95 protein-coding genes, 2 tRNA genes, 1 pseudogene and 1 riboswitch (2 of these 99 cut by a window edge) are annotated in these 115,343 nt (G+C 62.9%); of the genes and pseudogenes, 54 read left to right on the top strand and 44 right to left on the bottom strand.

The window, feature by feature from the left end; all coding sequences use genetic code 11:
- The 12 genes from waaC to INS93_RS02820 form a co-directional block, all read left to right on the top strand.
- Window positions 1-658, top strand: the 3' portion of a protein-coding gene (waaC, locus tag INS93_RS02875) for a lipopolysaccharide heptosyltransferase I (RefSeq protein WP_192980227.1). It extends 347 nt beyond the left edge of the window; only the last 658 of its 1,005 coding nucleotides appear in the window; the start codon falls outside the window, past its left edge; the stop codon is at window positions 656-658.
- A 9-nt stretch (window positions 659-667) separates the two neighbouring features.
- Window positions 668-1,792, top strand: a complete 1,125-nt coding sequence (locus tag INS93_RS02870; RefSeq protein ID WP_192980226.1) for a glycosyltransferase family 4 protein — start codon at window positions 668-670, stop codon at window positions 1,790-1,792.
- A gap of 88 nt (window positions 1,793-1,880) precedes the next feature.
- Window positions 1,881-2,714 carry a lipopolysaccharide core heptose(I) kinase RfaP gene (gene rfaP, locus INS93_RS02865; protein WP_192980225.1) on the top strand — a complete coding sequence of 278 codons (834 nt, stop codon included), beginning with the start codon at window positions 1,881-1,883 and terminating at the stop codon, window positions 2,712-2,714.
- The gene (locus INS93_RS02860; protein ID WP_084340777.1) at window positions 2,707-3,444 is read left to right on the top strand and encodes a lipopolysaccharide kinase InaA family protein; all 738 of its coding nucleotides are present in this window, start codon (window positions 2,707-2,709) and stop codon (window positions 3,442-3,444) included. Before rfaP ends, INS93_RS02860 begins: the two co-directional genes overlap by 8 nt.
- Complete coding sequence (locus INS93_RS02855; RefSeq protein ID WP_104730094.1) at window positions 3,441-4,190, top strand: lipopolysaccharide kinase InaA family protein; 750 nt, start codon at window positions 3,441-3,443, stop codon at window positions 4,188-4,190. Before INS93_RS02860 ends, INS93_RS02855 begins: the two co-directional genes overlap by 4 nt.
- Window positions 4,187-5,632 (top strand): lipopolysaccharide kinase InaA family protein, encoded by a 1,446-nt coding sequence (locus tag INS93_RS02850; protein WP_192980224.1) that lies wholly within the window; start codon window positions 4,187-4,189, stop codon window positions 5,630-5,632. The genes INS93_RS02855 and INS93_RS02850 overlap by 4 nt, the downstream gene beginning before the upstream one ends.
- A gap of 99 nt (window positions 5,633-5,731) precedes the next feature.
- The gene (locus tag INS93_RS02845) at window positions 5,732-7,462 is read left to right on the top strand and encodes a carbamoyltransferase (RefSeq protein ID WP_192980223.1); all 1,731 of its coding nucleotides are present in this window, start codon (window positions 5,732-5,734) and stop codon (window positions 7,460-7,462) included.
- Window positions 7,463-7,468: 6 nt separating this feature from the next.
- Complete coding sequence (locus tag INS93_RS02840) at window positions 7,469-7,660, top strand: hypothetical protein (RefSeq protein WP_192980222.1); 192 nt, start codon at window positions 7,469-7,471, stop codon at window positions 7,658-7,660.
- A gap of 190 nt (window positions 7,661-7,850) precedes the next feature.
- Window positions 7,851-8,072 carry a glycosyltransferase family 9 protein gene (locus INS93_RS24985; protein ID WP_192980422.1) on the top strand — a complete coding sequence of 74 codons (222 nt, stop codon included), beginning with the start codon at window positions 7,851-7,853 and terminating at the stop codon, window positions 8,070-8,072.
- A 177-nt stretch (window positions 8,073-8,249) separates the two neighbouring features.
- Window positions 8,250-9,182 carry a glycosyltransferase family 2 protein gene (locus INS93_RS02830; protein ID WP_143508960.1) on the top strand — a complete coding sequence of 311 codons (933 nt, stop codon included), beginning with the start codon at window positions 8,250-8,252 and terminating at the stop codon, window positions 9,180-9,182.
- Window positions 9,179-10,324, top strand: coding sequence for a glycosyltransferase (locus INS93_RS02825; protein WP_160019174.1), 1,146 nt, complete (start codon window positions 9,179-9,181; stop codon window positions 10,322-10,324). Before INS93_RS02830 ends, INS93_RS02825 begins: the two co-directional genes overlap by 4 nt.
- Complete coding sequence (locus tag INS93_RS02820) at window positions 10,317-11,186, top strand: glycosyltransferase family 2 protein (RefSeq protein ID WP_160020171.1); 870 nt, start codon at window positions 10,317-10,319, stop codon at window positions 11,184-11,186. The genes INS93_RS02825 and INS93_RS02820 overlap by 8 nt, the downstream gene beginning before the upstream one ends.
- Before the next feature lie 11 nt (window positions 11,187-11,197).
- Here INS93_RS02820 and INS93_RS02815 read toward each other — a convergent pair whose 3' ends face one another.
- Entirely contained in the window at window positions 11,198-11,863 is a 666-nt protein-coding gene (locus INS93_RS02815) for a polymerase (RefSeq protein WP_192980221.1), read from the bottom strand.
- Window positions 11,860-12,975, bottom strand: coding sequence for an O-antigen ligase family protein (locus INS93_RS02810; protein ID WP_319017532.1), 1,116 nt, complete (start codon window positions 12,973-12,975; stop codon window positions 11,860-11,862). Before INS93_RS02810 ends, INS93_RS02815 begins: the two co-directional genes overlap by 4 nt.
- Window positions 12,976-13,161: 186 nt before the next feature.
- On the opposite strand from INS93_RS02810, the gene msbA reads away from it, so the two are divergent.
- The 4 genes from msbA (at window position 13,162) to INS93_RS02790 (ending at window position 19,074) form a co-directional block, all read left to right on the top strand.
- Window positions 13,162-14,970, top strand: a complete 1,809-nt coding sequence (gene msbA, locus INS93_RS02805) for a lipid A export permease/ATP-binding protein MsbA (protein ID WP_192980220.1) — start codon at window positions 13,162-13,164, stop codon at window positions 14,968-14,970.
- 41 nt (window positions 14,971-15,011) lie between these two features.
- Window positions 15,012-16,433, top strand: coding sequence for a bifunctional D-glycero-beta-D-manno-heptose-7-phosphate kinase/D-glycero-beta-D-manno-heptose 1-phosphate adenylyltransferase HldE (gene hldE, locus INS93_RS02800; RefSeq protein ID WP_160019177.1), 1,422 nt, complete (start codon window positions 15,012-15,014; stop codon window positions 16,431-16,433).
- A gap of 142 nt (window positions 16,434-16,575) precedes the next feature.
- Entirely contained in the window at window positions 16,576-17,847 is a 1,272-nt protein-coding gene (locus tag INS93_RS02795) for an acyl-CoA dehydrogenase family protein (protein ID WP_192980219.1), read from the top strand.
- Between the two features lie 15 nt (window positions 17,848-17,862).
- A complete protein-coding gene (locus INS93_RS02790; RefSeq protein WP_192980218.1) occupies window positions 17,863-19,074 on the top strand; it encodes an acyl-CoA dehydrogenase family protein in 1,212 nt (403 codons plus the stop codon).
- 79 nt (window positions 19,075-19,153) lie between these two features.
- Here INS93_RS02790 and INS93_RS02785 read toward each other — a convergent pair whose 3' ends face one another.
- The 10 genes from INS93_RS02785 to thiC all read right to left on the bottom strand — a co-directional run bounded on the left by INS93_RS02785 (window position 19,154) and on the right by thiC (window position 30,594).
- On the bottom strand, window positions 19,154-19,876 hold the full coding sequence (locus INS93_RS02785) for a PqiC family protein (RefSeq protein ID WP_192980217.1): 723 nt from the start codon (window positions 19,874-19,876) through the stop codon (window positions 19,154-19,156).
- Window positions 19,877-20,048: 172 nt separating this feature from the next.
- Window positions 20,049-22,298, bottom strand: coding sequence for a DNA topoisomerase IV subunit A (parC, locus tag INS93_RS02780; protein ID WP_160019181.1), 2,250 nt, complete (start codon window positions 22,296-22,298; stop codon window positions 20,049-20,051).
- A gap of 7 nt (window positions 22,299-22,305) precedes the next feature.
- Window positions 22,306-22,791, bottom strand: coding sequence for a TIGR02281 family clan AA aspartic protease (locus INS93_RS02775; RefSeq protein WP_226945318.1), 486 nt, complete (start codon window positions 22,789-22,791; stop codon window positions 22,306-22,308).
- A gap of 35 nt (window positions 22,792-22,826) precedes the next feature.
- Window positions 22,827-23,810: an esterase-like activity of phytase family protein gene (locus tag INS93_RS02770; protein WP_192980215.1), complete on the bottom strand. Its 984-nt coding sequence runs from the start codon at window positions 23,808-23,810 to the stop codon at window positions 22,827-22,829.
- Window positions 23,810-25,708, bottom strand: coding sequence for a DNA topoisomerase IV subunit B (gene parE / locus INS93_RS02765; RefSeq protein WP_192980214.1), 1,899 nt, complete (start codon window positions 25,706-25,708; stop codon window positions 23,810-23,812). Before parE ends, INS93_RS02770 begins: the two co-directional genes overlap by 1 nt.
- Before the next feature lie 15 nt (window positions 25,709-25,723).
- On the bottom strand, window positions 25,724-26,335 hold the full coding sequence (locus INS93_RS02760; protein WP_192980213.1) for a YqiA/YcfP family alpha/beta fold hydrolase: 612 nt from the start codon (window positions 26,333-26,335) through the stop codon (window positions 25,724-25,726).
- 61 nt (window positions 26,336-26,396) lie between these two features.
- The gene (gene cpdA, locus INS93_RS02755; RefSeq protein ID WP_192980212.1) at window positions 26,397-27,212 is read right to left on the bottom strand and encodes a 3',5'-cyclic-AMP phosphodiesterase; all 816 of its coding nucleotides are present in this window, start codon (window positions 27,210-27,212) and stop codon (window positions 26,397-26,399) included.
- A gap of 199 nt (window positions 27,213-27,411) precedes the next feature.
- Entirely contained in the window at window positions 27,412-27,864 is a 453-nt protein-coding gene (locus tag INS93_RS02750; RefSeq protein WP_192980211.1) for a DUF1249 domain-containing protein, read from the bottom strand.
- Window positions 27,855-28,454: an NUDIX domain-containing protein gene (locus tag INS93_RS02745; protein WP_192980210.1), complete on the bottom strand. Its 600-nt coding sequence runs from the start codon at window positions 28,452-28,454 to the stop codon at window positions 27,855-27,857. Before INS93_RS02745 ends, INS93_RS02750 begins: the two co-directional genes overlap by 10 nt.
- A gap of 256 nt (window positions 28,455-28,710) precedes the next feature.
- On the bottom strand, window positions 28,711-30,594 hold the full coding sequence (gene thiC, locus INS93_RS02740; RefSeq protein WP_192980209.1) for a phosphomethylpyrimidine synthase ThiC: 1,884 nt from the start codon (window positions 30,592-30,594) through the stop codon (window positions 28,711-28,713).
- Window positions 30,595-30,693: 99 nt separating this feature from the next.
- Window positions 30,694-30,800, bottom strand: a riboswitch (TPP riboswitch).
- Between the two features lie 223 nt (window positions 30,801-31,023).
- Here thiC and INS93_RS02735 point away from each other — a divergent pair.
- Window positions 31,024-32,460, top strand: a complete 1,437-nt coding sequence (locus INS93_RS02735; protein WP_192980208.1) for a TolC family outer membrane protein — start codon at window positions 31,024-31,026, stop codon at window positions 32,458-32,460.
- A 190-nt stretch (window positions 32,461-32,650) separates the two neighbouring features.
- Here INS93_RS02735 and waaA read toward each other — a convergent pair whose 3' ends face one another.
- Window positions 32,651-33,916, bottom strand: a complete 1,266-nt coding sequence (gene waaA / locus INS93_RS02730; RefSeq protein WP_192980207.1) for a lipid IV(A) 3-deoxy-D-manno-octulosonic acid transferase — start codon at window positions 33,914-33,916, stop codon at window positions 32,651-32,653.
- Window positions 33,917-33,959: 43 nt separating this feature from the next.
- A complete protein-coding gene (locus INS93_RS02725; RefSeq protein WP_192980206.1) occupies window positions 33,960-34,847 on the bottom strand; it encodes a LysR family transcriptional regulator in 888 nt (295 codons plus the stop codon).
- A gap of 89 nt (window positions 34,848-34,936) precedes the next feature.
- On the opposite strand from INS93_RS02725, the gene INS93_RS02720 reads away from it, so the two are divergent.
- The 4 genes from INS93_RS02720 (at window position 34,937) to INS93_RS02705 (ending at window position 38,403) form a co-directional block, all read left to right on the top strand.
- Window positions 34,937-35,269, top strand: coding sequence for a DMT family transporter (locus INS93_RS02720; RefSeq protein ID WP_192980205.1), 333 nt, complete (start codon window positions 34,937-34,939; stop codon window positions 35,267-35,269).
- 98 nt (window positions 35,270-35,367) lie between these two features.
- Complete coding sequence (locus INS93_RS02715; protein WP_192980204.1) at window positions 35,368-36,543, top strand: NAD(P)/FAD-dependent oxidoreductase; 1,176 nt, start codon at window positions 35,368-35,370, stop codon at window positions 36,541-36,543.
- On the top strand, window positions 36,540-37,349 hold the full coding sequence (locus INS93_RS02710) for an aldo/keto reductase (protein WP_192980203.1): 810 nt from the start codon (window positions 36,540-36,542) through the stop codon (window positions 37,347-37,349). Before INS93_RS02715 ends, INS93_RS02710 begins: the two co-directional genes overlap by 4 nt.
- A 145-nt stretch (window positions 37,350-37,494) precedes the next feature.
- The gene (locus INS93_RS02705) at window positions 37,495-38,403 is read left to right on the top strand and encodes a metal ABC transporter ATPase (protein ID WP_160019195.1); all 909 of its coding nucleotides are present in this window, start codon (window positions 37,495-37,497) and stop codon (window positions 38,401-38,403) included.
- A 65-nt stretch (window positions 38,404-38,468) separates the two neighbouring features.
- On the opposite strand, the gene INS93_RS02700 is transcribed toward INS93_RS02705, so the two are convergent.
- Window positions 38,469-40,001, bottom strand: a complete 1,533-nt coding sequence (locus INS93_RS02700) for an AhpA/YtjB family protein (protein ID WP_192980202.1) — start codon at window positions 39,999-40,001, stop codon at window positions 38,469-38,471.
- Window positions 40,002-40,175: 174 nt separating this feature from the next.
- On the opposite strand from INS93_RS02700, the gene serB reads away from it, so the two are divergent.
- Entirely contained in the window at window positions 40,176-41,390 is a 1,215-nt protein-coding gene (serB, locus tag INS93_RS02695) for a phosphoserine phosphatase SerB (RefSeq protein WP_192980201.1), read from the top strand.
- Window positions 41,391-41,453: 63 nt separating this feature from the next.
- Here the strand turns inward: serB and INS93_RS02690 are convergent, their stop codons facing one another.
- From INS93_RS02690 to INS93_RS02670, 5 genes are all read right to left on the bottom strand, one after another.
- Entirely contained in the window at window positions 41,454-43,523 is a 2,070-nt protein-coding gene (locus INS93_RS02690; RefSeq protein ID WP_160019198.1) for an EAL domain-containing protein, read from the bottom strand.
- Between the two features lie 62 nt (window positions 43,524-43,585).
- On the bottom strand, window positions 43,586-45,388 hold the full coding sequence (locus INS93_RS02685; protein WP_192980200.1) for a molecular chaperone: 1,803 nt from the start codon (window positions 45,386-45,388) through the stop codon (window positions 43,586-43,588).
- A 167-nt stretch (window positions 45,389-45,555) separates the two neighbouring features.
- Window positions 45,556-46,416: an archaetidylserine decarboxylase gene (asd, locus tag INS93_RS02680; protein ID WP_192980199.1), complete on the bottom strand. Its 861-nt coding sequence runs from the start codon at window positions 46,414-46,416 to the stop codon at window positions 45,556-45,558.
- Between the two features lie 70 nt (window positions 46,417-46,486).
- A complete protein-coding gene (locus tag INS93_RS02675; RefSeq protein ID WP_192980198.1) occupies window positions 46,487-47,302 on the bottom strand; it encodes a rhodanese-like domain-containing protein in 816 nt (271 codons plus the stop codon).
- 50 nt (window positions 47,303-47,352) lie between these two features.
- On the bottom strand, window positions 47,353-48,876 hold the full coding sequence (locus tag INS93_RS02670; protein WP_160019202.1) for an HDOD domain-containing protein: 1,524 nt from the start codon (window positions 48,874-48,876) through the stop codon (window positions 47,353-47,355).
- Window positions 48,877-48,995: 119 nt separating this feature from the next.
- On the opposite strand from INS93_RS02670, the gene motA reads away from it, so the two are divergent.
- Window positions 48,996-49,847: a flagellar motor stator protein MotA gene (motA, locus tag INS93_RS02665; RefSeq protein ID WP_160019203.1), complete on the top strand. Its 852-nt coding sequence runs from the start codon at window positions 48,996-48,998 to the stop codon at window positions 49,845-49,847.
- A 3-nt stretch (window positions 49,848-49,850) separates the two neighbouring features.
- Window positions 49,851-50,846, top strand: a complete 996-nt coding sequence (motB, locus tag INS93_RS02660) for a flagellar motor protein MotB (RefSeq protein ID WP_192980197.1) — start codon at window positions 49,851-49,853, stop codon at window positions 50,844-50,846.
- On the opposite strand, the gene rsgA is transcribed toward motB, so the two are convergent.
- Window positions 50,840-51,871 carry a small ribosomal subunit biogenesis GTPase RsgA gene (gene rsgA, locus INS93_RS02655; RefSeq protein ID WP_192980196.1) on the bottom strand — a complete coding sequence of 344 codons (1,032 nt, stop codon included), beginning with the start codon at window positions 51,869-51,871 and terminating at the stop codon, window positions 50,840-50,842. The two genes, motB and rsgA, sit on opposite strands and share 7 nt — an antisense overlap.
- A gap of 87 nt (window positions 51,872-51,958) precedes the next feature.
- On the opposite strand from rsgA, the gene INS93_RS02650 reads away from it, so the two are divergent.
- Entirely contained in the window at window positions 51,959-52,753 is a 795-nt protein-coding gene (locus tag INS93_RS02650) for a class I SAM-dependent methyltransferase (protein ID WP_192980195.1), read from the top strand.
- A gap of 29 nt (window positions 52,754-52,782) precedes the next feature.
- Window positions 52,783-53,325 carry an oligoribonuclease gene (gene orn, locus INS93_RS02645; protein ID WP_160019207.1) on the top strand — a complete coding sequence of 181 codons (543 nt, stop codon included), beginning with the start codon at window positions 52,783-52,785 and terminating at the stop codon, window positions 53,323-53,325.
- Window positions 53,326-53,419: 94 nt separating this feature from the next.
- Here the strand turns inward: orn and queG are convergent, their stop codons facing one another.
- Window positions 53,420-54,484: a tRNA epoxyqueuosine(34) reductase QueG gene (gene queG, locus INS93_RS02640; protein WP_192980194.1), complete on the bottom strand. Its 1,065-nt coding sequence runs from the start codon at window positions 54,482-54,484 to the stop codon at window positions 53,420-53,422.
- A 60-nt stretch (window positions 54,485-54,544) separates the two neighbouring features.
- On the opposite strand from queG, the gene INS93_RS02635 reads away from it, so the two are divergent.
- The 14 genes and pseudogenes from INS93_RS02635 to INS93_RS24975 all read left to right on the top strand — a co-directional run bounded on the left by INS93_RS02635 (window position 54,545) and on the right by INS93_RS24975 (window position 69,615).
- Window positions 54,545-56,044: an NAD(P)H-hydrate dehydratase gene (locus INS93_RS02635; RefSeq protein ID WP_192980193.1), complete on the top strand. Its 1,500-nt coding sequence runs from the start codon at window positions 54,545-54,547 to the stop codon at window positions 56,042-56,044.
- Window positions 56,032-56,499, top strand: a complete 468-nt coding sequence (gene tsaE, locus INS93_RS02630) for a tRNA (adenosine(37)-N6)-threonylcarbamoyltransferase complex ATPase subunit type 1 TsaE (protein ID WP_192980192.1) — start codon at window positions 56,032-56,034, stop codon at window positions 56,497-56,499. The genes INS93_RS02635 and tsaE overlap by 13 nt, the downstream gene beginning before the upstream one ends.
- A 10-nt stretch (window positions 56,500-56,509) precedes the next feature.
- A complete protein-coding gene (locus INS93_RS02625) occupies window positions 56,510-57,937 on the top strand; it encodes an N-acetylmuramoyl-L-alanine amidase (RefSeq protein ID WP_226945276.1) in 1,428 nt (475 codons plus the stop codon).
- Window positions 57,937-59,817 (top strand): DNA mismatch repair endonuclease MutL, encoded by a 1,881-nt coding sequence (gene mutL / locus INS93_RS02620; RefSeq protein ID WP_192980190.1) that lies wholly within the window; start codon window positions 57,937-57,939, stop codon window positions 59,815-59,817. The genes INS93_RS02625 and mutL overlap by 1 nt, the downstream gene beginning before the upstream one ends.
- Window positions 59,818-59,870: 53 nt before the next feature.
- Window positions 59,871-60,842, top strand: a complete 972-nt coding sequence (miaA, locus tag INS93_RS02615; protein ID WP_192980189.1) for a tRNA (adenosine(37)-N6)-dimethylallyltransferase MiaA — start codon at window positions 59,871-59,873, stop codon at window positions 60,840-60,842.
- A 101-nt stretch (window positions 60,843-60,943) separates the two neighbouring features.
- Window positions 60,944-61,204 (top strand): RNA chaperone Hfq, encoded by a 261-nt coding sequence (gene hfq, locus INS93_RS02610; RefSeq protein WP_003459200.1) that lies wholly within the window; start codon window positions 60,944-60,946, stop codon window positions 61,202-61,204.
- 12 nt (window positions 61,205-61,216) lie between these two features.
- Window positions 61,217-62,518, top strand: coding sequence for a ribosome rescue GTPase HflX (hflX, locus tag INS93_RS02605; RefSeq protein ID WP_160019213.1), 1,302 nt, complete (start codon window positions 61,217-61,219; stop codon window positions 62,516-62,518).
- A gap of 97 nt (window positions 62,519-62,615) precedes the next feature.
- The gene (hflK, locus tag INS93_RS02600; RefSeq protein ID WP_160019214.1) at window positions 62,616-63,782 is read left to right on the top strand and encodes an FtsH protease activity modulator HflK; all 1,167 of its coding nucleotides are present in this window, start codon (window positions 62,616-62,618) and stop codon (window positions 63,780-63,782) included.
- On the top strand, window positions 63,782-64,651 hold the full coding sequence (gene hflC, locus INS93_RS02595) for a protease modulator HflC (protein ID WP_192980188.1): 870 nt from the start codon (window positions 63,782-63,784) through the stop codon (window positions 64,649-64,651). The genes hflK and hflC overlap by 1 nt, the downstream gene beginning before the upstream one ends.
- A 105-nt stretch (window positions 64,652-64,756) precedes the next feature.
- Entirely contained in the window at window positions 64,757-64,942 is a 186-nt protein-coding gene (locus tag INS93_RS02590) for a DUF2065 domain-containing protein (protein WP_003459207.1), read from the top strand.
- Between the two features lie 37 nt (window positions 64,943-64,979).
- Window positions 64,980-66,167, top strand: coding sequence for an ATP phosphoribosyltransferase regulatory subunit (locus INS93_RS02585; protein WP_192980187.1), 1,188 nt, complete (start codon window positions 64,980-64,982; stop codon window positions 66,165-66,167).
- A gap of 56 nt (window positions 66,168-66,223) precedes the next feature.
- Complete coding sequence (locus INS93_RS02580) at window positions 66,224-67,519, top strand: adenylosuccinate synthase (protein WP_192980186.1); 1,296 nt, start codon at window positions 66,224-66,226, stop codon at window positions 67,517-67,519.
- A gap of 179 nt (window positions 67,520-67,698) precedes the next feature.
- Window positions 67,699-68,757: pseudogene (locus tag INS93_RS24980) on the top strand (HAMP domain-containing protein); the annotation flags it as partial.
- Window positions 68,731-69,615: a methyl-accepting chemotaxis protein gene (locus tag INS93_RS24975; protein WP_420707271.1), complete on the top strand. Its 885-nt coding sequence runs from the start codon at window positions 68,731-68,733 to the stop codon at window positions 69,613-69,615. The pseudogene INS93_RS24980 and the gene INS93_RS24975, both read left to right, overlap by 27 nt.
- A gap of 125 nt (window positions 69,616-69,740) precedes the next feature.
- Here the strand turns inward: INS93_RS24975 and INS93_RS02570 are convergent.
- Window positions 69,741-69,827 (bottom strand) — tRNA-Leu (locus tag INS93_RS02570).
- Between the two features lie 84 nt (window positions 69,828-69,911).
- Window positions 69,912-69,998, bottom strand: a tRNA-Leu gene (locus INS93_RS02565).
- 207 nt (window positions 69,999-70,205) lie between these two features.
- Here INS93_RS02565 and rnr point away from each other — a divergent pair.
- The 8 genes from rnr (at window position 70,206) to alr (ending at window position 78,481) form a co-directional block, all read left to right on the top strand.
- Window positions 70,206-72,713: a ribonuclease R gene (rnr, locus tag INS93_RS02560; RefSeq protein ID WP_192980184.1), complete on the top strand. Its 2,508-nt coding sequence runs from the start codon at window positions 70,206-70,208 to the stop codon at window positions 72,711-72,713.
- Window positions 72,710-73,462 carry a 23S rRNA (guanosine(2251)-2'-O)-methyltransferase RlmB gene (rlmB, locus tag INS93_RS02555; protein ID WP_160019219.1) on the top strand — a complete coding sequence of 251 codons (753 nt, stop codon included), beginning with the start codon at window positions 72,710-72,712 and terminating at the stop codon, window positions 73,460-73,462. The genes rnr and rlmB overlap by 4 nt, the downstream gene beginning before the upstream one ends.
- A 175-nt stretch (window positions 73,463-73,637) precedes the next feature.
- On the top strand, window positions 73,638-74,060 hold the full coding sequence (gene rpsF / locus INS93_RS02550; protein ID WP_003246846.1) for a 30S ribosomal protein S6: 423 nt from the start codon (window positions 73,638-73,640) through the stop codon (window positions 74,058-74,060).
- A 28-nt stretch (window positions 74,061-74,088) separates the two neighbouring features.
- On the top strand, window positions 74,089-74,319 hold the full coding sequence (rpsR, locus tag INS93_RS02545) for a 30S ribosomal protein S18 (RefSeq protein ID WP_003246847.1): 231 nt from the start codon (window positions 74,089-74,091) through the stop codon (window positions 74,317-74,319).
- 36 nt (window positions 74,320-74,355) lie between these two features.
- Window positions 74,356-75,243, top strand: coding sequence for a hypothetical protein (locus INS93_RS02540; protein ID WP_192980183.1), 888 nt, complete (start codon window positions 74,356-74,358; stop codon window positions 75,241-75,243).
- A gap of 21 nt (window positions 75,244-75,264) precedes the next feature.
- On the top strand, window positions 75,265-75,711 hold the full coding sequence (gene rplI / locus INS93_RS02535) for a 50S ribosomal protein L9 (RefSeq protein ID WP_017678673.1): 447 nt from the start codon (window positions 75,265-75,267) through the stop codon (window positions 75,709-75,711).
- 117 nt (window positions 75,712-75,828) lie between these two features.
- Complete coding sequence (gene dnaB / locus INS93_RS02530; protein ID WP_160019221.1) at window positions 75,829-77,223, top strand: replicative DNA helicase; 1,395 nt, start codon at window positions 75,829-75,831, stop codon at window positions 77,221-77,223.
- 181 nt (window positions 77,224-77,404) lie between these two features.
- On the top strand, window positions 77,405-78,481 hold the full coding sequence (gene alr / locus INS93_RS02525; protein WP_192980182.1) for an alanine racemase: 1,077 nt from the start codon (window positions 77,405-77,407) through the stop codon (window positions 78,479-78,481).
- 68 nt (window positions 78,482-78,549) lie between these two features.
- Here alr and INS93_RS02520 read toward each other — a convergent pair whose 3' ends face one another.
- The gene (locus INS93_RS02520; protein ID WP_192980181.1) at window positions 78,550-80,457 is read right to left on the bottom strand and encodes a diguanylate cyclase; all 1,908 of its coding nucleotides are present in this window, start codon (window positions 80,455-80,457) and stop codon (window positions 78,550-78,552) included.
- Between the two features lie 288 nt (window positions 80,458-80,745).
- On the opposite strand from INS93_RS02520, the gene INS93_RS02515 reads away from it, so the two are divergent.
- Window positions 80,746-83,046 (top strand): YgiQ family radical SAM protein, encoded by a 2,301-nt coding sequence (locus INS93_RS02515; RefSeq protein ID WP_192980180.1) that lies wholly within the window; start codon window positions 80,746-80,748, stop codon window positions 83,044-83,046.
- 120 nt (window positions 83,047-83,166) lie between these two features.
- Here INS93_RS02515 and INS93_RS02510 read toward each other — a convergent pair whose 3' ends face one another.
- Complete coding sequence (locus INS93_RS02510; RefSeq protein WP_192980179.1) at window positions 83,167-83,895, bottom strand: class I SAM-dependent methyltransferase; 729 nt, start codon at window positions 83,893-83,895, stop codon at window positions 83,167-83,169.
- Window positions 83,896-84,055: 160 nt separating this feature from the next.
- Here INS93_RS02510 and INS93_RS02505 point away from each other — a divergent pair, with 160 nt between their 5' ends.
- Window positions 84,056-85,297 (top strand): parallel beta-helix domain-containing protein, encoded by a 1,242-nt coding sequence (locus tag INS93_RS02505; protein WP_192980178.1) that lies wholly within the window; start codon window positions 84,056-84,058, stop codon window positions 85,295-85,297.
- A 2-nt stretch (window positions 85,298-85,299) separates the two neighbouring features.
- Complete coding sequence (locus tag INS93_RS02500) at window positions 85,300-86,406, top strand: SO2930 family diheme c-type cytochrome (protein WP_192980177.1); 1,107 nt, start codon at window positions 85,300-85,302, stop codon at window positions 86,404-86,406.
- Between the two features lie 4 nt (window positions 86,407-86,410).
- Here the strand turns inward: INS93_RS02500 and INS93_RS02495 are convergent, their stop codons facing one another.
- The 10 genes from INS93_RS02495 to INS93_RS02450 form a co-directional block, all read right to left on the bottom strand.
- Window positions 86,411-87,895 carry a TolC family protein gene (locus INS93_RS02495; protein WP_160019228.1) on the bottom strand — a complete coding sequence of 495 codons (1,485 nt, stop codon included), beginning with the start codon at window positions 87,893-87,895 and terminating at the stop codon, window positions 86,411-86,413.
- A 53-nt stretch (window positions 87,896-87,948) separates the two neighbouring features.
- Complete coding sequence (locus tag INS93_RS02490) at window positions 87,949-93,615, bottom strand: Ig-like domain-containing protein (protein WP_192980420.1); 5,667 nt, start codon at window positions 93,613-93,615, stop codon at window positions 87,949-87,951.
- A gap of 176 nt (window positions 93,616-93,791) precedes the next feature.
- Complete coding sequence (locus tag INS93_RS02485; RefSeq protein ID WP_160019229.1) at window positions 93,792-94,442, bottom strand: phage tail protein; 651 nt, start codon at window positions 94,440-94,442, stop codon at window positions 93,792-93,794.
- Between the two features lie 51 nt (window positions 94,443-94,493).
- On the bottom strand, window positions 94,494-94,823 hold the full coding sequence (locus INS93_RS02480; protein WP_192980176.1) for a DUF6916 family protein: 330 nt from the start codon (window positions 94,821-94,823) through the stop codon (window positions 94,494-94,496).
- The gene (locus INS93_RS02475) at window positions 94,820-95,317 is read right to left on the bottom strand and encodes a GNAT family N-acetyltransferase (RefSeq protein ID WP_075745251.1); all 498 of its coding nucleotides are present in this window, start codon (window positions 95,315-95,317) and stop codon (window positions 94,820-94,822) included. The genes INS93_RS02480 and INS93_RS02475 overlap by 4 nt, the downstream gene beginning before the upstream one ends.
- A gap of 146 nt (window positions 95,318-95,463) precedes the next feature.
- Complete coding sequence (locus INS93_RS02470; RefSeq protein ID WP_192980175.1) at window positions 95,464-96,471, bottom strand: sulfotransferase family protein; 1,008 nt, start codon at window positions 96,469-96,471, stop codon at window positions 95,464-95,466.
- Window positions 96,459-97,259 carry an aspartyl/asparaginyl beta-hydroxylase domain-containing protein gene (locus INS93_RS02465; protein WP_192980174.1) on the bottom strand — a complete coding sequence of 267 codons (801 nt, stop codon included), beginning with the start codon at window positions 97,257-97,259 and terminating at the stop codon, window positions 96,459-96,461. Before INS93_RS02465 ends, INS93_RS02470 begins: the two co-directional genes overlap by 13 nt.
- Before the next feature lie 157 nt (window positions 97,260-97,416).
- Entirely contained in the window at window positions 97,417-99,513 is a 2,097-nt protein-coding gene (locus INS93_RS02460) for an efflux RND transporter periplasmic adaptor subunit (protein WP_192980419.1), read from the bottom strand.
- Window positions 99,510-100,829, bottom strand: a complete 1,320-nt coding sequence (locus tag INS93_RS02455; protein ID WP_192980173.1) for an efflux RND transporter periplasmic adaptor subunit — start codon at window positions 100,827-100,829, stop codon at window positions 99,510-99,512. The genes INS93_RS02460 and INS93_RS02455 overlap by 4 nt, the downstream gene beginning before the upstream one ends.
- On the bottom strand, window positions 100,826-101,608 hold the full coding sequence (locus INS93_RS02450) for an efflux RND transporter periplasmic adaptor subunit (RefSeq protein ID WP_192980172.1): 783 nt from the start codon (window positions 101,606-101,608) through the stop codon (window positions 100,826-100,828). The genes INS93_RS02455 and INS93_RS02450 overlap by 4 nt, the downstream gene beginning before the upstream one ends.
- Window positions 101,609-101,830: 222 nt before the next feature.
- Between INS93_RS02450 and INS93_RS02445 the strand changes: the two genes are divergently transcribed.
- The 3 genes from INS93_RS02445 to INS93_RS02435 all read left to right on the top strand — a co-directional run bounded on the left by INS93_RS02445 (window position 101,831) and on the right by INS93_RS02435 (window position 108,684).
- Entirely contained in the window at window positions 101,831-105,124 is a 3,294-nt protein-coding gene (locus INS93_RS02445; RefSeq protein WP_192980171.1) for a DUF2126 domain-containing protein, read from the top strand.
- A 183-nt stretch (window positions 105,125-105,307) separates the two neighbouring features.
- A complete protein-coding gene (locus INS93_RS02440; RefSeq protein ID WP_192980170.1) occupies window positions 105,308-107,794 on the top strand; it encodes a circularly permuted type 2 ATP-grasp protein in 2,487 nt (828 codons plus the stop codon).
- A complete protein-coding gene (locus INS93_RS02435; RefSeq protein ID WP_192980169.1) occupies window positions 107,791-108,684 on the top strand; it encodes a transglutaminase-like domain-containing protein in 894 nt (297 codons plus the stop codon). Before INS93_RS02440 ends, INS93_RS02435 begins: the two co-directional genes overlap by 4 nt.
- Before the next feature lie 49 nt (window positions 108,685-108,733).
- Here the strand turns inward: INS93_RS02435 and azu are convergent, their stop codons facing one another.
- From azu to INS93_RS02395, 8 genes are all read right to left on the bottom strand, one after another.
- Window positions 108,734-109,183 (bottom strand): azurin, encoded by a 450-nt coding sequence (azu, locus tag INS93_RS02430; RefSeq protein ID WP_160019240.1) that lies wholly within the window; start codon window positions 109,181-109,183, stop codon window positions 108,734-108,736.
- Window positions 109,184-109,573: 390 nt separating this feature from the next.
- Window positions 109,574-110,509: a DUF808 domain-containing protein gene (locus INS93_RS02425; RefSeq protein WP_192980168.1), complete on the bottom strand. Its 936-nt coding sequence runs from the start codon at window positions 110,507-110,509 to the stop codon at window positions 109,574-109,576.
- 66 nt (window positions 110,510-110,575) lie between these two features.
- Complete coding sequence (locus INS93_RS02420) at window positions 110,576-111,163, bottom strand: TIGR00730 family Rossman fold protein (RefSeq protein WP_192980167.1); 588 nt, start codon at window positions 111,161-111,163, stop codon at window positions 110,576-110,578.
- A gap of 236 nt (window positions 111,164-111,399) precedes the next feature.
- Window positions 111,400-112,014 carry a LysE family transporter gene (locus tag INS93_RS02415; RefSeq protein ID WP_192980166.1) on the bottom strand — a complete coding sequence of 205 codons (615 nt, stop codon included), beginning with the start codon at window positions 112,012-112,014 and terminating at the stop codon, window positions 111,400-111,402.
- A gap of 522 nt (window positions 112,015-112,536) precedes the next feature.
- Window positions 112,537-113,451, bottom strand: a complete 915-nt coding sequence (locus tag INS93_RS02410; RefSeq protein WP_192980165.1) for a glycerophosphodiester phosphodiesterase — start codon at window positions 113,449-113,451, stop codon at window positions 112,537-112,539.
- 213 nt (window positions 113,452-113,664) lie between these two features.
- The gene (locus INS93_RS02405; protein WP_179623775.1) at window positions 113,665-114,237 is read right to left on the bottom strand and encodes a HupE/UreJ family protein; all 573 of its coding nucleotides are present in this window, start codon (window positions 114,235-114,237) and stop codon (window positions 113,665-113,667) included.
- Between the two features lie 22 nt (window positions 114,238-114,259).
- Window positions 114,260-114,874: an urease accessory protein UreG gene (gene ureG, locus INS93_RS02400; protein ID WP_003246865.1), complete on the bottom strand. Its 615-nt coding sequence runs from the start codon at window positions 114,872-114,874 to the stop codon at window positions 114,260-114,262.
- 16 nt (window positions 114,875-114,890) lie between these two features.
- Window positions 114,891-115,343: the 3' portion of an urease accessory protein UreF gene (locus INS93_RS02395; protein WP_192980164.1), read on the bottom strand. It continues 222 nt past the right edge of the window; the window shows 453 of its 675 coding nt (coding positions 223-675); its start codon lies beyond the right edge, outside the window; its stop codon occupies window positions 114,891-114,893.

The following is a 115,343-nucleotide window of genomic DNA, read 5'->3' as shown; positions in this document are numbered from 1 at the left end:
TTCGGCGCGTGAGCCGCTGGCCAGTCGTTTCTACGACCGTCGCTACGCGGTGGCCAAGGATCTGCATGCCCTGGAGCGCGTACGCCAACTCTTCGCCAAGGCGCTGGGTTATGCGCTGCCGTCCGGTACTGGGGACTATGGCCTCAGCCGCGCAGCGATGATGGATTCCGCTGCGCAGCCGTATCTGGTGTTCCTGCATGGCACCACCTGGGCCAGTAAGCACTGGCCGGAAGCCGACTGGCGTGCGCTGGCAGAGCGCATGGACGAGCTGGGCTGGGCCGTGCGCCTACCTTGGGGCAACGAGACGGAAAAGGCGCGTGCCGAACGCATTGCCGCCGGACTCAGTCATGCCGCTGTGCTGCCGAAGCTGAACCTGGCCGGCGTGGCCAAGGTGATCGCCGGTGCCAGCGCCTGCGTCTCCGTCGACACCGGGCTCGGTCATCTTGCCGCTGCGCTGGACGTACCCAATATTTCTCTTTATGGCCCGACGCTGCCCGGCAAGGTGGGCGCTTACGGTCATAGTCAGGTTCACCTGTGCGCCAATGGGCCAGGCGCCGGCAGCGGTGATCGTGACAAGCCCTGTTTCGACGGCCTCGGTGCCGAGCGCGTCGGCCTGGAACTGGAAGCGCTGCTGCTCGCGCCTCCCGGCACTCTTTAAGGAGCGGCTATGCAACTGGCCTTCGTTCTCTATAAATACTTCCCCTTCGGCGGGCTGCAGCGCGACTTCATGCGCATCGCCCTCGAATGCCAGGCGCGTGGCCATGCCATTCGCGTCTACACGCCGATCTGGGAAGGCGACAACCCCAGTGGCTTCGATGTGCGCGTGGCGCCGGTGCGTGCGCTGTTCAATCATCGCCGCAACGAGAAATTCAGCGCCTGGCTGCAGGCTGATTTGAAACGCGACCCGGTCGACCGGGTGATCGGTTTCAACAAGATGCCGGGCCTGGATGTTTATTACGCTGCCGACGGCTGTTTCGAGGACAAGGCGCAGACCCTGCGCAACCCGATCTACCGTCGCTGGGGCCGCTACAAGCACTTCGCCGATTACGAACGCGCGGTATTCGCGCCGGAGTCGAAGACCGAGATTCTGATGATCTCCGAGGTGCAGCAGCCGCTATTCATCAAACACTACAAGACCCCGCTGCAGCGCTTCCACCTGCTGCCGCCAGGCATCGCCTTTGACCGTCGGGCACCCGCCAATGCTGCCGACATTCGCGCCGAATTCCGCCGCGAGTTCAAACTGAGTGACGATGATCTGCTGCTGGTCCAGATCGGCTCCGGCTTCAAGACCAAGGGCCTGGATCGCAGCCTCAAGGCGCTGGCCGCGTTGCCGCGCGAGCTGCGCAAGCGCACCCGTCTGATCGCCATCGGCCAGGACGATCCCAAGCCCTTCCTGCTGCAGATCAAGGCGCTGGGGCTTTCCGATCAGGTGCAGATCCTCAAGGGCCGTAGCGACATTCCGCGCTTCCTGCTGGGTGCCGATCTGCTGATCCATCCGGCCTATAACGAGAACACCGGCACCGTGTTGCTGGAGGCGCTGGTATCCGGCCTGCCGGTGCTGGTCACCGATGTCTGCGGCTATGCCCATTACATCGCCGACGCCGACTGCGGTCGCGTCCTGCCCGGGCCGTTCGAGCAGGACGCGCTCAACCGCATGCTGGCCGATATGCTGGCCGACCCTGAGCGCCGCGCTTTCTGGCGCCGCAACGGCCTGGCCTATGCCGACAGTGCGGACCTGTATTCCATGCCGAAGAAGGCCGCCGACGTGATCCTCGCGGAGAAGCACGCATGAGTCGCTTGGGTAGGGGGCGCCGTGCGCACCACAAGGTCGACAGCACGGTGTCATCGGTGCGCACGGATACCCGGCTGGGGAGGCTTGCATGCGCCTGATCCTCGCCGAACCCTTCAAGCGCCTGTGGGCGGGCCGCGATGCCTTCGAGGCCGTCGAGGCGCTCGAGGGCCAGGTCTACCGCGAGCTGGAAGGGCGCCGCACCCTGCGTACCGAGGTCGACGGGCGCGGTTACTTCGTCAAGATCCACCGTGGCATCGGCTGGGGTGAGATCGCCAAGAACCTGCTCACGGCCAAGGCGCCTGTGTTGGGAGCCGCGCAAGAGTGGCAGGCCATTCAGCGTCTGACCGAGGTTGGTGTGCCGACCATGACCGCCGTGGCCTACGGCGAGCGTGGCAGCAATCCGGCGCGCCAGCACTCGTTCATCGTCACCGAAGAGCTGGCGCCGACCGTCGACCTGGAGCAGCTCAGCCTCAACTGGGCGCAGCAACCGCCGAAGCCGGCGCTCAAGTGGGCGCTGATCCGCGAAGTGGCGCAGATGACCGGCGCCATGCACCGTGCCGGGGTCAACCACCGCGACTGTTATATCTGCCACTTCCTGCTGCACACCGACCGGCCGATCCAGGCCAGTGACCTGCGCCTGTCAGTGATCGACCTGCACCGCGCCCAGGTGCGCAGTGCCACGCCACGGCGCTGGCGCGACAAGGATCTGGCCGCCCTGTATTTTTCGGCGCTGCATATCGGCCTGACCCGGCGTGACAAGCTGCGCTTTCTCAAACGCTATTTCGCTGCGGCAGGCAATGAGCGGCCGTTGCGGCAGATTCTGCATGAGGAGGCGGCGCTGCTGCTCTGGCTGCAACGCAAGGCCGATCGCCTGCTGGTTCGCTATGCACGCAAGTACGCGCCGGGAGCGAAGCATGAGTGAATGGCGCGTCACCGCCCTGGCCACGCCGCAGGCGGCAAAAGCCTTCGCCAGCCTGGATGCGGTGTTTTCCCTGCAGGGCGAGGCGATCACCCGTGATCCGCTGTCGGACGTGATCCGCGTCGAATTCGATGGGCTGCGCTATTACGTCAAGCGCTATCACGGCGCTGGCAAGGGCGTTCGGCGTTTCATCGGCCGGCCGCGGGTCAAGGCCGAGTGGCAGAATCTCAAACACTTCGCCGCCTGGGGTATTCCCACTGCGCCCATCGCCGCCTACGGCCTGGAGCGCAAGGTCGGCGCCTTCGCCCGAGGCGCGCTGATCACTCAGGAGATCGTCGATACGTTGGACATGTCACGCCTGGCGGCCACGGACGATGCACGTCTGCATGACCGGGCCTGGGTCGACGATGTCAGCCGCCAGTTGGCCAAGGCCACGCGCACGCTGCATGACCATCATTTCGTCCACAACGACCTCAAGTGGCGCAACCTTCTGGTGGACGAGCAGCGCCGGTTGTTTCTCATCGACTGCCCTGCGGGGACCTTCTGGTGGGGGCCGTTCCTGCGCTACCGGATCGTCAAGGATCTCGCTTGCCTGGACAAGGTCGCCAAGTACCACCTGTCGCGCACCCAGCGCCTGCGTTTCTATCTGCAGTATCGGGATCGCGATCGTCTCAACGACAGTGACAAACGACGGATCGTGCAGATCGTGCGCTACTTCGAGGGAAGAGAATGAAGGACTTCATCGAGGGCGAGGATAAAACGCTGCTCGAGCGTCACGGCCTGGACAGCTTCGAGGCCTTATGGGCACTGCAGCTGTTTGCCGTGGACGAGCCCAACACCGCTTCTCGCGGTGGTTGGAGCACGGTGTACCGGCTCGACCTCGATGGCACCGGCTACTACCTCAAGCGCCAGAGCAATTACCTGACCCGTAGCTTGCATCGTCCGTTGGGTGAGCCGACCCTGGCGCGGGAGTTTCGCAATACCTGCCGCTATCAGCGCCTGGGTATTCCGGCGATGCGTTCGGCGTTCTATGCCGAACGACGCATTGGCGGCGAGCGCCGCGCCGTCCTGCTGACCCGAGCCCTGGACGGTTGGCGGGATCTGGACAGCTACCTGCCGAACTGGTCGCAACTGGCCGCCGTGCAACGCCATGCCATCGCCAGTGCCTGCGGGGTGCTGGCCCGGTGCGTACATGGCCAGGGCCAGGTCCATGGTTGCTTCTATCCCAAACATATTTTCCTCCAACCCAGCGGCGATGGTTTCGTCGCGCAGTTGATCGACCTGGAAAAGACCCGGCCCCTGTTGTTTGGCGAGCGTGATCGGGTCAAGGATCTGGAACCCCTGCTGCGCCGCGCAAGTGCCTGGGGCGATGACGATGTAGCCTGTTTCCTGACCGCCTATCTCGGTGACGCTCGTCAGTTGGGGTACTGGTTGCAACGTCTCACGGCACGATTCAAGGACAAGGCGAGGCGCTCATGAGGCTTGCTTCCCTGGTCGATGCCGGACGTACCCCCGCGCTACCGCTGCTGATCGAGCTGGAGGGTGCGGGATCTATCCAGTTGCTCAGCCTTTTGCGGGTGCTGCCAGGTCAACGCTATGTCGGTCGGGCGCAGTGGCAGGGGCGTGAGGTGCTGGCCAAGCTGCTGGTCGGCGATAAGGCCGAACGGCATTTCGTCCGCGAGCTGCGCGGCGTTCAGCTATTGGCTGAGCAGGGGCTGAAGACGCCCGAGTTGCTTGTCCACGGTTCGACGCCAGGAGGGGGCGGTTGGCTGCTGTTCGAGTTCCTCGACGATGCCGAAAGCCTCGGAGATGCCTGGCAGGCGGTGGCCCATCTGGCGTGGCTGGACGACGCTCGGCAGCAGGTGTTGGGTGAGGCGCTGGCAGCCATTGCAGGGCTACACCGGCAAGGTCTGTGGCAAGAGGATCTGCACCTGGACAACCTGCTGCGTCAAAACGGCAGCCTGTATCTGATCGACGGTGGCGGCGTGCGTGCCGAGACTCCGGGCCAACCTCTGTCGCGAGACAGGGTGCTGGTCAATCTGGGTGTGTTCTTCGCTCAATTCCCGAGTGCTCTCGATCCATTCATCGAGGAGCTGCTGGTGCATTACCTGCTGGTCAATGGCGAGCACGCGCTGCCGCTCGAGGCTCTGCTCAAGGCGGTAGCCAAGGCCCGTGGTTCGCGGTTGCACCAGTTCATGGGCAAGCTAGGTCGCGATTGTTCGGCGTTTTGCGCATGGCGCGGTGCCTCGCGCTTGCAGGTGGTCCGGCGCGAGGAAGATGCCTTGCTGGCGCGATTACTGGCTGACCCTGACGCCGCTATCGCGGCTGGGCAGTCCCTCAAACGGGGTGGTTCGTCTACCGTCGCGCGAGTCGATCAGGGTGCCAGGCAATTGGTCATCAAACGCTACAACATCAAGGGCATGCTGCATTGGCTCAAACGCTGCTGGCGTCCGAGCCGCGCCTGGCACAGCTGGTGCGAGGGCAATCGCCTGGTTTTTCTCGGCATCGCAACGCCCAAACCGCTTGCCGTGCTCGAGTGCCGTACCCTGTGGCTCAGGCGCCGGTCCTATCTTGTTACCGAACACGCATCGGGTGTGGATATAATTACTCGTTTCGCGTCCTGCGCGCCTGGCGAGTTACCAGCCGAAGCGGAACTGCGGGCACTGGATGACCTGTTTGCGGCGCTGCTGCGCGAGCGCATCAGTCATGGGGATCTCAAAGGCAGCAATATCCTGTGGCAGGATGGGCGCTGGATGTTGATCGACCTGGACGCCATGCAGCAGCATCGTCGAGCCGGTAGCTTCGCACCCGCCTATGCGAAGGATCGGGCGCGTTTCCTGCGTAACTGGCCGCAGGACAGTACGCTATACCAGGTTCTGGACGAGCGCCTTCCATCGGTGGTGGCAAAACCGAACAGTTAAGGCAGTAAATGTGCCCGACCGGGGCGACTGAATAACGAACGCTGTTGCTTGAAGCTTGCCGCTTGAAGCCTGCAGCCGCTTTTTTAAGAGGCTTTATCCTTGGCATTGACGATCCTCGGCCTTTCCGGCGCCCTGAGCCATGATCCATCCGCCGCGCTATACATCGACGGCAAGCTTGTTGCTGCCGCCGAAGAAGAGCGCTTCGTGCGTGACAAGCATGCGAAGAACCGCATGCCCTACGAGTCCGCCAAGTTCTGCCTGGAGCAGGCCGGTATCAAACCGTCCGACGTCGATGTGGTCGCTATTCCCTTTGCGCCCATCAGTCTGTTCGGCAAGGCGCGTTGGCATTACGCCAAGCGTTACTGGTATGCGCCGGATCGTGCGCTAGACGCGCTGCTCATGGGTAACCGCCGTTACAAGCGTTACCGCAAGAAGATCGTCTGGTGCCTGGAGCAGCTGGGTTTCGATGCCAAGAAGATCAAGATCGAACCGGTCGAGCACCACCTGGCCCACGCCGCCAGCGCTTACCATTGCTCGGGCTTCAAGGAGAAGACCGCGATCCTCGGCATCGACGGCAAAGGTGAGTACGCCACTACCTTCTTCGGCTACGGCGAGAACGGCAAGATCCACAAGATCAAGGAGTTCTTCGACCCGGACTCGCTCGGCGGTCTGTACGGTGCCATCACCGAATTCCTCGGTTTCGAGATGCTCGACGGCGAGTTCAAGGTCATGGGCATGGCGCCCTACGGCGACGCCAGCAAGTACGACTTCTCGCGCCTGGCCAAGTTCGAGAACGGCGAGCTGATCATCAACACCGACTACGCCAACGTCATCGGCCTGCGTCGCTACAAGGAAAAGGGCAAGGGGTTCTACTTCTCGCCCAAGCTGATCGAGTGGCTGGGTCCGAAGCGCGAAGGCGATATCGCCGACGACCCCTACATCCACTACGCCGCCAGCATGCAGGCGCTGTTCGAGAAGCTGGCGCTGGAGATGATGGACTACTACCTGGGCGACATCATCCGCGAGACCGGCAAGATCGCCTTCGCTGGTGGCTGTGCGCTGAACGTCAAGCTCAACCAGAAGATCATCGCCCGTCCCGAGGTGAAGGAACTGTTCGTGCAACCGGCTTCTGGCGACGCTGGTACTTCGGTTGGCGCTGCTGCCTATGTCTCGCACCAGCGTGGCGTGCCGGTGGAGAAGATGGAGCACGTCTATCTCGGTCCTGCCTACAGCAACGAAGACATCATTGCCGCCTGCGCTCGCCACCCGAACGCACCGAAGTGGCAGAAGATCGACGACATGCCGCAGCGCATCGCCAAGATCATGGTCGATGGCAACCCGGTGGCCTGGTTTCAGGGCCGTATGGAGTTCGGCCCGCGCGCACTCGGTGGTCGTTCCATCATTGGCTGCCCGAGCATCCCTGGCGTCGCTGATCGCATCAACGAGCAGATCAAGTTCCGTGAGCGCTGGAGACCTTTCTGCCCGTCCATGCTCGATACCGTTGCTGCGCAGATGCTCAAGGTCGATCACCCGAGCCCGTTCATGACCTTTACCTTCGAGGTCAACGAGGAGTGGAAGGAGCGCGTCAGCGAAGTCGTCCACGAAGACGGTACCTCCCGTGCCCAGGTGCTCGAGCGTGAATACAACCCGCGCTGGTACGACCTGATGCTCGAGTTGGAGAAGCTCACCGGCAACGGCGTGTCGCTGAATACCTCGCTCAACCGTCGCGGTGAACCGATGATCTGCTCGCCGACCGACGCGCTGAACATGTTCTACGGCTCCGACCTGCAGTACCTGATCATGGAAGATATTCTTGTCGTGAAAGAGTAGTAGTCGATGACTGTCGAGACGCATAAAGGGATTTTGCAGGAACGCGAAGGAACGCGGATCAGTCGCTCCGACTGTCATATCGCATTAGTGCCTTCTCTGGGGTTGGGCGATAGCCTGATTTACCTGGTCGTGGCCAATAACCTGGCGCGGGCCGGCTACCGCGGCCGCTCTCTGGCTGCGCTGGCCCGCTGCGGGTGATCGATGACCCTTGCGTGACCATGGTCGATCAGGCCGTGGCGTTCTGCCGGACCACGCTGGACCTCGAGCAGGCGTCATGCGATCCGGGGTTCGTGATTCCCGAGGACCCGTCGCGCGCCGTCGTCCTCAGCGTGTCATGCTGTATCCGACCTCCTACAACGGGAAGAAAAACTGGCCGGCCCGCTAGTACCTGCGTCTTGCCCATCGCCTCAAGGGGCAGGGCTATGACCCGCAGTTCGTCCTTTCTCCGAAGGAGCGGGCCGAATGGAGCGAACACCAGGGGGATGCGTTTCTGATTCCTAACTTTTCCAACGTCCGTGAACTGGCGGCTTATCTTTATGAGTCCGGCTATATAATCGGCAGCGATTCGGGTGTCGGGCACTTGGCGGCCGCCTTGGTGTGCCGGTGTTGACGGTGTACCGCAAGCGTCTGACGGTTTCTGCTGGCGGCCGGGCTGGGGACACAATGCAGTGGTACGCCCTTCTGTTTCTATCGGGGCGATGAGAGATGCCTGGATATATTCCCTCAGCGTAGGGCGGGTAGAGCGGGCGTTCGAAAGATTGGTTGCCAAGAATGAGGTAAGCGTTTGATGGGCATTGCCGGTGACAGCCTAGGCATCAAAGTTTCGGTGGTAATACCTGCCTACAACTATGCGGCGACATTGCCGCGTGCAGTAGAGTCAGTGCTTGTTCAGCTCAACGATGCCGCAGCTGAGTTGATTGTCATCGATGATGGCTCGACGGACGAAACACCTCAGGTCGTCAGTGGATTGCTGGAAACCCATTCGAATGGTTTTCGGGCGATACGCAAGGAAAACGGTGGGCTTTCCTCCGTGCGTAATCGCGGTATTCGCGAAGCACAGGGGCAGTACCTGATTTTCCTGGATGCTGATGACGAACTGGCCGCCGGTGCGATAGAAACGGTCCTGCAGCATTTGCAAACGCATCCCCAGACGCGGATGGCTATCGGTGGGCACATCGGGGTTTGGCCTGACGGCAAGCGCCGTGAGCACCTTCCCGAGCAGCTTCCCGACGACCCGGTGCAGCGGCTGCGCGCCTACCTGCTGGACAAGCGCCTGGCGCTGTCTAACGGCGCCTGCGTCATGCATCGCGAGGTGTTCGAGCGAGGCGACTATCCCGAGCAGTTTCGCAGCGCTGAAGATATCCCGGTGTTTGCCCAGGCGTTGGCCAACTACCCCTGCTCGTTGATCGCTCGCCCCTTGGCGCTGGTTCACAAGCACGATGACAGCCTGCGGCACCAGTTCAGCCACGCCAAGGCCGGTGGATTGGCGCTGGTCGATGAGGTGTTTTCTCCCCGTCGCCTGGATCAGCGTTTTCAGGGATTGAAGCCCGAGTTTTACGTGCAGCGCAGCTTGTCGCTGTTTCGCAGTGCCTACCTGGCGGGTGATGCAGACGCCGCCAAACAGTATTTCAGTGCCGCCTTCCGTTGTGACTGGCGTGTGCTATTCAAAGGGTCGTATATGCGCAAGGCTGTTCGCCTGTGGCTTGGGAAGGGCGTATGAGCCGGAAGATCAAGGTTCTGCAAATGCAGAATCGCTACAACGTCAACGCGTCCGATTTGGCTGAGCAGGTTATTCAGGGGCTTCCCGCGGATCGTTTCGAGGTCACCACCCTGTTCTTGCGTGGTCGTCCGGGGCCGGGCGAGCCCGAAAGTCGAGCAGCCCATTCCCTGTACCTGGACTTCAGTCAGTCAGACCTGAAAGGTTTGCGGCTGCGAGCGCTCTGGCAACTTTATCGGCTGATTCGGGCGGAGCGCTTCGATGTAGTGATCGCCCATCGTTTCAAACCGATGAACATGCTGATGCTGCTTAATTGGATCCTGCCCATTTCCCTGTGTATTGGTGTGCAGCACGGTATCGGTGACTTTGACCGTGCCTACCGGCGCTGGGAGGCACGCCGTTTGCTCAAAAAAAATTGGCGTATCGTCGGTGTGTCGCGGGCGGTGCGTGATTATTTGGTTGGATGCGGTGCCGGTTTTAATGCCTCCAACACGGTGCAGATCAACAATGCAATTGATATTGATCGGGCCGAAGCGTTGCAGCACCCCAAGGCTCAAGCCCGTGAGTTGCTGGGGCTTGCCCAGGAGCCGTTCGTTTTCGGGGCTATTGGTCGGTTGGTGCCGGTCAAGGGGCACGTACATCTGATCGAGGCCTTTGTCGAGGTGCATGCCCGCCATCCACAGGCTCGACTGGCGATCATCGGTGAGGGCCGTTCCCGCGACGAACTCGAACAGATGATCGCGCAGCGGGGATTGGGGCAGGTGGTGCATCTGCTGGGCGAACGTGAGGATGCGCTGCAGTACGTACAGGCCTTCGATGCCTTTGTCATGCCGTCCTTGAGCGAAGGGCTACCGTTGGCACTGCTGGAGGGCATGAGTGGGCGGCTTCCGGTCATCGGCTCTGATATCCCCAGCCTGAAATCGATTCTCGAGGACTGCGGTGGACGCCTGTTCCCCTCCGGGCAGGGCACGGTACTGGCCGAGCGTCTATTGGAAGTGCTCGACATGACACAGCAGGCACGCGTTGCAGAGGGTGAACGTGCCTATGACTATCTGCGTCGTGCCCATGACATTGAAGATTTTCGCCGGCACTATCGTGGGCTGTTGACGGCGGCGTTGGCCATGGACGGTATTCGTGATGATTGAGGTAGACCAGCAGCCGCTGGTGAGTGTTGTAATTTCTTCGTACAACCATGCGCCCTACATCGAGGCCAGTATCGAGAGTGTGCTGGCGCAAAGCTATGCGAATCTGGAGCTGTTGGTTGTCGACGATGGGTCCAGCGATGATAGCGTCGAGCGGATTCGCACTTTGCAAGCGAAGCATGGCTTCGACTTCGTCGTTCAGGAGAACAAAGGGCTGGCCGCGACGCTGAACGATTGCATTGCCCGTTCCCATGGCAGTCTGATCGCTCCCTTTGGCTCCGATGACATCATGTGCCCAGAGCGCATCGCGATTCAGGTGGCCTACCTGCAAGGCAAGCCTGAGGTGGGTATCTGTGCGGGCAATATCCAGCCCATCGATGCTAAAGGTGCTGCACTGCCCCAGCGTGAGCGCGGACGAGGGTTGCGCCGCCTGGATTTCGAAGATCTGTTCTGCGCCAAAAAAGTGGGGGCTCCGGCCCCAACCCTGCTGTTTCGGCGCGAGGCGTTGGAGGCTGTCGGGGGCTTCGATCCGAGTATCCGCCTGGAGGACTTGTTGATCGAGTTGAAGATTGCCCGTGCCGGGTACTTCATCGACGTGCTCCCCGATGTGCTTGCGCAGTATCGGGTGCATGAAACCAATACCTACAAGAACCGGCGCATGATGGTGGACGCGGTGCTGAGCACCTATGGGCATTTTGCCGATCACCCGGACTATCCGAAGGTGTGCGCGGCCTTCATCAATTCGATGCTGCTCAAGTGTGCGCGCGATGACAAGCCGTTGGCTCGTGAGCTGTTGGCGCAACTGCCGATGAAGTACCGCAATCTGAAGACGGCTCGCGCGATTTTTCGCCTGATGATGCCCTGAGGTCGGGCGAATCAGGGAGGAGGTGGGTAGGCCTTGTTCAGCGCACGTTCGAAGCTCATCGCGTGCCTGCTGCTGCAATTCTGGGCATAACCCGCTACCCAATCCTGCCGATGCTGCTGTGTGAGCCACGCGGTGTCTTCCGGGTAGCGCAGAATGTGCTGAATATTGCGCTTGCGCTTGCCGGCATTGAGCGGGTGGCTTCCAACTTTCATGTCCGACAGGTCGATCAGCCCTAGTGTGCCGTCTGGCAGGCGTAGGACATTGCCCAGGTGCAGGGAGCGGAAGTAGACACCTGACTGGTGCAAATGGGCGAGAAACGCTCCGAATTGACGAACTTCGATTGAGCGCTGTTCAGCATCGATTCGTCGCCAGTGATTGCGCAGCGTGTCCCCTGGCAGCGGCCGGTACAGCACGGCATTCAATTGCCTGTCAGGAATGAGCAGCAGCTCCACGACATCCGGGCAGGCGACGCCCAGCTCTTTCAGGCGCTGCACGTTGCTGGCGAAGCGCTCGCTCGGCAGGCTCCAGAGCGCCGACGACAGCAGGCGCTTGCGCCGGTAGAACTTCAGGAAATTGCCGTCCGACAAGCGTGCGACCTTCAGCCCGAATCCATCGCTTTCTATCGGGGTGGAGTTCTGCAGGAGCGCATCGAGCTGCAAGGTGCTGATTGTTCTCATCGGTTGTCCAGTTGGCGCTGCTGGATGGAAAGTGCTGCTACCAGTGACAGTGGAATCCAGATCAGGAACCAGCTTTCGTTGGGCCTGGAGAGGTAGGAGCTGCCCTCGGTAAGGCCGGCAGCGATACCGTAAACGAGCAGTGCCGATGCGATCTGAAAACCGGCATGTCTTCTCTGTTGCAGGCAACGGAACAAGGCGGCGCCGTACATCACCAGCCACAGGATGAGTCCGATGGCGCCGAGTTCCAGTAACACGGCCAGCTCTACATTATGCGGGTCGCTCAGAAGGCGACCGATTTCCGGGATATCGAAGATGAACTTACTGTCGTAGCCATATCCGAACCACGGCTTCGCGGCCGCCTGGGAAACGGCGTCGGCCCAGAGTTGAGGCCGGAAGGAAAGCCCGCGCTCCAGGAATATCTCCGGCATCGCTACAAAGGTCGCGATGGCCAGGGCGATCAGTGCACCTATCAGGTAGGCCCCTCGGCGAGGTGTCATTGCCAGCATCCACAGGCTGGTCAAGGTCAGCGCCAGGAGCGGGGTGCGGGAGCCGGTGGCAAGAAGTGCAACCAGCAATGGAGTGGTACAGAGAATCGGCAGCCAGTCACGGCGCTCGCTCTGCGCGAGCCAGGCAGCCAGCCAGTAGGTGCAGAAGAAGCCCAGCACATGGGACGTCAGCAGCGGGTTGCTGAGTGCTCCGGTTCCAATCAGCCGTTGTTCGGATGGATAGGCGTTGGCATAGATGCACAGGTTGATGACGGCCGCGCCTACGGCCAATAGCGCCCCGACTCTCAGTACGGAGAGCAGCAGACGCTGATCCTTGCAGGCGATCAGGGTGCAGGCCGCAAAGATCATGAATACGTACAGTGGCCGCTTGGCCAGGCCGCTCAGGCTGGTGTCTGCTTGGGTCCACGAAAGGCTCAGCAGCAACCAGGTCGCGAATGCCAAATAGGCCAGCGTGATGGGTTCCTTGAGCAACTGCATGAAGACTTTTGGTGAGAGCAGCAGTGCGATCAGGGCGGGGGCGGCGAGCAGTGCGTAGAACAACTTCGTGTACTGGCTACCGTTCGCGGACCAGAATAGGCCGCTCAACAACACCAGGTAGCCCGCCACCAGCCAGTAGCTGGAAATGAAGTTGCTGATACGCAAGGGCATGGGGCGTGTGGGAGGGAGTGATGTCTGCACGTTTGAAACCGGTGGCTGATTTTCGAATGGGCGGCATCTTAATGCATCCTCGGGGGGGTAGGCTGCATCTGTGCTAGAATTCGCGCTTTTTCGGCCAAGTCGAAGTGTGAGCGCATGACCGACAAGCACACCACTGCAAGCCCATCTAGCAGCCTGAAAATCTACCTTCGGCTACTCGGATATGTCAGGCCCTATATAGGCATGTTCCTGATCAGCATCCTGGGTTACGTCATTTTTGCTTCCACCCAACCAATGCTGGCGGGCATCCTCAAGTACTTCGTGGATGGCCTGTCCAACCCTGATGTCGTGCTGTTTCCCACGGTGCCCTACCTGCGCGATCTGCAACTACTGCAGACGGTGCCCCTGCTAATCGTCCTGATCGCCGCCTGGCAGGGGGTTGGTTCCTTCCTGGGTAACTATTTCCTGGCCAGGGTCTCGCTGGGCCTGGTTCACGACTTGCGTATCGCGCTGTTCAACAGCCTCATGGTGTTGCCAAACCGCTATTTCGATAGCCACAACTCCGGTCACCTGATCTCGCGCATCACCTTCAACGTGACGATGGTCACAGGCGCTGCGACGGATGCAATCAAGGTGGTTATCCGTGAAGGGCTGACGGTCATCTTCCTGTTCGCCTACCTGCTGTGGATGAACTGGCAACTGACTTTGGTGATGTTGGCAATCCTGCCGCTGATCGCATTGATGGTGAACAGTGCCAGCAAGAAATTTCGCAAGCAGAGCAAGAAGATTCAGGTGGCGATGGGCGATGTTACCCACGTTGCGTCGGAAACGATCCAGGGTTACCGAGTGGTGCGCAGTTTTGGCGGGGAGACCTACGAATCCCGGCGTTTTACCGCTGCCAGCCAGGACAATACCGAGAAACAGCTGCGTATGACCAAGACCGGAGCGGTGTACACGCCGATGCTGCAACTGGTGATCTACAGCGCGATGGCCGTGTTGATGTTCCTCGTTTTGCTGCTGCGTGGCGATGCTACGGCCGGTGACTTGGTGGCCTATATCACCGCTGCGGGGCTCCTGCCCAAACCCATTCGCCAGCTGTCCGAGGTCAGCTCGACGATTCAAAAGGGTATTGCCGGTGCCGAGAGCATCTTCGAGCAGCTGGATGAGGTGCCCGAAGTCGATCAGGGAACGGTAGAGCGCGAGCGCGTCAGCGGTCGTTTGGAAGTACGCAACCTGAGCTTCCAGTATCCGGACACGGAAAAGCCTGTGCTCAGTGATATCAATTTCACGGCTGAGCCTGGCCAGATGGTGGCATTGGTCGGGCGTTCCGGTAGCGGAAAATCGACCCTGGCCAACCTGATTCCTCGTTTCTACCATCACGAAACGGGTCAGATCCTGTTGGATGGGGTAGACGTCGAGCAATACAAATTGCGTAATCTGCGGCGTCACATTGCCCTGGTTACGCAGCAGGTCACCCTGTTCAACGACAGTGTGGCCAGCAATATTGCTTATGGCGACCTGGCCGATGCTCCGCGTGAAGCGATTGAGCAGGCGGTCGAAGCGGCCTACGCCAAGGAGTTCATCGACAAGCTGCCGCAGGGGCTGGATACCGAGGTTGGCGAAAACGGCGTGCTGCTGTCTGGTGGCCAGCGCCAGCGTTTGGCAATTGCGCGGGCGTTGCTCAAGGACGCACCGATCCTGGTGCTGGACGAAGCGACCTCGGCCCTTGACACGGAGTCCGAGCGGCATATCCAGGCCGCTCTGGATCGGGTCATGGAGGGCCGAACCACGTTGGTGATTGCACATCGTCTGTCGACCATCGAGAAGGCCGATTTGATTCTGGTGATGGATCAGGGGCGCATCGTCGAGCGCGGTACTCACGACCAGTTGCTGGCCCAAAACGGTTTCTATGCACGTTTGCATTCCATGGGGCTCGATGAAGGCGCGCCCTTGGATATCGCCTGATAAACTACGAGCCCGCCAAGACTAAGGCCCCCGGAGTTCACATGAAGTTGACCATGCCCCGTTACGATCAAGCCGCCGTCCTGGTGGTGGGCGACGTGATGCTCGATCGCTATTGGCATGGCGGTACCTCGCGGATTTCTCCGGAAGCGCCGGTGCCGGTGGTACGTGTCGACCAGATCGAGGATCGTCCCGGTGGTGCTGCCAACGTGGCTCTGAATATCGCCGCGCTCGGCGCGCGAGCCTTGCTGGTTGGCGTGACCGGTAATGATGAAGCCGCTGAAAGCCTGAGCGACAGCCTGCGTGGTGCAGGTGTGGATGCACATTTTCAGCGTCATGACAGCCAGCCGACCATCGTCAAGTTGCGGGTGATGAGCCGTCACCAGCAACTGCTGCGCATGGATTTCGAAGAGCCTTTCAATACCGATACCGCAGCCCTGGCGCGCGAGGTCGATACGTTACTCGATGGGATCAAGGTGTTGGTGCTGTCGGACTATGGCAAGGGTGCGTTGCAGAATCATCAGGTGCTGATCCAGTCGGCGCGAAAGAAGGGCATTGCGGTACTGGCCGATCCCAAGGGCAAGGACTTCTCCATCTACCGTGGAGCCAGCCTGATCACTCCCAATCTGCACGAGTTCGAACTGATCGTGGGTGGTTGCGCCGATGAGGCCGAGCTGGTCAGCAAGGGGGCCACGCTGATGCGCGAATTGGAGCTGGGCGCGCTGCTGGTGACCCGCGGCGAGCACGGCATGACCCTGCTGCGTCCAGAGCATGCACCGTTGCATCTGCCGGCTCGTGCCCGCGAAGTATTCGACGTTACCGGTGCAGGCGATACGGTCATTTCCACCCTTGCAGCATCCATCGCTGCTGGTGAGGAGTTGCCGCTGGCGGTGGCTCTGGCCAACCTGGCTGCCGGCATCGTCGTCGGCAAGTTGGGCACTGCAGCGATCAGCGCACCCGAACTGCGCCGCGCTGTGCAGCGCGAAGAAGGCTCCGAGCGTGGCGTACTGAGCCTGGATCAGTTGCTGATCGCCATCGAGGACGCTCGCGCCCATGGCGAGAAGATCGTTTTCACCAATGGCTGCTTCGACATTCTTCACGCTGGCCACGTGACCTATCTGGAGCAAGCTCGTGCGCAGGGTGACCGCCTGATCGTGGCGATCAACGACGATGCCTCTGTCAGCCGTCTGAAAGGTCCTGGGCGTCCGATCAATGCCGTCGACCGACGCATGGCTGTGCTCGCCGGTCTCGGTGCGGTGGATTGGGTGGTGAGCTTCGGTGAAGACACGCCCGAGCGCCTGCTCGCACAGGTACTGCCGGATGTGCTGGTCAAGGGCGGCGACTACGGCATCGATCAGGTGGTAGGTGCCGATATCGTCCAGGCCCATGGCGGCGAAGTACGTGTGCTGGGGCTGGTGGAAAACAGCTCCACCACCGCTATCGTCGAGAAGATTCGCAGCAAGTGACACTGGGCTGAGCAAGACGCAGACCTTGCTCAGCTTGTCCGTGGCTTGACCCGATTGCCGCCGCGCCGCGTCTTGAGGGTCATAGGCGTGCGCCAGTCGGCAGCGCATCATCGATGGCATCCCTCACGTGGAGCGAGATGCCATGATCGTCGATACGCAGGGCCAGGCCCTGAGCGTACTGAGCAAACTGGCCCAGGCTGACTGGCCAGACCGCCTCAAGGTGCGCAAATCTTTCGAGAAACTCGTCTACAGCGGTAGCCGTGTCAGCTTTCGCCTGGCCGCCGGCGGCAGCAGAAACACGCCGCGCGCGGCAACCGATGACCTGTTTGACCTGTCACTGACCGAAGAGCAGCAGATGCTGGTGGATATGCTCCAGGGCTTCGCGCTGGAGGTTCTGCGTCCGGCCGCGCACGAGGCCGACGCACGGGCTCACGTGCCTGCAGCACTGCTCAATCAGGCACATCAACTGGGCCTGGCGCACTATGGTGTTGCCGAGGCGCAAGGTGGTCTTGCCGGGGAGCGCACCGTGCTGAGCAACGCGCTGATCGCCGAGAGCCTGGCGCAGGGCGACTTTTCTCTGGCCGCAGCCTTGCTAGTGCCGCTGTCTGCAGCCAATTGCATTCGTCGCTGGGGAAACTCGGCGCAGCAGGCTGCCTGGTTGCCGGCATTCATCAGTGAGCAAGGCGCGCCAGCCTTCGCCTTGGCGGTAACTGAGCCTGGCGTATTGACCGATGCTGGTCAGCCTGCGACGCGGGCGCGCAAGCGTGGCAAACACTATCTGCTCGATGGAGAGAAGGCGTTGGTCATCGCTGGTCTGGCTGCCAGTCGATTGATCGTAAGCGCCCAGGCAACTGATGGCCCGGCGCTATTTATCGTCGATGCGGCGAGCAAAGGCGTCAGTCGCCGTACCGAACCGGGAATGGGGCTCAAGGCTTGTGGGTTGACGCGTATTCAACTGAAAGGCGTCAAGGTGTCGAGCGAGTGCCGCCTGGCAGGCGATGGCTTCGATTTTCTGGCCTTCCTCGATTACTCGGCCTTGGCATTCTGCGCCCTTGCAGTCGGTACGGCGCAGGCGGCACTGGACTACGTGACGAGGTACTGCAACGAGCGCCAAGCGTTCGGCGAGCCGATCAGTCATCGCCAGGGCGTGGCCTTCATGGTGGCCGACATCGCCATCGAACTGGACGCCATGCGCCTGCTGCTCTGGCGTGCCTGCGCCCGTGCCGAGGCCGGTTTGCCGCTGCGCCGTGAGGCCTATCTGGCACGTCTGCTCTGTGTGGATAAGGCGATGAAGATCGGTTCCGATGCGGTGCAACTGCTCGGTGGTCATGGTTTTACTCAGGAGCACCCGGTCGAGCGCTGGTATCGCGACCTGCGCAGCTTGGCGGTGCTCGCTGGCGGCCTTCATCTCTGAACAGGCAGAACAACCATGAACCTGGAAACCCCACGTAAATTCCGCGGCTTGCAACAGCAGGCGCAGCAGGTGGCCAAGCACTACTTTCGGCCGATCTCGCGCAAGTATGACAAGGTCGAGCACGCCTATCCCAAGGAGCTGGATCTGCTCGCTGCGTTGCTCGATGGCATGAACGAAGGCTCACCCGACGCAGTCGGCGCCGGCTCGGCCAGCAAGCGCGGGGCTGCACGCGAGCAGCAGGCAGGCAACAAGAATGCTGGCAACATGGCAGCGCTGCTTGGTGTGATGGAGCTGTGCTGGGGTGATGTCGGCCTGCTTCTGGCCATGCCACGGCAGGGGTTAGGCAATGCAGCCATCGCGGCGGTGGCCAATGACGAGCAACTGGCGCGTTTCGCTGGTGCCTGGGCGGCCATGGCCATTACCGAGCCCGGTTGCGGCTCTGATTCAGCGGCGATCCGCACCACGGCGGTGCGCGATGGTGATCACTACATCCTCAACGGCGAGAAGATCTTCGTCACCTCCGGTGAGCGTGCCGATGCCGTGGTGATCTGGGCCACGCTGGATAAAAGCCTGGGGCGTGCGGCGATCAAGTCCTTCGTGGTGGAGAAGGGCACAGCGGGAATGACGGTTACGCGCCTGGAGAAGAAGCTGGGGATCAAGGCATCCGATACGGCTTCGATCAGCCTGAGCGATTGCCGGGTACCAGCGGCCAACCTGCTGGGAAACGCCGAGATCGACGTGCAGAAGGGCTTTGCCGGGGTCATGGAGACCTTCGACAACACCCGGCCGCTGGTTGCAGGCATGGCGGTCGGTGTCGCTCGTGCTGCGCTGGAGCGCACGCGTGAGTTGCTGCTCTGTGCGGGCTGCCGCTTTGATTACGCCAGGCCGCTGCTGAGCGTCACTCATGCCGAGGCCACACTGTATCGTCTGGAAGCGGAATGGGAGGCGGCGCGGCTGTTGACGCTCAAGGCCGCGTGGATGGCTGACAACAAGTTGCCCAACTCGAAAGAGGCCTCGATCGCCAAGGCCAAGGCCGGGCGTGTGGCTAGCGAGGTGACGCTCAAGTGCGTGGAGCTGGCCGGTGCGCTGGGCTACGGTGAGGATGAGTTGCTGGAGAAGTGGGCGCGCGATTCGAAGATTCTCGATATCTTCGAAGGCACCCAGCAGATTCAGTTGCTGATCGTCGCCCGGCGCCTGCTGGGCAAGAGTTCCAGCGAGCTCAAGTAATCAAGGTAACCCAATCCGCCGCGAGCTTGCTGCACGTGGCGCCCCCTGCAAGAAAAAGCCCGCATCTGCGGGCTTTTTCTTAGAAACGGAAGACTTCCGTATCGATCTTGATCGGTTCTGCCACCGGAATCTTCGGCCCGGCAGCGGCTGGGTCCTGCGGTTTGGCTTTGGCCACTGGAGGCTTCTTGCGCGGCGGCTCGGGGGTAGGCTCGGCTGCAGCGATGGGTTGAATGGCCACAGCCAGTTCAGCAGCCAGGCGTTGCAGCAAGATACTCTGCGCCTTGACCTGTTCGGCCATGGGCCCACCGTGCGCTTCTTCCAAACGAATCAGCCGGCTGTCGCGCAGTTGTCCGCGGCGGTCGAGCAAGCGCCACTGAGCTTCCAGCACGGCAGGTTGAATCGGGCCGGAATCCAGGCGGGTAATGGTCAGCATGACCTGAGCATCGGCACTGAAGCCTGGGGCCGCCGGGGCTAGAACCAGACGCTGACTATCCAGGCGCCAGGCCAACTGGCGAAGCATCTGCTGGTCGATATCGTTGGCCAGCCCGCTGGCCCAGCGAGCGTCATGCGCGGCCACCAGGCTGCCATCGGCCTGGCGTTGCAGCAGATTTTGCTGGCGCAGGTAATCGGCCACGCTGATCGGACCGACCAGTACAGTCACACCGTTGTCCTGGGTCGGTGTTACGGCGCTGCCGCTATCGAGTTGGTAAAGAGGCACCGGCTTCTGCTGCAGCAGACTGCAACCACTCAATACGAGCAGCGTGGTCAGAAGCAGAGCCACAGGGCGTACTACAGTCATCATTAATTCCAGACAGCCGCTTCTGGGGCAGCTGCACATCGATCCCATATCATGCAGAGGGGTCATTTGCGCATGACCCGGGGCGCGTATCATCCGTCAAACCGCGCTACGACTCCAGCCTTGCCTGCTGGCTGGTAGCGCGGATATCCCGGACGAACGGGGCGTGTTGCCGACGCTATTCGACCAGAAGCTGGTCGACACGCTGGAAGCCTCGCGGCAGCTTGTTGCCGCGGCGGCCGCGCTCGCCCTTGTAGTGCTCGAGGTCGTCGGCTTTGAGTGTCAGGGTACGCTTCCCAGCCTGCAAAACCAAACTGGCGCCGCTGGGCAGTACGGCCAGATCGGTCAGATATTCCTCACGTGAGGCTACGCGTTCGCCGGGAATGCCGATGATCTTGTTGCCCTTGCCTTTGCCCAGTTGCGGCAGATCCGTGACCTTGAACAGCAGCAGACGACCTTCTGTCGTCACCGCGGCCAACCAGCTGTCTTCCAGATTGCTGACTGGCTTCGGGGTGACCACCTTGGCGCCGTTGGGCAGGGTCAGCAGTGCCTTGCCCGCCTTGTTCTTGGCCTGCAGATCCTCGCCCTTGACCACGAAACCGTAACCGGCATCGGAGGCGATCACGTACAGCGCACTGTCCTCCGGCAGCATCACGCATTCGAAGGTCGCACCCGGAGGCGGTGTCAGGCGACCGGTCAGTGGTTCACCCTGGCCACGCGCCGACGGCAGGCTGTGGGCCGCGAGCGAATAACTCCTGCCTGTCGAGTCGATAAAGACCGCGTATTGGTTCGAGCGGCCCGGCGCTGCTGCCTTGAAGCCGTCGCCGGCCTTGTAGGAGAGACCGGTGGCGTCGATGTCGTGCCCCTTGGCGCAGCGCACCCAGCCTTTTTCCGAGAGCACCACGGTGACCGGCTCGGTCGGCATCAGCTCGGTTTCCGACAGGGCCTTGGCTTCGGCGCGGGCGACGATAGGCGAGCGGCGATCATCGCCGTACTTCTCGGCGTCCTCGATGATTTCCTTGCGTACCAGCTTCTTCAGCTTGGCTTCGCTGCCCAGCAGGGCCAGCAGTTTTTCGCGCTCCTTGGCCAGCTCGTCCTGCTCGCCGCGAATCTTCATCTCTTCCAGGCGCGCCAGTTGACGCAGACGGGTGTCGAGGATGTAGTCGGCCTGCACATCGGTGAGACCAAAGCGCTCCATCAGCACCGGCTTGGGCTGATCCTCGGTGCGGATGATGCGAATGACTTCGTCGAGGTTGAGGAAGGCGATCAGCAAGCCTTCCAACAGGTGCAGACGACGCTCCACCTTGTCCAGGCGGAACTGCAGGCGACGGCGTACGGTGCCGACGCGGTACACCAGCCACTCGCTGAGCAGGGTGCGCAGGTCCTTGACCTGTGGCTTGCCGTCGAGGCCGATGACGTTGGTGTTGACCCGGTAGCTGGACTCCAGATCGGTGGTGGCGAACAGGTGGGTCATCAGTTCGTCGGCATCGACGCGGTTGGAGCGCGGGATGATGACGATGCGGGTCGGGTTCTCATGATCCGACTCGTCACGCAGGTCGGCGACCATTGGCAGCTTCTTGGCCTGCATCTGCGCGGCGATCTGCTCCAGCACCTTGGCCCCGGAGACCTGATGCGGCAGAGCGGTGACGACGATGTCGCCGTCCTCGAGGCGATAGACGGCGCGCATGCGCACCGAGCCGCGGCCGGTCTCGTAGATCTTTTGCAGATCGGCCCTGGGCGTGATGACTTCGGCTTCGGTGGGGAAGTCCGGCCCCTGGATATGCTCGCAAAGCTGCTCGACCGTGGCGCTGGGCTCATCCAGCAAGCGCACGCAGGCCGCCGCGACTTCGCGCAGGTTGTGCGGCGGCACGTCAGTGGCCATGCCCACGGCGATGCCGGTGGTGCCGTTGAGCAGCAGGTTGGGTAAGCGCGCCGGCAGGGTCGCCGGTTCGTTCATGGTGCCGTCGAAGTTGGGCACCCAGTCGACAGTGCCTTGGCCGAGTTCGCTCAGCAGCACCTCCGAATAGCGCGACAGGCGCGCCTCGGTGTAACGCATGGCGGCGAAGGACTTGGGATCGTCCGGGGCACCCCAGTTGCCCTGGCCGTCGACCAGGGTGTAGCGGTAGCTGAACGGTTGCGCCATCAGCACCATGGCTTCGTAGCAGGCGCTGTCACCGTGCGGGTGAAACTTGCCGAGTACGTCACCGACGGTACGCGCGGACTTCTTGTGCTTGGAGTCGGCATCCAGGCCCAGTTCGCTCATGGCATAGATGATGCGCCGTTGCACGGGTTTCAGGCCGTCGCCGATATGCGGCAGGGCACGGTCCATGATCACGTACATGGAGTAGTTGAGATAAGCCTGCTCGGTGAAATCGGCGAGTGAACGGCGTTCAACGCCTTCCAGGCTCAAATCGAGGGATTCGCTCATGCGGGCCTCATTGCAAGGTTGATTGGCGCAGCACCAGGGTGCCGCCCTTCTGACTGAATTCGAGTTGTTTCAGGGCGCTCATGCCCAGCAGCACTTCGTCGCCGTCCATGCCGGGGGCGATCAGTGCGGCGACGTCACGCAGTTCGATATCGCCCAGGCGCAGGCTGTCCAGGCGTGTACGATGCCCGGTAGCGCGGCCGTTGGCCGTGCTGATGGTGATCGGGGCGCCGCGTTGCAGGCCGAGACGTTCGGCCACCGCGCTGGGTATCGCCACCTGGGTGGCGCCGGTGTCGAGCAGAAAGGTCACGTCATGCCCATCGATCTGACCATTGACCAGGTAATGGCCCTGACGACTACTGGCCAGGCTCACCTCGACGAAACCATCGCCATGCACCGACTGCGGCGCCTGGTTCGGGTTGCGCTGGCGATCTTCCCAGTTACCGAAGAAATGCGTGGCCAGCAGCAGGCCGGCGCCCCAGGCGAGTATCAGCATCACTCGTCCGGCGCGGCGGCCCGGTGTCTGTTCACTCACGGACGTCGGCTCCAGCCGCCCTTGGGCGCGGCAAAACGCCAGACGATGGGACGCTCTTCGCCGTCGGCGCGGGTCTGACTACCATTGTCGACGCCGATCCAGGCGCCATCCTTGTCGATCCATAGCGCTTCGGCCATGCCGTAGTTCGACGCGTAGCGGCGCGGCTCGCTCAAGGCCTCGGCTGCAAATGACCAGCAGATCTCCGTGGCACCGTTGCTCAAGGTGCGTCGGCAGACCCGATGGGCCTGACGCTCCAGGGTAAAGAGCTTTTCCTCGAAGTAATCCAGTCCGGAGAAATCACGGGGTGCCAGATGGCCACCCAGCGCTTCAGGTGATACCTCGTCACCGCTCTCGCTGGTCAGTACGCAGCCGCCCGTGCAGCGCCAGCTGCTGCCTTTTCGATGCAACACGGCCAGGCCGCGGCGACGTTGTTCTGCTGCCAGCCACAGGCGTTCGCCCGCCGGGTCGATGGCGATGCCTTCGAAGCCCTGGTTGAAATGCAGCAGCATGCCGCTGGCGCGCGCCTGGCGTACCAGGCCGCTGGGCAGGTTGAGCCACTGCGCATTGCCGTTGCTGCTGACCTGCAGTACGACGGCGCGGGTTTCGCTGACCAGGTAGCGGTTACCCTGCGCATCGCAGGACATTCCCTCGAAATCCAGCTTGCCGCCACGCACCAGGCCGGCGGCCCAGTTGCGCATGCGCAGGCCCCAGGGCAGAGCGCTCTCGGGTGGTTCGGGGACGACGAAGGTTTCTGCTTCGGCGCGCAGCAGGCCGTCTTCGCGATGCAGTTGATAGAGGCGGTCGTCATCACGGTCGGAAACCGCCCACAGCGTTTCGCCGCACAGGGCCAGGCCGGAGAGGTTGCCGCCCGGCATTTCCGTCACCGGGTATTCGGCTTCCAGCTTCAGCTCTTCCAGCACCACCGGCTCGGCGTTCGCGACGCCGGCCAACAGACCAAGTGCAAGGAGGTGATTGCGCATCAGGCCAGTACCTCGGCCAGGTTGCCCTTGCTTTCCAACCAGCTCTTGCGATCACCGGCGCGCTTTTTCGCCAGCAGCATGTCCATCACTTCGCGGGTACCCTCGAAATCATCCAGGGTCAGTTGCACCAGGCGCCGGGTGTTGGGGTCCATGGTGGTTTCGCGCAGCTGTGGCGGGTTCATCTCGCCGAGGCCCTTGAAGCGGGTGACCTGTGGCTTGCCGCGACGTTTCTCGGCCACCAGGCGATCGAGGATGCCGTCGCGCTCGGCGTCGTCCAGGGCGTAGAAGATCTCTTTGCCCAGGTCGATGCGGTACAGCGGCGGCATGGCTACGTAGACATGGCCTGCATCCACCAGCGGGCGGAAGTGACGGACGAACAGGGCGCAGAGCAGGGTGGCGATGTGCAGGCCGTCGGAGTCGGCGTCGGCAAGGATGCAGATCTTGCCGTAGCGCAGCCCGCTAAGGTCGCTGGAGCCGGGATCGATACCGACGGCCACGGCGATATCGTGAACCTCCTGGCTGGCCAGGACTTCGCTGCCGTCCACTTCCCAGGTGTTCAGGATCTTGCCGCGCAGCGGCATGATGGCCTGGAACTCCTTGTCGCGTGCCTGCTTGGCGCTGCCGCCGGCCGAGTCACCCTCGACCAGGAACAGCTCGCAGCGCAGCGGGTTCTGCCCTGCGCAGTCGGCCAGCTTGCCGGGCAGCGCCGGGCCTTGAGTGATCTTCTTGCGCTCGACCTTCTTGCCGGCCTTGAGGCGACGGCCGGCATTGCTGATGGCCAACTCGGCCAGCGCCAGGCCGGTTTCCGGGTGGGCGTTGAGCCACAGGCTGAAGGCATCTTTAACGACGCCGGAGACGAAAGCCGCCGCTTCACGCGAGGACAGGCGCTCCTTGGTCTGGCCGGAGAACTGTGCGTCCTGCATCTTCATCGAGAGGACGAAGGCAATGCGCTCCCAGACGTCTTCCGGGGCGAGTTTGACGCCACGCGGCAGCAGGTTGCGGAACTCGCAGAATTCGCGCATGGCATCGAGCAGGCCTTGGCGCAGGCCGTTGACGTGGGTACCGCCCTGCGCGGTGGGGATCAGGTTGACGTAGCTTTCCTGCACTGCGTCGCCGCCTTCGGGCAGCCACAGCAGTGCCCAGTCCACGGCCTCCTTGTTGCCAGCCAGGCTGCCGACGAAGGGCTCGGCCGGCAGGCGCTCGAACTCGCTGACGGCATCGACCAGATAGGAGCGCAGGCCGTCCTCGTAATGCCACTCGACCTTTTCGCCCGAGGCCTTGTCTTCGAAGCTGACGTTCAGGCCTGGGCAGAGTACGGCCTTGGCCTTGAGCACATGTTTGAGACGGCTGATGGAGAACTTGAAGGAGTCGAAGTACTTGGCGTCCGGCCAGAAGTGCACGCTGGTGCCGGTGTTGCGCTTGCCGACCGTACCGATTACTTCCAGCTCGCTGGCCTTGAAGCCGTCGGCGAAGCTCATCTGGTATTCGTTGCCGTCACGCTTGACGGTGACCACCACGCGGGTCGACAGCGCGTTGACGACGCTGATGCCGACGCCATGCAGACCGCCGGAGAACTGATAGTTCTTGTTGCTGAACTTGCCACCAGCGTGCAGCTTGGTGAGGATCAGCTCGACGCCTGGCACGCCTTCTTCCGGGTGGATGTCCACGGGCATGCCACGGCCGTCGTCGAGCACTTCCAGCGAATTGTCCTCGTGGAGGATCACCTGGATCGACTTGGCGTGCCCGGCCAGGGCTTCGTCGACGCTGTTGTCGATGACTTCCTGGGCCAGGTGGTTGGGGCGCGTGGTGTCGGTGTACATGCCCGGGCGCTTGCGCACCGGGTCGAGGCCGGAAAGGACTTCGATGGCATCGGCGTTATAGGCGTTCTGCTGGGCCATAGGGTCTCTTGATCGTCAATTGAATACGGAAAAGTCGGTATCGCGCCAGAGTGTGGCGCTAATGCCGGCGAATGCGAAGATTGCCGGCAGGCGTTCGGCGAAGCCCTGGAATCCATGATCACCACCGGCCTGGATGCGCAGGGCGCAGGCGCGGTAGTAACGCTCGGCGTCACGGTAGTCGAGTGTTTCGTCGCCGGTTTGCAGCCAGATCTGGTAACGCGTCGGGTCGCTCGGCGGCGCAACGTCGAGTTCGGCCAAGGCCTGGACGTGATCTTCGGTAAGGTCCCAGGTCTCGTCGCTGTAGTAGTTCTTCTGCGGGCCAAGGTAGCCGTCGAAACGCACGTGCGGCTGCACGGCCGGGTTGATCAGCAGCGCCTTGAGTCCATGCTGTTCGGCCAGGTAAGTGGCGTAATAGCCGCCCAACGAGCTGCCCACCAGCAGAGGCGCGCCGAGTTCGCTGATCAGCGCCTGCAACTGCGCCATGGCCTGACGCGGATGATGATGCAGGGCCGGTACGCGCAACTGGTTTTCCAGACCCAGGTGGGCCATGGCGCGGCTCAACTGGCTGGCCTTGTGCGAGGCTGGCGAGCTGTTCAGGCCGTGTATATAGAGGATGGATGCGGTCATGGAGCGGGAGGCTACTCGTCCGGGGCCTCAAGCTGCAAGCTTCAAGCTGATTGGGGGTATGTCAGTAACCCTTGACGCTGTAGTCCACTTCGAAATGGATGCCGGTGACGCGCGATACGCCGGTGTCCAGCTTGCCGTCGGCATACAGGCGCAGCCAGCGATAGCCGGGGGCTTCGCTGTCCACCTGAAATTCCTCGCTGCCCGGCGCGAACTGTACGCAGGTCGAAGGCGAGGCGAGCAGCCGCAGATTGCCGCGCTGCTGGTCGAACTCCTGATGGATATGTCCCCAGAGCACAGCGCGCGCCTGCGGGTAGCGGTCGAGCACGGCGAACAGGGCGGCGGGGTTGCGCAGGCCGATGGGCTCCATCCACTTGCAGCCGATGGAGACCGGATGGTGGTGCAGGCAGATCAGGTGATGGCGCTGCGGCGCTTCGCCAAGGGCGCGCTCGAGCAGTTCGAGTTGGCTGTCGGCAAGAAAGCCGGGCACAGCGCCGGGGATCGATGAATCGAGCATGACGATGCGCCAGGCGCCAAGGTCGATTACCGGCTCCAGCAGCTCGCTGCCCTGGCAGGCGGCCTGCATGGGAGGGATTTCGTCATGGTTGCCGGCCAGCCAGCGGGTTGGTGCGTCGATGGCTGAGGTGAGTTGGCGAAAGCGCTGATACGACGCTTCGCTGCCGTCCTGCGAAAGATCACCTGTAGCCAGAATCAGGTCGATCTGCGGCTGTTCCTGCTGTACCCGTTCGATCACCCGCTGCAGGCTGTCGCAAGTATCCATGCCCAGCAGCTTGCCGTCCGCTTCGGCGAACAGATGGCTGTCGGACAACTGCACCAGCAGTACCGAGGAATCAGGGGATGGGGTGGGCAGGCTCGGCAAGACCGTCTCCTAGGGCACAATCGGGTGAATTATGGTGGTTGCCGCAGTAAAGGGAAAACCCGGGAAGCGGACGCAGGTCACAGAAAAAACGCCAGAAGCGCTTTTTGCCGTTGTTCGCGACAGTGGTCAGGCTGGGCGGGCCACTCACAACGTGCAACGCCGCGCTATCGGCCAGGCATCGAAAAGCTTGATCGTCGGCCTACATCACTGGCTGCGGCTCATGCCCACAGGCCAGGCAATGACTTAGCCATTCACCGAGGAACAGGTTGAGCTGACTCTTTTCGTCCGGTTGATGCATCGCCGCGTTGGGGTAGGGGTAGCGAATATTCAGGCGGCGCGCGTTCTCGGCGCCGACGACCTCGGCCATACGCGCGTCGTGATAGACCCGCACTTCCAGTTGCGGCACCGGTAGCCAGGGCAGGCTGTGTTCCTGGCGCACGCACAGGGTGGTGGTGTAAGGGCAACTTTCCAGCACGTCCAGAGCCAGTACACCGAGCAGGTGTTCGCCCTGGCTCAGCGCCACGCGGCGGCTTTCCGTGTGCTCGCGCATGTTCGGCAGCAGGCGCATCAGGCGCGCATAGTTGGCCTCGCAAGCCGCTTGCAGCTCGACCAGGTCGACCCGATAGCGCTCGCGCAGCAGATTCACGACCACATTCCCCGCACTTCGTCGCGGTTCAGCGCCAGCCATTGCAGGGCGATGATGCTGGCTGCGTTGTCGATACGCCCGTCGCGCACGGCGGCCAGGGCGTCCGCCAGCGGCATCACCTGTACCCGGATGTCCTCGCCTTCTTCAGGTAGGCCATGCACACCGCCGGCACCCTCACTGCTGCAGCGACCGACGAACAGATGTACGCGCTCGTCCGAGCCGCCGGGCGAAGGGTAGTACTGGGTGATCGGCCAGAGCGAAGTCAGGGGCAGGTCAGCTTCCTCGATGGCCTCGCGGCGCGCGACCTCCTCGGGCTCCTCTTCCTTGTCGATCAGGCCTGCGACCAGCTCCAGCAGCCAGGGGTTGGCGCTCTTGTCCATGGCACCGACGCGAAACTGCTCGATCAGCACCACTTCGTCGCGCTGCGGATCGTATGGCAGCACGCACACTGCGTCGTGACGCACGAACAGCTCGCGGGTCAGCTGCGGGCCCATGTTGCCGGCGAACTGGCGATGGCGCAGCTTGATGCGGTCAAGGCGGTAGAAGCCGCGAAAGCAGTTCTCGCGCTCGATGATGTCGATGTCGTCTTTGCCCATGGCAGCTCCCCAGATAGTCGTAACGGGCCAAGCTCAGACTGTGTGAAAACTACTGCGCTCGCTCATGCTGCGTTAAAAAACGGCTCGTGCGCGAGTCCGATCAAAGTGCTCATTTACAGCTCGTAAACTGCGCCTTTTCGCCGTTTTTTGCCTTGCCTGACCTTCGCTCGCTACGTTTTCACACGGTCTGATGCGGCCCGTTACCTGTCACACTAGCGAGCATAGCGCTGCCAGATCAAGCTTCCATGACGGCCTGTTACACGCGTTGGTAGAGTTGGCTGCCTTGCGCCTTGAATTCCTCGGCCTTGGCCTGCATGCCTTGCTCGGCATCCAGATCGACGGCGTCGATGCGCTGCTCCTTGGCGTACTCGCGCACTTCCTGGGTGATCTTCATCGAGCAGAACTTCGGTCCACACATGGAGCAGAAGTGTGCCACCTTGGCCGAGTCCTTCGGCAGCGTCTCGTCGTGGTAGGCGCGCGCGGTGTCCGGGTCCAGGCCGAGGTTGAACTGGTCCTCCCAACGGAACTCGAAGCGCGCCTTGGACAGAGCATTGTCGCGAATCTGCGCGCCCGGATGGCCCTTGGCCAGGTCCGCTGCGTGGGCAGCGATCTTGTAGGTGATGATGCCGGTCTTCACGTCATCCTTGTTCGGCAGGCCCAGGTGCTCCTTGGGCGTGACGTAGCAGAGCATGGCGCAGCCGAACCAGCCGATCATCGCTGCGCCGATGCCGCTGGTGATGTGGTCATAGCCCGGCGCGATGTCGGTGGTCAGCGGGCCGAGGGTGTAGAACGGCGCCTCGTCGCAGCATTCCAGCTGCTTGTCCATGTTCTCCTTGATCAGTTGCATCGGCACATGGCCAGGACCTTCGATCATGCACTGCACGTCGTGCTTCCAGGCGATCTTGGTCAGTTCGCCGAGGGTTTCCAGTTCACCGAACTGCGCTTCGTCGTTGGCGTCGGCAATCGAGCCCGGACGCAGGCCGTCGCCCAGCGAGAAGCTGACGTCGTAGGCCTTCATGATTTCGCAGATGTCTTCGAAGTGGGTGTAGAGGAAGTTTTCCTTGTGATGCGCCAGGCACCACTTGGCCATGATCGAGCCGCCGCGCGAAACGATGCCGGTAACGCGCTTGGCGGTCAGCGGCACGTAGCGCAGCAGTACGCCGGCGTGGATGGTGAAGTAGTCCACGCCCTGTTCGGCCTGCTCGATCAGGGTGTCGCGGAACAGCTCCCAGGTCAGGTCTTCGGCGATGCCGCCGACTTTTTCCAGCGCTTGGTAGATCGGCACGGTGCCAATCGGCACCGGCGAGTTGCGGATGATCCACTCGCGGGTTTCGTGGATGTGCTTGCCGGTGGACAGATCCATCACCGTGTCCGAACCCCAGCGGATGCCCCAGGTCAGCTTGGCCACTTCTTCTTCAATCGAAGAGCCGAGCGCCGAGTTGCCGATGTTGCCGTTGATCTTCACCAGGAAGTTGCGGCCGATGATCATCGGCTCCAGCTCCACGTGGTTGATGTTGGCCGGGATGATGGCGCGGCCACGCGCGACTTCGCTGCGCACGAACTCGGGGGTGATCTCTTTCGGGATGGCGGCGCCGAAGCTGTGGCCAGCGTGTTGTTCTTTCAGCAGGCCGGCTTCACGCGCCTCGGCCAGCTTCATGTTCTCGCGGATGGCGATGTATTCCATCTCGGGCGTGATGATGCCCTTCTTGGCGTAATGCATCTGGCTGACGTTGTGCCCGGCCTTGGCCCGGCGCGGGTTGCGTACGTGGGCGAAGCGCATGGCCGACAGCTCGGCATCGTTGAGGCGGCGCTGGCCGAACTCGGAGGACAGACCCGGCAGCTTCTCGGTGTCACCGCGATCCTCGATCCAGGCGCTGCGCACGTCGGCCAGGCCCTTGCGCACGTCGATGGTGACGTTCGGGTCGGTGTAGGGGCCGGAGGTGTCGTAGACGGTGACCGGGGCGTTGATCTCGCCGCCGAAGTCGGTCGGCGTCACGTCCAGGCTGATCTCGCGCATCGGCACGCGAATGTCCGGGCGCGAGCCTTGCACGTAGACTTTCTGCGAACGGGGGAAGGGTTGTACCGACTGTTGGTCGACTTGCGCCGACTCACTCAAATTCTTTTGTTGTTGTGCGCTCATCAAGGCTCTCTCCGGGGAAGGTTGTCGGAGTTGGAACCTGAGCGGACGAAGGGCGCGAGATGCACCATGGGGCGGTGCCGAGAGGACTCGCCGGTACGCTGGCGAGGACATCTTGTTCCCTACGCAGGCCTTAACCTGATCAGGTTCAACGGGATCCGGCAGCTGCCAATCTCAGCCCCGCATATGGGGCACCCCGACAAGAACTCGGTCAGTCTAAACAAGCTGGTGGGAGAAAACCAACTCGGCGGTCAATAAATATCGACCCGCGCGTCGGAAAGCGACTGCTTGCGCTGCTGATAGTGAATTGTTCCCGACGAGCAACATAGCTTGCCGCCAGCTAGACTGATGGCGTCCATGGCGCGCTTGACCCCCGGCTGTGGCGACCCGTAGCCTTGGCGATTACCGCCTATTCAAGGATCGACATCCATCATGTTGCGCAGACTATCCCTGGCAATCGCCGTGGCCGCCGCTTCGGTGGGCCTGGTTCAGGCCGAAGAGGCCCCGCTGTCGAGCAAGACCGACCTGGTCACCGTGTATCAGGAAGCGGCGAAGAACAACGCCGATATCGCCGCCGCGCGCGCCGACTATCAGGCTCGTCGTGAAGTGGTACCACAGGCGCGTGCCGGCTTGCTGCCCAACCTGTCCGCTGGCGCCAATTACGGCGACACGCGTACGGAAGTCGATTCGCCCAGCGTGACCCTCTCGCGCAGCGGCCTGGTCTATCAGGCCAACCTCAGTCAGCCGCTGTTCCGTGCCGACCGCTGGTTCCAACTGCAAGCTGCCGAGGCCACCAGCGAGCAGGCTTCGCTGGAGTTGTCCGCCACCGAGCAGAACCTGATCCTGCAGAGCGCCGAAACCTATTTCGCCGTGTTGCGTGCGCAGGACACCCTGGCCTCGACCAAGGCCGAGGAAGCGGCCTTCAAGCGTCAGCTGGATCAGGCCAACGAACGTTTCGATGTCGGCCTGTCCGACAAGACCGATGTGCTCGAGGCGCAGGCCGGGTTCGATACTGCCCGCGCCAACCGCTTGCTCGCCGAGCGCGCAGTGGATGACGCCTTCGAAGCCCTGGTGACCCTGACCAACCGCGATTATCTGGCCGTCGAAGGGATCGTCCACACCCTGCCGGTGCTGGCGCCGACGCCGAACGATGCCAAGGCCTGGGTCGATACCGCCGCGGCACAGAACCTCAACCTGCAGGCCAGCCTGTATGCCGTGACGGCCGCCGAAGAGAATCTGCGCCAGCGCAAGGCCGGTCATGCGCCGACCCTGGATGCCGTGGCCAGCTATCAGCAGGGCGATAACGACAGCCTGGGTTTCACTAACTCCGGCGGGCTCCCGCGCTACAGCGGCGACGTCTCACAGCGCTCCATCGGCCTGCAATTGAACATCCCGCTGTACAGCGGCGGCCTGACCAGCTCGCAGGTGCGTGAGGCTTATCAGCGCCTGGGCCAGACCGAGCAACTGCGTGAGAGCCTGCGTCGCCAGGTGGTGCAGAACACCCGTAACCTGTTCCGCGCGGTGAACACCGATGTGGAAACCGTGCAAGCGCGCCGCCAGTCGATCATCTCCAACCAGAGTGCGCTGGAGGCCACCGAGATCGGCTACCAGGTCGGTACCCGCAACATCGTCGACGTGCTCGACGCCCAGCGTCAGCTGTTCAGCGCCGTGCGCAATTACAATGACGCGCGTTACGACTACATCCTCAACAACCTGCGCCTGAAGCAGGCGGCCGGCACCCTCAGCCCGGCCGACCTGGAAGCGCTGGGCAGCTTCCTCAAGCCGGACTACAACCCGGACAAGGACTTCCTGCCGCCGGATCTGGCCTCTGCCGCCGAGTCGCGCCTGCAAGGTAATCCGGATTTCTGATTCCTTCGCAGCAAACGAAAAGCCCGACTCGCGTCGGGCTTTTCATTTCGGCGATGTACCACGTAGCGCGCTGCGTGCACCGATTCGGTTGGCTGTGCGCTACCCGTGTTTGAGCCGAGCCAAATCAGTCGTAGCCCGGATGTAATCCGGGGAATTGCCGGCGTGATGCTTGTCCCGGATTGCATCCGGGCTACAGAAGACGCTGCAAGCGCTCCAGCAAGCGCTCCAGCGCGCCCTGGTTGGCCTTGAGTACGCTCAGGCCGGCCTGGCTCATACGCTGTATCTCGCTTGGTTCGTTCAGCAACGTCGCCACTTTGTCCGCCAACTGCACAGCGCTCTCCACTTCGCTCAGGGCGCCGGCTTCACGCAATTGCGCAGCGATTTCCAGGAAGTTGAACAGGTGTGGGCCGCTCAGCACTGGCTTGCCCAGTGCTGCTGGCTCCAGCAGGTTGTGGCCGCCATTGGCCACCAGGCTGCCGCCGACGAAGGCGATATCCGCCAGCGCGTAGAGAAACAACAGCTCACCCATGGTGTCACCGAGCAGCACCTGGTCGCTGGCTTGCACGGCTTCAGCCGTGGAGCGGCGGCGAGTGGTTAGCCCTTCACTGATGCATAGCTCATGGACCGAGTTGAAGCGCTCAGGGTGGCGCGGCACCAGAATCAGCAGTGCATCCGGCTGCGTCTCCAGCAACTGGCGATGGGCGGCGAGGATGATCTCGTCTTCGCCCGCGTGGGTGCTGGCGGCAATCCACACCGGGCGCTGCTCGGCCTGCCAATGGCGGCGCAGCTCGACGGCGCGTTGCAGCAGTTCGGCATCGATCTTCAGGTCGAACTTGATCGAACCGGTCACCTCCACGCGGCCAGGGCGAGCGCCCAGATCGAGAAAACGCTGCGCCTCGGCCTGGGTCTGCACGGCGATCAGCGACAGTTCGGCAAGCATCGGTGCGGTGAGTTTGCCAAAGCGTGCATAGCCGCGTGCCGAGCGCTCGGACAGGCGCGCGTTGGCCAGCGCTACGGGAACGTTGCGCTTGGCGCACTGATGGATGTGGTTCGGCCACAGCTCGGTTTCCATCACCACGGCCAGACGCGGCCGTGCGCGGTCGAGAAAGCGCGCGGCAGCCCAGGGCAGGTCATAGGGCAGGTAGCAGTGCTGCACGCTTTCACCGAACAGCGCCTGGATGCGCTCGGAGCCGGTCGGCGTCATGCAGGTCACGGTGATCGGCAGCCCGGGATAACGCGCTTGCAGCGCGCGAATCATCGGCGCGGCGGCGATGCTTTCACCGACCGATACCGCGTGCACCCAGATGCCGCCCGGTGTCATCGCTGGCAGGCCGAGGGAGAAACGTTCGTTGATACGCCGAGCGTAAGCCGGCGCCTTGCGCGCACGCAGGGCCAGGCGCAGGGCAATCAGGGGCAGGGCCAGATGCAGCAGCAGGGTGTAGAGGAGTCTGTTCATGGGGGCGCAGCTTATCGCCGCCTGCCATCGGCTGGAAGCATGATCACGCTTGCGGGCGCAGTAGTTCGCGTGCCAGGCAGTCGGCCAGCCAGTTGGCGGCGGGGCCGAGCGCACCGTCGCGACGGCAGACCAGTTCAACCACCAGCGGCAGCGGTGCCCAGTCGCTACGCAGTTCCTGCAAGTGGCCCTGATAGGTCGGATACTGCGCCACATGGCGCGGCAGCCAGGCCCAGCCAAGGCCGCGTATCACCAGCTCGGCCATGACGTAGAAGCTGTCGGCGCGCCATACCAGCGGACTGATCTGTTCGCCGCCGGGGTAGTGGCTGTCCTGCGGCGTCATCAGCAGTTGACGGTGTTCGGCGAGATCACGGCGTTCGACGCTGTCGAGCTCGGCCAGCGGGTGTTGCGGGCTGCACACCGTGACCATCTCGATGGTGCCCAGGCGCTGGCTTTCCAGCTCCCTTGGCATCTGCTCATGATGAAACAGCAGGCCCAGATCGGCCTGACGTTGCAGCAGCTTGCGCGCCACGTCGCCCTGGGCGCCGCTGGAAAGCTGCACTTCTAGCAGCGGAAAGGCCTCGGCCAGGGCTTCAAGGCTGGCCAGCACTGGCTGGTAGGGCATGGCTTCGTCCTGCGCCAGGCGCAGGCGCGCCTCCTCGCCACGCGCCAGACCCAGCGCGCGGCCATCGAGTCGCTCGCACTGCTGCAACACGCTGCGGGCCTGCTCCAGCAGCGCGATGCCCGCTTCGGTCAGGCGCGGCTGGCGCCCACTGCTGCGTTCGAAGAGGGTGACGCCGAGATCGCTTTCGAGCAGGGCGATGGCGGTGCTGACCGCCGATTGCGCGCGTCCGGTTTGCCGAGCTGCAGCAGAAAAGGAGCGGCTCTCGGCGGTACGGACGAACAGTTGCAGTTGATCGAGATTCCAGTTCATGGCTGACCTATCTCAAAAGCAGATAGCTAATGACTTTATCCCATCATGGAGGAACTTAGAATTGTGTCCATCTTTCAGGAGTCGCCATCATGCCCGGATACCTCTATCTCGCCATTGCCATCGCGGCTGAAGTCATCGCCACCACCTCGATGAAGGCTATCGACGGCTTCAACAAACCCTTGCCGCTGTTGCTGGTGGTCGGCGGTTACGCGATCGCTTTCTGGATGCTGATTCTGGTGGTGCGCACCATCCCGGTGGGCATCGCCTACGCCATCTGGGCGGGGTTGGGCATCGTGTTGGTCAGCATCGCGGCGATGTTCATCTACCAGCAGAAACTCGATCTGCCGGCTGTGCTCGGCATGGGGCTGATCGTCAGTGGCGTGGTGGTGATCCAGTTGTTCTCCAGCTCCACCGGGCACTGAGGCCGTGCGTACCTGAGGGCCTTGGTGCGCATGGCGTACCCTACGGGGACTGCCTGAAGCCGTTATACTGCGCGCCTGTTTTTCGCCGAGGCCCGTTCATGTCCCAGTCTCTCAGCACCGATGTCCTGATCGTCGGCGGCGGTATCGCCGGCCTCTGGCTCAACGCGCGTCTGCGTCAGCAGGGCTTCGCCACTGTTCTGGTTGAGCGTGGCAGCCTGGGGGGCGGACAGAGCCTGAAGTCGCAGGGCATCATCCATGGCGGCGCCAAATACGCCCTGCATGGCGCGCTGACCGGTGCCTCCGAGGCCATCGCCGATATGCCGCGCCGCTGGCGCGAGGCGCTGGCGGGCAATGGCGAGCTGGATCTGTCCGGCGTACACATTCTTTCCGAGGCGCATTACCTGTGGTCGCCCGGCACCCTGGCCGGCAACCTCACCAGCTTCTTCGCCAGCAAGGCGGTGCGGGGGCGGGTCGATCAGGTCAAGGGCGAGCAATTGCCGCCGGCGCTGCAGCACCCGAAGTTCAAGGGCAAGGTCTATCGCCTCGCCGAGCTGGTGCTCGACGTGCCGAGCCTGATCGCGCGCCTGGCTGAGCTGGCCGGCGGCAGCCTGCTGGCCGCCGAGCGTATCGAACCGCTGCAGGATAACGGTGAGCTGTGCGGGTTGATCGTCGATGGTCGCGAGATTCGTGCGCAGCGCGTGGTACTCAGCGCGGGGGCCGGCAATGCCGAGTTGCTCGCCGCTCTGGGCATCGAACAGCCCGCACAGCAGTTGCGCCCCCTGCATATGGTGCTGGCCAAGGGGCCGGCGCTGAAGCCGTTGTACGCGCATTGCCTCGGTGGTGGGCCCAAGCCTCGGGTCACCGTGACCACCCATCCGGCGGCCGATGGGCAGTGGGTCTGGTACCTCGGTGGCGACCTGGCTGAAGCTGATGGCGTCGCTCGCGGCGAGGTCGCTCAAATTCAGGCCGCGCAAAAGGAAATGGCGGCGCTGCTGCCTTGGGTCGACCAGAGCCAGACCCGCTGGGCCACATTGCGTGTGGATCGAGCCGAGCCCGCGCAGTCGGGCCTGGTGCGCCCGGACAATGCCTTTCTCGCCGAGCAACAGCGCCTGCTGGTGGGCTGGCCGACCAAGCTGGCGCTGGCGCCGGACTTTGCTGACCGCGTACTTGCGGCTCTGCAGCGCGATAACCTGCAGCCATCTGGCCATGCACCATTGCCTGAACTGCCGCGCCCAGCGCTGGGACAGCCGGTGTGGGAGGCATTGCTGTCATGAGCACCCTGCACGAACTGCATCGCCCGCTGGGCTCCACCGGCTTGCGGGTTTCGCCGCTGGGCCTGGGCACGGTCAAGCTCGGCCGTGATCAGGGCGTGAAGTACCCCAATGGTTTCACCATTCCTGACGATGCGCAGGCGCGGGCCTTGCTGCAGCAGGCCCGCGAGCTGGGCATCAATCTGATCGATACCGCGCCGGCTTACGGCGTCAGCGAGCAACGCCTCGGCCCGCTGCTGCGTGGTCAGCGTGATGAGTGGGTGATCGTCAGCAAGACCGGCGAAGAGTTCGAGCAGGGACAGTCGCACTTCGATTTCTCCCCCGCGCACACCCGCCTCTCGGTCGAGCGCAGCCTCAAACGCCTGGAGACCGACCGTATCGATCTGCTGCTGGTGCATTCCGACGGCAACGATCTCGCCGTGCTGCGCGAGTCAGGTGTTTACGAGACGCTGGCCGAGCTCAAGGGCGAGGGTAAGATCCTCGGCTATGGCATATCCGGCAAGACTGTCGAGGGTGGGCTGCTGGCGTTGGAACAGGGTGACTGCGCCATGGTCACTTATAACCTGAGCGAACAGGGCGAGAAGCCAGTACTGGACTACGCTGCCAGTCACGCCAAGGGCATTCTGATCAAGAAGGCGCTGGCCAGCGGGCATGCCTGCCTGGCCGAAGGTGTCGACCCGGTACGCGCCAGCTTCGAGCTGATCTTCGCTCATCCGGGCGTCAGCAGCGCCATCGTCGGCACCATCACGCCCGCGCACCTGGCGGCCAATGTCGCGACAGTCGCGGCGGTTTTGCAGGGCGTCCGCTGAGGTCCCCGGTCACGTCCTCTTACAGCCTCGGGTTGTGCTGGGTAGTCGGCTTGGGGCAGCCTTGAGCGGTTTTCGCTTTAACCTGATCCTCGCGTGAGCGCTGGATGCCGAGCCGCCTCACGCCCAGCCGGAACAAGGAGTCGAGATGCCGCGTACGCTGATCCGCAAGGACCCGAGTAACTTCAAGACCCTGCCGCTGTTCGTCGAAGCCAGCCCTGATGGCCTGAGCTACCAGAGCCTGGGACAGCCCCTGAATTTCCAACAGATGCTCGAACGTCGCCGCCCGATCAACGTGGCGGACAACTCGCGGTTTTCCGTCGAACTGGCCAACCTCGGAGTATCGGTGCGCCTGACCCTGCGTCTGCATGGACGCGACTACTGGCTGCTGGTGCGTCAGCGCCGTCCGGATCGCGGCGACACCGTGCTCAAGCTGATTTCCGGCTATGTGCCAGCGCATGAGCTCAACCTGCCGTTGCTCACTGCCATTCAGGAAGTCGCCGAGGAGTGCCTGCTGGAGAGCGCCGATGGCTGGCTGAGCGGGCGTTTCGCCGATACCTGGTTGCCTACGCCCTATCAGGGCGCGCTGCGTTATCGCGAGTCGAGCCATTTTCGCCTCAGCCCGTTGTCCGGCGCCGCCCGGCCGGTACAGTGCGGCAACCTGACCTTGCTCGAGCGCCCGCGCGCCTATGTGCATCTGCCTACCGCATCCTTGCAGCTGGTCTATGACCTGAGCCTGGAGCTACCGCGCGATGCTCGGCAACTGAGCCTGTTCCATGTCGACGAATGCCTGGAAGACGGCCGCCTGGTGGCGCGTCTGGAGCGTCGCCGGCCAGATATCTATTTGCTGGCATTGCAGCGCGGTGCGCCCAGTGGTGGGTTGTTCACCCTGCGCAAGGGTGAGCTGCTGCCCGCCAGTACCCGAGGGGTGTGGCTGTCGGAGAGTTTTGCCGAACAGGATGGCTGGCTGGTGCGTGATGAGCGGATTCGCTGGAAGGACTGGTTGCAGCGCTACGGTGTAAAGACGCCGCAGCGGCGCGCATTGGTCAGTGCGTAAGGCGGGTGCAACCCGCTGTTGGCCGTCTGGCGGGTTGCACCCGCCCTACATGGGCTTCGCCGCTTTCACACTCGGCTCTCGCGCATGCGCGTCAGTTGCCGCTCCAGCAGGGCCGGATAAGGATCGAGCAGGCGTTCCACGCAGCTGGCACCTTCCGGGCTGGCAATCGGACGGATGCGGGCGCGCTGACGGGCCAGGGCATCCTGCGCGACGCGTTGCTCGACCAGCAGCAGATTGCGGCTGTGTTGTGACAAGGCCAGGGCATCCAGAGCGCTGTCGCTGAGCAGCAGGTCGGCCTGGCCCAGCTCTTCGAGGTCGCTGCCCAGGGTCAGCCCCAACTGCAGTTGCAGGGTGATGCCGCTGTCGGCGACCTCGATCTGCAGGGCGTGGCCCAGTGCGCGCATCAGCTCGCCACAGCAGATAGCGTGGGTCAGATAGTCCTCACCGCATTCACGCTCATGGAACAGCATCAGGCTGCTGCCATCCTTTAGCGTGTGCAGTTGTCCCTGATACAGCGCGGCAGCCTGTTCCAGGCAGCCCCGATAACGATCCAGCAGGTCCAGCAGGCGCGTGCGCGGCAGGCGCCGAAGCTGTTCCTGGGCGCCGAGCTGAATGGCCAGTACGGCGCTGGCTCGCGATGGGCGCGGAGCCTTGGCGACCGGTGCAGGTGCCTCGGACTCGTCACGCAGATCGGCGAAGGGATCATCCGGCTCTATCGTGTCGGGCCATGGCTTGAGCTGCTCGTCATCGCGATGCTCATCGCTGATGTCCGCTTCATCGAAGGCAGCATGCTCGGCCGCGATCTCATCCTGCTCGTCGAAGCGCTCGTCGTCTTCTTCGTGCAGATAGTCCTCGCTGTCATCGAGCAGTTGTTCGTCATCCAGTTCCTGCTCGGGCTCCGGTTTTTCAGGTACCAGGCGCGCTTGCAGTTGGCGCGCCAGATCACCGATCTCGTCGTTGCGCCCGGCGCCCGGCGCAGGATCGTCCGGGTCGCGCAGCCATAGGCGCATCTGCAGCAGTGGCGTGGAAATATGCCGGCCGAGACGCATGCTCAGCGACAGGGTGAGGGCCAGCAGGATCAGGCTGAGGATGCCCATGCTCTGCAGACTGATGGTCATTGGCTGCTGGAACTGGCTCATGTCCAGGCTGATGCGCAACTGTCCGGCCATCACTTCCTGGAAGGTGATGGAGGTGGAGTACAAACCTTCGCTTTCACCCAGCACGCTACGTGTCGGGCGCGCGCCTGCTTCGGCCAGGATGCGACTGTCCACGCTGTAGATAGCTGCATGAGCCACCAGCGGGTTTTTCGCCAGGTTGTTCAGCAGTACGTTGAGGCTGAGGATGTCGTTGGACACCAGCAGTTCGGTGGCCGAGGCCGCCGTCTGAGTGATCAGCGCCTGGCCCAGTGCATCGGCCTGCTGCTGCATGGCCTGCTTGAACTGCATGCCCATGACCCAGGCATAGATGACCATCGCCAAGGCCACCAGCAACAGGCTGTGGCTGGCGATGCGCAGCACCAGAGGCACCCGCCGCTGACGCAGCGCGTGGAAGATCAGGATGAAGAAGTTATCGGGTTTGACGGGCGCGGGCCGGTTCACAGAGCACGGCTCTTGTCGACTGAAGTTGCCGCGCAGTATAGCGAGCGGTCTGGGGCGGGCAAAGCGCGCGGCTGCCCGGATCGACGGGAAACTGGGTAGAATGTGCGCCTTTTCGTCGGTCAGTGGCCAATTCGCCGCTTGCCTGCCTCAATCGTTTGCCTTGGAGGGTGCGTCTTGCGCGAAATCGTCTTGATCAATATCACCGGCGAGGATCGCCCCGGACTTACCGCAGCCATCACCGGCGTGCTGGCTCAGGGCGGGGTGAACATCCTCGATATCGGCCAGGCGGTGATCCACGACACCCTGTCGTTCGGCATCCTCATCGAGATTCCTGACAACGGCCGCTCCCAGTCGGTGCTCAAGGATCTGCTGTTCACCGCCTACGAGCTCGATCAGCAGGTACGTTTCACCCCGGTCTCCGAAGACGACTACCGCCAGTGGGTCGGTGGCCAGGGCAAGGCCCGCCATATCGTGACGCTGTTGACGCGCAGGGTCAGCGCCGAGCAGTTGCAGCGGGTCAGCGCGATCACTGCCAAGTACGGCTTGAACATCGATCACATCGATCGCCTTTCCGGGCGCATGCCGCTGGACATGCCGGCCGAACAGGGCAAGGGCTGCATCGAGTTTTCCGTGCGTGGCGAGCCGGCCGATCCCGTGGCCCTGCGCGCCGAGTTCCTCAGCGTGGCGCAGGAACTCAACGTCGACATCGCCTTCCAGCGCGACTCGGTGTTCCGTCGTAATCGCCGTCTGGCGGTGTTCGACATGGACTCGACGCTGATCGAAGCCGAGGTGATCGACGAGCTGGCCAAGGCCGCTGGTGTTGGCGAGCAGGTGGCCGAGATCACCGAGCGTGCCATGCGTGGTGAGCTGGATTTCCGCGCCAGCTTCAAGGAGCGTCTGGGCTTGCTGCAGGGGCTGTCGGAAGACGTGCTGGAGGAGATCGGTGCGTCTCTGCGTCTGACCGAAGGCGCCGAGGTGCTGTTCGCCGAACTCAAGCGTCTGGGCTACAAGACCGCGATTCTTTCTGGCGGCTTCACTTACTTTGCCAAGCAACTGCAGGCCAAGCTGGGCATCGACTACGTGTTCGCCAACGAACTGCAGATCGAGAACGGCAAAGTCACCGGCGTGGCCGTCGAGCCCATCGTCGATGCGCAGCGCAAGGCAGATTTGCTGCGCGAACTGGCGCAGAAGGAAGGTTTGCAGCTGGAGCAGACCATCGCCGTCGGCGATGGCGCCAACGATCTGCCAATGCTCGGCCTGGCCGGTCTCGGTGTGGCCTTCCGTGCCAAGCCGCTGGTCAAGCAATCGGCCAAGCAGGCGATCTCCACTCTGGGCCTGGACGGCATCCTTTATCTGCTCGGTTTTCGCGAGCGTGAGGGGCAGGAATAAACACCGGCGTTGCGTCGGGTATAAAAAAGCCGCCTGTTCAGGCGGCTTTTTTGTCGGCGTGATTCATTCGTCGCCGGCCGAGAAGTCGTAGTCCATCGACTGGCTCGGACCCTGCAGGTAGTAACCCTGAATGAAGTTGACTCCGGCCTGCCACAGCGTGGCCAGTACGCTGGCACTTTCGACGAAGGGCACGATGGTCAGCTTGGCCTGTGCATGCAAGCTGCTGAGCAGGGTTTTCAGCGCTTCCTGATTCTCTGCATTGCTCAGGTCCTGGGAGAACGAGCCATCGACTTTGACGAAGTCCACTTGCAGGTGCTTGAGCGTGTTGAACGGGTTCAGCGCGCAGCCGAACTGGCTCAAGGCCACCTTGCAATGCAGCTCCGCCAGGCCTTGGGTCAGCGCCTTGGCCTGCTTCAGGTAGGCAATGGCATCGGGCTCGCTGAACTGGAACACCAGTGAGTCCGATGGCAGGCGTGCTGCCTTGAGTGCCACGCTGAGCCAGGGCAGCAGCGTCTGGTCCTGCAGGCTGGCGCTGGACAGGTGTACGAACAGTCGCGTGTTATGGCCTCTGGAGCGGTGGTCTGCCAGTAGCTTGATCGAGTTGAGGATCACCCAGCGGTCAATCTTCTCGCCGAGGCCGGCATCCTTGGCGGCGGCAAGGAAATCGAGCGGCGGCACCTCCGTACCCTGAGGATTGAGCAGGCGCAGCAGCACTTCGTAATGTTCGTGGGCATCGCCACGCAGGCTGATGATCGGCTGGAACAGCAGCCGGAAGCTGTTGTTCTCCAGCGCCTGCTGCACCATCGCCAGCAGGCTGCCGCGGTTGGCCGCTGCGGCGAGCTCATCGGCCGGGTTGAATACTTTGATGGCATTGCCGTCACTGAGCTCGTCGGCACAGCGGTGCGCGCGATCGATGACTTCCTGCGCCTTGGCGGTTTTCTCGCTAAGGCCGGCGACACCGATCGACAGTGTGGTCTGGGCGGTGCGGCCGCTGACATCGAACAGGTGGGCTTCGACCTTCTTCAGCAGGGGCACCAGGCTGGCTTGGCACTGCTCGGGCGACTGGCCCGGGAGCAGGGCAGCGAACACGTCGTCACCGAAGCGGGCCAGTTGGGTCTCCGCCGGGAAATGTGCGCGCAGCAGGCCGGCCAGGTCGGTCAGCAGCAGGTCGATGCCGGCCAGGCCGATCTCGCCCTGCATGCTGGCGTAACGATCGACACGGATATACGCCAGAGTCGAGGGCTGACCGGTGTTGACGGCGCGCTCGGCAGCGTTGTCCATCAGCTCGAGGAAGTGGTTGCGGTTGAACAGGCCGGTGACCAGATCCTGGCTGCTGATCTCGCGCAGTTTCTCTTCCAGCTCGGCATTGGAGGTTTCCGCGCGGATCACCACCTGAATGCACGGCTCGCCATCATAGGTGGCGGGGGAGAAGGTCATTTGTGCGGCGAAGCTGCTGCCATCGGCACGTACGCCCTGGCAATTGAGCTCGGCATTGCCTTCGGCGCTCTGGTAGTTCTTCAGGAAATCCTTGAACGCAGCGTGATCGGCACTGGCGATCAGGTCGATCATCGGCATGCCTTCCAGCTCTTCACCATCCTCGTAGCTGAACAGCTCGAGATAGGCCCGGTTGGCATAGATGTGCATGCCGTCGTGGACGTAGGTTATGGCGTCTACCGAGCTTTCCAGCAACAGCTGACAGCGTTTCTCCGCTTCGCGCAATGCCACTTCGGCGGCACGACGTGCGCGACGTTCCTCGAGGTTGGCCAGCTCGCGCTTGGCTACCAACACCAGGCGTTCGTCTTCGCCTTGCGGCAGGGCGTCTTGCGCGCCGAACAACAGGGCTTCGGTGATGATCTCGGAATCGTTTTCCTCGACCAGCTGGATGACGGGGATGTCCTTGGCCTGGCGGCGGATGGCACTGATTGCTTCGCTCGGGTCGAGATGCTCGCTGCTCGCTGCGCAGATCAGCAGGTCCCAGGTCTGTTGCAGTGTCTCCGTCAGGTCATCGCTGGAAGTCAGACGATGCACGCGAGTAGCATGCCCGGCGTTGCGGAACAGACTGACTAGGCGCTCAGCTTCGTTCTGCGAGTCTTCGAGAATCAGCAGGCGGATGGTTTTTTTTTCGATGGCCATAGAGGGGTCATTACCGCGCCGAACGGACGCGAAAAGGCGACAAATGGTGAGTTCGCCGGAGCCTACAGCGACTTCCAGAGCGAGTCAAAATCTTCCTCCCCTGCAGGCTTCTGGCTTTGCGAGGCTGTGACCGGTGTCCCGGGCGCACCTTCTTCTTCGCCCACGCGGCGATACTCGAACTGGCTGAAGCTGCCGGTGCTGACCTGCCTGCGGGTGAGCAGGGCGCGGTGTTCTTCACCGTGGTCGTTGATCAGTACCTTGCTGCCCTCCTGGAATGGCAGGCGCGGGGTGATCAGGCTGGCGGGGCGAGAAATGGCGCTGATTTCCGGTAGCAGCAGGGCGCGCAGGTACTGGCTGTTCTGCTCGGCCTTGCGCAACAACTGCAGGCCACAGGGGCGCGCGTGCGGTGCTATCAGCTCGATACCCATCTGCGTACCGCCGCCGCGGACCTGGCGAATCCAGCGTACGATGGCCACGCTCCAGCCCTGGCTGGGGTTGTCTTGTACACCCAGCAACTCGCCAGCCTGCAGTTGGCTGGGGACGTCCTTGGGCCAGGACAGGCAATAGCCGCCGGGGCTGTGATTGACGATGGGCAGGGGGAAGGTCGGGTAACTCTCGCCATTGTTCTCAGGCTGCGCCTGTTCACCAGGGGTTACCTTGGTGTACTGAATCTCTTCGAAGTGGATTTCGTCAGCCGCATTGCGCTGGGCATCGAAGGCGTTCGACCAGACATCAGGCTCGCCCGTGGACGGCTTGAATACCGCAGCGCCCAGCTCGACCGGACGTTTGAGTACTTCGGCGAACGAGCAGCATCCGGAGAGGAAGAAATGCAACGCGGTCATGCCGATGCACAGGGTCAGGCTGCCTTGCCCAGGTGTTCGCTGGAAGGTGCGCTCGGCGATGTCGCCCCAGGCTGCGGCAACATGCTGCAGCAAGTCGAGGGTAATGCCTTCCGGAATCATCAGGCGCGATTTGTTGCGCTCGTCTTCGGGGAGTTCCAGGTATTCCTTGATGGCATCGACCAGCGGCTGCGTGTCGATACCCAGCAGGTGGTGCAATTCGCTGCTCTGATACAACGACTTGTAGCGCGGCGGGCCATCGACCTGCGGCGCCAGCACGAACAGGCTGTCGGCATGGTCGCCTGGCTGCAGCTTGACCAGCGCGCTCCAGGGTTCCAGCGCTTCTGCCAGACGTGCGATGCCGTTCTGACGCATCTGGTTGGTGCGCGCACAGCCCAGCAGCAGTGCGGTCACGTAAGTCTGCTCGGTGCTCAGGCCCTGAGTATGGCGTGCCAGCGGGTCGCGAATGACCTGGCGCTGCAGGCGCTGCTCGCAGGCAATCTGATAGAGCTGGTGCAGCTCCAGCCAGAGCCCTTCCGGAACCGGGCAGTAAAGCTGACTGGCACGAATCAGCGGACTGCACAGGCTGTGGCTAGCGCGCTGCAGGGAGACGGCGAGCAACTGGTCGCGATCCTTGCCGCTGCGATTGATCACGCGGGAAATAATCAGCTTGTAGCCGACGGCCAGGTGGTTCTGCAGCGCCTGGCACAGGTTGGCCACCTTGCGCGGGCGCTCGTCTAGAACGATGGCCTGGTTGAGAAAGTGACGCTCCAGGTGTTGGCAGACGAAGCTTACTTCCGGGCGCAGCAGTTCGAGCAACTGCAGGCGATTTTCCGAAGGGGTGAGGAATTGATTGAGTTCCACCAGGCTCTGATACAACTGACGTGCAGTTTCACCGATGTTCGCCTTGGGCAGGCCTGCGATCCAGCGTTTCAGATCGCGGGGACTGCCGTCGCAGAAGCTCAGACTCTGCTTGCTCGGCGTGGGAACGCGCAACAGTTGAAGGTGGGTACTCTGTCTATCCATCAAACTCGGATACTCCGGCCACGCAATGCCAAGCGGCTCTAGTAATAGTCTTTCGAACTCTAGCAGTATCTGCCTGCGCTGGCAGCCCGTCCGGGTGGACGGGCTACCTCGCCAGAGTACGGATCTATGACCGAACGGTCGAGATGCGGGTTCCTTTTCTCAGCGGCTCAGTTCTGAGCGGTGCCCATCAGCTGGCCCATGCGCACCGCGCTGCCAGCGTCCAGCTCCTGGGCCCATTGCACCTGATTCGGGCCGAACAGGACGATGGCAGTGGAGCCCAGTTTGAAACGGCCCATTTCTGCGCCCTTGGCCAGTTCGATCGGCCCGCGCGCTTGCGCGTCATAGCGGGTGCTCTTGAGCTCGCGCTTGGGCGGCGTGACCAGGCCAGCCCATACCGTCTCGACGCTGGCAACGATCATCGCGCCCACCAGTACCACTGCCATCGGTCCGCGCTCGGTGTCGAACAGGCAGACCACACGCTCGTTGCGGGCAAACAGTTCCGGCACATTTTCCGCGGTGGTCTGGTTGACCGAGAACAGGCGGCCCGGCACATAGACCATTTCTTTCAGTGTGCCGCCCAGCGGCATATGGACGCGGTGGTAGTCCTTAGGCGAGAGGTACACGGTGGCGAACTGGCCGCCCATGAACGGCGCGGCGCGTTCGGCGTCGCCACCGAGGAGTTCGACGGCGCTGAAACTGTGGCCCTTGGCCTGGAAGATGCGGCCGTGCTCGATGGCGCCGAGTTGGCTGATCGCCCCGTCGGCCGGGCTGAGAATGGCGCCGGGAGTTTCATCCAGCGGGCGCGCGCCGTCTTTCAGCGCGCGGGTGAAGAACGCGTTGAAATGTTCGTAAGCACGCAGGTCCTCGACTTGTGCTTCGCTCATGTTGACCTGGTATTGCTTGGCGAACCACGAGATCAGCGGATTCTTCAGCCAGCCGATACGGCATTCGGCAACGCAGCCGATCAGGCGCGACAGCAGGTGATGGGGCAGCAGGTACTGGCTGAGGATAAAAAGACGTTGTTTCATCGTGTTTCCTTGAAGGTTCTGAACCGGCACTGGCGTGGCCAGGCCGGGTGCAACTGAATGGTCGAAGGGCTCAGCGTTCGATGGGCGTGTCGGGCAGGTTGCCCCACTCGGACCAGGAGCCGGCATAGGCCTTCACGCGTGGATAGCCGAGCGCCTTGGCGACCACGTAGCTGAAGCCGGAGCGGCGGTGCGTCTGGCAGTGAGTGATCACTTCCTTGTCGGGCGTGATGCCCAGGCCTTGCAGGACGTCGGCGATATCCGTGCGGATGCGCATGCCGCGTTGCGGGTCCATGCCGGCAGTCCATTCGAAATGGGTGGCGCCGGGGATATGTCCGCCACGCGCGGAACTCAGTTTTTCGCCACGGTATTCGTCCGCTCCGCGCACGTCCCAGATGGCCAGGTCGGCAGCATCCAGGCGCGATTGCAGGTACTCGCGGGTGGCGGTGGGGGCATCGCTCAGCGTCAGTGCCACCTCGGTGCGGGTCACTGCGGGCTGTTCCTGGCTCAGTTCGAGGCCATCGCTGATCCAGGCCTGCAGGCCGCCATTGAGGAAGTGGTAACGCTGATGGCCGATCACGTCGAGTAGCCAGATGAAACGACCGGCCCAAGGCCCGCCCTCATCGTCGTAGACCACATAAACGGCATCCGTGCGATGACCGATATCGGCGAACAGCGCTTCGAGCTGCGCTCGCTCGGGTAGCAGGCCTGGAGCTGGCGGCATGCCTAGTTGTGTGCGCTTGGTATCCACCCAGCGCGCGCCTGGGATGTGGCCGGCGGCGTAGCGCGCTGCGCTGCTCAGATCGAGCAGGATCAGGTCGGCTGCATCCAGGCGTTCGGCCAGTTGGGCTGGCTCGATCACCAGTGGCAAGTTGTCGAAGGCGGACATGACGGCCTCCTTGAATGAAAAGAGGTCGATTGTAGCGGAAACAGAGCGCTTCAGCGCCCGCGCCTGGAAAAGCTGCCCAGCGCGCGCTCGATGCACTGCACGGTCTTGCCGAACGCCTGCAGGCAGACGTCATTGAGCGGTTGGCCGCCCTGATCGGCCACGACCAGCATCACTACCCGACCGTTATTGGCCACAGAGCGCAGCAGCAGATGCTCGCTGGGAAACAGGGCCTTGAGGTTGCCCGGCAGCAGTGCCGAAAACTGCGCCACGTTGCTGGGCATCAGGCGCAGTTGTCCCGGCGTGCTGAGCAGGCGTTTCAACACCTGACTTTGTGCCGGGTCGAGGCTGAGGGTGGCCGCGCTGACATTGAGCCCCGCCTGTTGCTGGGTTTGCAGGCGGGTGTGCTGGCGATCGGCAAGAAGCAGCAGGACGCGCTTCATGCCGCAGGCCTGCAAGGCGTCGCGGGCGCAGGCAGTCAGCTGCGGCACGTTGGCAAACGTGCTGGGTTCGGCAAGCAGGCGTGCACAGTGCTGACGCCAGGTGGCTAGGTCATCGCGCTTGGGTGGCGCTGCGGCGGCAACGGCTGGTTTCAGGCGATGGGCGTCCCATGGCCAGATCAGTGCCTGGGCCGGGTGCCACAGCGCGTGATCGTGAATCAGGCGTGCGCTGCTCACGGCGTGCTGGTGCACTTGCTGTTGCAGCTCGCTCAGAGGAATCTGCAGGTAGAGTCCGGTAAGGCGCTGCCAGCGCAGGCTGTGCGCGGTATCCCAGGCATGGTGAGCGGATACTGCCAGGCCGTTGGCCAGCAGCACGCAGTTGCTCGGATGGGTGAGCCAGTGGCGCAGGGGGATGTCGGCGTCGAGCATCTGCTGCTGATGCAGCGGGTGTTCGTTGTCGCGTGCGATGTGCAGCGCCCGGACCAGCTGGCGCCGATCACGCTCGAGCAGGCGGTAGCCGCGCACGATCCACTCCGGCAGTCGCCAGCGCTCGGCGAGTTTGACGCACAGCTGGATCAAGGTGACGCCGAGCAACTCTTTCTCTACTGCAGCCGGTCGCTCACCCTTGAGCAATACACGTTGCTCCCAGGCCTCGAACAGCTGCGGATGGGCGCACAGCAATGGCCAGATCGGCGCCAGAAACAGCAGGCTGCAGCCGTGCAATTCATTCCACAGGCGTGCCAGGCGCGCGCCGAACAGGCCGCGAGCCTGTTGGCTGGCATGCTGACTGATCAGCAAAATCTGCTTGAATGCCAGAGGGATGTCGTTCTCTGGCAGGGCGGGTGCCTGGTTGAGAAGGGCCTCGCAGCGGCTCAGGCCCAGGCGCGACAGCGCGGTTTCGATGCTCTCGGCTGGATCACTGAGGCTGTTGCTCGATTGGTTTGCTTCGCGCAGCACCTGCAGGGCGAAAGAGGGGCTGGATTCTATTGCCTCGGCAATTTCACGCCAGGTTCGGCGGCTGTCTCCCAGGATGCGACGCAGGCGCAAATGCTGCTGCTGCTCGATAGGCAGTGGCAACTTGCCCAGGTGTTGTACCCAGGCGTCCAGAGTGCGCGGTAGAGACTTTGACGTCGACATATTGGCTCGAGTCGAACTGGCTTTTGACCATAACTGGCTATAGTCTGGCGTATAAGTTCCGATAATTAGAAGGGTTGTTTTCAATAACCCATCCACTAGGCTCTGCAAGCATTTATTCCATGGTAAAAATCTTAGGCATCATTGTCGTCTTTGGCTGTGTGCTCGGCGGGTTCATACTCTCGGGCGGGAAGTTCATGGCATTGATCCACCCCTTCGAGGTTCTGATCATTGGTGGCGCGGCGCTGGGGGCATTTCTGCAGGCCAACCCGGGCAGCATGTTCATGACGGTGTTCAAGAAATCGCTGAGCATGTTCGGCAGTCGCTTCACCCACGCTTATTACCTCGAAGTGCTCAGGCTGCTGTACGAGATCCTCAACAAGAGTCGCCGCGAGGGCATGATGGCCATCGAGGCCGACATCGAAGATCCCAGCGCCAGTCCGATCTTCAGCAAGTATCCCGGTGTGCTCAAGGACGCGCGGATGACCGCGTTCATCTGCGATTACCTGCGCATCATGTCTTCCGGCAACATGGCTCCGCACGAACTGGAAGGTCTGTTCGATATGGAACTGGCCAGCCTCAAGGAAGAAGTGGAGCACCCGGCTCACGCCGTGGCCAAGGTCGCCGACGGCATGCCGGCCATGGGTATCGTAGCGGCCGTGCTAGGTATCGTGATCACCATGTCGATCCTGGCAGAAGCGGATAACGCGCAGATCGGTGAAAAGGTGGGTACTGCTCTGGTCGGCACCTTCCTCGGCATTCTCGCTTCGTACGGTTTCTTCGGTCCGTTGTCGAACGCCCTGGAACATGATGCCAAGGAAGAACTGAACCTTTACGAAGCGATCAAGGCGACCCTGGTCGCTTCTGCCTCGGGTATGCCGCCGACCCTGGCCGTAGAGTTCGGGCGCAAGGTGCTGTATCCGGCACATCGTCCGAGCTTCAGCGAGCTCGAACAGGCCATGCGCGGCAGCTAAGCCATGGAAAATAATCAACCCATCATCGTCAAGCGGGTCAAGAAGACCGCTGGCGGCCATCATGGCGGTGCTTGGAAGATCGCTTTTGCCGACTTCGCAACCGCCATGATGGCGTTCTTTCTGGTCATGTGGCTGATGACATCGGCCACTCCGGAGCAGAAGAAAGCCATTTCCGGCTATTTCCAGGACCCGATCGGTTTCACCGAGAGTGCCAGTCCATACGCCATCGACCTGGGCGGTACGCCTACGCCGGCGCCCGAGCGCACTCTCAATCCGGACATCTCCGAGACGCCGGAGAGTCAGCCGGATGAGACCGGCGTCAGCACCGATCAGATCGAAACCCTAGCTGAAAAGATGGAGCAGGAGCGTCTGGAGTTGCTGTTGCAGGAGTTGCAGAACAAGGTCGAGGAGAATCCCGAGCTGCAGCGCTTCAAGGACCAGATACTGTTCGAAATCACTCAGGATGGCCTGCGCATCCAGATAATGGACGCTGAGAACCGGCCGATGTTCGCCCTCGGCAGTGCCGACCTTCAGCCCTATTTCGAGGACATCCTGCTGGCCATGGCCGACACCATTCGCGCGGTGCCGAACAAGATCAGCGTCAGCGGTCACACCGATGCCAAGCCTTTCGTAGGGCGCGGCGATTTCGGCAACTGGGAGCTGTCATCCAACCGTGCCAATGCCGCGAGGCGCACGCTGGTAGCGGGCGGGTATCCGGACGAGCAGGTGGCGCGTGTCGTTGGCTACGCTTCGTCGGCTCTGTTCGATCGTGAGGATCCGTTCAATCCGGTCAATCGACGCATCGACATCGTCGTGCTGACCAAGAAGGCGCAGCGCGCCATCGAGGGCGAACAAGGTGGCGATGAAGGCGCTGCACCTGCACCAGGCGAGGCTCCGGCGGGCGCCGCGAGTGAACCGCTAGCGCCAGAGCAACTGCAGCAGCGCCTGAATATCTTCGAAGAAGGCGCCCTGCAGTTGGATCAACTGAATACTCAGTAATCGTCTTCCGGCAGGCTGGCGATGATATGTCGGTAGCTGGCCATGCGCTGTGGTTGTAAGCGGCCGTCCTCCAGGGCCTGCAAAAGCGCACAACCAGGTTCGCGATCATGCTTGCAGTCACGGAAGCGGCAGCGCCCGAGCAGGTCGTGGAATTCGATGAAGCCCGCTTCCACGTCATCACGACTGACATGGCCGAGGCCGAATTCGCGAATACCGGGGGAGTCGATCAGTTGACCACCACCGGGAAAGTGGAAAAGCCGTGCGGTGGTGGTGGTATGCGTACCCTTGCCGGTCAACTCCGATAGCGCGCCGACACGCGTATCGACACCGGGCAGCAGGCTGTTGACCAGCGATGACTTGCCTACGCCAGATTGGCCCACGAATACGCTGACGTTTCCGTTCAGGCGGCTTTTCAGCTGCTCCATGCCATCGCCCTGATGGGCCGAGACTTCCAGCAGCGGATACTCGAGCTCACGATAGACCTTGAGGAGCGCGTCCAGCGCCACCTGGTTCTGCTCATCGATCAGATCGGCCTTGTTCAGCAGCAGCAGCGGGCGAATGCCCGCGTGCTCGGCGGCTACCAGATAGCGGTCGATCAGGTTGGCGTGCGGCTCGGGCAGCGGCGCGAAGACGATGACGATCTGGTCGACGTTGGCCGCTACCGGCTTGAGTTGGCCGCGCATGTCGGGGCGGCACAGCTCGCTGTTTCGCGGTAGTTGCGCGACGATGACACCGTCACCCTGATTGCCGGGGCGCCAGACCACCTGATCACCAGTAACCAGTGCCGGCAGGTTGGCGCGCAGGTGGCAGCGAAATACCAGGCCGGCCATCTCACCCTGCAAACCTTCGATTTCCACCTGCACGCCGAAGTGAGCGATCACCAGGCCAGTCTGTTCCGGGCCTAGGTCGCCGCCTTCCAGTGCTTCCATTGCCCGCGATTCACGCTTGGCGGCGCGGGTAGCGCGTTCGCCTTGAATCTTTTCGATCCGCCAGTTCTGGCGGCGGTTGAGTTGGCGTTTGGCCATGGAGCATCCGGGTAGTGGAGTGTTGATCGCGGCGAGTTTAGCATGAGCGCTCGGCAGCCATTCGGCTGTCAGGAACAGAGGCCGGGAATGACGACAGGTGAGGAAAGAGCGGTGCTGCGGCTACCGTTGTTGCGCGCTCTTTTAGCGCAGGGCCTGGCCTTGGCGCTGGTGGTGGTACTGGTCTATCTGCTGGCGTTGCTGCCCTGGCGGATGTCGTTTTTTTCGGTGGCGCTGCTGCAGGGGGTTGCGGCAGCCGGGATCGGCTGGCGCCTGGGACTATCACGCTGGTGGTTGTGGATCAATCTGGCGTTCCTGCCCGCACTGCTGGTGATGCAGCGCGCCGATTTGCCGGCTTGGCTGTTCCTGCTGGGCTTCGTGCTGTTGCTACTGGTCAACTGGAACAGCCTGCGCGAACAGGTGCCTCTCTACCTGAGTGGGCGCAAGGCGCAGCAACGTTTGCAGCAGTGTTTGAGCGAGCGTGAGCTGCCGCTGCGCTTCGTCGACCTGGGTTGTGGTACTGCCGGTACGGTGCTGCAGCTGGCCAGACGGTTTCCGCGCGGGCAGTTCGTCGGTGTCGAAACGGCGCCGCTGCTCTTCGCTTTCGCCTGGCTACGCTGCCTGCTGCAGGAGAACTGCAGCATTCGTTATCGGAGTCTGTGGCAGGTCGAGCTCGGCGACTTCGATGTCGTCTACTGCTTTCTCTCGCCCGTGCCGATGCCGCGTCTGTGGGGCAAGGCGAAAGTCGAAATGCACGCCGGTAGCTGGCTGATCAGCAACACCTTCGAGATTCCGGGCGTACCGGCTGATCGCGAACTTGACGTCAACGAAGGTCGGCAAACGTCTCTGTTTCTCTGGCAGATGCAGGGCGCTGAGATCCGCTAGACTTGGCGCCTGAGCCAAGGAGCCTAACCATGCAAAACCCCAACAACCTGATCTGGATCGACCTGGAAATGACCGGGCTGGAGCCGGAGCGCGATGTGATCATCGAAATGGCCACCATCGTTACCGACAGCGAGCTGAACGTGCTGGCCGAAGGCCCGGTGATCGCCGTTCATCAGAGCGACCTGGCCCTGGCCGGCATGGATGAATGGAACACCCGCACTCATGGCCAGAGCGGCCTGACCCAGCGCGTGCGTGAGAGCAAGATCGACACGGCGGCGGCCGAAGCACAGACCATCGCCTTCCTCGAACAGTGGGTGCCCAAGGGCAAGTCACCCATCTGCGGCAACAGCATTGGCCAGGATCGCCGCTTTCTCTACAAGTACATGCCGGCCCTGGAAGCCTACTTCCATTACCGCTACCTGGACGTGTCGACGCTGAAGATCCTCGCTGGCATGTGGGCGCCAGCGGTCAAGGACAGCTTTCAGAAAACCGCCACTCACCAGGCGCTGGATGACATTCGTGAATCCATCGCCGAGCTGCGCCACTACCGCGAGCATTTCCTCAAGGTGTAATCGAGCCACTCTGGCGCGTCGAGCGCGCCGTGCAAGTACCGTAGCCCGGATGCAATCCGGGGAAACGGGCGGCGCTACTCGGATTGCATTCGGGCTACAGGGCGTTGTGCTGCTCCAGCGCCCACGCCACATGCTCGCGCACCAGTGCTGACGGGTGTTCGCGGCGGGCCTCCAGAGCCTGTAGCACCGGAATGGTCGATGGTGCATTGCCCAGGCCGACCGCCAGGTTGCGCAGCCAGCGCTCGTAGCCGGCACGGCGTAGCGGTGAACCCTCGGTGCGGCTGAGAAACTCTTCTTCCGTCCACATGAAAAGCTCGGCCAGGCCGCTGTTGTCCAAGCCGTGGCGCGGCTGGAAGTCGCCCTGTTCGGTGGGGCGAGCGAAGCGATTCCAGGGGCAGACGATCTGGCAGTCGTCGCAGCCGAACACCCGGTTGCCGATGGGGGCGCGCAGCTCCTCCGGGATCGAGCCTTTCAGTTCGATGGTCAGGTAGGAGATGCAGCGCCGCGCATCCAGCACGTAGGGGCCGGCGAAGGCCGCAGTAGGGCAGATATCCATGCAGGCGCTGCAGCGCCCGCAATGCTCGCTGCTGTGTGGGGCATCCACCGGCAGTGGCAGGTCGACGAACAGTTCGCCGAGAAAGAAATAGCTGCCTGCCTTGCGGTTGAGCACCAGGGTGTTCTTGCCGATCCAGCCGAGGCCGGCCTTTTCGGCGATGGCCTTTTCCAGCACGGGGGCGCTGTCGACAAAGGCGCGGTAACCGAAGGGGCCGATCTGCTGCTGGATACGTTCGGCCAGTTGTTGCAGGCGCTTGCGGATCAGCTTGTGATAGTCGCGGCCCAGCGCGTAGCGCGACACGTAGGCCTGCTGCGGCTCCTTCAGGCGCTGGGCCATCTGCGTATCGCCAGGTAGATAGTCCATGCGCAGCGACACCACGCGCAGGGTGCCAGGCACCAGTTCGTCCGGGTGTGAGCGCTTGCTGCCATGGGCGGCCATGTACTCCATCTCGCCCTGGTAACCGGCTGCCAGCCAGCGTTGTAGATGCGCCTCGTGTACGCCCAGCTCGACATCGGTGATGCCGACCTGCTGGAAGCCCAGCTCGCGTCCCCAGTCCTTGATGGACAGGGCCAGAGCGTTGAGGTCGAGGGTTTGATCGGACATGGGCGGGCGCAGGCGATGGACGTAGGTATAATTCTGCCAGACATCCGTCGCGAGCGAGCCATGCATCTACCATCCGCCTCTTTGCCGTTGAGCCTGCACAGTGCCGAACAGGTGCGTGCGCTGGATGCGCAGTTGATCGCCGCCGGCACGCCAGGGTTCGAACTGATGCAGCGCGCCGCCCACGCAGCCTGGCGCGCCTTGCGCAGGCGCTGGCCGGATGCCGGCGAAATCACCGTGCTGGCCGGGCGTGGTAACAATGCTGGTGACGGCTACCTGATTGCGGCTCTGGCTCAGCGTGCCGGTTGGCGCGTGCGAGTGCTGGCGGTGGGCGATCCCGCTGCTCTGAGTGGCGATGCTGAGCAGGCTTGCGCCGAGGCCGGGCGTGCGGGTGTGGAGCTTCTGCCCTGGAGTGAGTGCGCACCTTTGGCCGGTGTGGTGGTCGATGCGCTGCTCGGTACGGGCCTGGCTGGTGCGGTGCGTGAGCCATATGCCCAGGCGATCCGTATGCTCAACCAGAGCGGTTTGCCGGTGCTGGCGGTGGATATTCCCTCAGGTTTGCACGCCGACAACGGCGCCCGTCTCGGTGTGGCAGTGCGCGCCGATCTGACCGTGACCTTCATCGCCCTCAAGCTCGGCCTGCTGACGGGCGTTGGCCCGGAGCTGTGCGGCGAGCTGCAGTTCGACGATCTGCAAGGCGATGCCCGGCTATTGGCCCAGGCGCCCAGCGTGGCGCAGCGTCTCGATCCGGCCAATCTGCCGCGCCTTGCGGCGCGCTCGCCGGTGGCGCACAAGGGACAGTTCGGCCACCTGCTGGTGATCGGTGGCGATCTGGGCATGGGGGGCGCCGCGCTGCTCTGTGCCGAAAGTGCCCTGCGTACCGGCGCTGGCCTGGTGTCACTGGCGACGCGGGGCGAGCATGTCGCGGCTGCTTTGGTGCGCCGGCCTGAAATCATGTGTGCGGCGGTGGCTTCGGCCAATCAGCTGTTGGCACTTACCGAGAGCGCCGATGTCTGCGTGGCAGGGCCTGGCCTGGGGCAGGGGGGCTGGTCGCGCAGTTTGCTGACTGGCGTCTGTGGTCTCGATATGCCTCAGGTCTGGGATGCCGATGCGCTCAATCTTCTGGCTGCCGGGCAGGTCGTCGCACCTCGCCAGGGCGTGCTTACACCGCATCCGGGCGAAGCGGCGCGTTTGCTGGGCATCGATACCGCCAGCGTGCAGGTTGATCGGCCGGCAGCAGCGCGGGCCCTGGCGCAACGTTTTGGCCTGGTGGTGGTGCTCAAGGGGGCCGGCAGTCTGGTCGCAGCACCGGATGGGCGTCTGGCGCTGTGTGATCGCGGCCATCCGGCGATGGCGGGTGCGGGGTTGGGGGATGTCCTGGCAGGATCGATCGGTGCGCTGCTCGCGCAGGGCATGGCGGCGTATGATGCGGCCTGCCTGGCGGTATGGCTGCATGCACGGGCCGGTGAGGTGCTTGCAGTGCAGGGTCGCGGGCTGGCTGCCGGTGATCTGCCGTGCGCCATTCGTCAGTTATTGGAGGAGTTGTGTCCTTGCGTGAAGTGAAACTTAAGGCGGCCGACGAAGCTGCAATGCTGACTCTGGGTGCAAGGCTCGCCGAAGTCAGTGGTGGCCTGGGCATCATTTATCTGCATGGTGATCTGGGCGCCGGCAAGACCACCCTTTCACGTGGCATTCTGCGCGGCCTGGGCCATGCGGGCGCGGTCAAGAGCCCGACCTTTACCCTGGTTGAACCCTATGAAATCGGCGACGTGCGCGCCTTTCATTTCGATCTTTATCGTCTGGTCGATCCTGAGGAGCTGGAGTTTCTCGGCATCCGTGATTACTTCGAAGGGGATGCCCTGTGCCTGATCGAATGGCCGCAGCGTGGCGCGGGCGTTTTGCCAAAGCCTGACCTGGACATTACCATTAGCTCCCAAGCGGGCGGCCGTTCGCTATTGCTGCAGGGGCATGGGACTCGAGGGGAGTCCTGGTGCAAGGCTCTGGCCGGCAAGCAATGAACAAAAAACGATGGGGTTGGTTATGCGCATAGGCGCGCTGGTTACCGCTGTTGGGGTGTTGTTGGCGGCCCTGGCTGCCGAGGCGTTGGCTGCCTCCGATGTGCGTGGCGTGCGCCTTTGGCGTGCCCCGGACAATACCCGACTGGTTTTCGATCTGTCTGGCCCTGTGCAGCACAGCGTGTTTACTCTGGCCGCTCCTGATCGCATCGTTATCGACGTCAATGGCGCCAAGTTGGCTACCAGTCTCGAGCAGCTTTCCCTCGCCAACACCCCGATCACCGGCGTACGCTCGGCCCAGCGCAGCGCTGACGATCTGCGCGTGGTCATCGACTTGTCGGCGCCGGTCTCGCCCAAAAGCTTCACCTTGGCGCCGAACCAGCAATATGGTCATCGCCTTGTGGTCGATCTGTTCGATCAGGGCAGTGCGCCGCCCGCCACGCAGACGCCCAGCATTGCCCCTGGCGCACCTCCTGTACCGGTCACGCCGACCCAGCCACCACCCAAGTTGACGCCTGTGCCCAATGGCAAGCGCGATATCGTCGTCGCCATCGATGCGGGTCATGGCGGTGAGGATCCGGGTGCGCTTTCGCCGGTCAAGGGGCAGTATGAAAAGCACGTGACCCTGGCCATTTCCAAGGAGTTGCAGCGGCAGATCAATGCCGAGAAGGGGTTCCGTGCCGAGCTTGTGCGCACCGGCGACTATTTCATTCCGCTGCGTAAGCGCACCGAGATCGCGCGCAAGAAAGGTGCCGATCTGTTCGTGTCCATTCATGCCGACGCGGCGCCGCGAGCCTCTGCGTTCGGTGCTTCGGTCTATGCCCTGTCCGAGCGGGGGGCTACGTCCGAGACCGCGCGCTGGCTGGCCGACGCCGAGAACCAGTCCGACCTGATCGGTGGCGCCGGCAATGTCAGTCTCGACGACAAGGACAAGATGCTCGCTGGTGTGTTGCTGGATCTGTCGATGACCGCTTCGCTGTCCTCCAGTCTCAACGTCGGGCAGAAGGTGCTGTCGAACATGAGCGGCATCACCCCACTGCACAAGCGGCGCGTCGAGCAGGCAGGTTTCATGGTGCTGAAATCACCGGATATTCCCTCGATTCTGGTTGAGACCGGTTTCATCTCCAACCCCAACGAAGCCAAGAAACTGCATACCACCAGCCATCAGCGGGCGCTGGCGCGTTCGATCACCACCGGGGTCAAGCAGTTCTTCCATGAGAACCCGCCGCCCGGCACCTACATTGCCTGGCTGCGTGATGAAGGCAAGATCGCTGCGGGTCCGCGTGAGCATGTTGTGGCACGCGGCGAAAGCCTGGCGCTGATCGCCCAGCGCTACCAGATCAGCCTCGCGTCCCTGCGTAGTGCGAACAAGCTCAATGGGGACGTGATCAAGGTCGGCCAGACATTGCAGATACCCGCCACAGCGCTGGCGGCCCAGTAGTGAGTGTCATGTCCCGTATTCATTTGCTCAGCCCGCGCCTGGCCAACCAGATCGCTGCGGGCGAGGTGGTCGAGCGCCCAGCTTCGGTCGCCAAGGAACTGTTGGAAAACAGCCTGGACTCTGGTGCCCGGCGCATCGATGTCGAGGTCGAGCAGGGTGGCGTCAAGTTGCTCAAGGTGCGCGACGACGGTGGCGGTATTGCCCCGGACGACCTGCCCCTGGCGCTGGCGCGCCATGCAACCAGCAAGATTCGTGAGCTGGAAGATCTCGAGGCCGTGCTCAGCATGGGCTTTCGTGGCGAGGCGCTGGCGTCGATCAGCTCGGTGTCGCGCCTGACGCTGACCTCGCGTACCGCCGACGCCGACCAGGCCTGGCAGGTGGAAACCGAAGGTCGCGACATGGAGCCACGCGTGCAGCCTGCCGCGCATCCAGTGGGCACCTCGGTGGAGGTGCGAGATCTGTTCTTCAATACACCGGCGCGGCGCAAGTTCCTGCGTGCGGAGAAGACCGAGTTCGATCACCTGCAGGAGGTGATCAAGCGCCTGGCGCTGGCGCGCTTCGATGTGGCTTTCCATCTGCGTCACAACGGCAAGACCGTGTTCGCCCTGCACGAGGCTGGCGACGAAATCAGCCGTGCGCGCCGCGTCGCCTCTGTCTGCGGCCCGGCTTTTCTGGAGCAGGCGCTGCCCATCGAGATCGAGCGCAGTGGTCTGCGGTTGCGGGGTTGGGTTGGCTTGCCGACCTTCTCCCGCAGTCAGGCGGATCTGCAGTATTTCTACGTCAATGGGCGCATGGTGCGCGACAAGCTGGTGGCCCATGCGGTGCGCCAGGCCTATCGCGACGTGCTGTTCAATGGCCGGCACCCGACCTTCGTGCTGTTTCTGGAAATCGATCCGTCGACGGTGGACGTCAATGTTCACCCGACCAAACACGAAGTGCGTTTTCGTGACAGCCGCATGGTCCATGACTTCCTCTACGGCACCCTGCATCGCGCCCTGGCCGATGTACGCCCGGAAGATCAGGTAGCGGCTCCGGCAGCCATCTCACCCATGGCGCGCCCGAGCGGCCTGGCTGCAGGTGAATTCGGCCCGCAGGGCGAAATGGGTCTGGCTGCCAGCATTCTTGAAGCCTCGGCGCCCAGCGTGCAGCCGGCCTGGCGCGGTAGTGGCGCTGGATACCAGCAGCCTGCAGGTAACCCCGGCGTATCCGCTGGCGAAGCCCAGGCTGCGTATCGCGAGTATTTCTCGCCGTTGCCGAGCGCTCAGGCTCAGTCGATGCCGCAGGAACAGGGCGATATTCCGCCGCTCGGCTACGCCGTGGCACAGCTCAAGGGCGTCTACATCCTCGCCGAAAATGCCCAGGGCCTGGTGGTGGTGGACATGCATGCGGCGCACGAACGCATCACCTACGAGCGGCTCAAGCACGCCATGGCCAGTGAAGGCTTGCGCGGCCAGCCCTTGCTGGTGCCGGAGTCCATCGCCCTCAGCCAGCGCGAAGCGGATTGCGCCGAGGAACATGGCGAGTGGTTCCAGCGCTTGGGCTTCGAGCTGCAGCGCCTGGGTGAGGAAACCGTGGCGATTCGCCAGATTCCGGCGTTGCTCAAACAGGCTGAGGCCACCCAGCTGGTGCGTGACGTGCTGGCCGATCTGCTCGAGTACGGCACCAGCGACCGCATCCAGGCACATCTCAACGAGCTGCTGGCGACCATGGCTTGCCATGGTGCGGTGCGCGCCAACCGGCGCCTGACCATTCCCGAGATGAACGCTCTGCTGCGGGATATGGAGCAGACTGAGCGTAGCGGCCAGTGCAACCACGGGCGCCCGACCTGGACGCAACTGAGCATGGATCAGCTCGACAAGTTGTTCATGCGTGGTCAGTAATTGAATGACGCCCTGAGCCAGGGGCGCCCGTCTTCGTGTTTCGAGCTATATCGATGTCTTCGCTTCCTCCTGCACTCTTCCTGATGGGCCCGACCGCTGCCGGCAAGACCGACCTGGCCCTGGAGCTGGCGCGTGTATTGCCGTGTGACCTGATCAGCGTCGATTCGGCACTGGTCTATCGCGGTATGGACATCGGCACGGCCAAGCCTGAACGCGCCATTCTTGATGAATTCCCCCACGCCCTGATCGATATCCGCGACCCGGCTGAGAGTTATTCGGCGGCGGAATTTCGCGCCGATGCCCTGGCGGCGATGGCGGAGAGCGTTGCGCGTGGGCGTATTCCGCTGCTGGTGGGCGGCACCATGCTGTATTACAAGGCCTTGCTGGAAGGGCTGGCTGATATGCCCAGCGCTGACCCGGCCATTCGCGCCGAGCTGGAAGCAAGGGCTGCGGTCGAAGGGTGGGAGGCGCTGCATCGGGAGCTGGCTGAGGTCGATCCGGAGTCCGCCGCGCGCATCCATCCCAACGATCCGCAGCGTCTGACCCGGGCGCTCGAGGTCTATCGCGTGAGTGGCCTGAGCATGACCGAGCATCGTCTGCGCCAGGCTGCAGGAAATCCCGATGCGGGCACATCAGGCGCCGGGCAATTACCCTATACTGTTGCTCAGCTTGCTATCGCACCAGCGCAGCGTCAGGTTTTACATGACCGCATCGCTCAACGATTTCGGGTGATGTTGGAACAGGGTTTCGTGGAAGAGGTCGAAGCCCTGCGTAGACGAAGTGACTTGCACGCGGGATTGCCGTCTATACGGGCGGTGGGTTATCGCCAGGTATGGGAATACCTTGATGGCGAACTGTCCCGGGACGATATGGTCGAGCGTGGCATCATCGCCACTCGGCAATTGGCCAAGCGTCAGTTCACCTGGCTACGCGGTTGGGAGAACTTGCATTGGCTCGATAGCCTGGCCTGCGACAATCTGTCTCGCGCCTTGAAATACCTGGAAAGCGTCTCCATATTGAAATGAGACCTTGCCGCTGGTCGTCTATCCTTGGGGGTGGGACGGCCTGAAGCCATTGTTTACCTACTAAAATTATTGAAAATTGATCCTCGAAAGGAGTGCGGCACATGTCAAAAGGGCATTCGCTACAAGACCCTTACCTGAATACCCTGCGTAAGGAACGCGTCCCTGTTTCCATCTATCTGGTCAATGGCATCAAGCTGCAGGGCCAGATCGAATCCTTCGACCAGTTCGTCATCCTGCTGAAGAACACTGTCAGCCAGATGGTCTACAAACACGCTATTTCCACCGTTGTGCCAAGCCGTCCGGTGCGCCTGCCAAGTGCTGGCGATGCCGAGCAGGCCGATGGCGAGCCGGGTAACGCCTGATAGGGGGCTGCATTGTTCTTCGAGCGTCATGAGGGCGGTGAGCGGGCCATCCTGGTTCATCTGGAAGGCCAAGACTCCGAGGCGAGCGAAGATCCCCAGGAGTTCCAGGAATTGGCCATGTCGGCAGGCGCTGACATGGTCGCTTTCTTTTGCGTGCCCAGCAGTCGTCTGACTGCCAAGTTCCTTATCGGCAGTGGCAAGGTCGAGGAGCTGCGCGATCAGGTCAAGGCCATCGAGGCCGATCTGGTCATCTTCAATCACACCCTGACACCGAGCCAGGAGCGCAACCTTGAGCGCGCCTTCGAGTGTCGTGTGCTCGATCGCACCGGGTTGATCCTCGATATCTTTGCGCAGCGTGCGCGTACCCACGAAGGCAAGCTGCAGGTCGAGTTGGCTCAGCTCGACCACATGAGCACGCGCCTGGTGCGTGGCTGGACCCACCTCGAGCGGCAGAAGGGTGGTATCGGCCTGCGTGGTCCGGGTGAAACCCAACTGGAAACCGACCGCCGCTTGCTACGTGTGCGCATTCGCCAGATCAAGCAGAAGCTCGAGAAGGTGCGCAGTCAGCGCGAGCAGGCGCGCCGTGGGCGCAGGCGCGCGGATATCCCTTCGGTTTCCCTGGTGGGTTACACCAACGCTGGCAAGTCCACGCTGTTCAATGCCCTCACCACCTCCGAGGTCTACGCGGCTGACCAGTTGTTCGCCACGCTCGACCCGACCTTGCGTCGTCTGCAGCTCGACGACCTGGGGCCGATCGTGCTGGCTGATACTGTGGGTTTCATTCGTCACCTGCCGCACAAGCTGGTCGAGGCCTTCCGCGCTACGTTGGAGGAGTCGAGCAACTCCGATCTGCTGTTGCATGTTATCGATGCCCATGAGCCCGAGCGCATGGCGCAGATCGAACAGGTGCAGAACGTGCTCAAGGAGATCGGGGCACACGAGTTGCCGATGCTTGAGGTATACAACAAGCTGGATTTGTTGGATGGTGTCGAGCCGCAGATCCAGCGCGATGCTGATGGCAAGCCGCTGCGCGTCTGGTTGTCGGCCCGTGAGGGGCGTGGTCTCGAGCTGTTGCGTCAAGCAGTGGCGGAGCTGCTGGGCGAAGATCTGTTCGTCGCTACGCTGCAGTTGCCGCAACGTTTGGGGCGACTGCGTGCGCAATTCTTCGCGCTGGGAGCGGTGCAGAGCGAAGAACATGATGAGTTGGGGCGCAGCCTGCTGGCGGTACGTTTGCCGCGAGTCGAGCTCAATCGCCTGGTGAGTCGCGAAGGTTTGGAGCCTCAAGCCTTCATCGAGCAACATACTTTGCAATAAAGCCTGGGACGGTGGCTTTGCTGTCATCATAGGGCTTTGGGTAGCATTGGCCGGCGCGCCGTGGGCGCGCCTTCGCTTTATCAGTACGGAGAACGCTATGGCTTGGAATGAGCCGGGTGGCAACTCGAACAATCAAGACCCCTGGGGCGGCCGCAAAGGCGGTGGCCGGCAGGGGCCGCCGGATCTCGACGAAGCGTTCCGCAAGCTGCAAGAAAGCCTCAATGGGCTGTTTGGCGGTGGCAAGAAACGTGGTGACGACGAGTCTGGTCGCAGTGGCGGCGGTGGCTTCGGCCTGCTGTTCGTCGGCCTTGGCCTGTTGGCGGTGGTATGGCTGTACAGCGCGATCTACGTGGTGGACGAGCAGGAGCAGGCTGTGGTGCTGCGCTTCGGCAAGTACCACGAGACCGTTGGTCCGGGCCTGAATATCTATTTCCCGCCAATCGATCGCAAGTTCCAGGAAAACGTCACGCGTGAGCGCGCTTATACCAAGCAGGGCGCCATGCTGACCGAAGACGAGAACATCATTGAAGTGCCGCTGACCGTGCAGTACCGGGTGACCAACCTGCAGGACTTCGTGCTCAACGTCGATCAGCCGGAAGTCAGCCTGCAGCACGCCACCGATAGCGCCGTGCGCCACGTGGTGGGTTCCACCGAGATGGACCAGGTGCTGACCGAAGGTCGTGAACTGATGGCCAGTGAGGTGCGTGAGCGCCTGCAGCGTTTCCTCGACAACTACCGGACCGGCATCACCATCACTCAGGTGAACATCCAGAGTGCTGCTGCGCCGCGTGAGGTTCAGGAAGCCTTCGATGACGTGATCCGTGCCCGTGAAGACGAGCAGCGGGAGAAGAACCAGGCCGAGTCCTACGCCAACGGGGTGATTCCGGAAGCACGTGGTCAGGCCCAGCGTCTGCTGGAAGAGGCCAACGGTTACCGTGATGAAGTCATCGCTCGCGCCCAGGGTGAGGCGGACCGCTTCACCAAGCTGGTAGCCGAGTATCGCAAGGCGCCTGAGATCACTCGCGAGCGTCTGTACATCGACACCATGCAGGAAGTGATGAGCAACACCAGCAAGGTTCTGGTCACCGGTGACAAGGGGCAGAACAACCTGCTCTATCTGCCGCTGGACAAGATGATCGACAGCCGTGGTGGTGCTACTTCCTCCAGCTCTGCCAACAGCAGCAATTCGACAGCGCGTGATCCGGCCGTGCCGCTGAGCAGCGATATGTCCCAGCGTAACCTGCGTACCCGGGAGGGCCGTTGATGAACAACAAGTCCCTGATCGGCCTGATCGTGGCCGTGGTTGTGGCCCTGGTGGCGTGGAACAGCTTCTATATCGTGGCGCAGACCGAGCGTGCGGTGCTGTTGCAGTTCGGGCGAGTGGTTCAGCCTGATGTGCAGCCCGGCCTGCATGTGAAGATCCCCTACGTCAACCAGGTGCGTATCTTCGACGGTCGTCTGCTGACGCTGGATTCGACGTCATCGCGCTTCCTGACTCTGGAGAAGAAGGCGCTGATGGTCGATGCCTATGCCAAGTGGCGGGTGAAGGATGCCGAGCGCTTCTATCAGTCCACCTCGGGCATCAAACAAGTCGCTGATGAGCGTCTGGCGCGCCGTCTGGAAGCATCGCTGCGTGACCAGTTCGGTAAGCGCACCCTGCACGAATCGGTATCCGGTGAGCGTGATGCGCTGATGGCCGACGTGACCGCGACCCTCAACCGCGCCGCCGAGCGTGAGCTGGGTATCGAAGTGGTCGATGTTCGGGTCAAGGCTATCGACCTGCCGCGCGAAGTGAACCGCAGCGTGTTCGAGCGGATGAGCACCGAGCGTGAGCGTGAGGCCCGCGAGCACCGCGCCAAGGGTCGTGAGCTGGCCGAAGGTATTCGCGCCGATGCCGATCGTCAGCGCCGCGTACTGCTGGCTGAAGCCTATCGTGAAGCTGAAGAGCTGCGCGGTGACGGTGATGCCCAGGCTGCGTCCATCTACGCCAACGCCTTCGGTCAGGATCAGGAGTTCTACTCCTTCTACCGTAGTCTGCAGGCTTACCGCGAAAGCTTCGCTGACAAGCGTGATGTGCTGGTGCTGGACCCGGGCAGCGATTTCTTCCGCTACCTGGAAAAATCCAGGCCTTGATCGGCAACCCTGGCGGCGCGATGCGTCGCCAGGGTGACCGCGAGGTAAAACGTGGTATCATGCGGCAGCCGGGAAAATCCCGGCTTTTTTGCGTCTGTGGGAATCATGTGGCAGGAACTTGGCATCGCACTGTGTCTGGTATTGGTGCTGGAAGGCATCCTGCCCTTCCTCTATCCGCGCCATTGGCGCGGAGCGGTCATGCAGGCAGCTCGTCTGCCCGACCGCCGACTGCGCCTTATGGGGCTGGCCAGCATGCTGCTGGGTACGGCCCTTCTATATCTGCTTCACTGAAGGCTTGTGCCGCCCGGATCGAGAGGGGAATGGCGAAATGGCAACGGTAGACCGCTGGCTGCTGCCAGATGGCATCGAAGAAGTACTGCCGCCGGAAGCGGCGCGCATCGAGGCGGCACGCCGCCAGGTGCTGGATCTGTTCCAACGTTGGGGTTACGAGTTCGTCGTCACCCCTCATATCGAGTACCTGGAATCCCTGTTGACTGGCGCCGGCCAGGATCTCGACCTGCGCACCTTCAAGGTCACCGATCCGTTGTCCGGTCGGCAGATGGGCTTTCGTGCCGACATCACCCCGCAGGTGGCGCGCATCGATGCTCATACCATGCGCCGCGAAGGGCCGAGCCGTTTGTGCTATGCCGGTAGCGTGCTGCATGCGCAGCCGCGTGCACTGACCACTTCGCGCAGCCCGATCCAGCTGGGTGCCGAGCTCTATGGCGACGCCAGTCCGGCCAGCGATATCGAGGTGATCAGCCTGCTGGTCGAAACCCTCGAGCTGGCTGCGGTGCCGGACGTTCATATGGATCTCGGTCATGTCGGTATTTACCGTGGTCTGGCGCGTGCCGCTGGCCTGTCCGGTGAGGCCGAGCAGCAACTGTTCGATGCGCTGCAGCGCAAGGCCATGGATGAGATCGAGAGCCTGACCGCCGCGTTGCCGGCGGGCCTGGGCAGCATGCTGCGTTCGCTCGCCGAGCTGTGTGGCGGTCGGGAAGTGCTGGATCTGGCCCAGGCTGTTCTGGTCGAGGCGCCGGATGCGGTGCACGCTGCGCTCGATGAGCTGGTGGCCATCGCCGATGCGCTGGAGCTGCGTTATCCGGAGCTGCCGCTGTACTTCGACCTGGGCGAGTTGCGCGGCTACAACTATCACACCGGCGTGGTGTTCGCGGCCTTCGTGCCGGGTGAGGGCGGTGCCATCGCTCAGGGTGGTCGTTATGACGATACCGGCGCGGTATTCGGTCGTGCGCGCCCAGCTACTGGCTTCTCCACGGACCTGAAGACCTTGGTAACCCTGGGTGACATGCGTGTGGATGAGGCGGTCAGCGGTGTCTGGGCGCCGGACAATCATGATCTCTATCTGTGGCAGGCCGTTCGTCGTCTGCGTGGTGAAGGCGAGCGCGTGGTGCAGGCGCTGCCCGGGCAGAGCGAGGCGGATGCGCGCGAAGCAGGCTGTGATCGTCTGCTGACGCTGCGCGATGGACGTTGGCAGGTGGCGCCCCTGGCGTCCTGAATTCATTTTCGCCGGCCCGCGGCCGGCATCGAAGCTTGCGCGAAGAGGACAAGTTTATGGGTAAGAATGTCGTCGTCCTGGGCACCCAATGGGGTGATGAGGGCAAGGGCAAGATCGTCGACCTGCTCACCGAGCAGGCCGCTGCAGTCGTGCGTTATCAGGGCGGTCACAACGCTGGCCACACCCTGGTGATCAACGGTGAGAAGACCGTCCTGCACCTGATTCCGTCTGGCATCCTGCGTGCTGGCGTCGAGTGTCTGATCGGCAACGGTGTGGTCGTCGCTCCCGATGCTCTGATGAGCGAAATCACCAAGCTGGAAGAGAAGGGTGTACCGGTGCGTGAGCGCCTGCGTATCAGCCCGGCCTGCCCCCTGATCCTGTCCTATCACGTGGCGCTGGACCAGGCGCGCGAAAAGGCCCGCGGTGATGCCAAGATCGGCACCACCGGTCGCGGTATCGGCCCGGCTTACGAAGACAAGGTCGCGCGTCGCGGCCTGCGCGTCGGTGACCTGTTCCACCGCGAGCGTTTCGCTGCCAAGCTGGGCGAGCTGCTGGATTACCACAATTTCCAGCTGGTCAATTTCTACAAAGAGCCGGCCATCGACTTCCAGAAAACCCTGGATGAATGCATGGAATACGCCGAGCTGCTCAAGCCGATGATGGCTGACGTCACTGCCGTGCTGCATGACCTGCGTCGTAGCGGCCGCGACATCATGTTCGAAGGTGCCCAGGGTTCGCTGCTGGACATCGACCATGGCACCTACCCCTACGTGACCAGCTCCAACACCACCGCTGGCGGTATCGCCACCGGCTCCGGTTTCGGTCCGTTGTACCTGGACTACATCCTCGGTATCACCAAGGCCTACACCACCCGTGTCGGTTCCGGCCCGTTCCCGACCGAGCTGTTCGATGATGTTGGCGCCTTCCTCGCCAAGCGTGGTCACGAGTTCGGCGCGACCACCGGTCGTGCCCGTCGTTGCGGCTGGTTCGATGCGGTGATCCTGCGTCGCGCCATCGAGATCAACAGCATCTCCGGTCTGTGCCTGACCAAGCTGGACGTGCTCGACGGTCTGGAAACCATCCGTATCTGCACCGGCTACAAGGACGCCAACGGCCAGGTGCTGGTCGATGCGCCGACCGACGCCGACAGCTACATTGGCCTGCAGCCGGTCTACGAGGAAATGCCGGGCTGGAGCGAATCTACCCTGGGCGCCAAGACCCTGGAAGACCTGCCGGCCGCTGCTCGTGCCTACATCAAGCGTGTGGAAGAGCTGGTTGGTGCGCCGATCGACATCATCTCTACTGGCCCGGATCGCAACGAGACCATCGTGCTGCGTCATCCGTTTGCCTGATCGAGATGCTCTCGAGTCGCACAGGAGCCGCCTTCGGGCGGCTTTTTTGTGTCCGTCCGTAGGGGCGCTCCTGCATAGGAGCTGGGCATGCGCTTTGCTTATATTCAATAAATCCCGGAAGTCGCCGTTATAGCTATTACGGTTGTTGAGGAGTGTCCCCAGTGTTCGCCATCGTTTCCATGTTGCGTAGCCGTCTGTTGCGCCCGGTGTTCGTCGCGCTTGGTCTGGCCATGTTGGTGCAGGTCGGTTTGGCTGTTTGGCTGATGCGCGCCTCGGTCGACGGAATGGTCGAGGATCTGGCGCAGCGCCTGGGTGGTGAGAGCCGCCGTCTTGGCGAAGAGCTGAACATGGCTGAGCGCGAGATGAGCCAGGGTCTTGCGGCGTTGGCGAGCAGTACCCGCACTCGCCTGGGTGAAGGGCTTTCTGGCCAGTTGAAGACTGAGCAGGCGCAACTGCGTGTGGTGCTCGAGGGCAATCTCAAGCAGTCCGGCCAGGCGCTGGCGCAATTGCTGGCCGGGGTGGCGCCGAAGTCCATCTGGGATCTGGATATTCCTGCGCTCACTGCGCTTACCCGAATCGCCCAGCAGGATCCGGCGGTGTTGTTCGCCATCATCTATGACGCCGATGGTCAGCGCCTGACGCGCAACTTCAATCGCAGTAACGCGCAGGTGCGTGAGCTCGTCGCTGCCGGGCAGGGTGGCTCGCCGCTGGAGAAGCTGGTGGATGCGGCTTCGCGTGATCCGCGTGTTTATGTGGTCGAGGCTGATATCAATCCAATGGGCTCGCGCATCGGCAAGGTGCAGATGGGCCTGTCGCTGGATGTGGTGGAAAAGGAGCTGGCCGCTCTGGACGGCCGCTTTGCGTCTTTGGTCAGTGGCGCTGGTGAGTTGGTCGATAGCAGTCTGGCCGGCGCTTCCGAAGAGGCAACCGGTGCGCTACGCGAGCGTCTGCAGTCGGCCGAGCGTTACACCCAGGAAATGGCACGCAACGGTGGTGAGTCGGTGCGCGTGGCGGCGGATTCGCTGCGCTGGAACATCGCCCTCGGCCTTTTGATCGTCGGGGCGCTGGCAATGCTGGTGGTCGCCCTTGTGTTGGGTTGGCGAGTGCTGAGTCGCTTGCGCCTGCTTAGTGCGGCGCTCAATGATCTGGCGGCGGGCGAGGGCGATTTGACGCGGCGTGTGAGCATCGACAGTCAGGACGAGGTCGGCGAAATGGCCGATGCCGTCAATCGCTTCATCGCCAAGCTGCAGCCCATCGTGCGAGAGTCGGGCGAGGTGGCGTTGCGCACGGGTGAGCAGATTCGCAGCCTGACTCAGCGCGGCGTGGCAGCCGAGGCCGCGGCCGGCCGGCAGCGCGATGAAGTTGCTGGCAGCCTGCAGGCGTTGGCGCAAATGGCCGACGAGGCGCAGGCGGAAAGCCAGGCCATGCAGGATGCGCTGCAGCGCGTCGACACCATCCGCCAGGCGGCGCACGAGAACGCGGTTATCGCTCAGCGCCTGTCCACGTTGATCGAGGGCTTGGTGGCGCGGGTGGCCGATGGTTCGGCGGTGATCGAACGGCTGGCCAAGCAGAGCGAACAGATCGAGGTGGTGCTGACGGTGATTCAGTCAATTGCCGAGCAGACCAACCTGCTTGCGCTCAATGCCGCCATCGAGGCGGCGCGCGCCGGCGAAAGTGGTCGCGGGTTTGCCGTGGTGGCTGACGAGGTGCGTGCGCTGGCGAGCAAGACTCAGCAGTCCACCGGCGATATCCAGACCCATATCGCTGCCCTGCAGCGTGGCGCACAGGAGGCGGTTGCCGCCATCGCCCAGGCGGGCGCGCAAGGCGGTGAAGGTCTGCAGGTGCTGCGTGACAGTGCACGCCTGCAGCACTCGGTGCAGCAGTCGGTGGATGAAGTGCATGGCGCCATCAATGCAGCGACCCAGGCGGCGGCACATCAGGCGCAAGGGGCGGGAGCGGTACGCGGGCGTGTCGAAACCATCCATGCCGAAGCGCAGCGTGCGGCCGAGGCAGTGGCGGCGATTGCCGGCAACGCAAGAGCGCTGGACGAGCTGGCTGCGCAGCTCAAGGCCAGTCTGGGGCAGTTCAAAGTGTAGGGTGCGCTGTGCGCGCCTCGCTGCTCTAAGGTCTTGGCGGGTGCTCGCGGCGGCGCACCCTGCGAGGTGGCACGCTTTTTCGTGGACAATAAAAAACCGAGCCATTGGCTCGGTTTTTTGAAATTTGGTGCCCAGGAGAAGACTCGAACTTCCACGACCGTTAAGTCACTGATACCTGAAACCAGCGCGTCTACCAATTCCGCCACCTGGGCACTACAGCAATGTTCGTCGTTACCGACACGGAGCGTTGCATCCGTTTATTTGCAAAGTGGGTTATCAAGCCACTTCACGAAATTTGGTGCCCAGGAGAAGACTCGAACTTCCACGACCGTTAAGTCACTGATACCTGAAACCAGCGCGTCTACCAATTCCGCCACCTGGGCACAGAAACCGATGAATCATCATCTGCTTCGTGTTACAACGTCTGCTCGACGCTGTGGGCGCGAACTATACGGGCGGGCATTTACCTTGTAAACCCCTGACCCCAAAAAAATTATTGTCGCCGGAAAAGCTGCCTTGAATGACGTTTTCGCGCTTCAATAGGCAGATGGCATACACCTCTATAGATAAGCACAGGTAATCCTCCTTACATGGCCGATTGGCAATCCCTCGATCCCGAGGCCGCCCGCGAGGCGGAAAAATACGACAACCCCATCCCCAGCCGTGAGCTGATCCTTTCGCATCTGGCCGAGCGCGGTGCGCCTGCCAGCCGTGAGCAACTGGTCGAAGAGTTCGGTTTGCATACCGAAGATCAGCTTGAAGCTCTGCGACGCCGACTGCGCGCAATGGAGCGTGACGGGCAGCTCATCTATACCCGTCGTGGCACTTACGCCCCGGTGGACAAGCTCGACCTGATCTGCGGTCGCATCAGCGGCCACCGCGACGGCTTTGGCTTCCTCGTGCCGGACGATGGCAGTGACGACCTGTTCCTCAGCCCGGCGCAGATGCGCCTGGTGTTCGACCGAGATCGCGCGTTGGTGCGGGTGGCGGGTTTCGATCGGCGCGGCCGTCGTGAGGGCGGCATCGTCGAGGTGATCGAACGCGCTCATGAGAGCATCGTTGGCCGGTACTACGAAGAGAACGGCATCGGTTTCGTCGTCGCCGACAATCCCAAGATTCAGCAGGAAGTGCTGGTCACCCCGGGGCGCACTGCCGGTGCGCGCATCGGTCAGTTCGTCGAGATCAAGATCACTCACTGGCCTACGCAGCGTTTCCAGCCGCAGGGCGACATCGTCGAAGTGATCGGCAACTACATGGCGCCGGGCATGGAGATCGACGTCGCGCTGCGCAGCTACGACATCCCGCACGTCTGGCCCGAGGCGGTGGTCAAGGAAGCGCGCAAGCTCAAGCCCGAAGTGGATGAGAAGGACAAGGAGAAGCGTGTCGACCTGCGCCATCTGCCTTTCGTCACCATCGACGGCGAAGACGCCCGCGACTTCGACGATGCCGTGTACTGCGAGAAGAACAGCAGCCGCTGGAAGTTGTTCTCCGGTGGCTGGAAACTCTATGTCGCCATCGCCGACGTCTCGCACTACGTCAGGGTCGGCTCGGCGCTGGACGCCGAGGCGGTCGAGCGCGGCAACTCGGTGTACTTCCCCGAGCGCGTCGTGCCGATGCTCCCGGAGGAATTGTCCAACGGCCTGTGCTCGCTCAATCCGCATGTCGATCGCCTGGCCATGGTCTGCGAAATGACCATGTCCAAGAGTGGCCAGATGGTCGACTACAAGTTCTACGAGGCGGTGATCCATTCCCACGCACGTCTGACCTACAACAAGGTCAGCCTGATGCTGGAAGATCCCAAGAGCAGCGAGGGCAAGTCCCTGCGCAGCGAATACAAGGAAGTCCTGCCGCACCTCAATCAGCTCTATGCCCTGTATCAGGTGCTGGTAGCCGCTCGTCACGAGCGTGGTGCCATCGACTTCGAGACGCAGGAAACACGTATCGTCTTCGGTACCGACCGCAAGATCGACGAAATCCGTCCGACCCAGCGCAACGATGCGCACAAGCTGATCGAGGAGTGCATGCTGGCCGCCAACGTGGCCACTGCGCGCTTCATGCAGGATCACGAGGTCCCGTCGCTGTATCGCGTGCACGATGGCCCGCCGCCGGAGCGCCTGGAGAAGCTCAAGGCTTTCCTCGGTGAGCTGGGGCTGTCGCTGCAGCGTGGCAAGTCCAAGGATGGTCCGTCACCCAAGGACTATCAGCGCCTGCTGGAAAGCATCCGCGAGCGCCCGGACTATCACCTGATCCAGACCGTGATGCTGCGCTCGCTGAGCCAGGCGGTGTACAGCGCGCAGAACGAAGGGCACTTCGGTCTCAATTACGAGGCTTACACCCACTTCACCTCGCCGATCCGTCGTTATCCCGACCTGCTGGTGCACCGCGCCATTCGCAGCGTGATCCGTTCCAAGCGCGACACCAAGCACGTGGAGCGTGCCGGCGCGGCAATCATGCCCAAGGCACGCATCTATCCGTACGACGAAGCGACCCTGGAAAAACTCGGTGAGCAGTGCTCGATGACCGAGCGCCGTGCCGACGAAGCGACCCGCGACGTGGTCAACTGGCTCAAGTGCGAGTTCATGCAGGATCGTGTTGGTGAGACCTTCGCCGGTGTGATCACGGCGGTAACCGGTTTCGGCATCTTCGTCGAGCTGCGCGACATCTACGTCGATGGCCTGGTGCACGTGACCGCGCTGCCGGCCGACTACTACCACTTCGATCCGGTTCACCATCGCCTGTCCGGCGAGCGCAGCGGCCGCAGCTTCCGCCTCGGCGACAGCGTCGAGGTCAAGGTGATGCGCGTCGATCTGGATGAGCGCAAGATCGACTTCGAGCTGAGCCAGGACAAGGCCGGCAAGGGTGATGATGCACGTCGCGGCGGCAAACCGAGCGGCATGGGCAATACCGACGTGCAGAAAAGCCGGGACGTGAAAAAGGCGCTGTTGGCTGGCGCCAAGGCCGGCAAGGGTGCCAGTGGCAAAGGAGCTGCCGGCAAGTCGGCGAGCAAGCCGGCCGGTGGTGCGCGCAAAGGCTCCGGACATGGCGACAGTGCTCCGCCACCTGCCGGTAAGCCGCGCAAGCGTAAGGCCAAGTCATGAGTGATCTGGAAAAGATCTACGGCGTACATGCCGTAGAAGCCATGCTGCGTCATCACCCCAAGCGGGTGAAGCAGGTCTGGCTGGCCGATGGTCGCAGTGATCCTCGGGTGCAGCCCTTGCTGGAGCTGGCTGCGCAGTCTCGCGTAAAAGTAGGTCAGTGCGAGCGCCGTGAGATGGATGCCTGGGTCGAGGGTGTGCACCAGGGTGTGGTTGCCGATGTCAGCCCCAGTCAGGTCTGGGGCGAGGCGATGCTCGAGGAGTTGCTCGATCGCTGCGAAGGCCCGCCTTTGCTGCTGGTGCTCGATGGCGTGACCGACCCGCACAACCTGGGGGCCTGCCTGCGTACGGCGGACGCTGCCGGTGCGTTGGCGGTGATCGTGCCCAAGGACAAATCGGCAACCCTCAACGCCACGGTACGCAAAGTGGCTTGCGGTGCTGCCGAGGTGATTCCGCTGGTGGCGGTGACCAACCTGGCGCGCAGCCTGGAGAAGTTGCAGCAGCGCGGCCTGTGGGTGGTGGGTACGGCCGGTGAGGCCGAGCTTGAGGTCTATCAGCAGGACATGACCGGGCCAACGGTGCTGGTCATGGGCGCCGAGGGCAAGGGCATGCGCCGTTTGACGCGCGAGCATTGCGATTACCTGGTCAAGCTGCCCATGAGCGGCAGTGTCAGTAGTCTCAACGTCTCGGTTGCCACCGGTGTCTGCCTGTTCGAGGCAGTGCGCCAGCGTCAGGCCCAGCGCAAGGGCTGACTGTTCAAATAATCGCCAATTCGTCTTGCGTACGGCAGGGGGCTTCTCTAGAATGGCGCCCCTTGCTGTGACGGCAGGCCTTTTCGCGCCTACCGCCTGGCAAGCTCATCACGAGAAAAACCCACTCCTTGCCTGACCACCTTAGTTGGCAGGCTACAACCCGTAAGGAGCATTTATGCGTCATTACGAAATCATCTTTCTGGTTCACCCGGACCAGAGCGAGCAAGTCGGCGGCATGGTCGAGCGTTACACCAAGCTGATCGAAGAAGACGGTGGCAAGATTCACCGCCTGGAAGATTGGGGCCGTCGTCAGCTGGCTTACGCCATCAACAACGTCCACAAAGCCCACTACGTGATGCTCAACGTAGAGTGCACCGGCAAGGCCCTGGCCGAGCTGGAAGACAACTTCCGCTACAACGACGCCGTGATCCGTAACCTGGTCATCCGTCGCGACGAGGCCGTCACTGGCCAGTCCGAGATGCTGAAGGCCGAAGAAAACCGCAGTGAGCGCCGCGAGCGTCGTGAACGTCCTGAAAACGCCGAGTCCAACGACGGCGATGACAGCGACAGCAACGACAGCGACAACGCTGACGAGTAATCCACGGATCTATTGAGGAGCCAATCACATGGCACGTTTCTTCCGTCGTCGTAAATTCTGCCGCTTCACCGCTGAAGACGTGAAAGAGATCGATTTCAAAGATCTCAACACCCTGAAAGCCTACATCTCGGAGACCGGCAAAATCGTTCCTAGCCGTATCACCGGTACCAAGGCTCGTTATCAGCGTCAGCTGGCCACCGCTATCAAGCGCGCCCGCTTCCTGGCCCTGCTGCCCTACACCGACAGCCACGGCCGCTGAGACCGGACAGTCGACAAGAGTTAAGGAATAGATCGCATGCGCGCCCTGGCTGAATACATCATGCGCGGCCGTATGCAGGCCACCCTTGTGGTGGTGGGATCGGCCATTGTGCCGTTGTTTGTCTGGTTGGGCGCAGCTGCAGGTAGCTTGGTGCTACTGCGCAGAGGCTTGAGTGATGCGCTCGGTATTATGATCTGGGCAGTATTGCCAGCAGCTTACATCTGCTACCTCGGTGATCCGAGTGTGCTGATGGTGCTGTTGGGTACGCTGGTACTGGCGCAGGTTCTGCGCAGCAGTGCTTCCTGGGTTCGAGTTCTCATGGCGTTGGTGCCAGTCGGCGTAGTGTTTGCGCTGGTGGTAAGCGTAGCGTTCGTTGAAAACCTTGAGACGATGGCCGAGGTTTTTCGACAGGCTCTGACTGAACTGCCAGCGCAATCCGCTGGGGGCCCAAGCAGTGAGCAGCTCCAGAACATTCAACAGGCATCGCTTGTACCGCTCCTGGGCGGCTTTATGACGTTTTCGTTGTTGACGACGAGCGTCCTAAGTCTGGCTTTGGCGCGTTACTGGCAGGCGTCGTTATACAACCCGGGCGGTTTTGGTAAGGAGTTTCGCCAAATCCGCCTACCGGTGCCGCTAGCGCTTGCGTTGATCGCAAGTGTGTTCTTGGCGCCGTCATTGCTCGGGGATGCAGGGTGGGCGTTTACGCTGATCTGCATGCTGCCGCTGATGCTAGCTGGTCTGGCGTTGGGGCATGGTCTGATTGCGATGAAGCAGCTGTCGAGTTTTTGGTCGATAGGGTTGTATGTGGCGTTACTGGTGGCCGGAAACCTGATCTGTTTGTTAGCCGTTGTCGACAGTCTGTTTGATTTTCGCGGTCGCCTGGCGCGCAAGAACGGCCCGGGCTCTGCGAACGGTGAAGGTTAAAAGTTAAGAGGTAAGACCCAAATGGAAGTCATCCTGCTGGAAAAAATCGCCAATCTGGGCAACCTGGGCGACAAAGTGAACGTTAAAGCCGGTTACGGCCGTAACTTCCTGCTGCCGCAAGGCAAAGCTACCGCTGCCACCGAAGCCAACGTTGCTGCTTTCGAAGCACGTCGCGCCGAGCTGGAAAAAGCTGCTGCCGAGAAGAAAGCTTCCGCTGAATCTCGCGCTGCTCAGCTGGCTGAGCTGGAAGTCACCATCACCGCCACCGCTGGCGATGAAGGCAAGCTGTTCGGTTCCATCGGTACCCACGACATCGCTGACGCCCTGACCGCCTCCGGCGTTGAAGTGGCCAAAGCTGAAGTTCGTCTGCCGAACGGCACCATTCGCCAGGTTGGCGAATACGACGTAGCTGTGCACCTGCACACCGACGTCGAAGCCACCGTCAAGGTGGTCGTGGTCGCTGCTTAATCAAGTAGCCGCCAAGCGGACTTGCGCTGTAGCGTAGGTCTGCTGACAATCGGGCACGGTATCGCTCTGCGATCCGTGCCCTTTGTTTTTCTATCGCAGCATTTTCTCCCCGAGCCTATGAACGACATCAGCATTCCCGAGCAATACGACCTGCAGACTGCCGCCCTGAAAGTGCCGCCGCACTCCATCGAGGCGGAACAGGCGGTGCTTGGCGGCTTGATGCTCGACAACAATGCCTGGGAGCGTGTGCTCGATGGTGTGTCGGATGTCGATTTCTATCGCCATGACCACCGGCTGATCTTCCGCGCCATCTTCAAATTGGCCGAGCGTAACGAACCCTTCGACGTGGTGACTCTGTCCGAGCAGTTGGACAAGGAGGGGCAGCTGTCGCAGGTCGGCGGCCTGGCCTATCTCGCCGAGCTGGCGAAGAACACGCCGTCGGTGGCCAACATCAAGGCCTATGCGCAGATCATTCGTGAGCGCGCCACGCTACGCAAACTGATCAGCATCAGCAACGACATTGCCGACAGCGCCTACGCCCCAGAGGGCCGTACCGGCGAGGAAATTCTCGACGAAGCGGAGCGTCTGATCTTCCAGATTGCCGAGGACCGCCCCAAGACAGGCGGGCCGGTGGGCATCAACGACATCCTGGTCAAGGCCATCGACCGCATCGACACGCTGTTCAACAACGGCGACGCGATCACCGGTCTGTCCACCGGTTTCGATGACCTGGATAACCTGACCAGTGGCCTGCAGCCGGCCGACATGATCATCGTCGCTGGTCGTCCGTCGATGGGTAAGACCACCTTCGCCATGAACCTGGTGGAAAACGCCCTGATGCGTAGCGACAAGGCGATTCTCGTCTACTCGCTGGAGATGCCGTCGGAATCCATCGTGATTCGTATGCTCGCATCCTTGGGGCGTATCGATCAGACCAAGGTACGTGCCGGCCAACTCGACGACGATGACTGGCCGCGTCTGACCAGCGCAGTCAACCTGCTCAACGACCGTAAGCTGTTCATCGACGATACCGCCGGTATTTCTCCGAGCGAGATGCGCGCGCGTACTCGCCGCCTGGCGCGCGAGCACGGCGAAATCGGCCTGATCATGGTCGACTACCTGCAACTGATGCAGATTCCCGGCTCCAGCGGCGACAGCCGGGTCAACGAGATCTCCGAGATCTCGCGCTCGCTCAAGGGCTTGGCCAAGGAGTTCAACTGCCCGGTCATCGCCCTTTCACAGCTCAACCGTGGTCTGGAGCAGCGTCCCAACAAGCGCCCGATCAACTCCGACTTGCGTGAGTCCGGTGCAATCGAGCAGGACGCCGACATCATCATGTTCGTGTACCGCGATGAGGTGTATCACCCCGAGACCGAGTACAAGGGTGTGGCCGAGATCATCATCGGCAAGCAGCGTAACGGCCCGCTGGGTACGGCGCGCCTGGCGTTCCTAGGCAAGTATTCGCGCTTCGAGAACCTGGCGCCGGGTAGCTACCAGTTCGAGGACGAATAACCGCGCGCGAGCAGTGTAGGAGCGAGCCCGGCTCGCGTATCACGCAGCTCTGTAGCCCGGATGAAATCCGGGACTCGCGGCGCAGAAGCCCCCGGACTGCATCCGGGCTACGCTCTGGATCAATGAAAACGGGTGCCCAGCGGTTAAGATGGGCGCCCGTTTTTCGTTCAGGCCTTCTGTCATGCGTCCGCTTGCCGCCATCGTCGACCTCTCCGCCATCGCTCATAACTACGCCGTCGCCAAGCGCTGCGCGCCCGGGCGCCAGGCCTTCGCCGTGGTCAAGGCCAATGCCTACGGGCATGGCGTGCGTGAGGTGGTGACGGCGTTGCGCGAGGTTGCCGACGGCTTTGCCGTGGCCTGTCTGGAGGAGGCGGCCGAGGTGCGCGCCATGCATGACAAGGCGCGCATCCTGCTGCTCGAGGGCTGCTTCGAGGCCAGTGAATACGCCATCGCCGCGCAGCTGGGTCTGGATGTGGTGGTGCAGAGCGCGGCGCAGGCCGAGGCGCTAATTGCCGCAGAGTTGGCGCGTCCGCTCAACATCTGGCTCAAGCTCGACTCCGGCATGCATCGCCTCGGTTTCGACGCCGCCAGTCTGCGCCATTGGCATGCGCAGCTGGAAGACGCCGCCCAGGTCGCCGAACTCAACCTGCTCAGCCACTTCGCCTGCGCCGACGAGCGCGGCCATGCGCTGACCGAACAGCAGCTCGAGCGTTTTCTCGATCTGCTGGATCTGGATTTCAATCATCGCTCACTGGCCAACTCGGCGGCCGTGCTGACCATTCCTGCGGCGCATATGGACTGGCTGCGCCCCGGCATCATGCTCTACGGTGCTACGCCGTTCGCCGAGCTGAGTGCACGCGAGCTAGGGTTGAAACCGGCCATGACTCTGGCCGCGCGGGTGATCGCCGTGCGTGAGGTGGCCGTCGGTGAAAGCGTTGGTTATGGCGCGACCTGGGTTGCCGAGCGACCTTCGCGTATTGCCACGGTCAGCTGCGGTTATGCCGATGGTTATCCGCGCCATGCGCCCAGCGGCACGCCGGTGCTGGTCGAGGGACAGCGTGTCGGGCTGGCAGGCAGGGTGTCGATGGACATGCTGGCGGTGGATATCACGGATCTGCCTGAGGTCGACATCGATTCGCCGGTGGAACTATGGGGCAGCAATCTTCCGGTGGATGAAGTAGCGTCAGCCAGCGGCACCATTGGCTACGAATTGCTGAGCAAAGTCACCGCTCGAGTGCCGCGGCGCTATATCGGCTAGCAGGATCTCGGGTAGGGCGGGTGCAACCCGCTATCGGCAGCCTGGCGGGTTGCGCCCGCCCTACGGGACTAGGCCAGGCCGCTGGGGACTTTCAGTACATCCAGCTCCAGGCAGGCCTGTTCGCTGAGCTCGCCATCGTCGCCATGCACGCGCGAACCGGAGCGACCCAGTTCCTTTACCCGGTAAAGGGCCATGTCTGCCGCCTTGTACAGCCCGGTGAAATTCTTCGCATGGCGCGGATAGAGCGCTACGCCGATGCTGATGGTCACGCGCAGGCGTTCGGCACCGTAGTGCACCGGCGTGGATAGTTCTGCCAGCAGGCGTTCGGCGATCTCCCGGGCCTGGCTTTCGGCATCGCTGCCGCAGATAAGGGCGGCGAATTCATCGCCGCCCAGGCGGGCAACTGCATCACCGGCGCGAACGTGCTCGCGCAGGCGCTTGGCGATCACCTGCAGCATCAGATCACCGGCGGCGTGGCCAAAACGGTCATTGATCGGCTTGAAGTGATCCAGGTCGATCAGCAGCAACGCCACGCTCTCCTTGTGCCGCTCGGCGTGAGCCAGGGCCGACTCGCAGCGCTCGACCAGATAGCGTCGGTTGGGCAGTTCGGTCAGCGAGTCATGGAAGGCGGCGTGCTGCAGTTCGCGTTCGCGGTCGCGGAGCTGTTCGTTGGTCGCGGCCAGCTCGGCGGTACGTGCGGTCACTGCAGCTTGCAGTTCGTCAGCGCTGGCCTGCAGTTGCGCCAGGCGTGCGGTTTTCTCACGATCGGCCTGTTGCAGGGCAACGGCGCGCTCCTGCTTGAGTATCTGGATGCGATAAGCCAGGGCGAAGGAGAACAGGATGGATTCGGCTGCCACGGCCAGCGGGAATACGTAGGCGTTCCATTCGGCCGGTTGCAGCACCCCGGTAGTGCGCAGCAGCAGGATGGCGACGCTGCCCAGGACCAGACCATAACCATAGAGATACAGCTGGGCCGGGAAGAACCCCTGGCGCCAGCGGATCACGGCGCTGCCCAGGGCGGCGGGGATGCTGGTCAGCGACAGCAGGGCGATGGCCCAGGCCGCGAGGTATCGTTGATCGAACAGGGTCAGGGCGATAGCGATGAGATAGACCACGCAGGCCATGTTCAGCAGGTGATGCGCCCAGCGAACGTAAACGCGCGTCTGCAGCAGCGTCTGGGTGAAGCGGCTGGCGAACAGTCCCCACAACGACGGCAAGGTGATGCGGTCGAGCCACGCCGGCACCGGGTGGTTGGGCCACAGGTACTGCGCGCCATGACCAGTCATGCTCATGATGAACAGCAGGGCGAAGGCGGTGGTCAGCACGTACCAGAAATAGGCCTTGTCGCGCAGCGAGATGAGGATGAACAGGTTGTACAGCAGCAGTGCGAAGACCACGCCATAGATGGCACCGAGCGCAAGGTTCTCGCGGGCTGCCAGCTGTTCTAGGTCATCAAGTTGCCAGATGCGCAGCGGGAAGGAGTTGCCCGCCGGGTCGAAGGCGCGCAGGTAGAAGGTCGTTGGCTGTTCACTCAGGGTTGGCAGGTCGAACACCATGCGTCGGTAGGGGTGGTCGCGGTTCTCGCTGAAGGCGACGCGCTCACCGGATTGACGCACCAGCCAGCCGCCCTGGCCGTCGGGCTGGTAGAGCTGCAGGTCGAGTTGGGTCACCGAGCCCACTTCCAGCACCCAGCGGGCAGGGGCACGCATATCGCGTTGCAGGGTGAGCTTGATCCACCAGGGATTGAGGCTCTGACCGACACTGGCACGGCCATTGGCGGGTTGAAAGCGCGACTGCAGCTCAGGGGCGGCAAGGTCATCGATGGTCAGGGTGCCCTGAGCGTCTTCCAGCAGCTCGATATGCGCATTGAGCGGCATGCCGCTGCTGGCGTCGGTAAGCACCACGGACGCCGTTGCCAGGCCCGTGGTCGACAGTCCGAGCAGAAGAGCGAGCAGAAAGACGAAACGCTGCAGCATAGGTGTCCTGGAGACGGCTGACCGAGTAATTGAGTATATGCACAGGATTGTTATCGGACGAAAACAAATATGGCGTAAGGCTACTGCAGGAAGATGTCTGATTTTCTGTCCTTTCTTTGCCGAAGCCGGTTCTGTGCAAGCGCCGCTAACCAGGCGGGTTAGCCAGCCCCGTGCTTGAGCGTTTATCGCAGTGCGTGGGGACGCTATTAAACCCAGCGCTTTAGTCTGGTTTGGTCAATATTTGTGCTATTATCCGCGCCCCTCGTGATAGCCAATTGATCAAAAAATATGCAAGCCGCCAAGCCGCTGTTCGACTATCCCAAGTACTGGGCCGAGTGTTTCGGGCCTGCGCCCTTCCTGCCGATGAGCCGGGAAGAGATGGATCAGCTCGGCTGGGACAGCTGCGACATCATCATCGTCACCGGTGACGCCTACGTCGATCATCCTTCGTTCGGCATGGCCATCATCGGTCGCCTGCTCGAAGCCCAGGGCTTTCGTGTGGGCATCATTGCCCAGCCGGATTGGCGCAGCAAAGACGACTTCATGAAGCTCGGCGAGCCGAACCTGTTTTTCGGCGTCGCCGCCGGCAACATGGACTCGATGATCAACCGCTACACCGCTGACAAGAAAGTTCGCTCCGACGACGCCTATACGCCTGGCGGCCTGGCTGGCAAACGCCCGGATCGCGCCAGCCTGGTCTACAGCCAGCGCTGCAAGGAAGCCTACAGCCACGTGCCGGTGGTGCTGGGCGGCATCGAGGCATCCTTGCGCCGTATTGCCCATTACGACTACTGGCAGGACAAGGTCCGTCGTTCGATCCTGATGGACGCCACCGCCGACATCCTGCTCTACGGCAACGCCGAGCGCGCGGTGGTCGAGATCGCCCAGCGTCTGTCGCGTGGCGAGCAGGTCGAAACCATCAGCGATGTACGCGGTACGGCTTTCATCCGTCGCGATACGCCCGAAGGCTGGTATGAGGTCGACTCCACCCGTATCGACCGTCCGGGCCGCGTCGACAAGATCATCAACCCCTACGTCAATACGCAGGACACCGAGGGCTGTGCCATCGAGCAGGCCAAAGGTGAGGTTGAAGACCCCAACGAAGCCAAGGTGGTGCAGATTCTCGACAGCCCGCGCATGACCCGCGACAAGACGGTGATCCGTCTGCCGTCCTTCGAGAAAGTGCGTAACGACCCGGTGCTCTATGCCCACGCCAACCGTGTGCTGCACCTGGAAACCAACCCGGGCAACGCCCGCGCGCTGGTGCAGAGGCATGGCGAGGTGGACGTGTGGTTCAACCCGCCACCCATCCCCATGACCACCGAGGAAATGGACTACGTGTTCGGCATGCCCTATGCGCGGGTGCCGCACCCGGCGTACGGCAAGGAGAAGATTCCGGCCTACGAAATGATCCGGTTCTCGGTGAACATCATGCGCGGCTGCTTCGGCGGCTGTACCTTCTGCTCGATCACCGAGCACGAGGGACGCATCATTCAGAACCGCTCGCACGAGTCGATCATCCGCGAGATCGAGGAGATGCGCGACAAGGTGCCGGGCTTCACTGGCGTGGTCTCCGACCTCGGCGGGCCAACTGCCAACATGTACCGCATCGCCTGCAAGGACCCGGAGATCGAGAAGCACTGCCGCAAGCCGTCGTGCGTGTTCCCGGGCATCTGCGAGAACCTCAATACCGACCACTCGTCCTTGATCGAGCTGTACCGCAAGGCTCGCGCGCTGCCGGGCGTGAAGAAGATCCTGATCGCCTCCGGTCTGCGCTATGACCTGGCCGTGGAGTCGCCGGAGTACGTCAAGGAACTGGTCACCCATCACGTCGGCGGCTACCTGAAGATCGCCCCGGAGCACACCGAGCGTGGCCCGCTGGACAAGATGATGAAACCGGGGATCGGCAGCTACGACCGCTTCAAGCAGATGTTCGAGAAGTACTCGAAGGAGGCGGGCAAGGAGCAGTACCTGATCCCGTACTTCATCGCTGCGCACCCGGGCACCACCGACGAGGACATGATGAACCTCGCCCTGTGGCTCAAGCGCAATGGCTTCCGTGCTGACCAGGTACAGGCCTTCTACCCGTCGCCGATGGCTACGGCCACCGCCATGTATCACTCGGGCAAGAACCCGCTGCGTAAGGTCACCTACAAGAGCGACGGCGTCGAGATCGTCAAGAGCGATCAGCAGCGTCGCCTGCACAAGGCGTTTCTGCGCTATCACGATCCGAAAGGATGGCCGTTGCTGCGTGAGGCGCTGACGCGCATGGGGCGCAGTGATCTGATCGGCCCTGCCAAGCATCAACTGATTCCGGCTAACCAGCCAGCTGCTGACGATGGCTACCAGAGTGCGCGGCGCAAGAACTCCACGCCGGTCGGTAGCAAGAAGGCGGGTAATGCAGGCAAGATTCTCACTCAACATACGGGGCTGCCGCCGCGTGGCAGTGATGGCAGCAAGCCCTGGGACAAGCGTGAGCAGGCCAAAGCGGCGGCTGAGGCGCGTAACCAGCAAGCCGCGCGTGAACGTGCTGGCGCCGGTAAAGGCAAGGGCAAGAAGCCTGGGAAGAAGCCCGCAGTGCCGCGCTGAATCTCAGCAGCACTCACGAAAACGCCAGCACTGCGCTGGCGTTTTCGTTTCAGAAGCCCTGGCCAGCGCCTCCTAGGGTGGGTTTCAGCCCACCATCGTCGCCGTGACCTGCGGCTTGTCTCAGTCCGTGCTGAAGCGGCACGTCAGGTAGCGATTGCTCGGGCCATAGCGCAGGATCGACCACAAGCGCCTGAACAGATAAAACGGGTGGCTGCGGTAATACGCCAGTACGGCATTGCCGACGCCTTCCGAGCGATGCTGGCGTACCTCCTTTTTCTCCGACTTCTTGAATAGCCCGGAAAACTCCCAGCGCTGGATCTGTTCGAAACGCTCATGCGGGCGCAGCCCATGGCGGCTGAACAGGCGCGCGAAGCTGGCCGGGCTGAAGTCATGCAGGTGATGCGGGTTGCCGTCGAGTGTTGGTGTGGTCGGCACCGAGGCAATGATACGGCCACCCTGGGCCAGCAGTCGTACGAGGTTTTCTGCCAGGCGCAGCGGGTCCGGCAGATGCTCGATGGTTTCCAGGCTGACGATGCTGTCGAAGCCTGCGCTGTCGGCGAAGGTTTCGGCATTGGCGCACTGATAGCTCAGGTTGGGTCGTTGATAATTTGCCTGCGCATAGGCAATGGCTTCGGGATCGATGTCGATACCGGTGATCTGCTTGTCCGGATGCCGCTCGGCCAGCAATGCGCTGCCATAACCGCAGCCACACGCCATGTCGAGCACACGCGAGCCTGCCAGCGAGTCGCTGGCGAATGCGTAGCGCTGCATGTGCAAGTCGAGAGTGGCCAAGTCGGCGGCCAGGCGTTCATCCATCTTCAAGGGATAGATGCGTTCAAGGGTGTGCATGGCGGCCTGTCCTTGGGCTGCGATAGTGCTCGTAGTCTGTTGCTTCCTGGTGGGGGCTGCAAGCATCTCCCCTGGGTTCATGGTGTTGCTTGTGAGAGTTGGTTTGTCTATTTTTTGGCACTATAGTTCCAAAATATAAAAACAACAGTGGAGTCCCATCATGCGCCTTGCTGCTCCCTCGGTTATTGCTCTGTCCTTGCTGCTGACGGCATGCGGGGAGAGCGAAGCGCCGCCCGTGGCCAATCTCGACTTTCAGAAGCAGCTGCAGACGCAGCTGATCAAGGCCAAGCCGGGGGAGGTGGTCGAGATTCCCGCCGGCACCTGGCAGCTCGACCGCAGCTTGAGTCTCAAGGTCAGTGGCGTGACATTGCGCGGTGCTGGCATTGATCAGACCATCCTCAACTTCAAGGGGCAGAAATCCGGCGCCGAAGGGCTGCTGGTGAACGCCTCCGACTTCACCATCGAGGACCTGGCGCTGGAGGACACCAAGGGCGATGCGCTCAAGGTGGTCGGTGGCCAGAACATCATCATTCGTCGCGTGCGCACCGAGTGGACCAATGGCCCGGCTACCGAGAATGGTGCCTATGGCATCTATCCGGTACAGACCGAGAATGTGCTGATCGACGGCGTGGTGGCCATCGGTGCATCGGACGCCGGCATCTATGTGGGCCAGTCGCGCAACGTGGTGGTGCGCAACAGCCGTGCCGAGCGCAACGTCGCGGGCATCGAGATCGAGAACACCATCGGCGCCGACGTCTATGACAATGTCGCCATCGGCAATACCGGCGGCATTCTGGTGTTCAACATGCCCAACCTGCCGCAGCCAGGTCACACCACGCGGGTCTACCGCAACAAGGTCGAGAGCAACAACCACAAGAACTTCGGCCACCAGGGCACGCCGGTCGCCAGTGTCCCGGCGGGCTCTGGCGTGCTGGTCAACTCCAACGACAAAGTAGAGATCTTCGATAACGATATTGGCGACCACCGCACCGCCAACGTCATCGTCAGCAGCTACTTCAGCACCGGCTACACCGACCTCTCCACCGAGGCGGACTTCGATCCCTACCCGGAGGCCATTCATATCCATGGCAACCGCTTCGGACCTGGTGGCGACAGCCCCGATAACCTCGAGCTGAAAGCGCTGAGGCTGGCCAAGTTCGGTCTCAATGGCCGCCTGCCGGACATCCTCTGGGACGGCTACGTGAACCCCGAAAAGCTGGTCGATGGCAAACTACCGGCTGAGCTGGCCATCTGCATCGATAATGGTGATGCTGGCATCGTCAACGTCGACGGCCCCGGCGGCTACAAGAACATCAGCACGGACATTGAGCCACATCGCTGCGAGCTGCCCCGTCTTCCTGTCGTCGAGTTGCGCGCAGCTCTGGCCGAGGCAGGTGAGTAAGCATGAAGCACGCCTGGCTGTTGATTGCCGCCGTGCTGCTCGGCGCCTGTGAGCAAGCGCGCACGCCCCTTTATCTGCCCAGCAGTGAAGACTATCCGCAGAAGCTCAGCGCCTGGGGTGTGCTGCAGCAGCGTGACGGCCAGTTGCAGCCGGTCGGCGGTGTACAGCCCTACGATCTGAATACGCCGCTGTTCACCGATTATGCGCACAAGCTGCGTACGATCTGGCTGCCCGAAGGGCACCATGCTCGCTATGCCGAAGCACGTTTCGAATACCCCGTTGGCACCGTGCTGAGCAAAACCTTCTACTACCCGATCGATACCCAGGGCCGGCTGCAGCGTAGCGAGCAGCACGGTGCCGAGGCGGTGGAACTGAAGCGGGTGCGGCTGATCGAGACGCGCATCCTGCTGCGCCAGGAGCAGGGCTGGATCGCCCTTCCTTACATTTGGGACGAGGCGCAACGCGAGGCCACGCTGGACTGGGCTGGCGCCAGCTTCGATCTGCAACTGCATGATGAGGCCGGCGAGGTGCTGGCAGTCGACTATCAGGTGCCCGATGCCAACCAGTGCGCGGGGTGTCACGAGGAGCAGGCTGGCAAGGGTGTGCAACCCCTGGGGCCGAAGGCGCGCCATCTGAACAAGGATTTCGCCTACGCCGAGGGCGTGGCTAACCAGTTGTTGCACTGGCAGAACATCGGCTTCCTGCAAGGTATGCCGGCCGACATGGCCAGCGTTCAACGTAATGCCCTGTGGAGCGCGCCGCGCGAAGGGGAGAGCCTGGAGCATCAGGCACGCAGTTATCTGGATGCCAACTGCTCGCACTGCCATAACCGTGAAGGGCCGGGGCGTACCTCAGGTTTGTATCTCGATCCGGCTACGCCGTTGAGCATCGCCTATGGCCTGTGCAAGCAGCCAGTGGCTGCGGGCAAGGGCTCCGGTGATCGTCTGGTGGACATTCATCCCGGTGCACCAGAGAAGTCGGTGCTGAGCTTCCGCCTGCACAGCACCGACCCCAGCATCATGATGCCCGAACTGGGCCGCTCCACCTCCCACCGCGAAGGGCTGGAGGTGATCGACCGCTGGATCTCCAGTCTCGATGGCGAGTGCTGACAGACTAGAGCTGGCCTGCCTGCCATTGCGCTTCGCGGCTGGATAGCGCAGCAGCGATATCCGCGACGCTGTCGGAGGCGACGCTCTCCGGCAGCGGGTCGAGGCCGACGCTGGCGAATAGCTGGCCATAGCTGTTACGCAGCTCGGCGTAGGCCAGGTCGCGGCGCAGGTCCGCCTGCAGCGTGTTCAGCTCGCCCTGGATCAGTTCCAGCTCGCCAATGCCCTGGGCCTGGTAGCGATTACGCAGTTGCTCGACGATCTGCCCGTCCAGTCCGGCCAGTTGCTGGCTGGTCTGGAACTGACGCTGAGCCTCGCGGAAGTTGGCATTGGCAACGTGCAGTTGGGCGAGGATGGCCATCGACATGGCCTGACGCCGTGCATCGGCGACCTCCTGGCCGGCTTTGGCAACATCGATGGCGGCTGGCGCGGAGAGTACATTGAACAGGTTCCAGGTGACTTTCACGCCGTAGTCGGCCCAGCTTTGGTTCACCAGGAACGAGTTGCTGTCGTAGTGCCCACCGGCGGAAAACTCCAGGCCTGGCAACAGACGGAGCATGGCTTTGCGTGTTTCTGCAGCGCTGATGCGTGCCTGGTAATCCTGCTCGCGCAGTTCGGGACGACTGGCCAGAGCTTCCTGCTCCAGTGTGCTCAGTTCAACCTTGAGCTCCGGCATCTGATAACCGGCGTCAGGCGCCAGTTCGACCTGAGTGCCCAGTGGCAGGTTGATCAGAGTGGCCAGTTCGGTCTTGGCCAGCGACAGGGCGCGGCGTTGCTCTTCCAACTGACGGCTAGCCTCGATCAGCGCGCGCTGATAGCTCAGGGCCTGGATCGGGTCGCCGATGCGCTGCTCGCTCAGGCGCTGGCTGTTGTCGCGGGCCTGGGCGACGCGTGCCATCAGGCTGTCGATCTGGGTCAGCAGACGATCTGCCGCCACGGCACGCCAGTACGCGGAGCGCACATCCTGAATGATGGTGTGCACCACCTTGCGCCGGCGCTCCTGCACGATCAGGCGCTGGTCACCCTGTTGCTTGGCACTGACGTAACTGACACCGAAGTCCAGCACGTTCCACACCATGGTCAGATCCGCCACGCCACGGTCGCGGTCCTGCGAGGTGGACGGCTCCAGAGACTGGGTGCCGGTTTCGATGCTCTGGCTGCTGGAGGCGCTGACGTTGTTACGTCCGGCATAGCCGGCGGACAGCGCCATGCGTGGCAGCATGTCGAAGGTGGCCAGGTCGACCTGACGCTGGGCCATGGCTTCTTCCATGACCTTCAGGCGCGCCTCGAGGTTGTACTTCACCGCGCGGGCCATGGCTTCGTGCAAGGTCAGTGGGCCGCTGAGCGGTTCCTGATCCTTGAACATGGTCGCCAGATCCTGCTGCGCGCGTTGCTCGCTGACGCTGCGGTCGATGGGTTGGCTGGTCACCGCGCAGCCACCAACGGCTAGCGCCAGTAGACTGATACTGAAAAATTTCGCTGCTTTGCTCATCCTTGGGCCGCCCCCTGGTACGGCACTCATTCGATTCTTATCTGTTTTGTCGATTACGCTTGTGGCATCTGCAACGGAATTTCTCCCAACGCCCAGGCAAGGTCTCTTACCTGGCGTTGTTCGCTATCCCCTATTTCCTGGAGTTGCTGGCTCAGAGTCGGTGCTCCGAGAATCTCTCCCCCGCCCAGGCCATTGCTGTTTGAATTACCCCAGCGAAGCTGGATTTCGCCTGACTCCAGCGGTACGTCCTTGCTGAACATGCTGGAGAAGCTGCTGCTGCCGAACACGCCGCCGTCACCCCCGCCGAAGCCGAGGAAACCAATGCCGCTGCCATTGCCGGCACCGCTGTCGCTGCTGGCGAAGACCTGGGCGATGTAGCTGGGCGCCAGCGCACCGTTGTTGATGAAGATGTTGCCCACCGTGGGTACGCCGCTACCGAGAGTCGGCTGCTCGAACAGTGGCGGCGGCAACAGTGGCGAGGTGGTGCTGGAGGGCGGCGCGCCGGGCACATTGGGTTGAGGCAGTGTGGTCGGTGTAGTAGGCACGTTGGGCGTCGGGTTGGCGCGGAATTCCGGATCGCCGGTATTGAGCCCGCCCAGCGTGTAGCCGGCGCTGGAGAAGTTGTTCTGCAAGGTGTTACCGACGCTATCAACAATGCCGCTGCCAGCGGCCGTGAGCGACAAGCCAAGCGTGCCCTGGCCGGTCACACCGCCGACAGTGATGCGATAGGTGCGTGCATCGATCTGTACCAGCGAGAGCAGGGTTCCGCTGGCGCTGCCCGTGGTGGCCAGAGCGAAGTCGGTCAGATCGACGCCGTTGACGTCTTCGCTGAACGTAACGGTGAAGCCGAGGGTGGTATTGGTGGTGGGCGATGTGCCGTCGAGGGCGATGCCGGTCACCTGTGGCGGTGCGGTATCCACCAACACATCTGCTGTGGAGGGAACGCCATTGAGCGCGGTCTGGGCATCATTGCCGGCGGCATCGCGCAGGGTCGCGCCGTTGCTCTGGAGGTTGGTGCCGATGGCAATGCCGTCGCTGTCCTGCTGCTCATTGGCGACGGTCAGGCGGAACACCAGCGCGGTGCTGCCCGAGCCACTCAGGTAGTTGGCGTAGACGGTGCCGCCGGTATCCAGGGTGATCGCCAGGCGCGGTGTGCCGCCAGTGGTATCAACGGTTACGGCTTCATCGAAGTTCACAGTGAAGTCGAGGGCGTCACCCGCCACGTAGGTGCCGTTGGCCGGCACGCCGACAGAGGTGACAGCCGGCGCCTTGCTGTCGATAGCGTAGTTGTTGGAGTCGGTGGTACCGGTGGCGGTATTGCCGGCGGCATCGGTGTAACCGGTGTTGTCCAGAGTGATCAGGTTGGTTGCGTCGGTGACGTCGGCGTCAGGCGTCAGGGTCGCTGTCCAGGTGATGCCGCCGTCACTGCTGCTGAGGTTGCCGAGCGTGCCGTTGGCCACGCTAAAGTCCGCCGTGGTCAGCCCGATCACGGCTTCGCTGAAAGTGATGGTGACTGTGGTGCTCTGCCCAGCCTTGAGCGCGGTATCGGTGATCACGATGCCGGCCGTTGGGCGCTGGGTGTCGATGGCGTAGTTGTTGGAATCGGTGGTGCTAGTGCCGGCGTTGCCTGCCACGTCCTGCACGCCTGTATTGTCCAGGGTAATCAGGTTGCTGCTGTCGGTGACGTTGGCCGACGGCGTCAGGGTGGCGGTCCAGGTGATGTTGTCCGAGGTGAACAGGTTGCTGAGGCTGCCGTTGGCGACGCTGAAATCGGCGGTGGTCAGCCCGGTGACCGCTTCGCTGAAGGTGATGGTCACTGTCGCCGTCTCGCCGGCCGCTAGTGCGGTATCGCTTACCACGATGGTCGCCGTGGGGCGCTGGGTGTCGATGGCATAGTTGCCCGAGTCGGTGGTGCCGCTGCCGAGGTTGCCGGCCTGGTCCATCACGCCAGCGTTGTTGAGCGTGATGACGTTGCTGGCATCGGTGATATTGGCGCTCGGGGTGAAGGTGGCCGTCCAGGTCAGGCCGCCGTTGCTGCTGATGGGGCTGGTGAGTGTGCCGTTGGCTACGTTGAAGTCGCCGACGTCCAGGCCTAGCACCGCCTCGTTGAAGGTAATGGTGACGGTGGCGGTCTCGCCGATGCGCAGAGCCGTGTCGCTCAGAGTGATGCTGGTGGCTGTCGGACGCACACCGTCGACCACCAGGGCCTTGTTGGCGCCTAGGGAACCCGCCGCGCCGGGGGCTGCCAGGGTAAGAATGGCGGACTGGTTGGCGCCGTCCCGGATGCTGCCACCGTTGAGGCTCAGAGCCGAGGTGGAAACGTAGTCGAGGTCGGCGGAGCTGTCGCCCGCCTGCACGGTGTAACTGAAGCTCAGGGTGTTGGTGCCCGAGCCAGACACATAGTTGAGCACCCGGTCGGTGGCGCCCGTCTCCAGAGTCAGCGTCGGGAGGCCGGTCACGTTCACTGCCGAGTCGAACTGCACGTTTACAGTGATGACATCACCGATCTTGTAGGTGCCGTTGGCGGTGCTGGACGACACGTTGGTGATGGTCGGGGCGATGGGGGCAGTCAGGGTCAGGTCGTTGCCGTTGCCACCGATATAGCTGGTGGTCAACTCGGTGCCGTTACCCGCCGTATTGAATTTGCCGCCTTCGCTGATGCCGCTGAAGGTTCCGACTACCGCGTCGGCTGCATCGTTGACGATCACCGTGTAGCTGTCGCCGCTGCTGGCCGCGTAGCCGTGATTGACTGCCAGAGTTGCGCCGGATACGTCTACGACTCCGTTGACCACGATCTGGTCATGGCCGGTTCCGGCACTGGTGCCGTTGATGTTCAGAGCCAGGGTGCTGCCGAAGTCCAGGGTCAGGTTGCCATTGACGGTCAGGGTGCCGGCGCCTGAGTTGCCCGGGGACAGGGTGCCGCCGTTTTGCACGGTGACGTCGCCGCCCAGAGTCCCGCTGCCGGCCAGGGTCGCACCGGTGCCCACCGTGGTGGCGCTACTGGTGCTGCCATCGACCACCAGAGTGCCGGCAGAGACAGTGGTGGTTCCGGCGTTTGTGTTGCTGTTGGAGAGGGTCAGTTCACCCGCTCCTGCCTTGGTCAGTGCACCGGTTCCTGCAATCACGCTGGAAATCGTCGCGCTATAGCCCGAGCCGACGTTGAAGACCTGCGTGGTACCGCCGGCCAGGGTTATGGTGCCGCCGGTCAGCGTCATGCCGTTGGCTTGAGTCATGTCGAAGGTCAGGCTTTCGTTCAGAGCAACGACGTTGAGGTTCAGTGCCTGGCCGGTCAGGTTGCTGGCAAATACGATGGTCTGGCTGCCGGTGACATCGGCTGCAGCGATGGCAACGGCCTCACTGAAGCTCACACCGTTGCTGAGATCGATGGTCGCCGTGTCGTTGGTATCGGTGACGTAGATGATGTCGCTGGTGACTACGACATCAGCGGTGACGGTGCTGGTGCCGTCATTCAGGCTGTAGCGGATGGTGGTGTCACCCGCCGGCGTGTCATTGCGGTAGGTAACCCGCTGTGCCACATCGTTGACCAGTGCCGTGGTCGCTGCCGTGCCGCTGCTGGTGAAGGTGATGGTCAGTACGCCGCCCACATTGGTGAAGGTGGCGAAGGTCTGCCCGCCCGACTGCAGGTTGCTGCCGCTGATGGTGAACAGGGCGCCGATGGCGTTGAAGCCCAGCACGTCGCTACTCAGCGCTGTGCCGTTGCGCTGGATCGTCAGGCTGGCCCCGGCCCAGTTGCCGTTGCCACCGTTGAGCGCGCCGAATTCGGTGTCGCTGAACAGGGCGTTCCCGCCTGCATCCAGTAAGACGGTGTTACCGGCACCGGCCCAGGCCACAGTGTCGCCATTGAGGTTGGAAATAGCTGGCACCGCGTTGATCACGATGTCCTTGTTGGCCCCCAGGGAGCCCGCAGCGCCTGGTGCGGCCAGGGTCAGGGTGGCGTCGTTGCCGGCGGCATCGCGAATGGTACCGCCGTTGAGTCCCAGGGCATTGGTGCCTATGTAGTCCAGGTCTGCGTTGCTGTCGCCCGCCTGCACCGTATAGGTGAAGGTCAGGCTGTTGGTGCCGGAGCCGCTCGCGTAGTTCACCACCCGGTCAGTGCTACCGGTCTCCAGAGTCAGCTGCGGTGTGCCGCTGACGGTGACGCTCTCAGCGAAGTTCACCTGTACGGAGATCACATCCCCTACCTTGTAGGTGCCGTTGGCGGTGCTGGAGGTCACCGACGTGACGCTGGGTGCCAGGGTGTCGATGGCGTAGTTGCTGGAGTCGGCGGTACCGATACCTGCAAGGGAGGTACTGACTCCCGTGACACCGCTCAGGTCGACGGTAATAACGTTGGTGCTGTCGGTGACACTTGAATCGGGGGTGAACAGGCCGGTCCAGGTCAGGCCGCCATCGGCGCTGCTCAACCCACTGATGCTGCCGTTGGGCACGGTCAGGTCGGTAGTGGTGAAACCAGTCACCGCCATATTGAAGATGAAGGTGACGGTGGAGGTCTCGCCGACCTTCAGGTTGTTGTCGGAGAACGTTGCTGACACCAGGGCGGGGCGGGGCACATCGGCGAAGCCGATGTTGTCGATCCCAACGTACAGATTGCCATCGCCGGAAGAGGGATCCGAGATTCGGATCTCGTCCACGTTCTGGAAGATCGACGCGGTCAGCCCGTTGGATTGGGTGAAATCGGAAATGAAGTCGCTGCCATCGGTCGCCAGCGTCACGCTGCCCAGCGAGACGCCATCACGGAAGGCTTCGAAGGTGATTTGCGGATGAGCGCCCAGGTAGTCGACGATTTTGATACCGGTGAAGGAGAAATCAGTTCCGTTCTGGCTGCGAATGATGACGATCGGCGTTCCGTCACCTGAGGCGTCGACAATACCCTCAGCGTTCGGTGTTCCGTCGTTGAACAAATCGCTGTAGTAATCCCACGTAGAATTACTGTTGGTATTGCCTGAGTTTGCCGAGTAGATCTCGATTACCACGCCGGGTATATCGGTGGAGTTGGCCTGCCCATCGGTCACGGTCGTACCGAGCACTGCATCCGGGCCGCTGAAATTGAGTGTTCCCGCGAACAACTTGCCACTGAAAGCCTGTTGGGCCGATGCCGAGAACGGTATTACTGCCTCGATCGAGCCATTGGTGACTTCCAGCGTCCAGTCACCGCCTTGAGAGGTAGAACCGGTTGCATCGTTGGAAGCGGCTACATCCGCGCCGCTGAGTTGGGCTATCTGGTTGACGAATGCATGCCCAGCTGCGCCGCTACCGACATCACAGCCGTAGAAGAGAATGTCGCCATCTGCATCGAGGCTCTGCCCAATCTGCGCAAGGTCCGCCGCACGTGCGTCCAGGCCTGCTTTATCGAGGGTAAGGCTGCCAAGCGTCACCTGCCCGGGCAGCCCGTGACTAACGATATGGATGGCATCGATGCCAGTGCGTCCCGCCAGGTAGTCGCTGATTTGCTTCAGACCATCGCCTGTGGGGTTGAGCACTACCACCTCGGTGCCCGGTTTTATGCCCGGCAACAGTTGTTGGTAGTCCTGGACTTGCCCGTCAACGAACACGATTTCCTGACGGTTGTCGGCAGTGCCTGTCGGCGTCGCCGCTAGGTTGTCATGGCTGGAAGAAGCATCCGCTGTCGGCTGGGCATCCGCGGTCTGCGTATCCGCGACCTCAACCGCAGTGGCTGCGACCGCACCGTCGAACATCATCCGTGGCTCCAGAGCCATCGCCAGAGCGGACATTGCGGGGTTGGCCGCAGTTCTTACGGGAGCAGTCTTCTTCCAAAACATGGAGCACCTCCTACCACTTTCAAGAAGAGGAGAGCTCCATTGGCCCTTCCCTTGTACTTGCCTGCCGACCCGAATGCACGAGTCGGCTCGATCACTCAGTTACGCGACGGGAAGATGCCTTCCAGCGCAATGACGAAGTTGGTGCCCAGATAGGGATTGCGGATGCCGATCGGTTGGCTGCCACCAACAGGCGATACAGTCACGGTTCCCTGGGGAATGACTGAGCCCTGCCCGTGAACGCCGCCCAGGCTGGCCTTGGAGGCATCCGGGGCGGTTGAGGTGAATAGACCATTGATGGTCACTGCGGTTGGACCGGCCTTGGCAGTGGTGTTCGACAGGTACACCGTGGCTCCTGCAGTGGGCGCCGCCATGGCACCTGGCGTACCAGTTGCGACGTCGACGCTGGAACCCGTGAGGCTCACGGCACTGGCCTGGCCGGCGAATTGAGCGACGGGCTGATGGATAGGCATTTGGGTGACGTTCAACGTGACGCTCTCTACACCCGCCACTTCCCCGATTGTGACCGTCGTCAGGCCTGGGCCGGTGCCTTGTCCCACCGGGCTACGCCCGGAGAAGTTCGGCAGCCCGAAGGTAGTTTGGCCATTGCCGCCGTAGATGGTGCCCAGCAGCGCGAACAGTGCCGAGTTCTGTTGGATGGCCATGATCTGTCCCTGGCAGGTCGCCCAGCCCCGGGGGGCGAAGTTGAAGCCCACCATACGGATCTCGCCCATGAATGGATCGCTCATTACCTATCTCTCCTTGATGCAGCCGCGCACGCGGCACTGGTGTTTATTGTTCTAGAGCAGGGGCTCGGCCGGCTTTTGCCGCTTTACATGGAACAGCGCCTGCAACAGATGCCGGTCGCCTTCCTCATCCGGGCCGATGGGGGTGAGCATCGCCTCCCATTCACCACCTTCCGGGCTGCGTAGCCGATAGCAATATTGGGGCAGCTGGAGCCCCACGGGCTGAGCAAAAATTGCACTGTAACAGTGGTAGCGGGCGGTCATCGCCACGCCTTCATAGGCCTCCACCAGGGTGATGGTCACACCTTCACCTTCGTCCCAGCGCAACTGCCAGGGGTGCTGGAGGTGGCGCTCGAAGTCTTCGAGGCTGGGCACCTGGCTCATGCCGGTACCGCCAGAGCGGGCACGGCTTCGCGGTGCATCTGCAGGTAGATATGGTTGGAACCGCTGGCCCTGAAGGCAAAGCGCTCGTACAGGCGCTTGGCCGGATTAGTGGGTTCGACGAACAGGCGCATCGACTTCTCTGCGGCATCCGCTTCATCGACCAGTGCAGCCAGATAGCGGGTGCCGATTCCCTTGCCCCGCCATTCGGGGAGCAGCGAAATGTCGATGAGGTTGATCATGGTTGGGCCGCGGAAGATGTAGAGGCGGCCGATAGCCAGGTCACCGTGGCAGATCAGGGAGAAGTCGGAGCCTTGATAATGCTCCTGGTAATAGCGGTGCTGGGCGTCGAACTGCTGTGCGAGAAAGGCATCAATGACTGGTTGATCCCAACCGCTGAGCGCCATTTCCTGAGCGCGGGTACTCGCATAAAGCCTGCGCAGAAAGTTTAGATCAGTCTCCTCGGCAGGCCGAAGATGCAATTCGTGGGAACGCATGGTGTGGGTGTCCTTTTTGCTTCCGTGCTACCGCGGCGTGAGCCGGAACCGGTTCGTTTTGTTTTGCCACTATGCGACTTACAGGTCGGAGGGTAGCTGAAGTCCGGGGTCAATCGCCACTATCCGGATAGACGGTAGGCGCGTATTCAACTCCTGCTGGAACTTTCGTGCTCTTCCCTTGTCGTTCGCCATTCTTCAAGCGCTCCATAGGCTCTGCCCGCCCAGTACTCCACGGTTTCGCGGAGGCCCTCGTCGGCAGCTTCGCGTTTGCTCTGGCTGTCGGCAGTGAATGATTGCGACGGCTGTTTGGCATCGAAGCCGGCGGTCTCGCGCAGCCGTGGCAGATGTGCGTCGTACACGTCGAACAACGAGGCCAACCGACCCCAACAGGCATCGGGCAGCTCCTGGTAGTTCACTGCTACCGCGCCATGCTGTTGGCAAAGCGCCAGCCCTTGCCGGAGGATGGCGCCGACCGTGCGGCTGGTGTACTCGGCCGGAGTCATGCGCAGCGCTTCTTCTGCAGGTAAATCCAGTGCGGATGATCCCAGCAACCCGGGTACGCGGTGCATGCCCGGTTGGCGTAGCTGGGAGACGACGATCTCCAGCGGGTCGCGATAGAGGAAAACACGCGGCACTTCGGGGTAAAGCGCCAGCAGCAAGGGGGCCTCGAACACGTTCCACGCATCGAGCTTGATGAACAGCCGTTGCTCGTTGCCTTGACGTCGTTGCCCGTAGGCGGATACCAGCGCCGCGAGCCAGGCGGGTTGATGAGGCGTCGCCTTGGGATCCAGTCGGTGCGCACGCAGCAGATTGTCCAACGGCGGTGGTTCGGAGAGCACGATGTTGTCATCCAGCGTCGCCAGCATCTGCGCCATCAGTGTCGAACCGCAGCGTGAGGCGTGGAATATCAGTGCTGTGGGCGACATGCCAGGGCTCACGGCCTGCCAGTCCAGCAACGCCTGGAGGTCTGTCTCCCGGCGGAAGGCCTGATTGAAGGGCAGGCGCAACGCGTGATCGACATCGTCACGGAAGAAGGGCCGGGTCAGTCGTTGCTCGCCGAACCAGCACCAGTCCAGGCGCCATTCACCACTCTGAAAAAAGGCGCGGATCGGTAGCCAGCCGCTGAAGTCTTGCTCGGTATTCACGCTCGCCATTGGTCGCTCCATGCTTGCCTGCCACGGCGCATGGCAGCCTTTACCTCAGCTTCGGAAAAGGTCAGCCCCAACGCCGCAGCGAGGCGCACGGCCTCGGCCTGGAAGTCACGCGCGTCGCCCAGGGCGCGTAGGCGTGCGGCGAGAGCTGTGTCCTGCGCCACATGCTCGCGGAAGACGGCAAAGGCCAGCTCCGCCCTACCTGGCCGCAGTGCAGGAGTATCTCGCAGTCCGGCGGCTACTAGTTGCAGCAGCCAGGCGTTGGGCTGGCAATCCAGCACCAGATGCACGCGCGCACCGGGCCCCGGATTATCCACCCGGTGTGGTCTGGACAGGTCGATGAACCAGCATTCGCCCACCTTCATGGGCACTTGCAGGCCGTCGACGAGAAACTCCACGTCTGCTGGGCTGAGCAGTGGAATATGCAGGCGCAGGTCGCCGCCGGGCTGGCCGAGGTCGGGGTCGCAGTGTTCGTGAATGCGAGCGCCCGCACCCAGGCGCAGGAGTCGCGCGCTGTGGATCGTGGTCTGGAACAGTGCGAGCACCTTGTGCCAAGCCTGTTCCTCCTGCCACCAGTCGGCAGGCACTGGTGCACCTTGCCCAGGGGCGAGAGGCAGGAGGGCATCTTCCGGGGTGATCAGTGCGACGCCGCTCCACTCACCTTGGTAGTAGCCCGTATTGAAGTGATGCTGCCAGGCGTCGTCAGGAACCCGCTCGAGAGCCTCTAACAGTGCGGGTAGTCGAGGCATCAGTGGCAATCGGGAGCATCGTGGTAAGGCGTCCAGACTCATGTTGCATCCTTGTCTTAGAGCGTGTTCAAAGTCTGCTGCGCGTCGGCCATGCAGCGTTGAAATCAAGCTCAGAATGCTCATTTACAGCTCGTAAACTGCGCTTCTTCGCTTGATTTCGCCTTGCCTGGCTCTAGCTCGCGAGCCTTTGAACAGGCTCTTAAAAACCACTTTCGCGCACGCCAAGCGCCGCGATCCGCCGCCAGGCAGCGCCAACTAGCGACTGCCGCTCTCCGTCCAGTATCACTACGCCACGCAGGGGGTGATCGGGATGGATGGCGTTATCGAGCAGCGTCAGGCGTACGCCGTACTGTGCTTGCACCGGTTCCGCGCGGCGCTGTGCGTCACGGCGCACGGCGATGGGGCCGCCGTGATCAGAGCTGAGCGCTTCCAGTTCCAGATAGGCGACGCCGGTGGCGTCCACTTCTTCCAGGCGTACTTTCACCGCCGGGCGAGCCGGGTCGTCAGTGATGAAGCGTCCTTCGCTGCCCGTTTCGATCCGCCAGAGATTTTCTTCGGCCAGATAGCCGCGCAGGCGTAGCCCCGGTTCGACGATGCGTGCCAGTGATTCGGCAGGGTGTAGCCAGCGATCCGCGCTCAGGTCGCGTTGCAGGTCGCGTACCACGCCGGCCTGCGGTGAGCGCAATTGCAGGCGCTCACGCTGGGCGGCCAGGCCGCGGTACTCGGCCACGGCTTCGGCCAGGCGTTGTTCGAGGATGCCCGCATCGGCCGCCGTTTCGCTGCGTGCCGACTGGCGGCGCAGTTGCAACTGAAGAATTTCGGTCTCGCGCCGGACGATGGCCTGGCGCGAGTCCAGGTCGGGCGAATCCAGCTCCATCAACAGGTCGCCGGCTGCCACGCTCTGCCCGTCCTGCACATGCACGGCTTTCAAGCGCGCAGCCACTGGCGCATGCAGGGCGCTGGTGCGTGAGGCTTCGAGCACCGCAGGGATTTCCACCGAGCTGCGCCAGGGCACGATCAGCACCAGCAGTACCGCGCCAAGGCTCAGGCCGGTGATCAGCACCTTGCGCGAGTCGGCTTGCTCGCGGCGTTGCCACCATTCACCCAGTTCACGCCAGATGGGCAGGCCGATGAACCACAGCAGCTCAACCACCATCAGAAAGATGCCAAGCACCTTGAAGAAAAGGTGATAGACCGCCAGGGCGATACCGAGGAACAGGATTGCGCGCCATATCCAGGAACCGTAGCCCCAGATCAGTAGACGTCGGGTCATGCTTGGCGACCAGGGTTCCGGTGCCGGTTCGCCATAGCCGAACAGGGCTTCGCGCAGGCGCCAGCGACACAGGGCGAAGGCGCGATTCTGCAGGTTATCGACGCCCCACAGATCGCTGATCAGGAAGTAGCCATCGAAACGCATGAAGGGATTGAGGTTGATCACCAGGGTGGTGATCCAGGTCGCGCTGGCCAGCATGAAGGCCGAGGTACGCAAGGGGCCGTCCGGCAGCAATGACCAGGCCAGCAACGCCAGCACCGCCAGCAGCAGTTCAGCGAACACGCCGCCGGCGCCGATCAGCAGTCGCGAACGCCGGTCGCGCACGCGCCAGGCATCGCTGACATCGGTGTAGAACATCGGCAGCAGCACCATGAAGGCCAGGCCCATGCTCTGTACCCGGCAGCCGGCGCGCTTGGCCATGAAGGCGTGGCCGAACTCGTGACAGAGCTTGGCGAAGGTCAGCGCGATGCCGAAGGCCAATGCGCCACCGAGGCTGAACAGGTGGGGGAAGGTGGCGAGAAAGCGCTGCCAATCGCGCATCATCAGGAACAATCCCAGCACAAAGACCAGCGGCAGGCCCCAGCGCAGCAGCCAGGGGCCGTGGCGTTCGAGCACGGGCCAGGCGCGATTGAGGAAGGGATCGGGCCGCCACAGCGGAATGCGGAAGAACAGGTATTGATGCAGTACCCGCTTCCACGGGCTTTGGCGCTGAGCGGCGGCTTTCATCGCGTAGCTGGCACGCTGGTTTTCGTCCAGGGCGGCGATCAGGTCATGGCTGCTGAGAAACCGCAGCATGTCCTCGAGTTCGGCCTGACCCAAGGGTAGGCCAGGCTCGGCATTGGCTGCCGCCAATACGCGCTGCGGCTCGCCCAGTGTCCAGTGACGCAGCAGGCGCACGGCGGCAGCGCCGAGTTTGAAGTAGCGACCGCGTAGCGGGTCGGCCAGCGTCCATTGCGGGGCGCCGTCGAGGCCAGGCGCCGCCGGTGATAGCTGCAGATCGGGGCGCAGGGCAGGCAGCATCAGAAACCCAGGCTCTGGCGGGCCGCGGCCAGAGGCCGACGCAGCAGGTAATAGGCCAGCGGCGCACGATCACCGAACAGCTTGGCGGTACCGCGTAGGCCAACGCGTGGTGGGGTATCGACGAAGCGCGCATCCAGTCGGTAGGCCAATTGCCCGGCGGCGGTGGTCTGTGCTTCGTAGGCGGAGCGCTCCAGCTGGGCCTCATGACGATTGAGTGGGTCGCTGTCGAGAAAAAGCGCTACTTCGGCCCCCGGCTGCAGGGCGATGGCGTCACCCACCGGCAGTTCGATGCGTAACTCGGCCTGGCTCGGGTCGGCGATCTGCATCAGCCGTTCGCCAGTCTGCACGGGCTTGCCGGTCAGGCGTTCGGCGTCGGCGAAAACGGCGATGCCTGAACGTTCAGCGCGTACTTCGCTGCGGGCCAGCAACTGCCTGGCATAGTCGCGTTCGGCGCGCTTCTGTTCGACGCGTGCGGCCAGCAGGTCGAGGCGGGCGCCTGATTCGGTATCGGCGAAGGCGCGCTGGCTGTTGGCCTTGAGTTCGGCCTCGGCCACACCCAGGGCGCGTTCGGCCACATCGGCCTGGGCCTTGAGGCTGGTGGCTTCGAAGCGCACCAGCAGGTCACCGGCGGCGACGCTTTGATTGGGCTTGACCAGAAATTCGGCGATCACGCCATCCAGCGGCGCGGCGACCACCCGGCCTCCCAGCGGGACGACTTCGGCAGGTGCCAGCACCGACTGGCGTACCGGGATCAGCAGCAGGAGCGAGAGCGCCGCCGCGACGGCCAGCAGCTTCTTGCGCGGCCAACGCATGCGCCAGGGCTTGTGTGGTTGTAGCGCCAGCCAGGCGTGGGCGTAGGTATCGGCCAACTGCCTGAGCAATGATTGCTCCGCTTCGCTGAAGGGGGTGTCGCGAGCCAGCCACAGGCCGCCGAAGGTTTCGCCGCTGCGGCTTTTCAGCGGCAGCCAATAGGCATGCGGGGCGGACAGGTCGTTCATGTCGGCGCGGGCCTGCTCGTCCAACTGGGCAGGGTCGACGCTGTGGCCTTCATCCAGTCGGCCGTGCTTGAGCAAGGCCGAGGTGGCGCGCTCGACGAAGGCCACGAACGGTGCATGCGCTTCCACCACGCTGATACCGGTCAAAGCCTGCACCCTGCCGGCGATCAGCAGGGCTGCGTGGCGGAAGCCGAACAGTGCCTGGCCGTCATTGACCATGGCGAAGGCCAGTTGCTCGGTATTACCGGCCTTGCGCGCCTGTTGTTCGAGCCCGAGGAACAGGGCAAATACACGTTCGGCCGTACTGGGCAGCGGTGCGTTCATTCCGTCACCTGGAACTGAGCCGTGCCACTCATGCCGGCGAGCAGGCCCTTGGCATCGTCGGACAGGCTGCCGATCAGCAGAAGGGTTTGGCTGCCCTCATCGATACGCGCGCCCAGGCGCTTGACCGTGGCCTTGAGCGGCTTGCCGGTTTCGTCGGGAGTGAAGTCGAAGGTTTGGCCCGGCTGCAAGCGGCTAAGCCAACTGGACGGCACCAGCAGATAAATTTCCAGTGTGCCGTTATCCACGACATCCAGCAGTGGGGTGCCACTGGCCACGCTTTCGTGGGGTTGTGCGCGGCGCAGAACCACACGGCCATTGAAGGGAGCCACGACGCTGCAGCGCTTCACCTGTACCTGATACACCTGGGTTTCCGCCTGAGCCTGGGCCTGCCGAGCCTCGGCCAGCGCCACTTCGAAGCGGCCGACCGAATTGAGGGCGGCCAACTGCTTCTTGTGGTTCAGCTCTTCACGGGTGGCGCGAGTGGCGGCTTGGGCCGCATTGAGCTGGGCCTGGTAAGCGCTGCAGTCAAAGCGCACCAGAACGTCGCCCTTGTTGAAGTCCTGGCCATCGCTGAACGGCATTTCGATGATGCGGCCAGGCAGTTCGCTGGACAGTACCGCCTGGTTTTGCGCGCGCAAGATGCCGCGCACCTGTCGCTCACCGGATTGGGTTGCGGAGGGAGTCGGTGAATCGAGCAGCAGGTCGTCGGCCCAGAGTAGTGGGCTGAACGCCAAGAACAGCAGGCCGAGGAGAGGCGAAAGAGGGCTGTGGCGCGGCATGGCATACGTCCTTGCATGAAGTCAGCGCAGTCTACGGCAGAAGTCGGGCCCGGCAAATTGGCCGTAACTGCGCATCCATATGGTGCATGATGTCGACTCTGGTGCGCGCACGGCCTGCTTCTGGTGCGTGGGTTGTCTGGCCGGCCTAGCTGGCGCGTGGTCTGAGCCCTGGCATAAGTCTTGCGCTGCACTGAGTATCGTCCAGGCTAGCAGGAGGCCGCCGTGTCGATTCATGTCGCGCTGCACCACGTCACCCACTACCGCTACGACCGTGCGGTGAACCTTGGGCCACAAGTCGTACGTTTGCGGCCGGCACCGCACAGTCGCACGCGTATCCTTTCCTACGCGCTGAAGGTCGAACCGGGCCAGCACTTCATCAACTGGCAGCAGGACCCGCAGGGCAACTACCTGGCGCGCCTGGTGTTTCCCGAGAAGACTCGCGAGTTCAAGGTCGAGGTGGACCTGGTCGCTGAGATGGCGGTGTTCAACCCCTTCGACTTCTTCCTCGAGCCCTACGCCGAACGCATCCCCTTCGCCTACACCGAGGGCGAGCAGCGTGAGCTGACGCCGTATCTGGTCAAGCTGCCGGCCACGCCACTGTTCGCCAAGTACCTGGCTGGCATTTCCCGCGAGCCGGTGCCCAGCATCGATTTTCTGGTCGAGCTGAACCAGCGCCTGTCGGCCGACATCCGCTACCTGATCCGCATGGAGCCGGGCGTGCAGACGCCGGAACAGTCGCTCGAGCTGGCCGCAGGTTCGTGCCGTGATTCGGCCTGGCTGCTGGTGCAGTTGCTGCGTCACCTGGGCCTGGCGGCGCGCTTTGTCTCCGGCTACCTGATCCAACTCACTGCTGACGTCAAAGCCCTCGACGGTCCCTCCGGCACCGACAAGGACTTCACCGACCTGCACGCCTGGTGCGAGGTGTATTTGCCTGGTGCCGGCTGGATCGGTCTCGACCCGACTTCAGGTCTGTTTGCTGGCGAAGGCCATATCCCGCTGGCCTGCAGCCCGGAGCCATCCTCGGCGGCGCCGATCACCGGCGGGCTGGACGAGTGCGAGGTGGAGTTCGAGCACCTGATGAGCGTCGAGCGCGTGTGGGAGGCACCGCGCGTTACCAAACCCTACAGCGAGGCGCAGTGGCAGGCGATCCAGGCGCTGGGCCGGCAGATTGACGATGACCTGCACAAGCATGACGTGCGCCTGACCATGGGCGGCGAGCCGACCTTCGTTGCCCTCGATTACCCCGATGATGACGAGTGGAACACTGCCGCGCTCGGGCCGAACAAGCGCCGCCTGGCTGCCGACCTGTTCTACCGCCTGCGCAGCCATTACGCGCCCAAGGCGCTGGTGCATTTCGGCCAGGGCAAGTGGTACCCCGGCGAGCAGTTGCCGCGCTGGTCGCTGAACTGCTTCTGGCGCCGCGATGGCGAACCGCTGTGGCATGACCCCAGGTTGCTGGCCGATGAGAAGCGTGGCTATGGCGCTACGGCAGAAACGGCTGCGCGCTTTCTCGCTACCTTGGCGGACCGTCTGGGCGTGGACGGCGGTAACGTCTTTCCCGCCTATGAAGACTGGTTCTACTACCTGTGGCGCGAGCGCAAGCTGCCGGACAACGTCACCCCGGACGATCCGCGCCTGAGCGATCCGCTGGAGCGTGAGCGCCTGCGCAAGGTGTTCGATCAGGGGCTCGACGCGGTGGTGGGTCATGTGCTGCCGCTGGCGCGTCAGGTGGTCGGCGAGGGCTGGCAAAGTGGGCGCTGGTTCCTGCGTGACGAACATTGCCGTCTGTTGCCCGGCGATTCGGCGCTGGGCTATCGCCTGCCCCTGGATTCCATGCCCTGGGTCAGTCAGGCCGACTACCCCTACGTCAATCCGGTCGACCCCAGTCAGGCGCTGCCGCCGCTGCCCAGCCCGGCGCAGATCCAGCGTCAGCTGCGCGGTGTCTGGCGCGGCGCCAGTGCCGGCCCGCAGAGCGCGAGGCCGGCCAGTGGGCAATCAGCTGCCGGTATCGTGCGCACCGCGCTCTGTGCCGAGCCGCGCGAGGGTCGCCTGTATCTGTTCATGCCGCCGCTGAGCCATCTCGAAGACTACCTGGAGCTGGTCGCGGCCATCGAGGCCGTAGCTGCCGAGCTCAATTGTCCGGTCTTGCTGGAAGGCTATGAGCCGCCGCTGGACCCGCGCCTGCAGTTCTTCCGCGTCACCCCCGATCCGGGCGTGATCGAGGTCAACATCCACCCGGCTGCAAGCTGGGATGAACTGGTCGAACGCTGCGAATTTCTCTACGAGGCAGCGCGCCAGTCGCGCCTGTCCAGCGAGAAGTTCATGATCGACGGGCGCCACACCGGCACCGGCGGCGGCAACCACTTCGTCCTCGGCGGCGCCACACCGGGGGATTCGCCCTTCCTGCGTCGCCCCGACTTGCTGCGCAGCCTGATCAGTTACTGGCACAACCATCCGTCGCTGTCCTACCTGTTCAGCGGCCTGTTCATCGGCCCGACCTCGCAGGCGCCGCGTGTGGATGAGGCGCGCAACGATGCCTTGTATGAGCTGGAGATCGCCTTCGCGCAGATGCCTGAACCGGGCCGCGATTGCCCGCCGTGGCTGGTCGACCGGCTGCTGCGCAACCTGCTGGTTGACGTCACCGGCAACACCCATCGCGCCGAGTTCTGCATCGACAAGCTGTACTCGCCGGATTCGGCCAGTGGCCGCCTCGGCCTGCTCGAGTTGCGGGCTTTCGAGATGCCGCCGCATGCGCAGATGAGCCTGGCTCAACAACTGCTGCTGCGCGCGCTGATCGCCCGTTTCTGGCAGGAGCCCTACCAGCCGGCGAAACTGGTGCGCTGGGGCACCGAGTTGCACGACCGCTTTCTGCTGCCGCATTTCATCGAGCAGGATTTCGCCGACGTGCTGCAAGAGCTGGGCACCTTCGGCTATCGCCTGCGCAGTGAGTGGTTCGCCCCGCATCTGGAGTTCCGTTTTCCCAAGGCCGGTGATTTTGCCGTCAAGGGTATCGATCTGGAGCTGCGCCAGGCGCTGGAGCCTTGGCACGTGCTGGGCGAGGAGGGCGCTACCGGCGGTACGGTACGCTACGTCGACTCGTCGCTGGAGCGCATGCAGGTGAAGTTGAACGGCATGGCGCCGGATCGCTACGTGCTGACCTGCAACGGCGTGCCGGTGCCCTTGCGGCCGACGGGCAGGGTCGGTGAGTTCGTCGGCGGTGTGCGTTTCCGCGCCTGGCAGCCGGCCAGTTGCCTGCAGCCGACCATCGGCGTACACGCGCCGCTGGTGTTCGATCTGGTCGATACCTGGATGCAGCGCTCGCTGGGCGGTTGCCAGTACCATGTGGCGCATCCCGGCGGTCGCAACTACGACAGCCTGCCGGTCAATGCCTACGAGGCGGAGAGCCGTCGCCTGGCGCGCTTCTTCCGATTAGGTCACAGCCCAGGCAAGCGCCCTGTCATGCAGCCGATAGACAATAATGAACTGCCGATGACCCTGGATCTGCGTCGCGTTTGACGACATGTTGCTCACCTGAGTGTCGGCTACCGCGATCAGTCCCCTCGCCCCTCTGGGGAGAGGGTCAGGGAGAGGGGAGAGTGGGCGACTTAGCGCTGTTTTCAGCCCTCTCCCCCGGCCCCTCTCCCATAAATGGGAGAGGGGAGCTTAAAGCCGCACCGCCTTGCCACTGCCGAGCCTGCCATGCACGACCTGCTAGCCGATTACCCGCCGCCCAACGGCGCCTACCACGAACTGCTCGACGCCAAGGGCAATGTACGCCCGCACTGGCGCCGTCTTTACGAGCAACTGGCACGCAGCCGGCCCGAGCACCTGGCGCAGCGCGAAGCCATGCTGGCGCGGCAGATCCAGGAGAACGGCGTTACCTACAACGTCTACGCCGACCCCGATGGCGCTGACCGGCCGTGGGAACTGGACCTGCTGCCCAACCTGATTCCGGCTGACGAGTGGCAGCAGATCGCTGCCGGCGTGGCGCAGCGCGCGACCCTGCTCAACCGCGTGCTGGCCGACCTCTATGGCCCGCAGAAACTGATCGCCGAAGGCCTGCTGCCCACCGAACTGGTGTTCGGCCACAACAACTTCCTCTGGCCGTGCCAGGGCATGCAGGCACCGGGCGGCACCTGGCTGCACCTGTACGCAGTGGATCTGGCCCGGGCGCCGGACGGTCGTTGGTGGGTCACCGCCGACCGCACCCAGGCACCGTCCGGGGCCGGCTACGCGTTGGAGAACCGGCAGATCGTCTCGCGCGCCTTCCCCGAACTGTACCGCGACCTGCGCGTGCAGTACCTGGCCGGTTTCTTCCGCACCCTGCAGGACACCCTGGCGCGTCAGGCGCCGAGCGGTGGCGAGACGCCGCTGGTGGTACTGCTGACGCCGGGGCGCTTCAACGAAAGCTATTTCGAGCATCTGTATCTGGCGCGCCAGCTCGGTTATCCGCTGGTCGAAGGCAGCGACCTTACCGTGCGCGACGCCACTCTCTATCTCAAGACCCTGGCCGGCCTGCGCCGCGTACATGCAGTGCTGCGCCGCCTCGACGACGACTACTGCGACCCGCTGGAGCTGCGCACCGACTCCGCCCTCGGCGTCCCTGGCCTGCTCGAAGCCGTGCGCCGTGGTCGCGTGCTGGTGGCCAATGCCCTGGGCAGCGGCGTACTGGAGTCGCCCGGCCTGCCGGGCTTTTTGCCGGCAATCAGCGAGCATTTGCTCGGCGAGGAACTCTTGCTGCCGTCCATTGCCAGTTGGTGGGGCGGTGAGCCGCCGGTGCTGGACGAGGCGCTGGATAAACTCGACGAACTGCTGGTGCGCCCGGCCTTTCCCTCGCAAAGCTTCACCCCGGTGTTTGGCCGTGATCTCGACGAGGCGCAGCGCGCCAGGCTGGCTGAGCGACTGCAGGCACGCCCCTATGCCTATGTCGCGCAAGCGCGGGCCAAGCTGTCGCAGGCACCAGTGTGGGATGGCAGCGGTTTGCAGCCGCGGGCTATCGGCATGCGCGTGTTCGCCGTGGCCAGTGCCGATGGCTACCGGGTGATGCCCGGGGGGCTGACCCGCGTGGCCGCCGAGGCCGATGCCGAGGTGGTGTCGATGCAGCGCGGCGGGGCGAGCAAGGATACCTGGGTGCTGGGCACGCGGCAGAGCGTCGGCGAACCCTGGCAGACGCAACGCACCATAGGTACTGCCGACCTGGTGCGCAGCGACCCCTTCCTGCCCTCGCGCGTGGTGGAGAATCTTTACTGGTTCGGTCGTTACGCCGAACGCTGCGAGGGCAATGCGCGCCTGCTGCGCATCATGCTGGCGCGCTACGTCGATGACGATGACGACCCGCAGGCGCTGCAGAGCGCGCTGGCGCTGGCGCAGGAGTTGGGCCTGCTGGCAGATCCCGAAGAGGGCGAGCTGGCGGAGCGTCTGCTGCAGGCACTGCTCGGCAGCGACTGGCCGGCCAGCCTGCGCTCCAATCTGCAGCGCTTGCAGTGGGCTGCTGGCAGCGTGCGCGGCAAGCTGTCCCAGGCCAACTGGCAGGCGCTGGTGGAGCTGCAGCGCGAGGCGCAGTTGCTGGAAGGCCAGCCGGCCGATTTCGGCGAGTTGCTGGATTTTCTCAACCGTCTGCTGATGTCGCTGGCGGCGCTGTCGGGCTTCGCTTTCGACGACATGACCCGCGACGACGGCTGGCGCTTTCTCATGCTCGGCCGCTATATCGAGCGTTTGCAGTTTCTCTGCGACAGCTTCGCTGGCTTCCTGCGCAGCGGCTCGGCCACCGACCAGTCAGCGCTGGAGTGGTTGCTGGAACTGGGCAACAGCAGCATCACCTATCGCACCCGTTACCTGGCCTCGGCGCAGTTGATCCCGGTACTCGACCTACTGCTGCTCGATGAGCAGAACCCTCACGCCGTGATCTTCCAGATGCGTACCCTGCTGCGTTCGCTGGAAGGTCTCAACGAGCGTTTCGAGCTGCCGGCCGAGCGCTACCTGGTCTATCTGGAACAGCAGCTCGCCGCCTTCAGTCTGGCCAGCCTGGAGAACCCATTGTTCGGCCCCGGCAGCACCCGGGCGGTGCTCGAAGGTCTGGCCGATTTGCTGGTGGCCATCAGTGAGGCTGCCGGCGCGGTATCCGATCACCTCGGGCTGCGCTTCTTCGCCCATGTCGATGTCAGCCAGCGGACGCAATCCTCATGAGCAGCGCGTCGTATCAGGTTCTTCACGACACCCATTACCGGTACTCGGCACCGGTTTCCCTGGCGCAACAACTGGCGCACCTGTGGCCGCGCGAATGCCCCTGGCAGCGTTGCCATGAACGGGAGCTGCGTATCGATCCCGCACCCTGTCAGCGTCGTGACGGTCTGGACGTATTCGGCAACCCGCTGACCCGCCTGGTGTTCGAGCGCCCGCACGAGGCGCTGGTGGTCAGCGCCCGGCTGCGCGTCGAGGTGCTCACACGTGCGCCGCTGGAACTGGACGATTCGCCGAGCTGGGAGGCTGCGTGCGCCGCGCTCAGCTACAGCGGCAAACGGATGGAACCTGCGTTGCTGGAGGCGGCGCGCTACCGCTTCGAGTCGCCTTACGTGCGTCTCAAGCAGGTGTTCGCCGACTACGCCGACGATTGCTTCACGCCGGGGCGTCCGTTGCTGCAGGCGTGCCAGGCGCTGATGCAGAAGATCTTCGATGAGTTCAGCTTCGATGCCGAAGCCACTCAAGTGGCGACGCCGCTGTTGCAGGTACTGGAGGAAAAGCGCGGGGTCTGCCAGGACTTCGCCCACCTGATGCTCGCCTGTCTGCGCTCGCGCGGCCTGGCGGCGCGTTACGTCAGCGGCTACCTGCTGACCCAGCCACCGCCCGGCCAGCCACGCCTGATTGGCGCCGACGCCTCGCATGCCTGGGTGTCGCTGTATTGCCCGCGTCAGGGCTGGGTGGATTTTGATCCGACCAACAATGTGCGCCCGGCACTGGAGCACATCACCCTGGCCTGGGGCCGGGATTTCTCCGATGTGTCGCCGTTGCGTGGGGTGATCCTGGGGGGCGGCAGCCACGACCCGGACGTGCAGGTGACGGTGCTGCCGCTGGGATGAGAGTCGTGGGAGGGTGCGACAGGCGCCTCTCTCACGGTTAGTAGCGGCCTCAGTCGACCAGCTTCACGCTGCCTTTCATCAGCGAGTAGTGGCCGGGGAAGGAGCAGAAGAAGCTGTAATCCTCGCCTGCCGCCAGCTTGCTGACGTCGAAGGTCACCGACGTGCTTTCGCCACCGCCGATCAGATCGGTATGGGCAATCACACGCTCGTCACCGGCCTTGATGTAGCTGGCGTCCGGGCCGGCAGGAATGCCCTCGGTGGCCACGGCGGGCATGTCGGCGGTCTTGCTCAGCACCCAGTTGTGGCCCATGGCGGTCTTGGGCAGTGAGCCTACGTGCTTGAGATTGACCGTGAAGGTCTTGCAGCTCTTGCTGACGGAGATGGCCTGGGTGTTGAAGGTCATCTGGTCGGTCGATTCGACGTCCACCGAGCATTCGGCAGCGAGTAGTGGTGTGCTGGCCAGGCCAAGCAGTGCCATCAGAGCAACGTTACGCAGCATCTTTGAAGCCTCCAGATTCTGAATTTCCGGTCAGGTCTGAAGAGATTCGCACAGCTTCCGGGACTTAAGGATGCGACCGAACGCCACGCCTGGTTATCCAGAAAAGCTGTGGATAATTCTGTGGGGAAGCTCTGCAATGCCAGTTCCAGGCCTGGTCTCGCGGGCTTTCCGGGTATCTGCTCAGCTTTTGTCCAGGCCGCCTGCTCGCCACTAAAAAATGCTTTGAAATGAATTGCTTGAGCGAGAGGTCAAGGCTTTTGCGCGTCTCTGGAAAGCCACTGGCCGGTTATCCACGAAAGATGTGGAGCAAGCTGTGGATAAGCTTGGGGAAAGCCGGCCTCGACTGCGCCCGGCAGGGGGCGCAGACGATTGATGAGAAAATGAGCGCTCTTAGTGAACCGGTTTTTTGCGTAGCGTCTGCCACAGACGTGTGGCGAGGCTGACCAGCGGTACGCTGAGCAAGCCGGCGACGATGCCCAGCAGGGCATTGAGCAGCGTTGGCACCATGGCCGAAAGCAGGTGGCCGGCATCGCGCGCGACCCATTCGGCGGCGTGATGCACGGCGCTTTCCACAGGAGGCAGGCCGTGACTGAGAATGCCGCCGCCGACCATGAACATGGCCGCGGTGCCAATCACCGACAATGCCTTCATCAGCCAGGGGGCCAGGCGCAGGATGCCGCGACCGCAAGCCTGGGCGAAGACGCTGGCGCGTTGGCTGAGGTAGAGCCCGGCGTCGTCCAGCTTGACGATGCCGGCCACCAGGCCATACACGCCCACGGTCATCAGCAGGGCGATACCGCTGAGCACCAGCACCTGATTGAGGAAACTGGCGGCGGCGACGGTGCCCAGGGTGATGGCGATGATCTCGGCCGACAGCACGAAGTCGGTGCGCACCGCGCCACGGATCTTGTCGCGCTCGAATGCCACCAGATCCATCTGCGCATCGGCGATGGCCTTCAGGTGCGCCTGTTGATCGTCATCCTGTTGTTTGTGCAGCAGTTTGTGAATCAGTTTCTCGGCACCTTCGTAGCAGAGGAACAGACCGCCGAGCATCAGCAACGGCACCACCAGCCAGGGTGCGACAGCGCTGATCAGCAGTGCGGCTGGCACCAGGATCGTCTTGTTGACCATCGAACCCTTGGCCACGGCCCAGACGACCGGCAGTTCGCGGTCCGCCTTTACGCCGGTGACCTGCTGGGCATTGAGCGCGAGGTCGTCGCCCAACACGCCGGCGGTCTTGCGCGCGGCGATCTTGGTCATGGTGGCGACGTCATCGAGTACGCTGCTGATATCGTCGATCAGGGCGAGCAGGCTGCTTCCGGCCATGTTGCGGCTTCCGTGAGAGAGAGAAGCCGCAGAGCGTAGCATTGTGTTACATGTCTGCGTATAGGCTCAGCCCGGTGAGCGATCCACCCACTTCGGTGCTGCGCTGGGGCGCCATTCGCTCAGTGCGTCGAGCAGGTTCTGCGGGCTGCTTGCGATCTGCAGCATCTCGCGGTGCTGCGGGCGAACGAAGCGTTCGGCGACCAGATGATCGAGGAAGTCGCCGAGCTTGCTGTAGAAGCCGTTCACCTCCAGCAGGCCCAGCGGTTTGGCGTGGTAGCCCAACTGTCCCCAGGTCCATACCTCGAACAGCTCTTCCAAGGTACCGAGGCCGCCGGGTAAGGCGATGAAGGCGTCTGACAGCTCGGCCATGCGCGCCTTGCGTGCATGCATGCCGTCCACCACTTCCAGACAGGTCAGGTTGCGGTGGCCGATCTCGGCGCGCTCCAGGCTTTGCGGGATGATACCAATCACTTCACCACCGGCGTTCAGCGCTGCATCGGCGACCACGCCCATCAGACCGACGGCGCCACCGCCGTAGATCAGGCGAGTGCCGCGCTGGGCCAGGTGGTGGCCGAGCGCTTCGGCAGCTTCACGGTAGACGGGGCTGGCGCCAGGGCTGGCACCGCAGAAGACACAGACGCTACGCAGGGACATGGACGGACTCCTTGGCTGAATGCGCCAAGGGTAACCAGCCGCTGCGCTCCTACCAAGTGTCAGTGCCGCGTATCAATGCCGCAGGTGGCGCAGGCGTAGCTGGCAAGCAGTTGTTTGAGCAGATCATTGAGGTGCATGGCGCGGCTTCCTGACGCAGGGACATGTCGTTGAGGCTAGTCCCGTTGCTGGCGTCGCGCCGTTAGATTGTTTCGATGATGGCGATAGGCGCAGCGCGATCAGACCAGCTCCATCGCACTCATGCCGGCCAGGCCCAACAGCACCACGCCGCAGGCTGCGTAGGTCAGGCGATGCCAGAGCAGCGACGCGGCGCGGCGAAACCAGTCCACCAGGCCGGCGCAGATGAAGCACCAAAGCAGCGAAGAAACCATGAAACCGGCGAAGAACACTGCCAGGTGCGTCGGCGTTGGCTGAGCGACGCCGATGGCCGCCATCGCCCCGCCCATGGCGGCCCAGTAGACGATGTTCTGCGGGTTGGTCAGCGACAGCGCAGCGCCGGCGGCGAAGGCACTGCCGGCGGCGACCTGACCATCGTCGCTGGGTTGCGGCGGGCGATGGGCGTCGCGCAGTGACTGATAACCGAGCCAGGTCAGGTAGAGCGCGCTGGCCAGCGTCAGCGGATAGCGAATCTGTGCGCTGTCGAGCAGCAGCGCCAGGCCGGTCAGGCCCAGGGCGGCCCAGGTGGCGTCGCCCACCAGCGAACCGATCTGTACCAGCAAGGCGGGTTTGTAGCCGTCACGCAGCCCACGGCGCAGGGTTTCGCTGAACACGGCACCCGGCGCGGCGTTGAAGACGAAGCCGAGGAGCATGGCGGCGAGGAAGAAGCTGAACATGGAGTGTCCTTACTAGGAGAGGCAGTGAAGCCTGATGTCATAGCAGGTGGCGTGCCAGGCGCTGATAATAAAGTTTTCCACGGGGGCTGTGGGTATCTCTGTGGGTAAGCTGGTGGTGCTCGTCTGCCGGCCTCGTCGTGCGTCGTTCAGGCCGCGCTGACGAATATTTGAGCAGCGGAATTTTTCCTTTGTGCACAGGGGGTTGACAATTTCAAAGGGTTTTTAGGGGAGGTTGTTGATTGTCCACGATAGCTGTGGATAGTTTTGTTGGTAAGCGCTGTAAGCTTTGCTGTAGGTCTTATTTGACGGGACTCTCAGCGCTTCGTTCGTTTTTTGAGCAGCACCAGGCGACGGACGTTTCGATAAGGATACGGTGCGGATTGTCCAGCGTTTTCTGGGGGCGCCACCAGGAGGTAACAGGTTATCCCAGGTTTTTGTTGGTGGATCTGTGGATAAGCTGGTGGTAAAACCTTGGAACGCCTGTCAGGCCTGGCTGATGTGCACGTGGCGAGTTGCTGGCCATCATTGTGGCTGTAACGCGCTGAGTTGCGTCGGGCGGCCGAGCAGTTGCAAGGCACGATCCGGGTAATCTGTGACCAGACCGTTGGCGCCCATTTCCAGCAATCGTCGCATTTCGGGCTGCTCGTTGATCGTCCACAGCTGTACGTGCAAACCTCGCGCCTGTGCATTGCGTATCAGACGCGGGGTGGCCAATGTCAGGCCGCTATGTTGGGGAGGCATCTGCAGCACTGAATAGGAGGGTGACAGCAGGTCGCTCAGTCCCAGCCAGTTCAGCGCCAGCAGCAGGCGCACCGAAACCGGTCCGGCCGAGGTGGCGACCTCCGGGCAGAGCTCACGAAAGCGCTTGAGGCTGCGCTCATGAAAGCTGCCGACGATGACCCGATCGAGTTGGTCATAAGCCGCCAGCATTTCGCAGAGCACGGCTTCCATGCCGACATCGGGCACCTTGATTTCGAGTACCTTGGGGATCAATGGGAAGCGCTCGAACACCTCTTCCAGCGCGGCAATACGCGTGCCCTGGCCGCGGTAGGGATAGCTCTGACCGCCATCTGCCGTCCATTTGTAGCCGGCATCGAGCGCTTGCAGTTCGGCGAGGCTGAAGTGCGCGACCGGGCCCTGGCCATTGGTGGTGCGTTCCAGGGTTTCATCGTGGATCACCACCAGCTTGGCGTCCTGACTCAGGTGCAGGTCCATCTCCAGCATGTCGACGCCGAGGGCGGTGGCGCGTTCGAAGGCGAACAGGGTGTTCTCCGGCCACAGCCCCTTGCCACCGCGATGGGCGATCACCAGAGGGCGTTCGCCGAGGTCTACGAGAACCGCAGGCAAGCTCGCCGGACGGCTGGTCAGTGTCAGCACTAGCACGATGACGCCGATCAGCAGCAGCGGGACGAGCAGAAATCGAGTGAAGCGCAGCATGGGCTGGGTCTCGAGAGCGATTCGGGACTTTGTGCCCCAGCGCAGGGGCGTTGGCAAGTGCCACGCAAACGCCGGTAGCGCACCGCTACCGGCAGTGTCTGCGATGTAGGCGGCATCGGTGCGCATGGCGCACCTTACTGGGTGAGGTAGTGTGCGCCGCGCGCATCGCGGGTGTCCTGGAACGATAGAATCGTCCCCAGGAGTTGTCGGCGCTTAGCTGGCCAGCAGCCAGACACCGGTGGCGGCCGAGGCTGCGCCAGCGATGCGTACCAGCGGCGCCGCCGCTTGCGGCAGAAAGCGCACCAGGGCGAAACCGATGGCGTGCAGCGCAGCGGTAGCGACGATGAAGCCGATGGCATAACCGAAGGGGCTGGCCAGATCCGGCAGCTCCAGGCCGTGGGCGACGCCGTGGGTAAGGGCGAAGATAGCGGTCAGGGCAACGGATACCACCATCGGCAGACGAGCAGCCACGGCCACCAGCAGACCGAAGGCCAGCACCGAACCGGCAATGCCGGTTTCCATCAGCGGGATTTCCACGCCGGCGAAGCCGAGAAGGCCGCCGACCAGCATGGTGCCGACGAAGGTCACAGGCAGCGCCCAGCGCGCCGCGCCACTCTGCTGCGCAGCCCACAGGCCGACGGCGAACATCGCCAGCAGGTGATCCAGGCCGAACACCGGATGGGCCAGGCCGGCCATGATCCCGGAGTCGCCATGCCCAGGGTGGGCGAAGGCCAGCGCCGGGGTGCAGAACAGGGCGATGGCGTAGAGGGTTTTGCGCAGATTCATGAGTATCTCCTTGAATGGGGAATCAGGCCGCCGTGAGCATGCCCTGGCGTTCGATGAAGGCGATGATCTCGTCGAGACCCTGGCCGATTTTCTGGTTGCTGAAGACGAAGGGTTTGTCGCCGCGCATCTTCAGGGTGTCGCGTTCCATCACCTCCAGGGAGGCGCCGACCATGGGCGCGAGATCGACCTTGTTGATCACCAGCAGGTCGGACTTGCAGATTCCGGGGCCGCCCTTGCGTGGCAGTTTGTCGCCGGCGGATACGTCGATCACGTAAAGGGTCAGGTCCGATAGCTCGGGGCTGAAGGTGGCCGAGAGGTTGTCACCACCGGATTCGACGATGATCAGGTCCAGGCCGGGGAAGCGGCGGTTGAGCTGCTCCACGGCTTCCAGGTTGATCGAGGCATCCTCGCGAATGGCGGTATGCGGGCAGCCGCCGGTTTCCACGCCGATGATGCGTTCGGGCTCCAGGGCCTCGTTGCGCACCAGGAACTGGGCGTCTTCCTGGGTGTAGATGTCGTTGGTGACCACGGCGATGTTGTAGCGCTCGCGCAGGGCGCGGCACAGGGCCAGGGTCAGGGCGGTCTTGCCGGAACCGACCGGGCCGCCGATGCCGACACGCAGGGGTTGGCTGTTCATGTGCTGATGTTCCTCGTCAGGAGCGGAAGAGACGCGAGTACTGGCGCTCGTGCGCCATGCTCGCCAGGGTCAGGCCGAAGGCGGCGCTGCCCCAGTGTTCAGGGGAAAGGTTGGTGGCCTGCTGCTGGGCGGCCTCGAGCGTTGGCAGCAGGCGGCTGGTCAGGCGCTGGGCGGCCTGTTGGCCCAGCGGCAGCACTTTCATCAATACGGCCAGCTGATTTTCCAGCCAGCCCCAGAGCCAGGCGGCCAGGGCATCGTCCGGGCTGATCTGCCAGGCGCGTGCGGCCAGCGCCCAGGCCAGGGCCAGGCCGGGTTCGTCCTGGGCTGCAAGTGCTTCGCGCGCCGCCTCGTCCAGCTCGGGCAGGCCTTCGAGCAGTTGCCGCAGCGAATAACCCATCTGCCGGCTCTCCAAGGCCAGCTCGCGGGTTTCACGACTGGCGCGGTGCTGTTCGGCCAGCGCCTGCAGGTG

It is taken from the genome of Pseudomonas sp. EggHat1, from assembly GCF_014892995.1.
Taxonomy (GTDB): domain Bacteria; phylum Pseudomonadota; class Gammaproteobacteria; order Pseudomonadales; family Pseudomonadaceae; genus Aquipseudomonas; species Aquipseudomonas chaetocerotis.
This window is presented reverse-complemented; position numbering and strand designations above follow the sequence as displayed.

Bases quoted from the DNA above. Each gene is read 5' to 3' on its own strand.
- INS93_RS02450 (WP_192980172.1), bottom strand. From the start codon at position 101,608: ATGCCGCGCCACAGCCCTCTTTCGCCTCTCCTCGGCCTGCTGTTCTTG.
- INS93_RS02685 (WP_192980200.1), bottom strand. From the start codon at position 45,388: ATGGATAGACAGAGTACCCACCTTCAACTGTTGCGCGTTCCCACGCCG.
- dnaB (WP_160019221.1), top strand. From the start codon at position 75,829: ATGAACGACATCAGCATTCCCGAGCAATACGACCTGCAGACTGCCGCC.
- INS93_RS02520 (WP_192980181.1), bottom strand. From the start codon at position 80,457: ATGCTGCAGCGTTTCGTCTTTCTGCTCGCTCTTCTGCTCGGACTGTCG.
- INS93_RS02735 (WP_192980208.1), top strand. From the start codon at position 31,024: ATGTTGCGCAGACTATCCCTGGCAATCGCCGTGGCCGCCGCTTCGGTG.
- INS93_RS02510 (WP_192980179.1), bottom strand. From the start codon at position 83,895: ATGCACACCCTTGAACGCATCTATCCCTTGAAGATGGATGAACGCCTG.
- rpsF (WP_003246846.1), top strand. From the start codon at position 73,638: ATGCGTCATTACGAAATCATCTTTCTGGTTCACCCGGACCAGAGCGAG.
- INS93_RS02420 (WP_192980167.1), bottom strand. From the start codon at position 111,163: ATGTCCCTGCGTAGCGTCTGTGTCTTCTGCGGTGCCAGCCCTGGCGCC.
- INS93_RS24975 (WP_420707271.1), top strand. From the start codon at position 68,731: ATGGCCGATGCCGTCAATCGCTTCATCGCCAAGCTGCAGCCCATCGTG.
- rsgA (WP_192980196.1), bottom strand. From the start codon at position 51,871: ATGGCCAAACGCCAACTCAACCGCCGCCAGAACTGGCGGATCGAAAAG.
- INS93_RS02715 (WP_192980204.1), top strand. From the start codon at position 35,368: ATGTCCCAGTCTCTCAGCACCGATGTCCTGATCGTCGGCGGCGGTATC.
- hldE (WP_160019177.1), top strand. From the start codon at position 15,012: ATGAAGTTGACCATGCCCCGTTACGATCAAGCCGCCGTCCTGGTGGTG.
- INS93_RS02485 (WP_160019229.1), bottom strand. From the start codon at position 94,442: ATGAGCGATCCATTCATGGGCGAGATCCGTATGGTGGGCTTCAACTTC.
- thiC (WP_192980209.1), bottom strand. From the start codon at position 30,594: ATGAGCGCACAACAACAAAAGAATTTGAGTGAGTCGGCGCAAGTCGAC.
- INS93_RS02785 (WP_192980217.1), bottom strand. From the start codon at position 19,876: ATGATGACTGTAGTACGCCCTGTGGCTCTGCTTCTGACCACGCTGCTC.
- INS93_RS02475 (WP_075745251.1), bottom strand. From the start codon at position 95,317: ATGCGTTCCCACGAATTGCATCTTCGGCCTGCCGAGGAGACTGATCTA.
- INS93_RS02855 (WP_104730094.1), top strand. From the start codon at position 3,441: ATGAAGGACTTCATCGAGGGCGAGGATAAAACGCTGCTCGAGCGTCAC.
- motA (WP_160019203.1), top strand. From the start codon at position 48,996: ATGGTAAAAATCTTAGGCATCATTGTCGTCTTTGGCTGTGTGCTCGGC.
- INS93_RS02710 (WP_192980203.1), top strand. From the start codon at position 36,540: ATGAGCACCCTGCACGAACTGCATCGCCCGCTGGGCTCCACCGGCTTG.
- INS93_RS02495 (WP_160019228.1), bottom strand. From the start codon at position 87,895: ATGAGCAAAGCAGCGAAATTTTTCAGTATCAGTCTACTGGCGCTAGCC.
- INS93_RS02405 (WP_179623775.1), bottom strand. From the start codon at position 114,237: ATGAATCTGCGCAAAACCCTCTACGCCATCGCCCTGTTCTGCACCCCG.
- orn (WP_160019207.1), top strand. From the start codon at position 52,783: ATGCAAAACCCCAACAACCTGATCTGGATCGACCTGGAAATGACCGGG.
- INS93_RS02410 (WP_192980165.1), bottom strand. From the start codon at position 113,451: ATGCTGCGCTTCACTCGATTTCTGCTCGTCCCGCTGCTGCTGATCGGC.
- motB (WP_192980197.1), top strand. From the start codon at position 49,851: ATGGAAAATAATCAACCCATCATCGTCAAGCGGGTCAAGAAGACCGCT.
- parC (WP_160019181.1), bottom strand. From the start codon at position 22,298: ATGAGCGAATCCCTCGATTTGAGCCTGGAAGGCGTTGAACGCCGTTCA.
- INS93_RS02840 (WP_192980222.1), top strand. From the start codon at position 7,469: ATGACTGTCGAGACGCATAAAGGGATTTTGCAGGAACGCGAAGGAACG.
- INS93_RS02585 (WP_192980187.1), top strand. From the start codon at position 64,980: ATGGCAACGGTAGACCGCTGGCTGCTGCCAGATGGCATCGAAGAAGTA.
- INS93_RS02470 (WP_192980175.1), bottom strand. From the start codon at position 96,471: ATGGCGAGCGTGAATACCGAGCAAGACTTCAGCGGCTGGCTACCGATC.
- INS93_RS02795 (WP_192980219.1), top strand. From the start codon at position 16,576: ATGATCGTCGATACGCAGGGCCAGGCCCTGAGCGTACTGAGCAAACTG.
- INS93_RS02670 (WP_160019202.1), bottom strand. From the start codon at position 48,876: ATGTCGACGTCAAAGTCTCTACCGCGCACTCTGGACGCCTGGGTACAA.
- INS93_RS02590 (WP_003459207.1), top strand. From the start codon at position 64,757: ATGTGGCAGGAACTTGGCATCGCACTGTGTCTGGTATTGGTGCTGGAA.
- INS93_RS02480 (WP_192980176.1), bottom strand. From the start codon at position 94,823: ATGAGCCAGGTGCCCAGCCTCGAAGACTTCGAGCGCCACCTCCAGCAC.
- INS93_RS02830 (WP_143508960.1), top strand. From the start codon at position 8,250: ATGGGCATTGCCGGTGACAGCCTAGGCATCAAAGTTTCGGTGGTAATA.
- INS93_RS02635 (WP_192980193.1), top strand. From the start codon at position 54,545: ATGCATCTACCATCCGCCTCTTTGCCGTTGAGCCTGCACAGTGCCGAA.
- rnr (WP_192980184.1), top strand. From the start codon at position 70,206: ATGGCCGATTGGCAATCCCTCGATCCCGAGGCCGCCCGCGAGGCGGAA.
- alr (WP_192980182.1), top strand. From the start codon at position 77,405: ATGCGTCCGCTTGCCGCCATCGTCGACCTCTCCGCCATCGCTCATAAC.
- INS93_RS02720 (WP_192980205.1), top strand. From the start codon at position 34,937: ATGCCCGGATACCTCTATCTCGCCATTGCCATCGCGGCTGAAGTCATC.
- INS93_RS02825 (WP_160019174.1), top strand. From the start codon at position 9,179: ATGAGCCGGAAGATCAAGGTTCTGCAAATGCAGAATCGCTACAACGTC.
- INS93_RS02650 (WP_192980195.1), top strand. From the start codon at position 51,959: ATGACGACAGGTGAGGAAAGAGCGGTGCTGCGGCTACCGTTGTTGCGC.
- INS93_RS02775 (WP_226945318.1), bottom strand. From the start codon at position 22,791: ATGCTGATACTCGCCTGGGGCGCCGGCCTGCTGCTGGCCACGCATTTC.
- INS93_RS02870 (WP_192980226.1), top strand. From the start codon at position 668: ATGCAACTGGCCTTCGTTCTCTATAAATACTTCCCCTTCGGCGGGCTG.
- INS93_RS02760 (WP_192980213.1), bottom strand. From the start codon at position 26,335: ATGACCGCATCCATCCTCTATATACACGGCCTGAACAGCTCGCCAGCC.
- INS93_RS02815 (WP_192980221.1), bottom strand. From the start codon at position 11,863: ATGAGAACAATCAGCACCTTGCAGCTCGATGCGCTCCTGCAGAACTCC.
- INS93_RS02820 (WP_160020171.1), top strand. From the start codon at position 10,317: ATGATTGAGGTAGACCAGCAGCCGCTGGTGAGTGTTGTAATTTCTTCG.
- rpsR (WP_003246847.1), top strand. From the start codon at position 74,089: ATGGCACGTTTCTTCCGTCGTCGTAAATTCTGCCGCTTCACCGCTGAA.
- INS93_RS02505 (WP_192980178.1), top strand. From the start codon at position 84,056: ATGCGCCTTGCTGCTCCCTCGGTTATTGCTCTGTCCTTGCTGCTGACG.
- rplI (WP_017678673.1), top strand. From the start codon at position 75,265: ATGGAAGTCATCCTGCTGGAAAAAATCGCCAATCTGGGCAACCTGGGC.
- INS93_RS02625 (WP_226945276.1), top strand. From the start codon at position 56,510: ATGGGGTTGGTTATGCGCATAGGCGCGCTGGTTACCGCTGTTGGGGTG.
- INS93_RS02500 (WP_192980177.1), top strand. From the start codon at position 85,300: ATGAAGCACGCCTGGCTGTTGATTGCCGCCGTGCTGCTCGGCGCCTGT.
- INS93_RS02540 (WP_192980183.1), top strand. From the start codon at position 74,356: ATGCGCGCCCTGGCTGAATACATCATGCGCGGCCGTATGCAGGCCACC.
- INS93_RS02580 (WP_192980186.1), top strand. From the start codon at position 66,224: ATGGGTAAGAATGTCGTCGTCCTGGGCACCCAATGGGGTGATGAGGGC.
- queG (WP_192980194.1), bottom strand. From the start codon at position 54,484: ATGTCCGATCAAACCCTCGACCTCAACGCTCTGGCCCTGTCCATCAAG.
- INS93_RS02705 (WP_160019195.1), top strand. From the start codon at position 37,495: ATGCCGCGTACGCTGATCCGCAAGGACCCGAGTAACTTCAAGACCCTG.
- INS93_RS02490 (WP_192980420.1), bottom strand. From the start codon at position 93,615: ATGATGTTCGACGGTGCGGTCGCAGCCACTGCGGTTGAGGTCGCGGAT.
- azu (WP_160019240.1), bottom strand. From the start codon at position 109,183: ATGCTGCGTAACGTTGCTCTGATGGCACTGCTTGGCCTGGCCAGCACA.
- waaA (WP_192980207.1), bottom strand. From the start codon at position 33,916: ATGAACAGACTCCTCTACACCCTGCTGCTGCATCTGGCCCTGCCCCTG.
- INS93_RS02425 (WP_192980168.1), bottom strand. From the start codon at position 110,509: ATGGCCGGAAGCAGCCTGCTCGCCCTGATCGACGATATCAGCAGCGTA.
- asd (WP_192980199.1), bottom strand. From the start codon at position 46,416: ATGAAACAACGTCTTTTTATCCTCAGCCAGTACCTGCTGCCCCATCAC.
- miaA (WP_192980189.1), top strand. From the start codon at position 59,871: ATGTCTTCGCTTCCTCCTGCACTCTTCCTGATGGGCCCGACCGCTGCC.
- INS93_RS02850 (WP_192980224.1), top strand. From the start codon at position 4,187: ATGAGGCTTGCTTCCCTGGTCGATGCCGGACGTACCCCCGCGCTACCG.
- INS93_RS02860 (WP_084340777.1), top strand. From the start codon at position 2,707: ATGAGTGAATGGCGCGTCACCGCCCTGGCCACGCCGCAGGCGGCAAAA.
- INS93_RS02415 (WP_192980166.1), bottom strand. From the start codon at position 112,014: ATGTTCAGCTTCTTCCTCGCCGCCATGCTCCTCGGCTTCGTCTTCAAC.
- INS93_RS02770 (WP_192980215.1), bottom strand. From the start codon at position 23,810: ATGCGCAATCACCTCCTTGCACTTGGTCTGTTGGCCGGCGTCGCGAAC.
- INS93_RS02675 (WP_192980198.1), bottom strand. From the start codon at position 47,302: ATGTCCGCCTTCGACAACTTGCCACTGGTGATCGAGCCAGCCCAACTG.
- INS93_RS02455 (WP_192980173.1), bottom strand. From the start codon at position 100,829: ATGAACGCACCGCTGCCCAGTACGGCCGAACGTGTATTTGCCCTGTTC.
- rfaP (WP_192980225.1), top strand. From the start codon at position 1,881: ATGCGCCTGATCCTCGCCGAACCCTTCAAGCGCCTGTGGGCGGGCCGC.
- INS93_RS02725 (WP_192980206.1), bottom strand. From the start codon at position 34,847: ATGAACTGGAATCTCGATCAACTGCAACTGTTCGTCCGTACCGCCGAG.
- INS93_RS02515 (WP_192980180.1), top strand. From the start codon at position 80,746: ATGCAAGCCGCCAAGCCGCTGTTCGACTATCCCAAGTACTGGGCCGAG.
- parE (WP_192980214.1), bottom strand. From the start codon at position 25,708: ATGGCCCAGCAGAACGCCTATAACGCCGATGCCATCGAAGTCCTTTCC.
- hflC (WP_192980188.1), top strand. From the start codon at position 63,782: ATGAACAACAAGTCCCTGATCGGCCTGATCGTGGCCGTGGTTGTGGCC.
- INS93_RS02690 (WP_160019198.1), bottom strand. From the start codon at position 43,523: ATGGCCATCGAAAAAAAAACCATCCGCCTGCTGATTCTCGAAGACTCG.
- ureG (WP_003246865.1), bottom strand. From the start codon at position 114,874: ATGAACAGCCAACCCCTGCGTGTCGGCATCGGCGGCCCGGTCGGTTCC.
- INS93_RS02435 (WP_192980169.1), top strand. From the start codon at position 107,791: ATGAGCAGCGCGTCGTATCAGGTTCTTCACGACACCCATTACCGGTAC.
- hfq (WP_003459200.1), top strand. From the start codon at position 60,944: ATGTCAAAAGGGCATTCGCTACAAGACCCTTACCTGAATACCCTGCGT.
- rlmB (WP_160019219.1), top strand. From the start codon at position 72,710: ATGAGTGATCTGGAAAAGATCTACGGCGTACATGCCGTAGAAGCCATG.
- INS93_RS02745 (WP_192980210.1), bottom strand. From the start codon at position 28,454: ATGGGCAAAGACGACATCGACATCATCGAGCGCGAGAACTGCTTTCGC.
- hflK (WP_160019214.1), top strand. From the start codon at position 62,616: ATGGCTTGGAATGAGCCGGGTGGCAACTCGAACAATCAAGACCCCTGG.
- INS93_RS02790 (WP_192980218.1), top strand. From the start codon at position 17,863: ATGAACCTGGAAACCCCACGTAAATTCCGCGGCTTGCAACAGCAGGCG.
- INS93_RS02440 (WP_192980170.1), top strand. From the start codon at position 105,308: ATGCACGACCTGCTAGCCGATTACCCGCCGCCCAACGGCGCCTACCAC.
- msbA (WP_192980220.1), top strand. From the start codon at position 13,162: ATGACCGACAAGCACACCACTGCAAGCCCATCTAGCAGCCTGAAAATC.
- INS93_RS02465 (WP_192980174.1), bottom strand. From the start codon at position 97,259: ATGAGTCTGGACGCCTTACCACGATGCTCCCGATTGCCACTGATGCCT.